The following is a 115343-nucleotide window of genomic DNA, read 5'->3' on the forward strand; positions in this document are numbered from 1 at the left end:
GCATAAACGCCTACTGCAATACCCCTATGTGCAGCTAGTTTTTTTGGTGCGATACAGCTCACTTCTTGAATGCGAAGGTAACTTCACTTGGCGCAACATTGGAGCTAATAGTCACAGGGTAGGCATCTACGCTTACCGCGAGAAAATCGCGCGAGGGTTTGGGATGAGTGGTACTGACCACTGGGGGCAAACCAAAGCTGCAATTCGCGACGCGCTTCTTCCGCGCGCAAACAAGTTGCTACACCTTGCCAGCGTGAAACTGTTGCTCGCAGATGCGTTGCGTCGAGGGCAGCGGGTTTTGATCGTGGGTAGTTTCGTGTTCTGGTACGAAAATGGCCCTGTTCCGCAGTGGGTAGTGAAGCAAGTAGGTGCTTCGGGTAAGTCCGAGACTGGAGAGGCGATGTGGCTTGAAGGTACGATACTATCCAAGAACCATGGCCGAATCGTTGTGCTGCCTTACATCAAAGAAAACGGGGAGCGAGTGCAGGGACATACCAAAAATGCACCTCATGACGGTAAAGCTCTACCGCGTCACCCGAATGACTACGTCGAACTTCCATTTGAAGTTCTGAAAGGGGATTTAATGTACAGCCTATTCGGTGAATTAAATTACGAATAATGGATTAGTAGCGAAAAAAGATTTGACTAAGATAACCATTGATAAATTACGACAAGGTCGCTATCTGCCGATGACAGCCGGAAGCAGATAGCCGCTTTAGACCCATGGCGAGTGAAGACCCAAATTATCCTTCAAAGAAAACGCCCCTCAGCCATGCGCTTCGATGAAAATATGGGCAGCCACAGTCTAGGCTACATCCGAGATCTCGCAGTGCTTTCTCGATACACAGTCAAAACATACTAACTGCCGCGGATCACTCGTAGGCTATCTGCGACCATCGGGGCCGCCTCCTCCGACCACGAAAATGGCGACGTAAATGCACTGGCACCCGCATAGTCTACAATCGGAAACTTTTGCAGATTTCATCCTTTAGCTCCATCAGACGGCCGCCAGATCACGAGCCCAATCACCTCCACACGCCCAGCACTAGGCTTTAGTCAGTGATTTAGTATCCCGAAGCTTGTTTTCGCATCGCTAGAAGTACGCGTAGATTGGCAATGAGAGGCCTAGCTTCAAACCCACTGGTTACCCGGGCGCTGAGTCAAAAATCGAGACGTCTAAACCTAGAAAAAATTCGGAATGTATTGCCAATTTTGAAAAAATGAGTTAACAGAGAAAGGCAATCCGCCAGCGCTCTGCGCTTAACGTTGCCTAGGTTAGGGATAACCATTCTCAGCTCGCATTGCTGTGCATGCCGTTACTCTAGCAAGGGGCTCAGGGAAGGGAAGACTATGCCAGTTAGCGTTCGCGTGTTGAAAGCGTTTCACGGCGATTGCATATTTATAACCGTTGAGTTAGGAACAGTCACGGAGAGAATTTTGATCGATGGGGGTCCACAGACTACCTTCGGAGCCTCTCCACAGGGAGAACTCAGAGCCCTACTTAATGAGCTAGAAGCTCAGGATAAAAAAATTGATCTTGTCATACTCACTCATGTTGACGATGACCATATAGGTGGCTTGATAAAGGCTTTTGAGGTCAACGACGGTCTGAGCAAGCTTGCACGCAAAGTAATTTTTAATTCTGGGCGACTTATCCACGAACACTTCAAAGTCCCGATAGACCCTAGCAAAGAAATACCAGGAAATTTCACCCAATCCAAAAACACCTCAATTACTCAAGGGAACACACTAGAGCGATTACTAAAAAACCTTGGGGTATGGCATAAAAGCGTAATAAAGCAAGGTGATACAAACTCTCTTGAAAGCTGCCAGTTAATATTTCTAACACCTAACGAGGGGGAGCTAAAGAAACTGCTTGTAAAATGGGAAAAAGAACAACCAAGTCCCTTCACCTCTGCGTCAAACACCGATTGGAAAAAGAGCTACAAAGAGCTTCTTGAGCAAGACACATTCAAGGAGGATAACTCAACAACAAACGGTAGCTCTATCTCTTTCATTTTAAAAGTGGGCGAGCAAAATTTTCTGTTTTTAGGTGATGCTCATCCGACCAGTATCATCCAAGGTTTAGCAACGCTGGGATACGACTCCAAAACCCCTATCAAGGCGGAAATAGTAAAACTTTCGCATCACGGTAGCAAAGGTAACACCAGCTTTGAACTACTGAACGCAATAGACTGCTTGAACTACATAGTTAGCACTGATGCAAGTCGACACAGCCTACCAAACAAGACAACTTTTGCACGAATTCACAGTATAAATTCAAACTCAGTGATATTCTTCAATTATAAATCAGTAATATCAAGCATTTACACGAATGAAGAACTGACTCAGTTGAGAGGTCATGTCATGGCACTACCTGGAGAGCTGAGCTTTGCCTGAGCAAATTGAAAAAATACGCTCGCATGTTGTGATGGTTAACGACGGAAGCGGCGTACTAATCCAACCAGCGTTTGGCGACCACAGCTACATACTCACTGCCAAACACGTGCTGGAAACTGATGAGAACTCGGGAGAATACCATGGCATCAGTGAAATCACCGTAATAGGAATGAACGGAGATACAATTGATTTAGCAGAATGTGTACTCAGCACTGATAATGACATTGCAATATTGGTCACAAGTACTAAGCTAGACTCCAACCTGCAAATTGCAGTATCAAAACCGGAGAGAAACAAAAGAGTCCTTTATTACGGATATCCTGCTACCCGTCGGGCCCTAGAACCTCGGGATAAATTAAGGGGGTACCCAGGGCAAATCACTGAAGTTGAAGGAGACAGATTTTCTTTAGCACTTGACGGGGAGCCACTTTGGGGTGAAGTAGCTGGGGCCTCTGGCGGGGGCGTATTCGTCGAGATTGGGGGGGATATTTTTCTCCAGGGAATTGAGTCGCGAGTCGAAGGCGTTGTCGACCGTGAGTTTCATGGAAGGGTGATCTGTACTCCCATAGCTATGATCGAAAAGATCATCTCGGAGGCAAGGCTCGAAAAGATACACCCTCCATCTATGACTAGTTTTATTGGGCTAGTAGACAAGACATTCCGTTGCTTCGCACAAGCCGAAGACCCGAACAACCTTATATTCCTCATAAGTCAACTTCAAGAGCGCGGATACCTGCTCAGTTCAGCGAATGGAATAAACCCTCTTACGCTTTATGAAAAGTTCAAGAAGAAGCTATTAGTCAACGATTGCCCAGAGCAGAATCTTTACAATGAGGAGCTTTGGATAGCATATTTTGAGTTCTTAATAATCAGCTGCTTAATAGATGATATTGAGTTTGACTCTGTCGATTTTTCGTACATTGACGAAAACTCCACCCGACGAAGATTTTTGTTTTCGACAGATCAAGAAAACTGGGTGTGGAAGCTGATGGATATCTTTCGATCCGATTTTCGAGGACTTAAACGCGGCGGGAAAATTGTAGTCAGCAGTGGGGATAGCGCCCCAAAGCATGAAGCTCGCCCGTCGTCTTTAGAAAGGGTTGTTGTTGATATCGGACGCAGACAAAAGAGTGAAATCATGGTCGACTCGGGAATCACAAATCCAGCAATTGACTTTAAAGTTTATAACTTAACAGGCTTACATAGACTTTGCGTAGTGAATGACGACGAACAATTCTCTGAGTACTACGCCGGGAACGAGCAATACGGAAATGTTGAATTAATGGCCTTAGTCAAAGAACTCTATAATGCATATATCTAAATCTGCGCAAAGCATCGAGTTTTTATCAGCACAGTTCCCCCGTGCCGCTTTTTCTCTGTATAGGTCAGAACCAGAAAATTACATTAGCTGTTTTGTTTGTTGGATCAAAGACGAAGCCGACCTGCTGTTCTTATGGAAAAAAGTAGCCAGCGTCATCGCTTACGAATATCAGAGCGAACTGGAGAGTAAATTTGATGCATGGAATATATACCTTGCATTTGTAACTCCATCCAGCATTGCTAAAACTACAAAATATGAGATTGAGAATGACAAATTCTCTATGCGGAAGCTTGTAGTTTCAGAAGCCCAAAGTACTTTCGACACTGAAACGCATTTAAATAATGAGATTTTAGGTTCTGATTTAAAGCTCAGCCCCGTATTCTCATATTCGCCTCGAAAAGATGAAGCGGAAGTAACCCAGTTACAAAATATTTTAAATCAGCTGATATCAGATAAGAAGTCAAACCCAACCCTTTCTTCGGAAAACGTTCTCTATTTGGCAAAGTGGATTACCGACAATGAAATTTAAATCTGTGGATATTGTAGGTTTTCGTGCATACGCTGAGGAAGGAGATGGGACATTCGACTTTACGAACGCAGATGGCAAAGTCTCGAATTTTATTTCCCTATATGCTCCAAACGGGTTTGGGAAAAGCTCTTTTTACGACGCCATGGAATGGGCAATAACTAATAATATCGGTCGCTATATCCGAGATAGCCAGCGCACAAGTAATGATTCGGCATCACTCTACTTAAATACGAGCGAGTCATCCCAAAGAATACTCAAAAATCGGTATATTGATGAGAAAGCTCCATCGTACGTAAAGGTACGCACAACTGGAAACAAAGACTTTGATCGTACGGTCAGGCGTCCTGCCGTGGGACAGCGCGACTACACATATGACCCAGCGCGAACAGACAAAACGACTAAACATTTAGCAGACATTTTCTTATCACAAGATGCAATTGATGCCTTCTTAAAAGAAGAACGTCCGGAGCAACGTTATGATCGCTTCATGGGAGCCTTTGGAGGGAATGACGAAAAGTATCGCAACAGTCTATTTACATCAATTAGGTCCTGTAGCCGAGAGCTAAAACTGCTCAGCGATACAATATCATCCCTTGAAGAAAATTTACTCGAGCCGACTTTGGAATTTAGCGTCGACGAAGTCAACAAGGCTATAGCCGAAATAAACCTCGGTGGCGGCAGCTTTCCTCAAATTGGAAGTTCGTTTTCGGAACTGGAGCAAACTACATTACTATCACTGTTCTCGAAACGCGTAATAGAATTAAATACGGAGTTAACGTCTGTAGCTCAGCAGAGTCAGGCGGTTGAATACTGCGTGGGAAGTCTGCCTCAACTTACACAATATCGTGATCACCGTACCAAACTCAAATCTGACCTCACAAAAATCCATGCAAACCGAGATGACATTAGCTCTCTCTCTAAAGCGCTAGATACCAAAAGTAATTTAGAACAACGGCTTCGAAGCCTTGTTGATGAAACTCAGCTAATTTCGCTTATCCTGTCCAATCAGCAACAACTCACCCAGATCATTGAAAACATTGCCGACTATAAAGAGAAGATTTCTACAATAGACAGAGAACTCATCGACAGAAATATTTCTAATAATACGAGCACCCAGGCAGCGGAGTCGTTACGCAGTGAGCGAATCAATAATGACACACAACTGGCGTCTTTATTTGACGAATTATCCAAAATCGAAGTTCAGTTCGCAGAAATTGATTTACAAGAAAAATTCATCCTTGCTCTCAATTCTAAGATCACCGAGTCAGAGAGGCGAACTACCACTGCGCACGCTCTAAAAAAATCGCTACAGGAAGAACTCTCGAAGTATTCAAGCCTCACCGTGGGAAAATCGGTAATTTCCGACGATGCTCAAGCCCTGCTTAAGCCAGACCCCGCATTTTTAATAAATTATCATCAGCACTTAGAGCAGAAGGACGACGTCCAGGAGCAAATCAGAACACTAGACGCGAACGCCAAAGACTTGAGCGGACAATCCGCTGATCTTTTTTCTCTAATGAGCATGGCCAAAACCCTCTTATCAAAAACTCTATCTGATGCATGCCCGGTCTGTAACGCGCAATATGAATCACACACAGCTCTTTTGGAAAAAATCCAATCGAACGGAAGCATCGAAGCCGCGCTTCACTCGCTCTTAAAAAGCAGAGCTGACCTTGAGAAAAGACTTTTTCAGATTGACGATTTTCTTGAACGCGGGCACAACTATCTAACCTCTCTGAAATCAAATGCGGTCGCAAATATCAGCGAGCGGCTATCAAATGCGGATGCTGAGGTCGCCCGCCTAGATCATGGGTTGGAAGACATAAGGAATGAGCAGGCAGTTAAATCCGAAAACTTGCATAGACTCAGAGCAGGCGCTCGAAATCTCAGCAAGGACGAGTACATCACTTATATAAACAATGCTATATCCAGTATTAGAGCGTCTATCGTTAAAATAGACAAAAGCCTTGAAGAGGTTCTCGCCTCAAACAAAATAGCCTTTGAAAATACCGGTAACATAGCTTCAAACAGGGCTGAGATTCTGGCCAAACTGGAGGCCAACGAAAACAATGACACATACAACTTATACAAAGACCTGAAAGCAAAGTACATACTTCAGGACGGAAATATTGCTGACATCTTTTTACCAATTCACAACGATCTAACTGAAGCTCAAAGCACCCTACACAAAGAAATCACCGCAACATCCGACACAGTTACACAGCTTCGAAATACTCTGGCTAAGTCAGAGGAATATTCATCTGAGCCTCCGCTTCTAGAAAAATTAGTTTCGCTGACTGAAGAGTTACGTCAGGTTGAAGATGCAGCGACGCGAATAGAGGCGCTGCTTAGCCCTTTTGTTAATGACTTCAGCGCACCTACTGAATCACTACACAAAGAATTGCAGATCACAAAAGCTGATCTGGATAAAAAAACATCTAACGCTTCGGCCTCATTGATGCTCACTAACATTATTCAAGCTCAAATCGAGAATGTCTTACCTTTCTTTAAATATAGAGAGCTGAGGACTAAGATTGAGTCAGACAGGGAGACAAAAAACCAAATCGAGACTCTATCTATCTCGCTGGATCGTGAACTGAAAAAAGTTGAGGGCAAACTGAAGGAGCGTATCGACAACTTTTTTTACACCGACCTAATCACATCTATATATAGAAAAATAGACCCTCATCCATTTTTCAAAATCGTAAGATTTGAATGCATGTTTCCAAATGAAGATAAACCTAGACTAGAGGTATATCTTTATGAAGATGAGCTGAGCCAGCCAATCTCCCCAGCGCTTTACTTCAGCTCCGCACAGTTAAACATACTTAGCCTCAGCATTTTTCTCGCAAAAGCGCTGCATATTGAGCATGACGGTGATCCGGTAAGGGCGATACTAATTGACGACCCCATTCATTCAATGGACTCGATCAACGTCCTTTCGGTCATAGACTTATTAAGAAACATATCCATTAACTTTGATCGACAAATAATCCTCTCGACACATGATGAAAACTTCTACGAGCTTCTTAAACTCAAGGTACCAGAAGAACAATTTGGATCAAAATTCATAAAGTTTAAGTCGTTCGGAGTTGTGCATGCCGATGGTAATAGCGATTAACTCCTGACAACGCTCCGAAACTTAACTGTACAAGCCGCTCAGGTTGCTTGGGCGGTGTACGTAAAGTTTTTTCATATATTTCGTTAGCAGATAACTGTTAGCGCAGAAGCGAGTCAGCCTCCTCGCCAAATCTTGAAATTACGCTTGCGGGTGATCACCTGGTTGCTGTCAATCAGGAGCAGCTGCTGATTTCATACCGCGACCGAGGCTATGCCAAGCATGTTTTAAACGTAAGCGCTCCATAAACCCCACATTCAAAGCACTCAACTGATCCCCGATGCTGTGCTCCTGATTCCTTTCCGGAGCCAGCACCTGATGATGCGAGCCGACGCCAAAATCGAAAAAGTCTATCTCTACCCCAAGCCCGTGGACTTCTGAAAATCCATCGACGGCCTCTCAGCATTGGTCAAGCTGGATATAAAAGTGGCAGCGTTCGACCCGGTACTTTTCGTTTTCCTCAACAGATCCCGCAACAGCGGGAAGATTTTGTAATGGGCGCGCAACGGCCTCTGCCTTTGGCTCAAGCGCCTGAACGTATCTGATTACACGCGATGCGTGCAAATAGCTCGACAACTTAAACTTACTCTTTTTGAGCCTTCAGAATGCCGTCCGCTAAGGAAATTGAATACTCCGTCGACGTTAATTTGAAATCCGACCCGGTATTGGGTCAAGGCCCAACGATCCCGATCAATGAAAAAGCGCAAACGGTTGCTGCTTTCCGACCGTAATACAATCGCCCGGCTCGCATTTGAGATTATCATGATCACTTGCATCAGGTACTCTCGAAAGCAATGTGCTAATTATGCATATTGCTTTTTTATGCCTAGGCTGCTAGGTAGACCACTTTGGGGATCCGTATCTACCCGCGAACTCCTTCCATGAGCACTGAACGTGCCCCAATCGCAGGTCAACATTGACCCATCGGATTTCATTCCATCGCAGCTCATCCGTAGCCAGCAGCGAAACAATAAACGATCTAAGACTTCGTAAAAATTCGGGCATTTCATAGGGCTAACCAGGTCAGGCCGTTTTGATGCTGCGCTTGAGGGGGTGTGCTCTTTGCGATTCTTAACGCCTTAACGTTCATCCGGGTCTACCTGAACGTTGTACTCCCGCAGTAAATCGTTAATGGCGCCAACAATCCTCGGCTCTCTGATCAACTCCAGAGTGGTGTAGGACACAGCAACGGCAATCTTCATCGCCTCCAGTGCCAAGCTCATTGGATCGAAAGGCCAAATTTGAATCCGACTAACGGTCTCATCCCTAAACGCGCACGTCTCGACTACGATGATGGATGACGAGATTTGACCCCAGCGCTCAAGGCTAACCCCATATGTTCGTTGAGGTCGGTCAGCGAGCATAGTGTGCTTGTCCAAAAAACTGTCGCCCACTTGAGCGCAACCCTCCGGATCGAAGTTCTTGACATATACATCGGTGAGACGCGGCGATGAAACGCACGAGCGAAGCACCGGCCATGGGGTTCGACCGTCATTCAACGTATACTCCTCGCTGAAATGATGGAGCAGTCGTCGCAAAAGGTCTGGGTGATTAGCCATTATGAGGGTTGAGCAGTCAGTCATTTTTGAGTTCGCTTGTGCCAAGCCAATCGCGAGCAAGCCCATGAAGCAGTTCGATCAGCTTTTGGTACTCAGCTAGCGTTCTAAGTTCGCTGGGTGCTTTGTTGCCAAACTCAGGGTGCCTCTGCTGCCACCAGCGCTCTGTCATCTCCCTGTGTGTGGTGTAGAGATCTAAGACTCGGACGATCACATCTGTTCGAATATCAGCGATCACTCGCTCTTCACTTTCCGCGACGGCTGCACGGCGAGGCTCCGAAGGGTTGGAATCGAACAAAACAGTCCGCTTATAACTACCCCAGTGTCCATCCACATCTCCGCTCAAAATATTGCCAGCAACGGTCTCCACCAGATAGCGTGGGAGGCCTCGCTTAGGTTTGAGCCGCGTAATCCGAGTTACGCGCCCTAAGCCGTAAGCTCCCTCATGCGCTGAACCAGCATCAGTTGGAGACAAAACTTGGATTGTGTCGATTGATACGCCCTCCTCTTTCCCACTCAAGACTCGGTCGAGCAGCGCTAGACTTGAGGTCATCATCATCCGATGCTCTGGGAAATCTGTGAGGCGCGCGCCCAAGTAGCAGGCTTTCGCGCAGTAAAGTTCGGAGTCCAAAGAATGCAAGACGTAGTCGTAGAAGGTTTCGCTAGAGACACCACCGCCCGAGGGCACTTTAAAGTGGGTTTGAAACACGACATGGATCCTCATCGCTTAGAAGTTGGGGTTAGCTGCCTCACCGAAACTGCTCATCCAGGATTATCAATACGGCAATGCTCACACAGCACACGGACCCAGCCATTTGTGCCGCGTTCTAGCACGCCCTTGTTACCACACAACTCGCACGTCACGAATGACATGCCGACAGCTGTGTCGATCACGCCGTTGCTGTAGTCATCAGTGCCGGAAAACACGCACCTCAGAATTCCCATCTTCTGTTTAATTTGTGTAACGACGATCTGTGGCTTGCCAGTTGTTTCTACGTGCAACTGAAGTTGCCTGCACATGGCAGCTATCAGAGGAGCCCAGCCATCTCCGCAGTGAATCCCCCAAAGGTAGTCGTCAGGGTCTGATTCTTTGATATCGAAGATTTTAGGAAATTTGGACAGTAGAGTGCGTTCAAGATTTTCGTTCACTTGTAGTTCCTGTAACGACAATTATATTGACGCTTTAGTGGTTCGAAATAGCTAAAACTATTTGATTGCAATCACTGGTAGGCATACACACAATTTGATCAAACAGCAGCCCCAACTGGATTCTTTCAGGAGTCCAGCGGCAATGGACCGAGCAGGGACCAGGGTGTCGGAAGCCGCTCACCTATTTCAAGAGGCAGTTCAGCAGACTCGAAGCCGCGCAGGACCTTCTAGATTGGTAAGTCTGCTGAGCCGTTGCCTTCGCGTCCGGCTATACCTGTACAACCGATTGCAGCACAGCCGTTTGGGCCGCGCAGCGACCAAACCACTTCAAAAACCTATCATACTCGACATTTACAAATGACCACAATAGTGGTCATTTCGAAGATCCTAGCCTCCTTTGCGCTTAAATGCCAGTTTTAGTAAAGCTGGAGCTAGCCGTTTGAATATTGATGAGGCTTTCGGAGCAGTGCTTCGGGAGCTTAGAGAGCACCAAGGCCTAACCCAAGATGCTTTCGGGACTGCGGCGTCGCGCCAGTACATTCACCGCTTAGAGAAGGGGGAGCACTCGCCTACGCTCGATAGGGTTGAGCAGATTGCCCAAGTGCTGGGGGTTGATTCTGTGGTGCTGATTCTGTGGGCGTACGACAAGGTTAGCGAAAAGCCGGTAGGACACACTGCAAAACGAGCGACCCAAGCGCTGGCTAAGCTGATTGATGACCTGTGATTTCGCCCTTGATCCAAGTACTTCAGGCATATCCGCGTCAGTTCGATCAGACGGAGCTGATTTATACAGTGGCGCTCAAGGTCAAAAACTTGTTTTATTAGATCTGTTGGGGAGATCAAAAAAATCATCGCTCTGCTTTCAACGCAACCCTGCCGTGAATATTACGTAGCAGCCAAGGTTGGCCAGCAAACGCCAACTACTGCTGACTATACTGACATTTGCACGCTTCCAGGGCACCAGCCCATCAGCAGGGGCGTGATGATTTCTAATGCCGCGTGACAGATACGTTTTAAAGCCAATAGCAATGCCGATATTCTCGATGCTCGGGGCCTTCTGCTAAGAACCACCTGGGCCAACTGGGCCAACGGCGGGACATTAATATATTGAAAACCATCAGGATAGACCAAGTTAGGTGTTAACCCTTTATGTCGTGCGCGCCCTCTGTCACTTTATAAAAGCTCACAAGAATTCACTCAACCACTGTTTGCGCTTAGGGATGGTACGAAAACGGCTGCTGGCGATGGGAGAGGTGCGCCTGTAATGCGGAAAAAAGCCTTGGAAAAGTTGCTGTTTGAAGGAAAATCGATGAGTTAACAGCGCAAAAACGTCTGATTATCTGATCGGGCGAGGCTTTTTGAACCTCAGGCCATGAAGGCATCAAAATCGAGGCCTACTTCAGACCTTCCTTAGAGAAATTCACCGAGCTTATTATGCGACTTTTGCAGCGAGGAATGAGGTGTTTAGCTCAAAGGGTGTCCATGCAAAGGTGGAAAAAATAGACATTCTGATTTTTTCTCTAACTGTATGATTTATATAAAAACTCTATGTCCATGTCTCCCTCCTCACTCACTAATACAGAACTTCGACAAGACCATCGTCTCGATTCCTACCTGGCGCCTGATGTCCGAGTCGTTCAAGAACTGGCGCGGCATGCAGGCTTCCGGTGGGCGTCGGATCAAGCGCAGCCTGTTCATCGACGCCAGCGGCGTGCGCTTCCTGCGCGATGACGAAGAGGTGCGCATGACCCAGGTGCACCTGCTCACCGACTACATCGGGCGCAAGCAGGCCGAACTCAAGGCCTGGAACGAAGCCCAGGGCCATAGCGCGCAACTGCTGGCCAACCGCCGCCGCATGACCAACCTCGGCACCTTCCGTGCCTATGCCCTGGCCTACCTGAAAAGCCATCCGGACATCCAGCCGAACATGACGTGCATGGTGCGCCAGATGCAAACCACCGCCCAAGGCGTGCCGCTGGAGATCTACTGCTTCACCCGCACCACGGCGTGGGCGGATTACGAGCGGATCCAGGGCGACATCTTCGATTACCTGTTGGCGGTGTTGCCGGAATTTGGACTGAGCCTGTATCAGCAGCCTAGTGGCACCGATCTACGCAACGGGATACTGGCACTGACGCCCACCTCCCAGGTCTCACCAGCCCTGCAGTAGTGAAACCGGCGAGGCGCAAATGAGCGCCTCGCCGGACCAGTATCCCGGTAAAGCCGGCAACTATGTGTAGCCGCTGCCGCCGAATAATCAACTGACAGGACCAATAAAGGAAATTTCTTCCTACGCCTTTAGTGAATTTCACTACTTGCGCGCACTATTTCTAATCTGTTTTAAAAAAAACCAACGCCTTAGCATCTGGCCATCAAACAACGCCAGATAAAGGCCATCCTCATGTTATGGACAACTCAGCTTTCTGATAATGCGGCAGACTTTGTATTAACTTCGAATGCCGAAGCGTTGACCCACTATTGTGGTGCTGCTGCCTTTGCTCAACCTCGCGACTTTTATACCCAAAGTCCCTACCAGCGCCCTTCCAGGCCGCAGGACGTGACCGATGCAATCATCACCACCAGCCTGACCAGCGACCAACTTTCAAACAGTCAACATCTGTTGGCGCAACGCTTGTTATTGAATATCTACGAGCAAGACTTAGTCTTCTTACCCAAGCCGCCCTTGGAACTCGACTTCAAGGCATTCAAACAATTCTATGATCCCCAGCACGCCGCCAGTGGCAAAAAAATCCGCCCCTTACTGGAACACTACTTATACAACTGGCTCAAGGAAGAAGTGCACATCAATGGCCCTTGGTGCCTGGACTCGTTTATCGCCCACACCGATAAAGTCCTGGATGACGTGGCCCAGGCCGAGTCAAAACTGCATGAGGTACTCACCACCAGTCGCCACCCCCAGCGTGCCGCCCGGTTTTTCATGACCCAATGCGCGGGAGACTTCCTCAGCGAAGCCTCGGCCATGGCCCGCAACGTGTTGGGCAACTGCGGCCTGTACACCAGCGAGTTGTTCAAGATCCTGATCGACGAATACGGCTACGGTGTCGACAAGAAGAAGCACAGCACCATCTTTGAAGACATGCTCCAGGACATGGACATGTCGCATCACGTGCACCACTACTGGCAGTTCTACACGCCGGCGTCGCTGTCACTCACCAACTATTTCCACTATGTATCGGCCAACCATGGCGAGCTGTTTCGGTACATCGGCGCCATGTACTACACCGAAGCCACGCTGGCGCTGACGACCAAGCACCAGTCACGCGCGATCAAGACCCTCTTCGACGGCCAGGTCTCCACGGCCTATTTCGATGAGCATGCTCACATCGATGTGCACCACGGCAGAATGGCCCTCCAGCGCCTGATCATTCCCATGATCAAGCAGTTCGGCACCAAGATCATCCCCGACCTCATCCGTGGCTTTGAAGAGTTCAAGCTCCTTCAGGACCTCGCCGACGAAGAAATGTATGCCCATATCAAATGGCATGACGAGATAGATGAACACCGCGCCAAGGCCACGGCCCTGCAGGGTCTCAAGCCGGTGGACCTGACAATCACCGAAGCGGAACACGAACTCTCGGTGCTGCACACCCACCCCAATGACGAGCTGTTCTGGGTCGAATCCGGCGAGTTGGAGTTTGTCGCCAGCCCCGAACTGACCCTGCGCCTGACTGCCGGCGAAGGCGTGGTGATTCCCAAGGGAATGCTCCATGGCACGCGTATCGTCAGCCCGTCCTGCACGTACACCGTCACCGCCATCTGAATGGGCCACCCAATGAAAGCCATCAGCCTGAATATCACCCACGCCCATTACGTGGCCGTGGAGGACAGAACCTACTTTCTGAAGCGTCATGCGTATTCGACGCAATTGCTGCCCACGGCGTGCCCCCATCGTGGCGGGCCGCTGCACATGGGCGAAATGACGGGCGACGGCCAAAGCGTGATCTGCCCCTGGCACGACAACGCCTACAAGGTCTGCAACCTGGAAAAGAAGGCGCTGCCCACCGTGCGCGTCAGAAACCAGATCAGCACCGTGGTCGGCGACACCGAACGGTGCGTGCCGCTGCTTAAACTCTCCCGTTACGACGGATGAAGCCCATGAAGACTAAATCGACATTGACCGCGTTCTATTCAATCGTGACCCTCTTCACCGGCCTCGACATGGCGATTGTGATCGCGATGGTCTGGTTCGGCCTGGAGACCACCGGCTCGACATTCCTGGTAGGCGCCACCTTGTGCGTGGCGACCGTAGTGCCCTATTTATGCGAACAGTACATCGGCAAGTTCTTCACGATTGAGCTGAGCCTGAAACGGCTGCTGTACATTCGCCTGGCTGCTTTTGCCGCCGTACTGGGGCTGTCGTTTACCCAAGCCGCCATGCTGCCGATCGGCTTTCTGGCGATCGCGTTTGTAGTGGGCGTCACCGACTACTTCACCATCAGCACCCTGGAATCGAAAAACACCAAGCTGGTGCTGGCCGGCCTCACCGACAGCGACACCTGCGCACGGTTGATGCAAACCTCCATCCAGATCGGCGCCTTCGGCGGCGCGCTTCTCGGCGGCTTGATCGTGGATGTGTTCTCGGTCAACCAGACGCTGCAGATCATCAGCCTGGCGGCAATTGTGTCACTGGCCGGCGTCTACCTGGTGGCCGACAGCCCCAGCGCCGGAGCCGCCGACCAGACCGCAGCCGCCACCAGCGCCGCGCCGCTGGACTTGCCGCGCAACCTCTACATTCTGATCATTGTGCTGAGCATGATCGGTTTCCATATCGGCGCGTTCAACAGCCTGGTGCCGATCGTTTTCCAAAAGCTCAATGATTGGAACGCGACCCTGTTTGGCGTCGCCAGTGGCCTGGCGGGCCTGGGGGCTTTCAGTGCCGCCGTGTTGCCGCGCATCAAGCTCAACAGCTACGGGGCCATCGCGCTGGTGATATTGGCGGACGTGGCAATCGTCTACTTCCAGCACCTCTACGTGATGATGGCCGCTGCGCTCCTGCTGGGCTTCTGCATCAACAGCCTGCGGATCCAGCTGCGTAAAACCCTGATCGAATCGGCGCCCAACGCCCGGGTAGCCGACGTGATCGCCGCAAAAAGCTCGCTCTACTACCTGCTGGTCAGTGGCTCGGCGCCAATGATCCTGACGTTCTTTACCACCTCGGGGTTCCTCGGACTCGAAGGCGCACGCCTGTTGATGATCGTTTCCGCCGGCTTGCTGGCCACTGCCGTACTGGCATGGAACCTGACCCCCGCCGCCTCGCCTGCCGCCACCACGGAATAAGGATTGCACGACGTGAAAACCGTACTGATTGTTGACCCATTCTCCACGGGCAAACTCTATGCACCCTTGCTCAACGCGCAGGGCGTACGCTGCATCGCCGTGATCTCCACACGCGACTTGCCTGAACACTTTACCAACGACCTGGTCGCCGAGAATTTCCATGAGGTGTATCACTGGGAAGAAAGCCTGCTGACCACCCTGGAAGACTTGTCACTGAGCGCGGTGATCGCCGGTTGCGAAACCGCGATCTACCTCACGGACTACCTGACGGAGCTGCTCGAAATTCCCGGTAACAGCCGTATCACCAGCGACCTGCGCCGTAACAAATTTTCCATGCAAGAGGCGTTGAAAGAGCACGAGTTGGCGCACATCGACTCGTACCTGTTGAGCTCGCCGAATCGCATTGGCGAAGTCGTGGCCAAGCTGGAGGAGTCGGCCACTTATGTGGTCAAGCCGCTGAATTCGGCCGCCACTGAAGGCGTGGTGTTTGCCCAAGGCAAAGGCGAAGCAGAGACGGCCTTGAGAAACGCGGCCTGGCGGAAGAAAAACGACCTGGGCGAGGTCAACCTCGGTTTTATCGTGCAGTCGTTTATCGCAGGGCCGGAGTACGTGGTGGACATGGTCGCCTTTGGCGGCACGTACATCATTGCCAGCGTCTGCAAATACACCAAGATCCGGAAGAACGGCAGCATGTTTGTCTACGAAAGCCTGGACACCCTTGATCCCCAGGCTATTGAGCTCAAGCCGCTGACCGATTATGCCCGCCAGGCAGCGGCGGCCCTCGGCGTGCGGGTCGGGCCGATTCACATGGAAATCATCTGGTCTGACACTGGCCCGGTGATGATTGAGGCCGGCGGCCGCTTGCACGGCGGCATTGCGCCCCTGTTGTTTCAACAGGTGTATCTGCCCGACCTGCTGTCGCTGTCGATCGACAGCTACCTCGGCCAGCCGCGCCCCGAGGCCGATGCAGTCAGTGAGATCAGCCATGGCCGGATCGGTTTCTTTTGCTCCGACGAACGCCGCACTTTTGCCCCGCCCTCAACCCAGGCCCTCCAGAGTGCCCAGGCGGACGAGGCCTATTGCGGCCACCGGTACTTCATCGCAGCCGGCCATACCACGCCGGTCACGATTGACTTCGCCACCTGTCCGGGACTGTTCTGGCTACAGAGCCCTTCGGCGCTGCAACTGGACGCCAGTACGGCGAACCTGCGTAAACAACTGTGGGGCTAAGGTTATGCAAAGTCGCTTGATCATCAAGAAATCGGCCTGTGAGCTGGGTATCAATAATGCGTGCGCCGCCGTTATCGAAGACATCACCGTTTCGGACGACCAGTGTTTCGTCGGCGTGTTGCAAAGTAACCTGAACCACGTGGCATCGCGCCTCAATGAACTGGACTCGAACATCGTGTATGAAGGGTTTGCCAGGCAGCTCAAAAAGCTCGGCTACGAAAACACCGTCAGCGCCAACGAAAAACTGCTGCGCCGCTTCATCGCCAAGGGCGTGTACCCCATCAACAACATCGTCGACGCCTATAACGCCGTTTCGATCCGCCATGGGGTCAGCATTGGTGTGCATACCTATCATCAGAAGGACGACATCTACGTGATGCGCTCGGAAAAACCGAGGGTGCTACGCCCGCTGTTCGCCAAGAAGGCCATCACGATTCCGGTGGGCGATATCGTCTATACCTGTGGGGATGTGCCGTTGGCGAGCATCGGCAAGGTGGACGCCGATGCCCATGATTTCCGCCTGACGAAGGACTCGTCGAGGTTATTGGTGGTGATCCTGGGGCATGACGACACATCGCTTCAATTCAACCAGGGCGTCATCGAAGAACTGGTGGACACGCTTCGTCAGAAAATGCCGAACCTGAGCCATCACTTTCTTGAAACCGTTCGCGATCATGCCTAGCGCCAGGCCTTCAGCACGGGGTTGACCACGACTTCCTTCACATGCTCGATGTTCAACAGGCTTTCCTTGAAGACCATCAATTCTTCAAAGTTCCTGTAGCGGACATCGAGCATCATGTCGACGTCGCCAAACAGGGAGTAGGCGTGCATCACTTGGCTGAACTGCTGGATCTTCGGAAACACCAGATGGCAATTGCTGCCATTGAGGGTCAGCATCAAAAACGCCGATTGCAGCGTCTCGTCGTCCTCGGCGACGTTGATGGTGAAGCCCAGGATGATGCCCTTCTCAATCAACTTCTGGACACGCGACTCCACCGCCGTTCGCGACTTGTGAACTTGCCGCGCCAATTGCGCCAGGCTGACCCGGGAGTCATCCTTCAAGGCTGCAATGATCAGTTCATCAATCTTGTCCACTCTGCCGCCCCCACACCGTTCTTTTCTATAACAGACTTTCATAGCCGCTCACGCATGCCTTGGGGCCATCACGTCGCAGACTTTACGCCAGGCACGGGTTTTATGCCCAATCGACTGATCCACACCGCTCCCAGAATCACCAACCCGCCCAACGCCAGACGACCCAGCGGCTCGTGCTGGTTCCAGATCAGCAGGTTCAGCAACAACCCTACCGGCACGTGCAGGTTGTTCATCACCGCCAGCGTGCCGCCATGCACCAGGCACGCGCCCTTGTTCCACCAGTACATGCCCAGCGCCGTGCTGACCAGCCCGAGGAACACCAGCACACCCCATTGCAGTGGCGCCTGTGGCAGGAAGTCGGCCTTGGCGAACAGCAGGAACGCCGGCAACACCACCAGCAGCGCGCCGAGGTAGAAGTAACCGAAGCGCCGGTAGTGCGGCAGGTCACTCGGATAACGCGCCACCAGATGCTTGTACATCACCTGCCCGGCGGCATAGGTGAAGTTGGCCAGTTGCAGCAGCAAAAAGCCCATCAGGAAGTGCGGGGTGATCTGGTCGAAACGGATCACCGCAGCGCCCGCCACTGCCACCAGGGCGGCAACCAGTGCCCAAGGGTTGAAGCGCCGGTTCAGCGCGTCTTCGATCAAGGTCACATGCAACGGCGTGAGGATGGTGAACAGCAATACCTCCGGCACCGTCAGCACGCGAAAGCTCAGGTACAGGCACACGTAGGTCACGCCAAACTGCAATGCGCCGATCACCAGCATGCCCCGCATGAAGGCCGGTTCTACCGAGCGCCAGCGGGTCAGCGGGATAAATACCAGACCGGCCAGCACGACGCGCACCAGCACCGCGAAGTAACTGTCGACATGACCGGCGAGGTATTCGCCGATCAAACTGAAGGAAAATGCCTGAATCAGGGTGACAACCAGTAGATAGCCCATGTACGCCTCGCTTCGAATGGGCGCGACATTAAAGGTTTTCAGGGTTTGAAGAAACTCAGGGCAAAAAAAACCCGACCTCGCTAAAGCGTCAGTCGGGCAGGAGCACTTAGGAGCAACAAGTGCAAAGGGAGGTTCGTACGCGTACTTGAAGGGTTTGCGTGGAGCGATATAAACACCGCGCGATTATCTGACGATTAAAGGATCAAGCGGCTCATGCCACGAGCTGTACCAACTGGGCCTTGGCGTGGTTGACGCCCTTTTCATGGAAGTCACCGCTCAGGTTCACTCCTTCCGCGTGAATGAAAGTGACGTCATGAATCCCGATAAAGGCCATCACCTGGCGCAGGTACGGTTCCTGGTGATCGGAGCTGGCGCCGCTGTGGATGCCGCCGCGTGCGGTCAGGACAATGGCACGCTTGCCGGTCAACAGACCCTGAGGCCCGGTGGGGGTGTACTTGAAGGTCACACCAGCGCGCAACACGTGATCCAGCCAGGCCTTGAGGGTGCTGGGGATGGCGAAGTTGTACATCGGCGCAGCCATCACCAGCACGTCGGCGGCCAGCAATTCGTCGGTCAATTCGTTGGAGCGATCGAGGGATACCTGCTCGCTGTCGTTGCGCTGATCAGCAGGCTTCATCCAGCCGCCCAGAAGGTTGGCGTCCAGATGCGGAACCGGGTTGAGGGCCACGTCACGCACGGTGATCCGGTCCGCCGGGTGGGCGGCTTGCCATTGACTGATGAACTGCTGGGTCAATAGGCGGGAGATAGAGTCCTGCTGGCGGGCACTGCTTTCGATGATCAGAACGTTGGACATGGCTTCGTAGGCTCCATCTGTAATTGCTGTAAGTCGATGGAGAAAAGATTAACCAGGGCTCATTCGATTAAAAAGCGCAAAAAACTGCTATAACCCATCTAGAAATCTGTTGATAGGCGGAGTATTCCTGTGGACATGCTCCGCTGCCGCTTTATTTAGGCGCGCAGGTCAATGCGATACGCATCTTGATAATGGCGCGGTTGAACTTGACCGTAGTGTTGGTGCTTTTGCCCGCAGGCACGGTGACCGTGCGCCGACGTGGCGACTCCGGGCCGTTGGTGAAGATTACTGAACACACCGCATCAGTGGTGCCGTAGTTATTGAGCTGAATCGAACTGATGTCCTTGTCGACGTCAGTCGCCGTGTAATCAATGCTGACACCGTCAATCTTTTTGGTGACGTCGGTGGGGTAGGCAAACGCGCTCATCGGCAGCAGCGCCAGCAACACACAACAGAATTTTCTCATTCGGCAGTCTCCAATAAGGACTGCCAGCTTAGGACAAGAGGAACCCATCTTGAAAGCGCCCCGCGTTACCCTCGATCAATGGCGCACGCTGCAAGCCGTGGTCGACCATGGCGGCTTCGCCCAGGCGGCCGAAGCCCTGCACCGTTCGCAATCCTCGGTGAGCTACACCGTGGCCCGCATGCAAGACCAGCTGGGCGTGCCGTTGCTGCGCATCGACGGGCGCAAGGCCGTGCTCACCGATGCCGGTGAAGTGCTGTTGCGCCGCTCGCGGCAACTGGTGAAAAACGCCAGCCAGCTGGAAGACCTCGCCCACCATATGGAACAGGGCTGGGAAGCCGAAGTGCGGCTGGTGGTGGACGCTGCCTACCCCAACGCGCGCCTGGTCCGCGCCCTCACCGCCTTTATGCCGCAGAGCCGTGGCTGCCGCGTGCGCCTGCGCGAAGAGGTGTTGTCCGGCGTCGAGGAACTGCTGATGGAAGGCGTGGCCGACCTGGCGATTTGCGGCTTCAGCATCCCCGGTTACCTCGGCACGGAAATGAGCGACGTAGAATTCGTCGCCGTGGCCCACCCCGAACACCCCTTGCACCGCATGAACCGTGAACTGAGCTTCCAGGACCTGGAAAGCCAGATGCAAGTGGTGATCCGCGACTCCGGTCGCCAGCAGCCTCGCGATGTGGGCTGGCTCGGCGCCGAACAGCGCTGGACTGTCGGCAGCCTGGCCACCGCCGCAGCCTTCGTCGGCAGCGGCCTGGGCTTTGCGTGGTTGCCGCGGCACATGATCGTGCGCGAACTCGCCGAAGGCGTGCTCAAGCAGCTACCCTTGGAACAGGGCGGCAGCCGCCACCCCACGTTTTACCTGTACTCAAACAAGGACAAACCCCTGGGGCCGGCAACGCAGATCCTTGTGGAGTTACTGCGCACGTTTGACACGGCGCCCCTGGATGCGCCTTTCGCCGCCCCCCAACAAGCCTGAAACGGAGTTCATCCATGGCCTGGTTCGACCACGAAGGCTGCAGCCTGCACTACGAGGAATACGGCCACGGCACACCGCTGGTACTGATCCATGGCCTGGGCTCCAGCAGCCAGGATTGGGAATTGCAGATTCCGGTACTGGCCAGGCACTACCGCCTGATCGTGGTGGACGTACGCGGGCATGGTCGCTCCGACAAACCCCGCGAGCGCTACAGCATCCAGGGTTTCACCCATGACCTGGTGGCACTGTTCGAACACCTGAGCCTGCCGCCCGCCCATGTGGTGGGCCTGTCCATGGGCGGCATGATCGCCTTCCAACTGGCGGTGGACGAGCCCGACCGGGTCAGGAGCCTCTGTATCGTCAACAGCGCACCCGAGGTCAAGGTGCGCCGCCCCCATGAATACTGGTGGTGGGCCCAGCGTTGGACCCTCGCCCGCGTGCTCAGCCTGGCCACCATCGGCAAGGGCCTGGGCGACCGACTGTTCCCCAAGCCCGAGCAGGCCGACCTGCGCCGCAAGATGGCCGAACGCTGGGCAAAAAACGACAAACGTGCTTATCTCGCCAGCTTCGATGCGATTGTGGGCTGGGGCGTGCAGGAACGACTTTCGCGGATTGCCTGTCCAACCCTGGTCATCAGCGCCGACCACGACTACACCCCCGTGGCGCACAAGGAAAACTATGTAAAACTGCTACCCGATGCGCGACTGGTGGTGATCGAGGATTCCCGCCATGCCACGCCTTTGGATCAACCCGAAGTCTTTAACGCCACCCTGCTCGATTTTCTAAAGACAGTCGAAACCACTACCCAGGATCACTGACCCATGCTGAAAAAAATCGCCTTCTTTGCCGGTTCCGTTCTGTTCGCTGCCAACCTGATGGCGGCTGAACCCGCCAAGGCGCCTCACGTCCTGATCTCCACCACCAACGGCGACATCGAGATCGAACTTGACCCGGTCAAGGCGCCAATCAGCACCAAGAACTTCCTGGCCTATGTCGACAAGGGCTTCTACACCAACACGATTTTCCACCGTGTGATCCCGGGCTTTATGGTCCAGGGCGGCGGGTTCACCCAGCAGATGTCGCAAAAGCCGACCGAAGCACCGATCAAGAACGAAGCCAGCAACGGCCTGCATAACGTACGCGGCACGCTGTCGATGGCCCGCACCTCGAACCCGGACTCGGCCACCAGCCAGTTCTTTATCAACGTGGCTGACAATGCCTTCCTCGATCCAGGTCGCGATGCCGGCTACGCCGTGTTCGCCAAAGTGGTCAAGGGCATGGACGTGGTCGACATCATCGTCAACTCCCAGACCACCACCAAGCAGGGCATGCAGAACGTGCCAATCGATCCTGTCCTGATCAAGTCGGCCAAGCGCATCGACTGAGGTCTGCAGGAAACTCCGCACGCGGCCCATAAGGCCGCGTGCGCATTTGAAAGGAGAGCCCGCCCGGCGGGCGTCAACCCTAATGCTCTATCGTCGTTTTGAACAACTGATCGATATTTTCCGCGACGCGCCCAGCGAAGCCCCTCCCGATAAAGTCCTGCCCTTCTACCTCTACTACCTGCGCCAGGTGTGGCCGCACTTTGCCGCGCTGCTGGTGGTGGGCCTGATCGGCGCGTTGATCGAAGTCGCGCTGTTCAGCTACCTGAGCCGCATCATCGACCTGGCCCAAGGCACGCCACCCGCCGACTTCTTCCAGGTGCACAGCACCGAGTTGATCTGGATGGCCGTGGTCGCGCTGCTGCTGCGCCCGATCTTCGGCGCCCTGCACGACCTGCTGGTGCACCAGACCATCAGCCCCGGCATGACCAGCCTGATCCGCTGGCAGAACCACAGCTACGTGCTCAAACAGAGCCTGAATTTCTTCCAGAACGACTTCGCCGGGCGCATCGCCCAGCGCATCATGCAGACCGGCAACTCCCTGCGCGACTCCGCCGTGGCGGCGGTGGATGCCATCTGGCACGTGGCGATCTACGCCATCAGCTCGCTGGTGCTATTCGCCGAAGCCGACTGGCGCCTGATGATCCCGCTGGTGACCTGGATCATCGCCTACAGCCTGGCGCTGCGCTACTTCGTGCCACGGGTGAAGGAGCGCTCGGTGATTTCCTCCGAGGCGCGCTCCAAACTCATGGGCCGCATCGTCGACGGCTATACCAACATCACCACCTTGAAGCTGTTCGCCCATACCCAGTCCGAACAGGAGTACGCCAAGGAAGCGATCATCGAGCAGACCGAAAAAACCCAACTGGCCAGCCGCGTGGTGACCAGCATGGACATCGTGATCACCACCATGAACGGCCTGCTGATTGTCACTACCACGGGCCTGGCCTTGTGGTTGTGGACCCATTCGCTGATTTCCGTGGGCGCGATTGCCCTGGCCACCGGTCTGGTGATCCGCATCGTCAACATGTCCGGCTGGATCATGTGGGTAGTCAACGGGATTTTCGAAAACATCGGCATGGTGCAGGACGGTCTCAAGACCATCGCGCAACCATTGGCGGTGATCGACCGCGCCAACGCCCCACGCCTGACAGTGCCCCGTGGCGAAGTACGCTTTGAACAGGTGGATTTTCACTACGGCAAACAGAGCGGGATCATTGGCGGCCTGAACCTTGAGATCAAGGCCGGTGAAAAGATCGGCCTGATCGGCCCGTCCGGTGCGGGCAAGTCGACCCTCGTCAACCTGCTGCTGCGCCTGTACGACCTGCAGGGCGGGCGTATCCTGATCGACGGCCAGGACATCGCCGAAGTGGCTCAGGAATCCCTGCGCGCACAGATCGGCATGATCACCCAGGACACCTCGCTGTTGCACCGCTCGATTCGTGACAACCTGCTCTACGGCAAGCCCGACGCCACCGACGAAGAACTCTGGGCCGCCATCCACAAGGCCCGCGCCGATGAGTTCATCCCGCTGCTGTCGGACGCCGAAGGCCGTACCGGGCTGGACGCCCACGTGGGCGAACGCGGAGTGAAACTCTCCGGTGGTCAGCGTCAGCGTATCGCCATCGCCCGCGTGCTGCTCAAGGATGCGCCGATCCTGATCATGGACGAGGCGACTTCGGCCCTGGATTCGGAAGTGGAAGCCGCAATCCAGGAAAGCCTGGAAACCCTGATGAAGGGCAAGACGGTGATCGCGATCGCCCACCGGTTATCGACGATTGCGCGGATGGATCGCCTGGTGGTGCTGGAGAAAGGCCAGATTGCCGAAAGCGGCAGCCATGCCGAGTTGCTGGCCCATAAGGGCCTGTATGCGCGGTTGTGGCAGCACCAGACAGGGGGGTTCGTCGGCATCGACTGAGGGCCCCACATTGGTCGCCTGGATTTGTGTAAAAACCCTGCTGTACTCAGTGCAGTGCCCAGACGGGCGCTGAAGTAAATCTGCAGGGAGCATCACTGATTTACGGATTCGGTAGAGCGATCTATCAAGGACGTGCGGCATGTCTTTGTTCAAGCGTTCAGTCACAGAGGGGCTGGGTACGTTTTGGCTGGTGTTGGGCGGTTGCGGGAGTGCGGTGTTGGCCGCCGCGTTTCCTGCTGTCGGGATCGGGTTGTTGGGCGTGTCCCTGGCGTTCGGGCTCACGGTGCTGACCATGGCGTTTGCCATCGGGCATATCAGCGGTTGCCATCTCAACCCGGCGGTATCGGTGGGGTTGGTGGTCGGTGGGAGGTTTCCCGCCAAGGAGTTGCCGGCGTACATCGTGGCTCAGGTCATCGGTGGCGTCGTCGCGGCCGGCTTGTTGTACTTCATCGCCAGCGGCAAGCCGGGCTTTGAACTGGCCGGCGGGTTGGCCTCCAACGGCTATGGCGAGCATTCGCCGGGGGGTTATTCGATGGCGGCGGGGTTGGTCTGCGAACTGGTGATGACGGCCATGTTCGTGCTGATCATCCTCGGCGCCACCGATCACCGCGCCCCGAAGGGCCTCGCCCCCATCGCCATCGGACTGGCGCTCACCCTGATCCACCTGATCTCCATTCCCGTGACCAACACCTCGGTCAACCCGGCACGCAGTACCGGCCCGGCGCTGATCGTGGGCGGGTGGGCGATCCAGCAACTGTGGATGTTCTGGCTCGCGCCGATCCTCGGTGCGGTGGTGGGCGGTTTTGTCTATCGATGGGTTGGCCAGGAGGACCCGGCCTGAAACGTACCGAGTCGTAGCAGCTGTCGAGCGCAAGCGAGGCTGCGTTGCGGTGTGTCAGGCAAACCGTAAACGCAGCCTCGCTTGCGCTCGACAGCTGCTACGACCCGAAACTTGCGGTTGCCCGATGAGAGTCACTACGGCCCGAAACTTGCGGTTGCCCATCAGGCGCTGTTCAGGCTTGTCGATACGGCAGCGCTGCCCTTGCCTCTTCGGCGTACGCCAGGATCCCAACCCGCTCACGTTCCAGGAAATCCTCCACGGCATTCTTCAGCCCCGGATGGCGCAAGTAGTGCCAGGAACGGGTGATCACCGGCTCAAACCCGCGAATCAATTTATGCTCGCCCTGCGCGCCGGCGTCGAAACGTTGCAGGCCTTGGGCGATGGCGTAGTCCATGCCCTGGTAGAAACAGGTTTCGAAATGCAGGCGGTCGAATTCCGCCAGGCAACCCCAGTAGCGACCGTAGAAGCTGTCGCCACCGATCAGGCTGAACGCCATGGCCACCGGCCGCGTGCCTTGCTTGGCCAGCACGACGCGGATCGCCTCGGGCATGCGTTCGGCCAGCAGGCTGAAAAACGCGCGGGTCAAGTAGGGTGATTGGCGGCGTACTGCGTAGGTATTGGCGTAGCAGGCGTAGACGAAATCCCACTGCGCTTCGCTCAGTTCATGGCCTTGCAGCCATTCGAAATCGATGCCCTGCCCCGCCACTTGCTCACGCTCTTTGCGCATCTGCTTGCGCTTGCGTGAACTCAGGGCGTCGAGGAAGTCCTGGAAGTCGCGGTAGCCACGGTTCTGCCAATGAAACTGGCAGCCCAGCCGTTGCATCCAGCCCGCCTGCCGGGCCAAGGCCTCGTCGGCCAAGGTGTCGGTGAAGTTGATATGCGCACTGGAGAGCCCTTCGATTTCCAGGTAGCCCGGCAGGCTGTTGAGCAATTCAAAACCGTCTTCGGCATTGGCCGCCAACAGGCGCGGGCCGCTGACCGGGCTGAACGGTACGGCCGTCAGCAACTTGGGGTAATACTCGATACCCGCCCGCTGGCAGGCATCGGCCCAACCGTGATCGAACACGTACTCGCCGTAGGAATGCCACTTGCGATAACCGGGCAGTGCCGCCACCAGCCGATCACCTTCCCAGTGCAGCAAATGCTCAGGCTGCCAGCCCGAGTGCGGGCCGACGCTGCCACTGTCCTCCAGCGCGCTCAGGAACGCATGCCGCACGAACGGTTGGGTCTGCGGCACCAGGGCGTCCCAGGTCTGCGGGGCTATTTCGGACAAGCTTTGCAGGCGTTGCAACGGCATCGGCATCCTCACTGCATCAGGGCGTAAAAGCCTCGCGAGTATCGCTTATCGCCGCCCCCAGCACACCCTCAAATCGCCCGACAAGGCTCTAAAGCAATAGTTCCGATCCCCACGCATTTGTCATCTAGATGACATCACTTAGCCACTGTTGCGTCATAAACCATCGCGATACTGACGCCTGTTTTTAGAGCGCCTGGTTCTACCGGGTGGCTATTTTTCCGTCCGTCATCGGTCGGTTGTGTCCTGGATGGTTTGCCATCCCTCCTCACTTTCGGAGATTGATATGCGTCTTGCTTCCACTAAAACTGCGGCGGCCCTGTGCGGCGGCCTGTTACTGGCCCTGAGCGTTCCGGCCAGCGCTGCAGTCGACGCTAAATTGCTCGACATGCTCAAGGCCAACGGCCAGATCACCGCTTCGCAGTACACCGAATTGCAAAGCGAGTTGGCCAAAGACCAGAAAGAACAGCAGATCGCCCGGCAAGCTCAACAAGAGACCAACGAACAGATCGCGGCCACCGCGAAGAAAACCAACGAGCTGAGCAGCTTCGACCAGAAGCTGGCGTGGGCCGCCAAGACTCAGTTCAAGGGTGATGTGCGTTTCCGCCACGAGACCGTCAAGATTGATGGCACCCCTAACAATGGCGGCAAGGACAAGGACCGTGAGCGCATCCGTGCGCGTCTGGGCGCCTACACCGAAATCAACCCACAAGTGGACACCGGCATCCGTATTGCGACCGGCAGCAGCGACGACGCCCGCTCCACCAACCAGGACCTGGATGGCTACTTCAACAAGAAGTCGATCTGGCTGGACCTGGGCTACATCGACTACCACCCGGACCAGATCAAAAACCTGCACGTGATCGGCGGCAAGATGCTGCAACCGTGGGTGAGCATGGGCGACGTGATCTGGGATAGCGATATCAACCCGGAAGGCCTGGCCCTGACCTACAAATACCCATTGGGGAGCAGCGCCGAGCTGTTCGGCAGCCTGGGTAACTACAACCTCAAAGACAACGTCAATGGCGACGGCGTGCAATTTCGCAATGACCTGCGCATGACCGCAGGCCAGTTGGGCTCGCGTTTCGCCCTGACCGACAACCTGAAGCTGACCCTGGGCGGCAGTGTGTATGCGTTCCAGAATGACGAAGACAGCCGCTGCCCGACCGCTGGTTCGACCGCTTGCCTGACCCCAGCCGAAACGGTCGCCAACACCGCCGCAGGCAATGCCAGCGAGTACCGTCTGTACGAAGGCTTCAGCCAAGTGGATATCGGCGGCCTGGCCGTACCGCTATCGTTCTACGGCCAGTACGTGCAAAACACCAAAGCCACGGATAAAGACCAGGACACCGCCTGGCTGTTGGGTGCCAAGTCCAAGGTATTTGGCCTGAACCTGGACTACAACTACCGCGACGTACAGCGCTACGCAGTGGTCGGTGCCCTCACCGACTCGGACTTCGCCGGCGGCTTCACCGGTGCACGGGGTCACAAGTTCAAGGTCGGTTACGACATCGACAAGAACTTCGCCATCGGCGCGACGTACTTCCTGACCAAGGCGGATTACGCCAGCGTCGCGGGTTACCGCGATGCCAACGCCAATACCCTGCAGTTGGATGCAGAAGCCAAGTTCTGATAGTACGTGTAATACGCCTTGGGCCAGGACGGCCCGAGGTGGCTGCAACAGCCTTGCGTGGCGAGATCGGTCCCCATCATCCGTTCGATCCAGCCACGCGAGCCTGCTTCCACCCCGCCTTTATTGATCCTTGAGCCGCTCGGCAGCCAGCCGCTGCGCCAAGGCATCCACATCCTTCACCGGCTCATCCGGCATGATCTTCAGCGTCGCCTGCATCAGGCGCATCTGACGGATAAACCGGCGGCAGTTCGGGCAGAACATCAAGTGATGACGCACCAGCAAGCGCTCGCGAAAGGTCAATTGCCCATCGAGATAGTCACTGGAACGTGCCACTTGTTCTTTACAGGTCAACATTCGCCCGTTTCCTCAAAATGCTCCACCGTGGCGAAGACTTTAAGCCGTGCTCGATGCAACAGCACACGAACATTGGACAGAGAGAGTGTCAGGAGATTACAAATCTCTTCCAACTCCAGGCCCTGGCGTTCACGCAGCACCAGCACGCTGCTTTGCAACTGCGACAAACTCAGCAACGTATGCTCCAGGCATTCGCGCAGCTCATCCTCGGTCAGCAAGGCTTCCGGGGTGTCCTGATGCCAGGCAAACGGGGCGACTGCCCAGTGGCCGTCGTCGGGGGTAAAGCGCTCATCGCCGATGGTGCCGTGGGGCGAAGGCAAATCGTCGAGCAACACCTCGCGACGATTTTGCTTGTAGCGCCCCTTGGCGGCGTTGGCGGTGATGGTCAGTAGCCAGGTCTTGAGGCTGGAGCGCCCTTCAAACCTGGCGACGTTGCGGACCACCGACAGCCAGGCGTCCTGCACCACCTCATCGGCATGGCGCTGGCCGACGATTGCATAGGCCACCGCGCGCATGGCGCTCTGGTAGGTGATGACCAACTCCTTATAGGCCTGTTGCTCGCCCTTGAGCAGCCGTTCAAGCAGGTGCGTGTCGTCCGCTGCTGCCATTTAGACCTCGATTGTCTTAGCGCTTGCGCAGGATCACGCTGCCGATCGAATAGCCCGCGCCAAACGAACTGAGTACCGCGACGGAGCCCTTGGGCAGATCATCCTGGTACGTGTGAAACGCGATCACCGAGCCTGCGGAGCTGGTATTGGCGTAAGTATCGAGGATCACCGGGGCTTCTTCCACCGTGGCTTCGCGGCCGAGCAGTTTCTTCACGATCAGGTGGTTCATGCTCAGGTTGGCCTGGTGCAGCCAGAAGCGTTTCACATCGGCCACGTTCAACTGGTTTTCTTCCAGGTGCACGCCGATCAGTTCGGCCACCATCGGGCACACGTCGCGAAAGACTTTGCGGCCTTCCTGCACGAACAATTTGTCGGGGGCGCCAATGCCCTCTTCTGCCGCACGGTTGAGGAAGCCGAAGTTATTGCGGATGGTGTTGGAGAACTTGGTCAACAGCTTGGTGCTGACCACGTCGAACTGGTGCTCGGACGTTGCCAGGTCGGCACGCTCCAGGACCACAGCCGTCGCGGCATCACCGAAGATGAAGTGGCTGTCGCGGTCGCGGAAGTTCAGGTGGCCGGTGCAGACCTCCGGGTTGACCATCAGGATAGCCCGCGCCTGGCCCAGTTGGATGCTGTTGGCGGCGTTCTGGATGCCGAAGGTGGCTGAAGAGCACGCCACGTTCATGTCGAAACCAAAGCCTGCGATACCGAGGGCTTCCTGGACTTCGATGGCGATGGCCGGGTAGGCGCGCTGCAGGTTGGAACAGGCGACGATCACGCCGTCGATGTCGGCGGCGGTCCTGCCGGCGCGCTTCAAGGCTTGTTCAGCGGCGCCGACGGCCATCTGGCAGAGCACCGACCATTCGTCGTTGCTGCGCTCAGGCAGGCGTGGGGCCATGCGCTGCGGGTCGAGAATGCCGTCTTTGTCCATCACGAAGCGGCTCTTGATGCCGGACGCCTTTTCGATAAAGGCCGCGCTGGACTCAGTCAGCGCCTGCACCTCGCCGCGCTCGATGGCAGCGGCGTTGTCAGCGTTGAACTGCTGCACGTAGGTATTGAAAGACTGCACCAGCTCTTCGTTGGAGATGCTGTTGGCAGGGGTGTAAAGGCCAGTGCCGCTGATGACGACGTTATGCACGGTCGTTCCTCTAAATCTGTCAGGCAGAAGATATTGGTACCGTCGTACCAAACTTTAAGTAGTTTTATTCCGTCCAGCGGACATCAAACTGGCATCGCTTTATTCCATCGCGTCGCAGTACTTCACGACAATCCCGGCATTTATGGGCGCGAAGTTTGCCACAAACCCAGGGATTTGGCGCCACTTCCAGACAAACACCGCTTAAATGTGGGACAGGAATCAGGCCTCGACCAGCGTCCACTGCTTACTCAGGCGCTTGTCGGAAATCGGCACCTTGGTGCCCAACTGCTGGGCAAACAACGACACCCGATACTCCTCCAGCCACCAGCGGTAGAGCTCCAGTTGAGGATCGCGCTTGCCTTCCTGGGCGTGTTTGTTCAGGCGGTTCTGGTACTGCGCCCATAGCCCACTCAGCTCGCCGCTCCACACCCGGTCTTTTTGCACCTGGCTCGGCAGTTTTTCAAGACGCAACTCGATGGCCTTGAGGTAACGCGGCAGTTCCTTGAACCACTGCGCCGGGGTTTCCCGTACAAAACCCGGATACACCAGGTTACTCAATTGCTGCTTGATGTCATTCAAGGCCACCGCCTGGGCCAGGTCGATCTTGCCTTTGAAGCGTTTTTGCAAGCCATGCCAGAGCTTCAGTACTTCCAAGGTCAAGCGCGCCTGGCGTTCGGCGTGCTCGGTCCAACTGCCGCGCTTGCGTTCGGCCAAGGCGGCCAAGCCTGCGCCATCACGCGGCAGGCTAGCTTCGCCTTCCAGCACGCAGGTGTCGAGGCTGGCCAGCAGGATGTCTTCCACCAGCGCGTCGATCCGCCCCAATTCGCGGTACATCAGCCCCAACTCGGTGAGACCGGGTAACTTGCCGCGCAGGAATTTCGCCGGTTCCGCCAGTTGCTGCATCAGCAGGCGCTGCAAAGCGCGGCGATGCTGGAACTCAGCCTCGGCGGCGGTGGAGAAACGGCCTTCCTTGACCGTACCGTTTTCTTCCACCAGCGCCGGATACACCGTCATCGACAGCCCGGCGATCTTCTGTTGGGTCTTCTCGGCCACGGCGGCGAACACCTTGGCTTCCACCGGCTGCTGGCTTTTCGCTGTTTGCGGCACGGCCAACGCGGCCTGGCTGGCTTCGGCAAAACGTGCGGTCAGCTCGGCCAGGTCGCGACCTTCGCCGAGGAACTTGCCTTGGCCGTCGACCACTTCCAGGTTCATCTTCAGGTGGTTCTCCACCTGTTGCGCCGACTCGGCCCATGCCTCATCGCTGACCCGCGCGCCCGTCATGCGCAACAGTTCGCGCCCCAGCGCCTGGGGCAGCGAGCCCTGGCCAAATTCGATGCGTTGCAGCGCGGCCTTGACGAAGTCCGGCACCGGCACGAAGTTTTTGCGCAGCGCCTTCGGCAGGTTGCGCACCAGGGCGATGCACTTGGCTTCTATCACCCCCGGCACCAGCCATTCCAGGCGCTCCGGCGGCAAGGCCGGTAGCAGCGGCGCGGGTACGCGCAGGGTCACGCCATCACGCGGGTGGTTGGGTTCGAAGTGATAACTCAGGGCCAGTTCCAGGTCGCCCAGGTGCAGGGTGTCCGGATAATGGGTGGCGGTGACTTCACTGGCCTCGCGGGCGAGCACGTCTTCTTCGCGCATGATCAGCAACTGCGGGTCTTTCTGGCTGTTGACCTTGTACCAACTGTCGAAGGTCGCGGTCTGGTGGATCTCTGCTGGCAGGCGTGCGTCGTAGAAGGCGTACAGGGTTTCTTCGTCGGCCAGGATGTCGCGGCGGCGCGCCTTGGCCTCCAGTTCGTCGAGTTGTTCCAGCAGTTGCTGGTTGGCGGTGAGGCACTTGGCCCGGGACTGGATCTCACCGCGCACCAGGCCCTCGCGGATAAACAGCTCGCGGGACACCACCGGGTCAATCGGCCCGTAATGCACCGGCCGGCGCCCGACCACAATCAGCCCGAACAGGGTGATCTGCTCAAACGCCACCACTTGGCCGCGCTTTTTCTCCCAATGCGGTTCGAAGTGATTTTTCTTGATCAGGTGCCCGGCCAGCGGCTCGATCCAATCAGCGTCGATCTTGGCGACCATGCGCGCATACAGTTTGGTGGTTTCCACCAGCTCGGCCGTCATCAGCCATTGCGGACGCTTCTTGCCGATGCCCGATGACGGGTGAATCCAGAAGCGCCGCTGGCGCGCCCCCAGGTAATCGCCGTCTTCGGTTTTCTGGCCAATCTGGCTGAGCAGCCCGGAGAGCACCGCTTTGTGCAGTTTCGGGAAATCCGCCGGTTCTTTGTTGATCGTCAACTGCATGTCGCGACAGATCAGGCTCAACTGGCGATGGGAATCGCGCCACTCGCGCAGGCGCAGGTAGTTGAGGAAGTTCTTGCGGCACCAATTGCGCAGTGGGCTGGCGGTCAGTTCCTGGCGCTGTTCTTCAAAGCCGCGCCACAGATTGACCAACCCGGCGAAGTCCGAGTCCGGATCTTTCCACTGGGCATGGGCCTGGTCGGCGGCCTGTTGGCGCTCCGGCGGGCGCTCACGCGGATCCTGGATCGACATGGCGCTGGCGACGATGAGCACTTCCTGCAAGCTGCCAAGTTTGGCGGCCTCCAGCAACATGCGGCCCATGCGCGGGTCCACCGGCAGACGCGCCAACTGGCGGCCCAAGGGCGTCAGTTGACTGTTGCGGTCCACTGCCGACAACTCTTGCAGCAGATTGAAGCCGTCGCTGATCGCCTTGCCGTCCGGCGGCTCGATAAACGGGAAGTCGGTGATTTCACCCAGGCGCAGGTGCAGCATCTGCAGGATCACGGCGGCGAGGTTGGTGCGCAGGATTTCCGGATCGGTAAACTCCGGGCGCCCGATAAAGTCCTCTTCGCTGAACAGCCGGATGCAGATGCCCGGCTCAACTCGCCCGCACCGGCCTTTACGCTGGTTGGCACTGGCCTGGGAAATGGCCTCGATCGGCAGGCGCTGCACCTTGGCGCGGTAGCTGTAGCGGCTGATGCGCGCGGTGCCGCTGTCGATCACATAACGAATGCCCGGCACGGTCAGCGAGGTTTCCGCGACGTTGGTCGCCAGCACCACGCGCCGGCCCGGATGGGACTGGAAAATCCGTTGTTGCTCGGCCGGCGACAGGCGCGCGTACAGCGGCAGGATTTCGGTGTGCTTGAGCTGGGCCTTGCGCAGCATCTCGGCGGCGTCGCGGATCTCGCGCTCACCCGGCAAAAACACCAGTACATCGCCGGGGCTGCGCCGTTCGCTGCGCTCGTAGGCGGCGATTTCATCAAGGGTGGCGAGGATCGCCTGGTCGACGGTCAGGTCGTCCTCGACGCGGTTGCCCTCTTCGTCCTGCTCCAGGGTCAGCGGGCGGTACCAGGTGTCCACCGGGAACGTGCGGCCCGAGACCTCGACAATCGGCGCATCGTCGAAGTGCTTGGAAAAGCGCTCCAGGTCGATGGTCGCCGAGGTAATGATGACTTTGAGGTCGGGGCGACGTGGCAGCAGGGTTTTCAGGTAACCGAGCAGGAAGTCGATGTTCAGGCTGCGTTCGTGGGCTTCGTCGACGATGATCGTGTCGTAGCGTTCCAGGTAACGGTCGTTCTGGGTTTCCGCCAGCAGGATGCCGTCGGTCATCAGTTTGATCAGGGTGTTGGAATCGCTCTGGTCTTCAAACCGCACCTGATAACCCACCAACGCACCCAAAGGCGTGGCCAGTTCTTCGGCAACCCGACTGGCCACGCTGCGCGCCGCGATCCGGCGCGGTTGAGTGTGGCCGATCAAACCGTACTGGCCGCGGCCGATTTCCAGGCAGATCTTCGGCAACTGGGTGGTTTTACCCGAGCCGGTTTCGCCGGCAATGATCAGGACCTGATGCTTGTTCAGCGCGTCTTTGATCTCGTCGCGCTTGGCGGCAATCGGCAGGCTGTCGTCGTAGCGAATCACCGGCAGGCTGGCGCGCCGCGCCGTGACCTGGGCGCAGGACGCCTGCATGCGCGTGACCCACTGCGCCAGTTTTTCCTCGTCGGGCTTTTTGCGCAGCTCAAGCAACTGCCGCCGCAAGCGGTGGCGGTCGGCGAGCATGGCGTGATCGAGGTTCTTGAGCAGTTGGTCGATAGCGGGCGCTTGGTCAGTCATCAGGGCGGCAAGGGTCTTTTGGGTGAGGCAGGTGAGGCCTGCGCAGCGTAAGTCATCAGAGAGGACGGCGATTGTCGCAGATTTCGACAAGTCTGGAGACGGTCAGTCAATTATGTCTGCGCCGTCCTACCTCCTACGACGACATTTACTACACCACTGAGTGGATCATTCTGTCTTTTTTACAGCAGAAGTCTGATGGGATGGAGGGCGTGTGAAAGGTTCAATAAGGCGTCCAGACACATCTGGCCAACCTCTATCTTTTAACGTGAACCGGAGCTTACATGCCGATCAGTCCCTCCTCGACGCACTCGCACAACCCACCCTCCTACGCTGAAGCAACGAACCCTCGGAACCCGCCTCCCTATGAACACCCTCCGAGCTATGCACATGCAACAGGTTCGCAGCCGTCGACCAGTAACAGCCGCGCGCCATCCGCGCCGACGACCAACCTGACGGCGAATCGAATCCAAAACAACGCGACAAGCGGGCAAACCATGCGTGGGATGCGCTTCATGAGCGGCTTGTAAAAGGCTCACTGAGCTTCCTGTTGGTCCCATTCGCCTCTCCCGTGAGGACCGGCGGATCACATTCTGCCGAATGTTCAAGTATCCGCCGTTGTAAAACTCACCCTGTGTTTCCTGAGCGGTCCGCGCCAGCCGATTGTTCCCTTAACCCCCAAGGTTTTTTATGCCTATTGACTCCAGTCGCTATTCCAACCCCAATTTCGCCCATTCATACAGCAACAAATATCAGGAAGTTGCGCCTGATAACAGATCGTCACAAGGCTCATGGAGCACCTACCCATCCGGCTCCTCCGGTGGCTGTGCCCTACTGAGCAATTCAAAAGCCCGGGACCTGAATGCAGAAATGCACTTGGCAGGCGCGGCGCTGAATCCAAAAAACCCCAAAGGGCAGTTGGTGAATCTCAAAGAGTCCAAAGACCTGAAAATTCTGGAAAGACCAACGTCGTTAAACAAGTTTGTGCTTACCCAAGACGGCAACATGGTAGTCGGCAACATCGACAAAAGCGTGCCACCAAAGTGGATGTCTCATCCCAGCATCGCCGAAATAGGTGCTGGCCCTGGTCAATCGCAGAACGTCGTCAGTGCGGGTTACATGAAAAAAAATCTTATGGGGAAAGTTCAACTGTCCAATACCTCTGGCCATTACTTGCCCAGTAAAAGTGACTTGAGGCCCGCACAGCAACATTTAAGGAACATGGGCACGGAGTCAACCAAGAGCGAATGCGTCATCGCCTGACGCCAGCGGACTCAGGGCGTGCGGGTCCAGTTGCTCGCCCTTTATGCGTCACCGCGCTCCTTGCGCCGATACGGAAACACATCAATCACCTTCCCCTCCCGAATCGCCTCTTGCAGTCCCTTCCAATAGTCGGCGTTGTACAACTCACCATGCAGCTCATCAAACAACTTGCGCTGGCCGGCATCGGCAAACAGGAACGGCGGGAACTCCTCCGGGAACACATCCAGCGGGCCGATGGAGTACCAGGGCTCGGAGGCCATCTCATCTTCGGGCGTACGCGGCGCCGGGATATGCCGGAAGTTGGCTTCAGTGAGGTAGCAGATTTCGTCGTAGTCGTAAAACACCACGCGACCATGACGGGTAACACCGAAGTTCTTCAGCAGCATGTCGCCGGGAAAGATATTCGCCGCCGCCAGTTGTTTGATCGCCAGTCCATAGTCCTCCAAAGCTTCGCGCACCTGGGCCGGGTTGGCGTTTTCCAGGTAGAGGTTGAGCGGGGTCATGCGCCGTTCGGTCCAGCAGTGGCGAATGAGCACCGTGTCGCCTTCCACTTCGACCGTGCCGGCGGCCACTTCGAGTAACTCGGCCAGGCACTCGGGCTCGAACTTGCTCAAGGGGAAGCGGAAGTCGGCGAACTCCTGGGTATCGGCCATGCGCCCGACGCGGTCGACGCTTTTAACCAGGCGGTATTTCTCGATCACCGTGGCGCGGTTGACGTTTTTCGACGGCGAGAAGCGGTCCTTGATGATCTTGAACACGGTGTTGAAGCCCGGCAGGGTAAACACGCTCATGACCATGCCGCGCACGCCGGGGGCCATGATGAACTGGTCGTCGGTGGTGGCCAGATGATTGATCAGCGCACGGTAGAACTCCGACTTGCCGTGTTTGTAGAAGCCGATGGAGGTGTACAACTCGGCGATGTGCTTGCCCGGCAGGATGCGCTTGAGAAAACCGATGAATTCCGCCGGCACTGGCACGTCGACCATGAAGTAGGAACGGGTAAACGAAAAGATGATCGACACCTCGGCTTCGTCGGTGATCAGCGCATCGATCTGGATGCCTTGTCCTTCGCGGTGCAGCAACGGGATCACCAGGGGCCATTGTTCGTCGCGGGTATAAAGGCGCCCTACCAGATAGGCGCCTTTGTTGCGGTAGAGCACCGAGGAAAACAGCTCGACCTTGAGGTCAGGGTCCTTGCAGACCCAGTCGGGCAGGCTTTCCCGCAGTTGCGCTTCGAGGCGCTGCAGGTCGGCGTTCAGGTCGGCATAGGGTTCGCTGAAACGGTAGTCGGCAAACATCTGCGCGAGCATCTCACCGATGTTGCCGGCGGGCAGGTAGGTGCGGGTCTGCGCGGCCCGCGCCTTGCGCAGGCTTGGCCGGGTGGTGTGGATAAACATGCAGCCGTCGCTGATCAGGTCGTGGCTGAACAGGCCGCAAAAGATCGAGTTGTACCAGGTCTCGGACAGCTCATCGTCGAAACGCAGGTCGATCAGGCTGATGTAGGCGCTTTTCACCAAAGGCCACAGGTTGATATCCAATAAGTCCACGTCAGCGAAGCGGGCGTGCAGGCCCGTGGTCACCTCAAACACCTTCTCTTCATAGAGGTTGATCCGCGCCGCCGAGGCGGCCTGGCCTTGCTGCCATTGGGCCTTCTCGAACCGCTCGCGGGCGCCATCGGTGATCTGGCGAAAGTGCTCACGGTAATCGTCGAAGCCGTCGAGGATCGTGCGGGCAATCGCGAAGGCGGGCGTGGGTTGCGACATGCGGGAAACCTCGAACGGGCATCGGGAAGCCCTGAGCTTAGCCAGTGTACGTAAGCAGGAGAAGGGTGATTTTTTGCGCAGCGTTGTGCCCCTGCGCTGACTTTGTACATTTGTTTTCAATTTATTTAATTCGACCATACGGTCAATAAAAACACCGTGTTGTCGCCTTGCGTTCGCCCAATAGCCGCTAACGGCGGGGCTTGGCACCCCGGCAGCAAAAATAGCAGACCCGATTCCATTACTGATTCCACCTCAAGGATTGGATCCAACTAAGGGAAACCCCGATTACCACGGTAGTGGCACTTTGATATATAGCGCGCCCTCTCCCACCCTAACAAGGTCAAAAGACCGATCCGGGAGCAGGTTCTAATCGCACAAGGAGCATTGAGATGTCATTGAGGAACATGAGGATCGGTCTGCGTGCCAGTCTGAGTTTTGGGGTGTTGGCCAGCTTGCTGGTGATTGTCGGGCTGTTCGGCCTGGGGCAGATGGCCAAGCTGCGCGAAAGCGCGCTGGTCATCGAACGGTCGTGGATGCCGAGCATCGAGAATATCCACGACAGCGCCGCCTTCGTGGCCAGCATCCGCCTGGAGGCCCTGCGCCTGGTGACCACCGACGAGTCGCGGGTGCGTGACAACAGCAGAAACCTGATCACCCGCCAGCGCAGCGACCTGCAAACCCTGTTGGATCACCATGAAACCCTGCTGACCAACGACGAAGAGCGCGAGATGCTCAAGCAGGTGAAAACCGACGTGGCCGGCTACCTGGCGATCGTCAGCCAGATGGTTGATTTGATCGACAAGGATCAGCAGCAAGACGCCATTGACCTGCTCAACAACCGTCTCGCCCCTCAAGGCACGTTGCTCAGCCAGAGCCTGGAAAAGCTGATCGTCTTCAACCAGAACGGTGTCGAAGCCGCCGCCGATTCCGCTGCACAGATGTATTCGAGCGCGCAATGGGTGGTCGGCCTGATCATTGTGTTTGCACTGATCGCCACCTTGCTGCTGGCCTGGCTGCTGACCCGCAGCATCACCGCGCCGCTCAGCCAGGCGCTGACCGTGGCGCGCACCATCGCCGCCGGCGACTTGAGCCAGCCGATCAAGGTGCAAGGCCATGACGAGCCGGCCCAATTGCTTACCGCCCTGGCCACCATGCAGACACAGTTGCAGACCACTATCCGAGGCATCAGCGAGTCGGCGCAGCAATTGGCGTCGGCCGCCGAAGAAATGAGTTCGGTGATGGAACAAAGCACCCGTGGCCTGCAAGCGCAAAACGATGAAATCGAACAAGCCGCCACCGCGGTCACCGAAATGAGTGCGGCCGTGGACGAAGTAGCGGGCAATGCGGTGTCCAGCGCCGAAGCGTCCCAGGCCTCGGATGAAGACAGCAAGCACGGCCACTACCAGATCAGCGAAACCATCAGCTCGATTCAGAACCTGGTGGACGAAGTGCTCGGCGCCTCGAACAAGGCCGAAGGCCTGGCGGTGCAGGCCCAGGACATCAGCAAGGTGCTGGAAGTGATCCGTGGCATCGCTGGGCAAACCAACCTGCTGGCCCTCAACGCGGCGATTGAAGCCGCGCGTGCGGGTGAAGCCGGACGCGGTTTTGCGGTGGTCGCCGATGAGGTGCGCTCCCTCGCGCAGCGCACCCAGGACTCCACCGAAGAAATCGAGCAGATGATCAGCGGTATCCAGCAAGGCACCCAAAATACCGTCGAAGCGCTGAACAGCAGCGCCGATCACGCCGGCCAGACCCTGCAACGGGCCAACAGCGCGGGCAGTGCCCTGGAGAAAATCACCGCGGCCATTTCACAAATCAGCCAGCGCAACCTGGTGATCGCCAGCGCCGCCGAGCAGCAAGCGCTGGTTGCCCGTGAAGTGGACCGCAGCCTGGTGAATATCCGCGACCTGTCCACCCAGACCGCCGCCGGTGCGACCCAGACCTCGGCCGCCAGCCAGGAACTGTCGCGCCTGGCCGTGGACCTGAATGGGCTGGTGACGCGGTTTGTTCTGTAATCAGTCAAAGCGGCGTGCAACACTCGCCGCCTGATTGATTTAGGAATATTCCGTGAGACCTGTCGACACCCTTTACCTGCTGGGACTGGCTGCCATCTGGGGCGCGAGCTTTCTGTTCATGCGCATCATCGCGCCGGAAATCGGCCCCATCCCGACCGCATTTTTTCGCGTATCCATAGCCGCCGTCGGCTTGCTCGTAATGCTGGCGGTGATGCGAGTGAAGTGGGACTTCCAGGGCAAATTCAAAACCGTCCTGCTACTGGGCGTCATCAACTCCGGCATCCCGGCCACCCTGTATTCAGTGGCCGCCCAAGTGCTGCCGGCCGGTTACTCGGCGATCTTCAACGCCACCACGCCGTTGATGGGGGTGTTGATTGGCGGGCTGTTCTTCAGCGAACGCCTGACCCCGTCGAAAATCGCCGGGGTCAGCCTGGGCCTGCTTGGCGTTGGTGTGCTGACCCGTGCGGGACCGGTGGCGTTTGACCTGGAATTGTTGATGGGCGCCGTGGCCTGCCTGCTGGCCACCACCTGCTATGGCTTTGCCGGTTTCCTCGCACGGCGCTGGCTGGACCAGCGGGGTGGGTTGGACAGTCGCCTGTCGGCCTTGGGCAGCATGCTCGGCGCGACGTTGCTCCTGCTGCCGTTGTTTGCCTACAGCGCAATCAGCCATCCGCCTGCGAGTTGGGGCGGCGGGCAGGTGTGGGTGTCGTTACTGGGGTTGGGATTGGGGTGTACGGCGTTTGCGTACGTGTTGTATTTCCGCTTGCTTACCGCCATTGGGCCGGTGAGATCGATGACCACGACGTTCCTGATTCCGCCGTTTGGCGTGCTATGGGGCGCGCTGCTGTTGGATGAGCCGTTGTCCATGGCGCATGTGTATGGCGGGGTGCTGATTGCGGCGGCGTTGTGGCTGGTGTTGCGACCGGGGAAGCTGGCTAGGGCGCTGTAGACAGGTTTCATGTGGGCACGTTGGGACGGCCGCTTTAATGAGAGTGTCAGATTTTTTGTGTTCGGGCCGGTTACGGCCTGCCGTCAGGCAGGCCATCTTTACCAGGTCGGCCTGATAAATCGATCTCCGTACAGAATCGCAAATTGATTCATTGCGTTCTTCCAATCATGAGCTGCACTGCCCCAGTTCGCGGTGATATTTCGTAATGCCAGCCAGATTAGTTTTGTCGCGGCCTCATCCGTTGGGAAGTGGCCTCGCGTCTTGATGACCTTGCGCAACTGGGCATTGATACTCTCGATGGCATTGGTTGTGTAGATCACTTTGCGTATCGCCGGGGGAAACACGAAGAACGGGATAACTCGATCCCAAGCACGTTTCCAAGCTGATACGACTGTCGGATATTGCTTACCCCAAGGCCCGGCTTCGAAAGCCAGTAGCGCTTGTTCTGCGGCGTCAGCATTGAGTGCTTGATAGATCGGTTTCAGTGCCTTGGCCAGCTCACGGCGCTTATCCCACGGGGCGTAATCGAGGCTGTTACGGATCAGGTGGACGATGCAGGTCTGCAACGTCGTCTCAGGAAACACAGCACTCAGCGCTTCGGGCATGCCTTTGAGACCGTCAGTTACGGCGATCAAGACGTCTTCGACGCCTCGGGTTTTCAGGTCGTTAAAGACCTTCATCCAAAATTTGGCGCCTTCGGTTGTTTCAATCCAAATGCCCAGAATATCTCGCGTTCCGTCCGGCAATACTCCCAGTGCCAAGTAGATCGCTTTGTTGCGAACCAAGCCTTCGTCGCGAATTTTGACTCGCAATGCATCGAAGAAAATTACCGGGTACATCGGTTCAAGCGGTCGCTGTTGCCAGGCGGTAACCTCCTCCAACACTGCGTCAGTGACGGAGCTGATGAAATCGTGAGAGACGTCTGTTCCGTACTGTTCAGAGAGAAACGCCCGGATTTCGCGAACCGTCATGCCTCGGGCATACATCGCGATAATCTTGTCATCGAAGCCGGTAAAACGCCGTTCGTGTTTGGGGATCAGAATCGGAGCAAAGCTTCCATCACGGTCTCTGGGAATGTCCAAACGCAGCGGACCGTCATCGGTTAGCACCGTTTTTCCGCTCTTGCCGTTGCGCTGGTTACTCGACTCCTCAGGGCGCTCCGCGCCCTGAGGATAGCCAAGGTGGTGGCCCAACTCGGCACCAAGAGCTCGCTCGATCAGCGCCTTTTTGAACGCCATCGAGGCATCCTGAATGGCTTCGGCACTCATCGGGCCGCTGACGAACTGGTCGATCAGCTCTTGGGGAATGGATGGAAGGTCTCGCGGGGCCTCACGGGCCGGTTTCTTTTTGGTCGGCATACATGCACCTCTATCAACATGTTATGCCCGAACACAAAATTTATGACAGTCCCGCTTTAATCGCCGGTCGTTTTTTCCAAGCGCGGCGATGTCCACGCGCTTCGGATTCAACCTGCTTCACTTCGGATTATTGACCTATCCGTCACTAAGTTATTTAAGGGAGTTCAAGTATCAAGCAGCCGCTTAACTTAAACTCCCTTACAAGACCCAACCCCACCAAAAAAACCATATAAATCGTATTGTCCATCAGTAAATTCCGAAAAACCAATTCACCGCATTACAAATAACCCCGAACTTGTAACACACTGTCAAACTTTAATTGCGCAGGCAATTCCCTTCCCGAGACTCAGTAAACACCCACGCCCAAGGCGTGCCGTAACGCCACGACGCTGGCCCTACCCTCTGAACAGCCCACGCCCTCTGCGCCTTAATATTGTCTGCCGACACATTTTGTGATTTTTTGTAACAATTTAGTGATACAAAGGGCAACGGTTTCTGAAAAAATCTCAAGACGACACTCGAACGGCGTGCTTTTTCTTTAAAATCAGTAGGTTATTGATTTTATCATCAGAAATCCTCGGAAACTGCTAACTCACCGAATTAACACCCCTGTACGAAAATGTAAACGCCTCTGTCAGGTTTTTTCTTACTGTCTGATCAGATTCAAGGTGCTACGGTGTGAGGGCTTCGACCCCTTAGGAGCGCCTCCCAAAGGGGTTGAGACGAAACGTCTGACCAAAATTTCGGAGTCACAATGGCCACGGATCGCGCTAAATGAAACTGCTAGTCCCGTTTATATTCTTCATCACTTAAGAACTCTCGCCCCCCCCGCTTGCGAGGTTCGATCATTCTGTTTTTTAATATTTGGACATAGTTACTTAATTAGCGCCGTACCGGAGCATTTAAATGACTAAGCCCAATCGATGCACCGGTAATGGTAATAAAGTGATTAAAGCCCCGATCAAAGCTCTGTCCATTTTTGGAACTCGGCCCGAAGCAATTAAAATGGCGCCGTTGGTCATCCAACTGAAAAATGACCACCGATTCGAGTCCAGGGTCTGTGTCACCGCACAGCATCGGGAGATGCTCGACCAGGTGCTCGACCTGTTTGACCTGACCCCAGAGTACGACCTGAACATCATGAGGGCCGGCCAGGACCTGACCGGCGTGACGACGGCGATCCTGCAAGGGCTCAAGCCAGTCCTTGAGGCGTTCAAGCCAGACATCATCCTGGTCCACGGCGATACCGCGACGACCTTCTCCGCCAGCCTTGCCGCTTACTATCAGCAAATCCCCATTGCCCACGTCGAAGCGGGTTTGCGCACCAACAATCTCTATTCGCCCTGGCCTGAAGAAGGCAACCGACGATTGACGGGCAGCCTTGCCACTGTGCATTTCGCGCCTACGCAAACGTCTCGGCAGAACCTGCTTCGAGAAGGAGTAAGCGACGCGGCCATCCACGTCACGGGCAATACCGTGATCGACGCGCTGCTCAGCGTCGTGCAGAAACTCGACGACCCGGCGTCACACCTGCAAGCGCAGTTCGACGCGCAATTTTCCTTCTTGCCCAAGGAGAATCGCATGGTACTGATCACTGGCCATCGCCGCGAGAACTTCGGTGATGGCTTCGAGCGCATCTGCCAGGCATTGGCCAACGCTGCCCGCGAATTCCCATCGGTGGAATTCGTCTACCCGGTGCACTTGAACCCCAATGTTCGCGAACCCGTGCAACGTCTGCTCGCGGACATCAGCAATGTGCATCTGATCGAGCCGCAGGACTATTTGCCATTCGTCTACCTCATGACCCGCTCCTACCTGATCCTCACTGACTCCGGTGGCATCCAGGAAGAAGCGCCGGCCCTGGGCAAGCCCGTCCTAGTTATGCGCGACACCACCGAACGCCCCGAGGCCGTTGAAGCCGGGACAGTGAAATTGGTCGGCACCGACGTTGAATCAATCCACCGCAACCTGAGCCTTTTGCTCAGCGACAACGCGGCTTATCAAACCATGAGCTTTGCCCACAACCCTTACGGCGCAGGCAAGGCCTGCGAGCTGATTCGTGAAGCATTGATCGCATTGCACAGTAAAAAAGACAGGGGCGCAGTATGAGTTTTCCAAGGGTTTCGGTGATCGGCCTGGGGTACATCGGGCTGCCCACTGCGGCCATCTTTGCCTCTCGCAAAATGCAAGTCATCGGCGTCGATGTCAACCAGCAAGCCGTCGACATCATCAACCGCGGTGAAATTCACATCGTTGAACCAGAACTCGATATGCTGGTGCACGCTGCCGTCACCGAAGGCTACCTGCGTGCGACCACCGTGCCTGAGCCGGCGGACGCCTTTCTGATTGCCGTGCCGACGCCCTTCAAGGAAGACCACCAGCCGGACCTCAGCTACATCCAGTCGGCCAGCCAGGCCATTGCCGGTGTATTGAAGAAGAACGACCTGGTGATCCTTGAGTCGACGTCGCCAGTGGGCGCGACAGAGCAGATGGCTGCCTGGCTCGCCGAGGCCCGTCCGGACCTGACGTTCCCCGCCACCCACGGCGAGCAGTCGGACATTCGCATTGCCCACTGCCCTGAACGTGTCTTGCCCGGCCACGTGCTGCGCGAACTGGTCGATAACGACCGGATCATCGGCGGCATGACCCCGGCGTGTTCGGCCGCTGCCGTGCGCCTGTACGAAGCGTTTGTCGAAGGTGAATGCATCATCACCGACACCCGCACGGCCGAGATGTGCAAACTCACCGAAAACAGCTTTCGTGATGTGAATATCGCGTTCGCCAACGAGCTTTCGATGATTTGCGCCGAACTCAAGATCAACCCTTGGGAACTGATCCGTCTCGCCAACCATCACCCTCGGGTCAACATCCTGCAGCCAGGCCCTGGCGTCGGTGGGCACTGCATCGCCGTCGACCCTTGGTTCATCGTGAGCAAGACACCTTACCTGGCGAACCTGATCCGCTGCGCCCGTGAAGTGAATGATCGCAAGCCGCTGTGGGTCATTCAGCAGGTGAAGGCTGCGCTGACGCAGCTCCTGCTCGACAACCTCGACATGACCGCTCGCCAGGTGCGCATTGCCTGCTACGGGCTCGCGTTCAAGCCCGACATCGATGACCTGCGTGAAAGCCCGTCACTGAGCATCGCTCAGGTGCTGGGCGAGGAACTGGGCGTGGAATTGATGCTGGTCGAACCGAACATCGAATCCCTGCCGGCCTCGCTGGCGCGGCATCAACTGGTGGACACCGCCCACGCCCAGGACAGCGCCAACATCCACGTATTGCTGGTCAAGCATCGTGAGTTCAAGTCGATGGGTGCATTGCGCAACGACGCCGTTGTGATCGACGCCGCCGGCGTGTTTGCGGCCAGATAAGAGTATTGATGATGAATAGCGTCCAACTTCCAACGACAACGCAAGCCCCTGCGCCACTGGCGGATATTCATGACCGTGTAATGGAGGCGTATTACGGGAAGTTGGGCGAACACTTCATGCGTGAAACCCAGTCGCGGATTCACTGGATCTGCGCGCAGGTATCCGGGCGCCGAGTGCTGGATGTCGGTTGCTCCCAAGGCATCGTCCCCTTGTTGCTGGCCCGCGAGGGTTGCGAGGTCACCGGCGTCGACACCAGCCCGCAAGCCATCGAGGAAGCCAAGCGCTACCTGGCGAACGAGCCTGCGCACGTGCAGGAAAAAATCTGCTATGTGAACGCTGACTTCCTGTCGCTGAACACCCAGGACGCCGAGCCTGACACCATTGTGATCAGTGAAGTACTGGAACACCTGGTACGCCCTGAACTGTTCGTCGAGAAAGCCGCGTCCCTGCTCAAGCCGGATGGCTGCCTGATCATCACCGTGCCCTTTGGCGTCAACGACTTCATCGACCACAAGCACACGTTCTATCTGCTCGAACCCCTGCGCCTGCTCAGCAAGCACCTGCATGTCACGCAGGTAAAAGTGCTGGGTAAATGGCTCGGTGTGGTTGCCACCAAACCCCACCAGGCAACAGCACCAGCCCCGCTCAGCCTGGACCTCGAACTAATCGCCACCCTCGAAAAATCCTTCGAGGCCATCGAGCGCAACCTGCAGAACAGCCTGACCAGCACCAGTAAAAACCTGACAGACGCCAACACCAAGTACCGCGCCGCCACCGAGCAGATCGCTCAGCTCAAGCCCGAAGCGGCGAAGGCCAAGGCGTTGGAACACACGGTCAGTGTCCAGGACGCCGAGTTGGCCAAACAGGTCGAGCTCAAGGCGAACCTGGAGGAAGCCAACAACAAGTACCGCGCCGCCACCGAGCAAATCGCTCAACTCAAGCCCGAAGCGGCGAAAGTCAAGCCGCTGGAACACACCATCAGTGTCCAGGGCACCGAGTTGGCCAAACAGGTCGAGCTTCAGTCGAGCCTGGAAGAAGCCAACAACAAATACCGGGCCGCCGCCGAGCACAACCAACAGCTCAAGACACGACTGAGCGAGCTTGAGGCGCTGAAGCTGTCTCAGCACGAGCAGTATCAGTCCGAGCTCACGGACATGCGCGGTTGGCACGCCGAAGCGCAAACCCGCTTGAACGTGCTCAACGATGAAGTTCAAGCGCTCACCGAGCAAAACCTGCGGCTGCAGGAGCAAATCGCTGAAGAACGCGTGGCGCGTCACCTGGCGGAAACCGAACGCTTGAATACAGCCCACCAGGCCGAAGAACAGCGTCACGCCCATGAGGCGCTACAGGTCAATCTGGAAAAAGACATCGACAGCCTGTTGCTGCAAATCGACGGGTTCCACGCCCAGTACGAGCAAGAAACGCTTGAGTTGAATGAAGAACTCAAAAGCAGCCGCGCGCGCAGTGCCGAATTGTCGGACGCCCTCGAACAGGAACGCACCTCTCGCCCTCTGCTGGAAAGCGATCTGCAACTCAAGGCCGCACACCTCGACGAGCGCGAACAAACCCTGAACCTGGTACAGCGTGAGTTGGCCGCATGTAAAAGTTGGCTGGAAGACGCCAATAAAAAATACCGTGAAGCGACCGGTGCGCAGATTCCACATCTGAAATCCGAACTGAACAAGCTCCGCGAGCAATCAGGCGAGCAACGACGCCGGATCGAAGCGCTGAATGATGAACTGCGCAGCTCGCAAGCCAAGCGACACCTTGCAGAACAACGGCTGATCAAGACCCGCTCCAGCATCACCTACCAACTGGGCTACCAATTGAAGTCGGGCGCCGGTTCATTCGGCGGCATGATGCGCCTGCCGGGCAACCTGCTCAACCTGTACCGGCAAGCCAACAAAAGTCGCAAGAGCACGCCTGTTCTGAGCGTTGGCGTTGAAGCGCCCGTCGCGGCACTGCCGCCTCCGCCAGCCGCGGAATCCGTGCTGTTGCCCGTCCTGCTCGACGACGCCGTCCACTTGCGCAACAGCCTGCTCAACGGCGCCCAGGGCTCAACCAGTGCCTTGAAAGTCGCCTGTGTGATGGACGAATTCACCTTCGGTTCCTATCGCAACGAATGCAACCTGCTGCCCCTGACGCCGCACGACTGGCTGGCGGAGCTGCAACAGTTCCAGCCGGAGTTGCTCTTCATTGAGTCGGCCTGGCGCGGCAAGGACGATTTGTGGGGTAGCAAAATCGGGCATAACGGCCAGGAACTGCAAGACATACTGAAGTGGTGCAATGAGCACAACGTGCCGACGGTATTCTGGAATAAGGAAGACCCGGTCCACTTCGAGACCTTCCTCTCCACCGCCAAGCAGTTCGACTTCGTGTTCACCACCGACATCGACTGCATACACCGCTACAAAGGCGCACTGGGTCACGAGCGGGTCTACTTGCTGCCCTTCGCCTGCCAGCCGGCCGTGCACAACCCGGTCGAGTTGTATGAGCGCAAAGATGCGTTCTGCTTTGCCGGTGCGTACTACGCGCGCTACCCCGAGCGCACCCGCGACCTGGCCAGCTTTGTCAGCGAACTGCCGCGTCTGCGCCCCCTGGATATCTTCGACCGCAATTTCGGCAAGGACGACAAGAACTACCAGTTCCCTGCCGAATACCAACCCTACATTGTCGGCACCCTGAGCTTCGACCAGATCGACCTGGCCTACAAAGGCTATCGCTATGCGATCAACCTCAACTCGATCAAACAGTCACAGTCGATGTTCGCTCGTCGCGTCTTCGAATTGCTCGGTTCCAACACCGTCACCGTCAGCAACTTCTCCCGTGGCGTGCGCTTGCTCTTTGGTGACCTGGTCATCACCACCGACAGCGGGCCGGAAATGCTGCGTCGGCTGAACCTGCATACCAGTGATGAGCGTTACAGCGACAAACTGCGCCTGGCGGCCCTGCGCAAAGTCATGCAAGAGCACACCTACACGCACCGCCTGAACTACGTGATCAGCAAAGTGACCGGCGAACAGGCTGCAGACACCCTGCCCCGCCTCTGCATCGTCGCCAAGGCCGAGAACGCTACGCAACTGGCGGCCTTGAACCAGCACTGCCTACGCCAGCGTCACCCGGACTTCACGCTGCACCTGGTGGCCGATGAGCAGGTGCAGCGCACCGCACCGGCCTGCGACCCGCGTCTGCATTTCATCACCCCGGCACAGGCAGCAACCGTCACGCTGCAAACGCTGGCACCGAATGCCGCATGGGTGGGGACGATGGTTGCAGAGGATTACTACGGCCCTAACTACCTTCTCGACCTGGCCCTGGCGACACGCTACAGCCAGGCACAAGTGATCGGTAAAACCGCGCATTTTGTCCAGGCGGCAGACGGCATCCACCTGACCAACCCTGGCCAGGCCTATCGCCGACCGGCACACATTGCCGTGCGGACCAGCCTGATTCACGCCGGCCTGATAGCCGATCAGCGCGTCAACGACTGGCTGGCCAACGCGCCATCCCAGGAATACGCACACGAACAATGCCTGGCCATTGACGCCTTCAACTACTGCAAGCAGGCAGACGGCGCCGACGTGTCAGCCGTCGTGGACGACCTGGCGCTGGACACCGGGATCAGCATCGACGAGCTTCAACGTCGCGCCGAAGCCATTGCGCCGCTGGAAGCCAGCCACACGTCACCGGAAATCTGTGGCAGCCAACTGGCCGCGCTGTTTGAGTCGATGCGCAGCAAGCACCTCACGGAAACCGTTGAAGGCCGGGAGTGGCAAATTTCGTCCACGCTTGAAGATGGCAAGCACGAGTACCACTACGCCAAGCAGGAACTGACGATTGATGTGCTGGGCGGCGGTGACAAGGTCAAGCTGTACCTGGACGCAACGCCGGGCCTGAATATCCAATGGGTAGTGCTGTTCCTGGATGCGCAAAAGCAGCGCATCAGCCACGTGATGCAAAACGCCAACCGCAACCACACCTTTGACGTACCGCCTGAAGCGGCGTTCGTTCGCCTGGGCGTGCGGGCGTACGCCAACGGCAGCACGCATATCAAAGCGCTGGTGCTGGGCCATCGGGACTTGCAGCCCAGCGAAATGCTGGGCAAGTCCGAACACCTGCTGATCACCAACCACTACCCGGCCTACGACGACCTGTACCGCAACGGTTTTGTCCACACACGCGTTGCGGCCTACAAAGAACAGGGCGTCAACGTCGACGTGTTCCGCCTGCGCAACAACGAGTCGGTGAGTTACCACGAATTCGAAAACATCGACGTGGTCACCGGCTCCCAGGCAACCCTGGCAACCATGCTCGAATCCGGCGCCTACCGTTCGGTGCTGGTGCACTTCCTCGACCCGGGCATGTGGGAAGTGCTGCGCAAGCACCTCGACCACATCACATTGACCGTGTGGGTCCACGGCGCCGAAATCCAGCCTTGGTGGCGTCGCGAATACAACTTCAACACCGAAGAACAACTCGCACTGGGCAAACTCGACAGCGACAAGCGCATGAGCTTCTGGCGTGAACTGCTACAACCGATGCCGGCCAATCTGAAACTGGTGTTTGTCTCGCGCTACTTTGCCGAAGAAGTGATGGAAGACCTCGGCTTCCGCTTGCCGGAAAGCCAGTACGAGATCATTCATAACCCGATCAATACCGAGCTGTTTTCCTATGAGGAAAAGCCGGTTGAGCAGCGCAAGAAGATCCTGTCGATTCGGCCGTATGCATCACGTACGTATGCCAACGACTTGAGTGTCAAGGCCATTGAGTTGTTGGCGCAGAAGCCTTGGTTCAAGGAGCTGGACATTCTCATGGTGGGCGACGGCCCGCTGTTTGAAGAGACTCTCGCGCCGTTGCGCCACTACCCCAACGTGCGAATTCAACGAGGCTATCTGCCCCAGGCTCAAATCGCCAAGTTGCACAAGGAGTTCGGGATTTTCCTGTGCCCAAGCCGAATGGACACCCAAGGTGTTTCGCGCGACGAGGCAATGGCCTCGGGCCTGGTGCCCGTGACCAGTGCCGTGGGTGCAATCGCCGAGTTTGTCGATGCTGACTGCGGGTACCTGTGTGAGCCGGAGTCGTTCACCGGTTTGAGCGACGCCATAGAGTCGCTGTTTCTCGATCCAACGCTTTTCGCTCAACAGTCCGTCAACGCCAGGCGGCGTGTCGTACAGCAGAGCGAGAAAACGCATATTTCCACAGCCGAATTAGCGCTGTTCGGCAAAATGAGTCGTCATGAATAAGTCATTCAAGCATTACATTTTTACCAACTTCGGCATCGGCATCAAAGATGAGCTGTGGCTCATGTACCGTATGGAGATACTGCTGAACACGGTTTTCCCCTCGTTGGCCAACCAAACCACCACCGATTTCGAATGGATTATTTTTGCTGACACGCAATTGCCCGTCGTGCATTTGCACCGGTTGCAACAGGCCATTGCGCAGACCTCACTGAATGCAAGAATCATCCAGGTGGACGATTACTCGTTGGTCAGTAATGAGGTTTCGCGGCTACTGAAACACGAACAGGCGCCGACCGTTATCACCTCGCGTATTGATGACGACGACTGCATTCACACCAACGTCATGGCCCTGATTCAAGACGCTGCGCTGAATACCGCCGTGTCGGAGCAAGTGTTGGTCATATCGCTGAACAACGGCATCGAGTTTCTGCCCTCCGATAATTGTTTCCGTGAAGTGACTTACGACACGCTTGCGTTGGCCCTGACCCTGGTTGACCGCTCGTCTGGCGTCAAAGAAAAAAGCATCACGCAGTATGCGCACCACCTCGTCATCAAGACGCTGGAAAAACACAACATCCCGTCCGCCCACATTTCCTTGAAGAAGCCTTACCCGCTCTTTCTCTACACCAAGCATCCGCTCAGTGACTCCTATTTCTTTGGCGCGCGCGCCAGGATCCTGGGGGATACGGCAAAAAGAACAGGGTTCGATCCGAAATTCTTCAGCGTTTATGGCTTGAGCCAAGACAACTTGAATTACCTGGGCACCATGTTGCGCCAATCACCGATTGGCATGCCGCACAAGTACCTGGAGAAACTCGGCAACCTGAGAAACGAGATCAAGAAAACCCTGCGTGAGCCCACGGAAAACTCAGCCAGTGAACTTGAAGTTCTAACGGCCAAAAAAGAGCGATTCGAACGTCGGGCAGTGCGACCTAACCCAGTTAACGGCGCGAGCGAAAAAGTCCGCGTGGCCATCTTGGGTTCCTGCGTGACACGCGACCTGTTTGAATTTCAGAAGTCTGCGTTGGGTGACTTTGAACTGTGTTTTTATATGGCCAGATCCTCCGTTATCTCCTATATGGGCATGCCGTGCACAGATAGGAGAGTAAGGATCCGAGGCGAAGGATTCGAAGACAAACGTGCGGCCTATGACCTAGCCAAGAATCATTGGGCGGACCTCGAAAAAGCGCGCCCGGACATTATCCTTATCGACTTCATCGACGAGCGTATCGGCCTGATTCAGCACCATGGCTCAATCTTTTCCGCCAGCGGGCCAATGATCAAAGCGTTCGAACGAGCGGGTATCGAATTTGAGATCAAGCGTCCCTGGAGTGCCGAAGCAACGGCACTCAGAGAGTGGGCGCTTCCTGCCTTCCTAGAAAAAGTCGCGTCCATTTGCCCGAACATTTTCGTGCATAAAGCGGTATGGGCAAACACCTACCGCGACACGGCCAATCAGGTTGAATCGTTTGATACGTCCGAGTTCGCAAAACTTATCGAACTGAATAACGAAATCATCAACAACATGCTGGCCCCCCTGGAAGACAGTTCAACTGCGGTGGAGCAGATTGGCGGCATGGAGTCCGGCCTGATGGCGGGCGGCGACCACAAGTGGGCCTTCTGCCCCTATCACTACACCAGCACCTACTACAAAACCGTGGCGAAACAGCTACTCGCCCGCATCATGAATTAATAAAACCCCCGTTAACACTGAGCATTCAACATGAAAAAAATTGCCATCCTTCTCACTGCCCTGCTCAGCCTGGCGGGTTGCGGAAACGAAGATGCTTCAACCTCACAGAGCGCCACGAAAGCTGCGAGCAACAACACCCTGACGCTGAGCGATGGCGAAAAAATCTCCCTCAGCGGCGAACTGGTCAAAACGCTTGCCAAGCCCAATGCAAAGGGCGCGTTGAAGCTGCACGAAATCAAGTTCGATTCGGGAGCTAAAGTTGCCGAGAACACTGTTTTCCATAAATTTTCAAAGTTGGGCTACACCCGAAAAGTCATTGAAAACAGTGACAAGGCGTTCAAGGTTCATTACTACAAACCTGGCCTCCCGGTCGTAGGCAGCATCTATCAGGAACAAACGACCGCCGCCGGTCAAACCAGCCAGCTCTCATTGTATTGGCAGTCAATCTGAAGAATACCGGTAGAAGCATTGAGCCCCGCGGGGCTCCTGCAGATCGAGCACAAAGGTAATATTGGCTTATGACGTCCCCATTCAACCTACGATGACTAGACTTCAAAGAAGCATTAAATCTACTTTGGGGTGGTATTACTCGCTGGGTCGCAAGTTCTACGCCGTCACACCTGCGGCGACCCTCACCGTGCTTGCGGCGAACCTGTTCGCACAGATATTGCTGGTTCTTACATTCTTCCTGCCGATAAAAGTGTTGATCCTGCTCGGGTCGGACACCGTTCCAAAATACTATCCGCTGTACTTGAAAAGCCTGCAAAAAACCCACCTTATCGTTGGGCTCAGCCTGCTCGCGCTGATCTGCTACCTGCTCTATCTGACCTGCGAATTCATCATTTCCCATCACGCGAAGAAAGGCGCGCAAACGCTGCTTAAAAACAGTGGAAAACTCACCCTGTTTGAAAATCAGCAGCAGGTAGCTTCCCAGGCTTACGCACGTTTCACCCGTGGCCTGTCGGCGGGCACTTTCGCCGCTGCTTCACTCACCACATTGCTCTATATCTACCCGCTGCTTTTCTCTGCCACCCTTATCTACTGCACACTGGCCTACTTGGGCCTGGTCAATCTCTACAACAATAAAACCTCGATCAGGCGATTGCTTGACCAGCATCACGCGGTCACTTTGAATGCGCTGTGCTCAGTCGGTTTTCTATTCATTTTCGCCTGCATGATCGTTGATTTCTTGTACCTGTCGCCGCCCAAGATCTTCCCAGCCTTGATCTCGCTCCTGTTAATCAGACAGGGCATGTCCCGCTTCAACATCCTGCTGCAGGACATCATTGCGCTGCGCTCTCAGCACCGCCAGATCAACGCGTTGTTCTTCCACAATCAGCAACTCATTGTGGATAACGGCACCTACGCCGACAACATGACTGCGCTGCTCGACAAGACCCAGCGCGACCTTTGGATGGCGAACGCAATCAGCTGTGTCACGTCTGCGGACCTCACGCTGGTCTCCACCCGCTGGCACCAGATGGGTCGCGCGGACATCTACTCTTTTGAAGCAGAATTTGCGTCAACACACAGTGCCCAGCCCGAAAAATATTTGTTCAAATTATTCGGCGAGAACAGCAAGTCACTGGCCGAGCAAGAACATACGCTGTTGAAAAACACCCCGGACGCCCCAGCTCCGCGGTTCGCCGGAAGAACCAAGGTGCAAAACCTGGCCTGTCACGTCTTCAACTTTAATAACTATCGAAAGCTGTTGCATCGAGAAATCGGAAACGGCGTTGTCTCCATCAACGAACAACTGCTGTGCATTGAGCCAGCGGAATCGCTGGTCATGCGTTTCAGTCGTTCCCATCAATACCTCGAACAAAGACTTTCCCGCGACGTCATCAAGAACCTTCATATTATTTCCACACCGGAACAGGTGCCTGATATTGAACGGTTCAGTGAGCACTACCACGTTCTGATTGACGTGCTGGCCGCCTTGCCGAGGCAAATCATTTCTCAAGACACCACGTCAGACACGCTGCTCATTGACGACACGGGGACTACACACGTCAGTCACTGGGCCAGCTGGAAAATAGAGCCCGTCGGTTCAAATTGGCCTGTGGGGGAACACGCCAAACTCAAACATGCCATTGAGACTGCCAGGTTGAAGCGCCAAATCCTGGCCAATGTGCCCGCCGCCGCCATCGTGTTATGCGCATTCACTTACGCCTTTGAGCGCTTGTGCTACCGCTCGAACTTCAGCGACGCCATTGCCCTGCTACCCACCATGCTTGAGCAAATTGAGCTTCTTAAAACGTCCAGTCATGAACAGGAATAACCGCCAGTGACCCGCATCGCCATGATCGTCTGGAATGAATTCCGCAACGACGCACGTGTTTTAAAGGAAGCCCAGACGCTCCAGTCCGCTGGTCATCACGTGACGGTCTTTGCCTTGCACACACCCGGCGTCACGCAGGAGAAGGAGCGCCTGGAAAACGGTACTCAGGTGGTCCGTGTGGCGCGCAGCCCGTTATGGAAGCTGCGCAAGTCCCGCACAGCAGCGCCGGCAGCAGCTGCCTCGGCCAGCGGCGCAATCGGCCGCCTCAGCCCCACCCGACAAGTCCTACGCATCGTTGCACGGTTGTGGACTCACCTCGGCCTGCTGGCGCGGATAGCCTGGCATCGGCCGACGGTGGTGCATGCCCATGACGTCAATACCTTGCCCACGGCTTGGCTGGCGGCCAAGTTATGCGGGGCGAAGGTGGTGTATGACGCCCATGAAATCAGCACCAGCCGTGAAGGCTATAACAGCTTCCGTGGCCTGGTGGCCCGCGTGGAACGGACGTTGATGCCGAGGGTACAGGGCACGATCACCACGACCGACGCCCGCGCCAAGTTCTTTGCCCGCGCTTACGGGATCCCGCGTCCCGTGGTGCTGCAAAATCGTCCGCGCTTCACGGTCAGCCCTTCCACCGGGCGCATTCGCGAGGAACTGGGGCTGACCCAGGCCTGGCCGGTGGTGATCTATCAAGGTGGGTTGCAGCAAGGCCGCGGCCTTGAACGCCTGGTTCGGATCGCCGCGACGGTGCCCGCGACTTATTTTGTGTTCGTCGGTGGCGGCCGCCTGGCCAAGCCCTTGAGCGAACTCAGCCAGGCGCTGGGCCTGACGGAACAGGTGCACTTTATCCCGATGGTTTCCCTGGCCGACTTGCCCAGCTATACGGCATCAGCGGACATCGGGGTTCAACCGATTGAAAATACCTGTCTGAACCATTTCACCACCGACTCCAACAAGCTGTTCGAGTACCTGATTGCCGGCCTGCCCGTGGTGGCGACCGACCTGCCGGAGATTCGACGCATTGTGCGGGCATACGATATCGGGCTATTGGTGCGCGACCGTGACGATGCCGCCTTGAGTGCTGCACTCAATCAACTGTCCAGCGACCCGCAACTGCGCAAAGTGCTGGCGCAAAAAGCGTCACAGGCCGCCGCGCAGCTCAATTGGGAGCAGCAGGAAGATCAGTTGTTGAACCTGTACCAAACCGTACTGGAGCGCGGGCATAGCGCCCCACGCCAATGACCCGACGCATCCTGCTCCTGAGCTTCTACTACCCGCCGGACCTGGCGGCAGGCTCGTTTCGCGTCGAAGCGCTGGCCAAGGCACTGCTGGCGCACAGTGGCGCCAACGTGCACATCGATGTGCTCACGACGCAGCCTAACCGCTACCACTCGTACAACACCCAGGCCGAGGATTTTCAGGCGGGCCCACGCTTGACGATCCGGCGCATTCCCCTGCCCCCTCACAAAAGCAGGATGGCCGATCAAGTCAGGGCGTTTACCGCCTATGCCCGTGGTGTGAACAACGCGGTCAAGGGTCAGGAGTACGACCTGATTGTCGCGTCTTCATCACGCCTGATGACCGCCGCGTTGGGCGCGGCCCTATCATTCAGGAGCAAAACCTCGTTGTACCTGGATATCCGGGATATTTTCGTCGATACCTTGCCCGAGCTTTTCCCCGGTAAGTTTGGTCGGATGGTGACCCTGTTCTTCTCTTGGGTGGAGCGCTTCACGATCCACCAGGCCAGTCGGGTCAACCTGATTTCCCCGGGCTTCGAGGACTACTTTGTCGAGCGTTACCCAGGCCTGGCATTTTCGACGTATACCAATGGCGTCGATGACCTGTTCCTGCCGCCCTTGGGCAGCCCGCAAGTGCCCGCCCCCCACGCGAGCCGCCTTAAAATCCTGTACGCGGGCAACATTGGCGCAGGTCAGGGCCTTGAGCATATCCTACCGGCGCTGGCGCAGAAGCTGGCGAGCAAGGCCCAGTTCTATGTCATCGGTGACGGCGGTAGCGCGGACAAACTGCGCAGCGCCCTGGCGCAGCAAAACATTACTAATGTTGAGCTGATCGCCCCGACCAAACGCTCCAACCTGATCGAGCATTACCGGCAAGCCGATATCCTTTTTCTGCACCTCAACACCTTCAAGTCCTTTCGGCGCGTGTTGCCCTCCAAACTGTTCGAGTACGCTGCCACCGGCAAGCCGATCCTGGCGGGGCTGGCCGGTTACGCCAAGCAGTTCACCACCGCCAAGATCACCAATGCCTGCGTGTTTGAACCCGGAGATATCGACGGCGCGCTGCAGGCCCTGGACCGATTGAGCCTGTCGACCGTCAACCGGACCGCGTTCAAGGAAAACTATTCCCGCAGCCTGATCCAGCACCACATGGCGCTGGATGTGCTGAGCACCCCGCGACGAATGAAAGCACCTGGCCGTATCCTGCAGCACTTCCAAGCAATCAAGCGCTGGGCCTTTCTGCGCTTGGACTGGATGAGTTCACCCTGCCGATTCCCAGTCATCACCGAAGTGATGGCCGCCTCTCTGTTGGGCTAGACGAACAGGGCCCTTGAACCTGCGGTTTTTTACACGTGCTGTAAGAATAATCTTCAATATTTCGCTCTGCGTGCCGATACCCCCTGAAAGCCTTGCGGATTGAACAACCATGCGTAATAACCAACCCGTTACCCAGCGCGAACGCACCTTCCCCGCTCAGCAACGGTTGATCTCAACCACAGATGCCAAAGGCGTGATCACCTACTGCAACGACGCTTTCGTCGAGATCAGTGGGTTCACCCGTGAAGAACTGCTGCGCGCGCCGCACAACCTGGTGCGTCACCCGGATGTGCCGGCGGCGGTGTTCGGGCATATGTGGACCACGCTCAAACAAGGCTTGCCATGGATGGGCATCGTCAAGAACCGCTGCAAGACGGGCGATCACTACTGGGTTAACGCCTATGTGACGCCGGTCTTCGAAGGCAACCAGGTGGTCGGCTACGAATCGGTGCGCATCAAGCCCACCGCCGAGCAGATCCGCCGGGCCGAAGCGCTCTACCAACGCATCAACCAGGGCAAGTCGGCCGTTCCCCAGCGGGACAAGTGGCTACCGGTGTTGCAGGACTGGCTGCCGTTTATCCTGGTCAGCCAGTTGAGTTTCATGATCGGTGCGTCGCTCAATTCCCACTGGGGCTTTGCCCTGGCGGCAGGGTTGTCGGTGCCGTTGGGCCTGCTGGGCCTGAGCTGGCAACAGCGCGGCCTCAAGCGCCTGCTGCGCCTGGCCGAGCAGACCACCTCCGACCCGTTGATCGCGCAGATGTACACCGACAGCCGTGGCGCACAGGCGCGGTTGGAGATGTCGATCCTCAGCCAGGAAGCACGTCTGAAGACCTGTCTTACGCGCTTGCAGGACACTGCCGAGCATCTGAACGACCAGGCGGCGCAGTCCAACACCCTGGCGCACAACAGCTCCAGCGGCCTGGAACGCCAGCGCGTGGAAACCGAACAGGTGGCCACGGCGGTCAATCAGATGGCGGCGACCACCCAGGAAGTCGCCAGCCATGTGCAGCGCACGGCTGATGCCACCCAGGAAGCCAATCGCCTGACCGGTCGCGGCCGCGACATCGCCGGGGAAACCCGCGAGGCGATTCAGCGCCTGTCGGTGGCTGTGGGTGAGACCGGCGTGACTGTCACCCAGCTGGCCAAGGACAGTGACGAGATCGGCGGCGTTGTCGACGTGATCAAAGGCATTGCCGACCAGACCAACCTGTTGGCGTTGAACGCCGCTATCGAAGCAGCGCGTGCCGGCGAGATGGGCCGAGGGTTTGCCGTGGTGGCCGACGAAGTGCGCCAGCTGGCGCAGCGTACGGCCGAGTCGACCGGGCAGATTCATGCCCTGATCGCCAAGCTGCAACAAACCGCCGCCGCCGCCGTGCAAACCATGGACGCCGGGCATCGCCAGGCTGAAGAAGGTGTGGCGCGGGTGATGGAAGCGGATCAGGCGTTGGTGGGAATCAGCGAAGCGGTGGCGCATATCACTGACATGACGACGCAGATTGCAGCAGCGACTGAAGAGCAAAGCTCGGTGGCTGAAGAGATCAGCCGCAACATCAGTACGATTGCGTTGTTGGCGGACCAGACGTCGGAGCAGGCGCTGAATTCGGCGCAATTGAGTGAAGAGCTGACGCATACGGCCAATACCCAGTATTCGCTGGTAGAGCGGTTTAACCGGTAGACCGCTATCGGAGGCAAGCCCCCTCACACATTGGACCGAGTTCCAACTTTGGAATGTGGTCAAAATGTGGGAGGGGGCTTGCCCCCGATAAGCATAGCTATCTACACAACTCTCAAAGGCTTATACATAACTCTGTGGTGAGCGGGCTTGTCCCGCGCTGGGCTGCGCAGCAGCCCCAAAACCAGGCAACTTGGTTTTTCTGAAAAAACGCGGTGGCTTTGATGGGGCTGCTGCGCAGCCCAGCGCGGGACAAGCCCGCTCACCACAACAGCCCAGTTGCCATAGATTCAGCATCCACGGGAAGTTGTGTAGATACCTATGCCCCGATAAGGCCCTAACAGCCGCCGAGAAACCCGGCAACTTGCACCGCCGCAGCCTCCAGATGCTGCTCATGACTGAACCCCGATGCCTTCAACGGCTTCAAGTCATGATCTCCCGCCACCAACCAAATCACCTCGATGCTCGGTGACAGCACATACCCCTCCACCGCCGCCCGATTGCCCAACGCATCGCGCTCTCCCTGCACGATCAGCGTCGGCGTTTTCAGCCCCGCCAAATGTTCGACCCGTGGTTTTTCCGGTTTGCCCACGGCATAGAACGGATAGCCCAGGCACACCAGCCCTTCTGCGCCCAGTTCATCGGCCAACAAACTGGCCATGCGCCCGCCCATGGACTTGCCGCCAACGGCCAGTTTCCCAGCGACATGACGTCGCACCTCGGCATATACCTCGCGCCAGGCTTCCAGCAGTTTCGGTGCCGGGTTCGGCGGGCGTTTGCCGCCGTCCAACCGGCGTTGGGCCATGTAGGGAAATTCGAAGCGCAGCACGTTGACGCCATGCCCGGCAAGGCGTGCAGCCATGTCGTTCATGAAGGATGAGTCCATCGGCGCACCGGCGCCGTGAGCCAGGATCAGCGTCACCGGCGGACGCGCGATAGACCCTTTCGCCCCATCCCACAACCAGCCGCGTTCCCGCACACACTGCGCCCATTGATCCCCGTCAATACTGGCCTTGTGCTCTTTGCCCATGCTTGCCTCGCTATTTAGTCTGCCTATAACTCCAGCCCAAGTGCCGCACTTGCTTGGGTTGAACCGTGGATGGGGAACCATGAACACTACTTTAAGTACCGCCTATAACTACAAGGTGGTCCGCCAATTCGCCATTATGACGGTGGTGTGGGGCATCGTCGGCATGGGGCTCGGGGTTTTTCTCGCCGCCCAATTGGTTTGGCCCGCGCTCAACTTCGATTTGCCCTGGACCAGCTTTGGCCGTTTGCGCCCACTGCACACCAACGCGGTGATCTTCGCCTTCGGCGGCTGCGCGCTGTTTGCCAGCTCGTTCTATTCGGTGCAACGCACCTGCCAGACTCAACTGTTCGCGCCGAAAATCGCCGCGTTCTGCTTCTGGGGCTGGCAACTGGTCATCCTGCTGGCCGCGATCACCTTGCCGCTGGGCTACACCAGTTCCAAGGAATACGCCGAGCTGGAATGGCCGATCGACATCCTGATCACCATTGTCTGGGTGGCCTACGCCGTCGTGTTCTTCGGCACGGTAATGAAGCGCAACACCAAGCATATCTATGTCGGCAACTGGTTCTTCGGTGCGTTCATCATCACCGTGGCGATTCTGCATATCGTCAACAACCTGGAAATCCCGGTCAGCCTGACCAAGTCCTACAGCCTCTACGGCGGTGCGACGGATGCCATGGTGCAGTGGTGGTATGGGCACAACGCGGTAGGCTTTTTCCTCACTGCAGGCTTCTTGGGGATGATGTACTACTTCGTGCCCAAGCAGGCCGAACGTCCGGTGTATTCCTATCGCTTGTCCATTGTGCACTTCTGGGCGCTGATCACCCTGTACATCTGGGCCGGCCCGCACCACTTGCACTACACCGCGCTGCCGGACTGGGCACAGTCCCTGGGCATGGTGATGTCGCTGGTACTGCTGGCACCGAGCTGGGGCGGCATGATCAACGGCATGATGACCCTGTCGGGCGCCTGGCATAAGTTGCGCAGCGACCCGATCCTGCGTTTTCTCGTGGTCTCCCTGGCGTTCTACGGCATGTCGACCTTCGAAGGCCCGATGATGGCAATCAAGACCGTCAACGCCCTCTCCCACTACACCGACTGGACCATCGGCCACGTACATGCCGGCGCTCTCGGTTGGGTGGCGATGATTTCCATCGGCGCGCTGTACCACATGATCCCGAAAATCTTCGGTCGCGAGCAGATGTACAGCCTCGGCCTGATCAACGCGCACTTCTGGCTGGCCACCATCGGCACCGTGCTCTACATCGCCTCGATGTGGGTCAACGGCATTGCCCAGGGCCTGATGTGGCGGGCGATCAACGAAGACGGCACCTTGACCTACTCCTTCGTCGAAACCCTGGTGGCCAGTCACCCTGGCTTCATCGTGCGGTTGGTGGGCGGTGCGGTGTTCCTCAGCGGCATGTTCCTGATGGCTTACAACACCTGGCGCACCGTGCGTTCGCCGCAGCCAGTCGAAGCCACTACCACTGCGCAGTTGGCCTGAGGAGTCTGTGATGAAACACGAAACGATTGAAAAGAACGTCGGCCTGCTGATGCTGCTCATGGTGCTTGCTGTGAGCATCGGCGGCCTGACCCAGATCGTCCCGCTGTTCTTCCAGGATGTGACCAACAAGCCGGTGGAAGGCATGAAACCCTACACCGCGCTGCAACTGGAAGGCCGCGACATCTACATCCGCGAAGGCTGTGTGCAGTGTCACTCGCAGATGATCCGCCCGTTCCGCGCCGAAACCGAACGCTACGGCCACTACTCCGTGGCGGGCGAGAGCGTGTGGGATCACCCGTTCCTGTGGGGCTCCAAGCGCACCGGTCCGGACCTGGCACGCGTCGGCGCCCGCTACTCGGACGACTGGCACCGCGCGCATTTGTACAACCCGCGCAACGTGGTGCCCGAGTCGAAAATGCCGGCCTACCCGTGGCTGGTCACGGCCCAGGTCGACAGCAGCCACACCGAGACCAAGTTGAAGGTGATGCGCACCCTCGGCGTGCCGTACACCGACGACGACATCACTGCCGCGGTCGCCAGCCTCAAGGGCAAGACCGAGATGGACGCGCTGGTTTCATACCTGCAAGTGCTCGGCACTGCCATCAAGAGCAAGAGGTGAGCCATGGGATTTGAATTCGATGCGGGCACCATCCGCGGCCTTGGCACGCTGGTCGTCGCCATTGCCTTTATCGGCCTGTCGCTGTGGGTGTTCAACAACCGGCGCAATGAGGAATTCGAGCAGGCGCGCCTGCTGCCCTTCGCCGATGAACCTTCTCCATCCGACGCTCAAGAAGCGCCTGCAACAAGGAGCAACCGGCCATGACCCTATTCTGGAGTACATGGATCTGCGTACTGACCCTCGGCAGCCTGATCGGCCTGACTTGGCTGTTGATCGGCACCCGCAAGGGCGAGACCAAAGGCAGCGTGGACCAGACCATGGGCCACGCCTTCGATGGCATCGAGGAATACGACAACCCGCTGCCCCAGTGGTGGTTCATGCTGTTCGCCGGCACTCTGGTGTTCGCGGTCGGCTACCTGGTCCTCTACCCCGGCCTGGGCAACTGGAAAGGCGTGCTGCCGGGTTATGAAGACGGCTGGACGTCGGCCAAGGAATGGGACAAGGAAATGGCCAAGGCCGACACCAGGTTCGGGCCGATCTTCGCCAAATTCTCGGCCATGCCCGTGGAAGAAGTGGCCAAGGACCCGCAGGCGCTGAAGATGGGCGGTCGCCTGTTCGCCTCCAACTGCGCGGTGTGCCACGGCTCGGATGCCAAGGGCGCGTTCGGCTTCCCCAACTTGGCGGACAACATCTGGCGCTGGGGCGGTTCGGCTGAGGCGATCAAGACCACCATCCTGAACGGTCGCCACGCGGCGATGCCGGCCTGGGGTGAGATGCTGGGTGATGACGGTGTGAAGAACGTTGCCGCCTATGTCCGCCACGATTTGGCCAAGTTGCCGCTGCCGGCCAACAGCACTGCCGACCTGGATGCGGGCAAAGCCGCGTTCAACACCACTTGCGTAGCGTGCCACGGGCCGGAAGGCCACGGCATGGAAGTCATGGGGGCGCCGAACCTGACGCTGCCAGGCGGCTATATCTACGGCACCAGCCTGGCGCAGTTGCAACAGACCATTCGCCATGGCCGTCAAGGCCAGATGCCGGCGCAGGAAGTGCTGCAAGGCAATGACAAGGTGCATCTGCTGGCCGCCTACGTGTACAGCCTGTCCCACAACGCTGATGGCGCAACGCCAGAAAGCCAACCTCAATAACTGTTACTTGTGGAGAGGGTGCTTGCTCCCTCTCCACAGTGACCGAGCCGTGTGACCGAGTGTCACACCCTTCCAAAGCACAACTTTCCCCCCTCGCCATTCGGGTCTACGCTTGACCCACAGCGGACCGATTCCGGCGTACGCAACGGCTAGCGTTGCGACCCCGTAAATTTCCTGTCCACTCGATCAGCTTTCGATTTCTGATTTTGTCCTTACGCCAAACATGGAAAGGGCGCAGAATCTGGCGTTGAACGCATTGATCCAGGTCAGCCATTGCGTTGCAATGGCCCCTCGCTTTCTACATACTTGCGGCCGATTTTACCTATAAAAAAACCTAAACCGTGGAACCTTAGAATGAGCACAGCAATCAGTCCGACTGCTTATAACTATAAGGTAGTCCGCCAGTTCGCCATCATGACGGTGGTCTGGGGGATCCTTGGCATGGGGCTCGGGGTGTTCATCGCCTCGCAACTGGTTTGGCCGGAATTGAATTTCGACTTGCCATGGACGACCTTCGGTCGCCTGCGCCCGCTGCACACCAACCTGGTGATTTTCGCCTTCGGCGGATGTGCCTTGTTTGCCACCTCCTACTATGTCGTGCAACGCACCTGCCAGACGCGACTGATCTCCGACGGCCTCGCCGCCTTTACCTTCTGGGGTTGGCAAGCAGTCATCGTCGGCGCCATCGTCAGCCTGCCGCTGGGCTACACCACCACCAAGGAATACGCCGAGCTGGAATGGCCGATCGCCATTTTGCTGGCGATTGTGTGGGTGACCTACGGTGCGGTGTTCTTCGGCACCATCGTCAAGCGCAAGACCAAGCACATCTACGTGGGCAACTGGTTCTACGGCGCATTCATCGTGGTCACGGCGATGCTGCACATCGTCAACCACGCATCGTTGCCGGTCAGCCTGTTCAAGTCCTACTCGGCCTATGCCGGTGCGACGGATGCGATGATCCAGTGGTGGTATGGGCACAACGCCGTAGGTTTTTTCCTGACCACGGGTTTTCTGGGGATGATGTACTACTTCGTGCCGAAACAGGCCGAACGTCCTATCTACTCCTACCGCTTGTCCATCGTGCACTTCTGGGCGCTGATCACCCTGTACATCTGGGCCGGTCCGCACCATTTGCACTACACCGCGCTGCCGGACTGGGCGCAGTCCCTGGGCATGGCGATGTCGATTATCCTGCTGGCGCCAAGCTGGGGCGGCATGATCAACGGCATGATGACCCTCTCGGGCGCCTGGCATAAATTGCGCACCGACCCGATCCTGCGTTTCCTCGTGGTCTCCCTGGCGTTCTACGGCATGTCGACCTTCGAAGGGCCGATGATGGCGATCAAGACCGTCAACTCGCTGTCCCACTACACCGACTGGACCATCGGCCACGTACACGCCGGCGCCCTCGGTTGGGTGGCGATGATCTCCATCGGCGCGCTGTACCACATGATCCCCAAACTGTTCGGCCGTGCGCAGATGCACAGCGTCGGGCTGATCAACACGCACTTCTGGCTGGCCACCATCGGCACCGTGCTCTACATCGCCTCGATGTGGGTCAACGGCATCACCCAAGGCCTGATGTGGCGTGCGATCAACGATGACGGCACCCTCACCTACTCCTTCGTCGAAGCGCTGCAAGCCAGCCATCCGGGCTACATCGTCCGTGCCCTGGGCGGTGCGTTCTTTGCCACCGGCATGCTGTTCATGGCCTACAACGTCTGGCGCACCGTGCGTGCCTCCGACCCGGCGCAAGCCGAAGCCGCCGCCCAGATCGCCGTTGTGGGAGCCCACTGATGAAGCATGAAGTAGTCGAGAAGAACATCGGCCTGCTGGCCTTCTTCATGGTCATCGCCGTGAGTATCGGCGGCCTGACCCAAATCGTTCCGCTGTTTTTCCAGGACGTGACCAACAAGCCGGTCGAAGGCATGAAGCCGCGCACCGCCCTTGAACTGGAAGGCCGCGACGTCTACATCGCCAACGGCTGCGTGGGCTGCCACTCGCAGATGATCCGCCCGTTCCGCGCCGAAACCGAACGCTACGGCCACTACTCGGTGGCCGGTGAAAGCGTGTGGGACCACCCGTTCCTGTGGGGCTCCAAGCGCACCGGCCCGGACCTGGCCCGCGTGGGCGGGCGTTACTCCGACGACTGGCAGCGTGCGCACTTGTACAACCCGCGCAACGTGGTGCCTGAGTCGAAAATGCCGGCGTACCCGTTCCTCGTGGAAAACAAGCTCGACGGCAAGGACACCGCGAAGAAGATGGAAGTCTTGCGCACCCTGGGCGTGCCCTACACCGACGAAGACATCGCCGGTGCAGCCGCAGCCGTGAAGGGCAAGACCGAAATGGACGCATTGGTGGCCTACCTGCAAGGCCTTGGCACCATCATCAAAAGCAAACGGTGACCTACATGGATATCGGGATGATTCGTGGCCTGGGCACCGTTGTGGTGATGGTGGCCTTTATCGGCCTGGCGTTGTGGGTGTTCAGCCCCAAGCGCAAGTCGGAGTTTGAGGACGCGACCTTGCTGCCCTTTGCGGATGATCCCGAAGCCATCAAGCACGTCGAGCAAGCTTCTAGGAGTAACAAAGAATGACTACGTTCTGGAGTCTGTACGTCACAGTCCTCAGTCTGGGTACCATTTTCGCCCTGACCTGGCTGCTGCTGTCGACCCGCAAGGGCCAGCGCGCCGAGCAAACCGACGAGACCGTCGGCCACTCGTTCGATGGCATCGAGGAGTACGACAACCCGCTGCCCAAGTGGTGGTTCATGCTGTTCGTCGGCACCATCATCTTCGCCCTCGGCTACCTCGTGCTGTACCCCGGCCTGGGCAACTGGAAAGGCCTGCTGCCGGGCTACAACTACCTCGACAACGACAAGCAAACCCCCTTCGCCAACGGCCAGACCGGCTGGACCGGCGTGCACGAATGGGAAAAGGAAATGGCCAGGTCGGACGCCAAGTTCGGGCCGATCTTCGCCAAGTTCGCCTCGATGCCGATTGAGGAAGTCGCCAAGGACCCGCAAGCCCTGAAGATGGGTGGCCGCCTGTTCGCCTCCAACTGCTCGGTGTGCCACGGTTCCGACGCCAAGGGCGCTTACGGTTTCCCCAACCTGACCGACGCCGACTGGCGTTGGGGTGGCGAGCCGGCCACCATCAAGGAAACCATCATGAAGGGCCGCCATGCCGTGATGCCGGGCTGGTTGCCAGTCATTCATGAAGAAGGCGTCAGCGACGTCGCCGCCTACGTGGTCACCCAACTTGACGGTCGCAAGCTGCCGGAGGGTGTGAAGGCCGACGTGGCCAACGGCGAAAAACTCTTTGCCGCCAACTGCGTGGCCTGCCACGGCCCGGCCGGCAAAGGCACCCCGGCAATGGGCGCGCCAGACCTGACCCACCCCGGCGCCTTCATCTACGGTTCGAGCTACGCCCAACTGCAGCAGACCATCCGTTTCGGCCGTCAGGGCCAGATGCCGGCGCAGGAACAACTGCAAGGCAATGACAAGGTGCACCTGCTCGCGGCGTATGTTTACAGTTTGTCCCATGGGGACAAGAAGGCCGAGGAACAGTAAGGGCCTCGGACACAACCGAGCCCCGCCTGGCGAACGCTGGCGGGGCTTTTTTATTTCTGCAGCCTGGGCCAGGACCTGGGCGACCGTTGATAACCCCGGGTTGTGGTCCCTGCTGACTAAGTAGTAACGTACCTACATTGCATCTGATAAAGGGGGTTCCCCCATGACCATCACCACTATTTCCAGCCGCGAATTCAATCAAGACACAAGCGGTGCCAAAAAAGCGGCCCGGCAAGGGCCGGTTTTCATCACCGATCGCGGCAAACCTGCCCATGTACTGCTAAGCATTGAGGACTACCAGAAATTGACAGGTCTCAACGCCGACATCGTGGACCTGCTGGTGATGCCGGAAGCGGCCGATATGGAATTCGAAACCGAACGTGCCGTGATCACTCATCGACCCGTGGACCTCTCTTGATGTATCTACTCGACACCAACGTGATCTCTGAACTTCGTAAACCCCAGGCGGATGCGAATGTCGTGGCCTGGGCAAAAAGTGTCATCGCGTCCCACCTGTTTATTTCAGCGATTACGTTGAAGGAATTGGAAACCGGAGTGCTGCGCATTGAGCGCCGCGACCCCACGCAAGGGAAGGTACTGCGCACCTGGCTCAAGCGGCATGTGATGCCCGCGTTCGATGCCCGGATCCTGCCAATCGACGCCGCCGTCGCCTTACGTTGTGCACGCCTGCATGTACCCGACCGCGCCAATGAAAGTGACGCACTGATCGCTGCGACCGCCCTGGTCCATGGGCTCACGGTGGTCACGCGCAACGTCAGCGATTTCAAATCCAGCGGTGTCCCGCTGATTAATCCGTGGGACGAATGACCGTCCCACTCGCAAAAACCGACCATACTTGCCAAGTCAATTGATCCAGATCACGTACACCATCAATTGATTTCTCCCAACGCGACCAAAGGTCGCACCCTTTGCACCGCATCGGGGGCGTATCATTACGCCACTGCAAGACCCCTAATTTGACCCCGGTTGGCACGTACTGGCCGAGGCAAATCTCCACCGCCGTGGGATGCAATGATGAGCGACCAAATACCGGTACATGACGTTACCCCGCCTGCCAAACACTCGACCACCACCGTCGATCTCTATGCCCCGCGCGAGAAAATCTACACCCGCGCGTTCACCGGCCTGTTCCGCAATTTGCGCATGCTCGGCGGCGCTGCGTTGTTCCTGCTCTACTTCGGCACGGTGTGGCTGAACTGGGGTGGTCACCAGGCCGTATGGTGGAACCTGCCGGAGCGCAAGTTCTTCATTTTTGGTGCGACCTTCTGGCCCCAGGACTTCATTCTGCTGTCGGGCATTCTGATCGTCGCCGCGTTTGGCCTGTTCTTTATCACGGTGTACGCCGGCCGCGTGTGGTGTGGTTATACCTGCCCGCAAAGCGTGTGGACGTGGATCTTCATGTGGTGCGAAAAAGTCACCGAAGGCGACCGTAACCAACGCATCAAACTGGATAAGGCGCCGATGGGCGCCAACAAGTTCCTGCGTAAATTCAGCAAGCACAGCCTGTGGCTGCTGATCGGCTTTGCCACCGGCATGACCTTCGTTGGCTACTTCTCGCCGATTCGCGAACTGGTGTTCGACTTCTTCACCGGCCAGGCCGACGGCTGGTCGTATTTCTGGGTCGGCTTCTTCACCCTCGCCACCTATGGCAACGCCGGCTGGCTGCGCGAACAGGTGTGCATCTACATGTGTCCGTACGCGCGCTTCCAGAGCGTGATGTTCGACAAAGACACCCTGATCGTCTCCTACGACCCACGCCGTGGCGAACTGCGTGGCCCGCGTAAAAAAGGGATCGACTACAAGGCCCAGGGCCTGGGCGATTGCATCGACTGCACAATGTGCGTGCAAGTGTGCCCCACCGGCATCGACATCCGCGACGGCCTGCAGATCGAGTGCATCGGTTGCGCCGCGTGCATCGACGCCTGCGACAACATCATGGACAAGATGGAGTACCCGCGCGGCCTGATCAGCTACACCACCGAACACAACCTGTCCGGGCAAAAAACCCATAAGCTGCGCCCACGCCTGATCGGTTACGCCTTGGTGTTGCTGGCGATGATCAGCCTGTTGGCGGCTGCGTTTTTCATGCGCTCGCTGGTGGGCTTCGACGTGAGCAAGGACCGCGTGCTCTACCGCGAGAACGCCGAAGGCCGCATCGAAAACGTCTACAGCCTGAAGATCATGAACAAGGACCAGCGAGACCACACCTACGTGCTCGACGCCGCCGGCCTGCCCGACCTCAAGCTGCAAGGCCGTCGCGAAATCAAGGTGGCGGCCGGCGATATCGTCAGCATGCCGGTGGAGCTGTCGAGTGCGCCGGAACAACTGCCATCGAGCACCAACGAGGTGAAGTTCATCCTCACCGATGCCGATGACGCCAGCGTCCACATTGAAGCCAAGAGCCGATTCATCGGCCCACAAGTCCGATAAAGAGAGAACGGAACAATGCCCCTAGCAACTGCCGCAAGCCCTTGGTACAAGCACCTCTGGCCCTGGATCATCATCGGCATCCTCGCCTGCTCGGTGACCTTGACCTTGTCCATGGTGACCATCGCGGTGAACAACCCGGACAACCTGGTCAACGACAACTACTACGAGGCCGGCAAAGGCATCAACCGCTCCCTCGACCGCGAACGCCTGGCCCAGACCCTGCAACTGCGGGCCAAGCTGCACCTGGATGAACTGACCGGCGAAGTCGAACTGAACCTCACCGGCTACAGCAACCCGAACACCCTGGAACTGAACCTGATCTCCCCGACCCAGCCGGAGAAGGACCGCAAGATCAACCTGGCCCGCAGCGACAGCGAACCTGGCCGCTACATCGGCCAAGTCACCGACAAAGTCGAAGGCCGCCGCTTCGTGGAACTGCTCGGCGTGGAAGGCGACAAGACCTGGCGCCTGTTCGAAGAAGAAGAGGTCAGCCACGACAAGGACTTGCTGTTGGGGGATGAGCCGTTGCAGGGCGCCGAAGACCTGAAAAAATAAAGCCGCGCTTCGCGCATCGGGGGCAAGTCGAATCGTCGCACCGCCCCTCCCACATTTTGAATGTATTCACAGATCAAAGGTGGGAGGGGCGGTGCGACGATTCGACTTGCCCCCGATGAGGCCCTCCCAGCCAACCAAGATCCGTAACCATGACCAGCCCAACCCCCTGCTACCACTGCGCCCTGCCCGTCCCGCCCGGCAGCCGGTTCACCGCCGACATCCTCGGCGAGCGCCGCGAGCTCTGCTGCCCGGGCTGCCAGGCCGTAGCCGAAGCGATTGTGGCCGGCGGCCTGGAAAGCTACTACCAGCACCGCAGCGAAGCTTCGGCCAATCCCGAGTCGCTACCGGTGCAACTGGTGGACGAACTGGCGCTATACGACCGCGCCGATGTGCAAAAACCCTTCGTGCACCACCAGGGCGAACTGGCCGAAACCACCCTGCTGATGGAAGGCATCAGCTGCGCCGCCTGTGGCTGGCTGATCGAAAAACACCTGCGCAGCCTGCCCGCCGTGGCCGAGGCGCGGTTGAACCTGTCCAACCATCGCTTGCAGGTGCGCTGGGCCGACGGGCAACTGCCGTTGAGCCAGGTGCTCAACGAATTGCGCCATATCGGCTATGCCGCCCACCCGTATCAAGCCGACCGCGCCGCCGAGCAACTGGCCAGCGAAAACCGCCTGGCCTTGCGCCAACTCGGCGTGGCCGGATTGCTGTGGTTTCAGGCGATGATGGCAACCATGGCCACCTGGCCCGAATTCAATATCGACCTGAGCCCGGAACTGCATGTGATCCTGCGCTGGGTGGCGATGTTTCTGACAACCCCCATCGTGTTCTACAGCTGTGCGCCGTTCTTCAAGGGCGCCATGCGTGACCTGCGCACGCGCCACCTGACCATGGACGTGTCGGTGTCCCTGGCCATTGGCGGGGCTTACCTGGCGGGTATCTGGACCGCGATCACGGGGGTCGGCGAGCTGTATTTCGATGCCGTGGGCATGTTTGCGCTGTTCCTGCTGGCCGGTCGCTACCTGGAGCGGCGCGCCCGCGAGCGCACAGCGGCGGCCACTGCCCAACTGGTCAACCTGCTGCCGGCTTCGTGCCTGCGCTTGAAAGGCGACGGCCAGAGCGAACGCATCCTGTTGAGCGAGCTGGCCCTGGGCGACTGCGTGCTGGTGCATCCGGGCGCGGTATTGCCAGCGGATGGCGTGATCCTCGACGGCCAGTCCAGCATCGATGAGTCCCTGCTCACTGGCGAATACCTGCCGCAACCGCGCCGGGTCGGCGACAGCGTCACCGCCGGCACCCTCAACGTCGAAGGCGCGCTGAACGTCGAAGTGCGCGCCCTCGGCCACGAGACACGCCTGTCCGCCATCGTGCGTCTGCTGGAGCGCGCCCAGGCCGAAAAACCGCGCCTGGCGCAAATCGCCGACCGCGCCGCGCAATGGTTTCTGCTGTGTTCGCTGATTGCCGCCGCATTGATCGGCCTGCTGTGGTGGGAGCTGGACTCATCACGGGCGTTCTGGATCGTGTTGGCCATGCTGGTAGCGACCTGCCCGTGTGCGTTGTCCCTGGCGACACCAACCGCCCTGACCGCCGCCACCGGCACCCTGCACAAACTCGGGCTGCTGCTGACCCGTGGGCATGTGCTGGAAGGCCTGAACCAGATCGACACGGTGATTTTCGACAAGACCGGCACCCTGACCGAAGGCCGCCTGGCCCTACGCGCCATCCGTCCCTTGGGCGAGCTGGGCAGCGACGATTGCCTGGGCCTCGCCGCCGCCCTGGAAAACCGCTCCGAACACCCGATTGCCCGCGCCTTTGGCCGTGCGCCCTTGGCCGCTGATGAAGTACTCAGCACCCCCGGCCTGGGCCTGGAAGGTCGCGTGGGCGAGCGTCTGCTGCGCATCGGCCAGCCGGCGTTTGTCTGCGCACTCAGTGGCTGCCCGATCCCCGCCTCGCCGGACGATGCTGGGCAATGGCTGCTGCTCGGCGACCGCAGCGGCGCCCTCGCCTGGTTCGTGCTGGATGACCGCCTGCGCAGCGACGCCCCGGCGCTGCTCGCCGCGTGCAAGGCGCGCGGCTGGCGCACATTGCTGCTGTCCGGGGACAGTTCGCCGATGGTCGCCAGTGTCGCCCTTGAGCTGGGCATCGACGAAGCCCACGGCGGCCTGCGCCCCGACGACAAGCTGCAGGTGCTGCAACAGTTGCACAAGGAAGGCCGCAAGGTGCTGATGCTCGGCGATGGGGTCAACGACGTCCCCGTGCTCGCCGCCGCCGATATCAGCGTGGCCATGGGCTCGGCCACCGACCTGGCCAAGACCAGCGCCGATGCGGTGCTGCTCTCCAATCGCCTCGACGCCCTGGTGCAGGCCTTCAGTCTGGCGCGGCGCACTCGACGGGTGATTATTGAAAATCTGCTGTGGGCAGGCCTATACAATGGCCTGATGTTGCCGTTTGCTGCCTTGGGCTGGATCACGCCAATCTGGGCGGCGGTCGGCATGTCCATCAGTTCGTTGACCGTGGTGCTCAACGCCCTGCGCCTGACTCGCCTGCCGAGCGCGCAGGCCGTCAGCGCGCCCTCAATCACCCGCCCGCTGCCCGTATGAGCCGCGCGGGCCTGGAGTGCAGATGCCAGCTTTATACGTGATGATTCCGGCGGCGCTGCTGATAGTGGCCATCGCCATCTACATCTTCTTCTGGGCCGTGGACAGCGGCCAGTACGACGACCTCGACGGCCCGGCCCACAGCGTGCTGTTCGACGACCAGGACCCGAACCACCTGGCCGCCATCGACGAAGCCAACGGCCCGGATCAACCGCCCAAAGACCCGCCTCATGCTTGAATTGGCGCCGCTGCTGGTCTCCGCGCTGATCCTCGGCCTGCTGGGCGGCGGCCATTGCCTGGGCATGTGCGGCGGGCTGATGGGCGCGCTGACCCTGGCGATTCCCAAGGAACAACGCAGCCGCCGGTTTCGCCTGCTGCTGGCGTACAACCTGGGGCGCATCCTCAGTTACGCCACGGCCGGGCTGTTGGTCGGCCTGGCCGGCTGGGCCGTGGCCAATAGCCCGGCGGCGATGTTCATGCGCGTGCTCGCCGGCTTACTGCTGATCTGCATGGGCCTGTACCTGGCGGGTTGGTGGAGCGGCCTTACCCGCATTGAAAGCCTCGGACGCGGCCTGTGGCGGCATATCCAGCCGGTTGCCACGCGCTTGCTGCCGGTGTCGAGCCTGCCCCGCGCTTTGCTGCTGGGCGCGCTCTGGGGCTGGTTGCCGTGCGGTTTGGTCTACAGCACCCTGCTGTGGGCCGCGAGCCAGGGCAATGCGCTGGACAGTGCACTGCTGATGCTCGCGTTCGGGCTGGGCACCTGGCCGGTGCTGCTGGCGACCGGGCTGGCAGCCGAGCGCGTTACCGCGTTATTGCGCAAACGCAGCGTGCGCATGGCCGGTGGCTTGCTGGTCATCGTGTTCGGGATCTGGACCTTGCCAGGACCGCACCAGCACTGGTTGATGGGCCATTGAATCGCCATGTGGCATAGCGCCGCTCCCCGTTGATGCAAATCAAGATGCCATCCCCACCCCGCCCCTAGACTCGGCCCATTAGCCTATCCGGGGGACGCCCGCATGCTCGACGCCATTCGTTGGGACACCGATCTGATTCATCGCTACGACCTGGCGGGACCACGTTATACGTCCTACCCCACCGCCGTACAATTCGATAGCCAAGTCGGCACCTTCGACCTGCTCCACGCCCTGCGCGACAGTCGCAAGGCCGTGCGCCCCTTGTCGCTGTATGTGCATGTGCCGTTCTGCGCCAACATTTGCTACTACTGCGCCTGCAACAAGGTGATCACCAAGGACCGTGGCCGCGCCCAGGCGTACCTGCAACGCCTGGAGCAGGAAATCCAATTGGTGGCCTGCCACCTTGACCCGAAACAGCCGGTGGAACAGCTGCATTTCGGCGGCGGCACCCCGACGTTTCTCAGCCACGACGAACTGCGCCAGGTCATGGGCCGCCTGCGCCAGCATTTCCATTTGCTCGATGATGATTCCGGCGACTACGGCATCGAGATCGACCCACGCGAAGCCGACTGGGCCACCATGGGCCTGCTGCGTGAGCTGGGCTTCAACCGCGTCAGTATCGGCCTGCAAGACCTCGACCCCGAGGTACAGCGGGCGGTCAATCGCCTGCAAAGCCTGGAAGAGACCCGTGCGGTGATTGATGCGGCGCGCACCCTGCAGTTTCGCTCGATCAATATCGACCTGATCTACGGCCTGCCCAAGCAGACGCCGATCAACTTCGCGCGCACCGTGGAAGAGGTGATCAAACTGCAACCGGACCGCCTGTCGGTGTTCAACTACGCGCACCTGCCGGAGCGCTTCATGCCCCAGCGGCGCATCAACAGCGACGAGCTGCCGGCGCCGGCGGAAAAGTTGCTGATGCTGCAAACCACCATCGAGCAACTGACCCAGGCCGGCTATCGCTACATCGGCATGGACCACTTCGCGCTGCCGGATGACGAACTGGCCATCGCCCAGGAGGAAGGTACCCTGCAACGCAACTTCCAGGGCTACACCACCCACGGCCATTGCGACCTGATCGGCCTCGGTGTGTCGGCGATCAGCCAGATCGGCGACCTGTATTGCCAGAACAGCAGTGACCTCAACGGCTACCAGAACACCTTGGCTGGTGCGCAACTGGCCACCAGCCGCGGCTTGGTCTGCACCACGGATGATCGGCTGAGGCGGGAGGTGATTCAGCAGTTGATCTGCACGTTCAGCCTGGCATTCGAACCCGTCGAACAGGCCTTCAACATTGATTTTCGTGGGTACTTCGACGAGATCTGGCCGCAACTTGAGGCCATGGCCGAGGACGGCCTGATCGAGCTCGACGCCCAGGGCATTCGGGTGCTGCCCGCCGGCCGCTTGCTGGTGCGCTCGGTGTGCATGGTGTTCGATGCCTACCTGGAGCACCAGAACAGGCAACGATTTTCACGGGTGATCTAGTTACATCGACAACGAAGCGGCCTTGAGGGCACCATCAGCGCTCATGCTTTTCATCGCCTTGAGCAGGGAGCCCTGGGAGGTCATCAACCCGGCCTGCAGCGAGCTGATAGCGCCCTGGATGTTGTTGGTCTTAACCCGGGCCTGCTCCGGCGTCAGGCTATTGTCATTCGCGACCGCCTGAAGCTCAGCCATTTTCTCGGCGATCTGTTGCTTGAGCTTGCGGATCATTTTGAGGATCTGTTTAACGCTGTCGTCCAGGCCACTGCCATCAATATCGGAGTTGGCTTTACTGGCCACCGCCACCGCCTTGAACGCCGCGCCGGAAATCGTCACCTTCACGCCTTCCAGCACGTTGGTTTCGGCAGCGGGTGCAGCGGCCTGATCTTTTACGGCGGTTTCGGCCGCTGACTTCGCGCCCGACACTGTAGGAACTCGGATGGCAGGATTGTAGGCGGCGATGACAGACATCGTACGAGCTCCGGCGTATGGGAATGCCCTTGTATCGGCATCGGTACAAAAAGCTTTATACCGCTGCCGGTTTTTTGTACAGGCTGGCCTGACTGCCCCCCAGTGCGTTACCCTTACGTCTTATGTGTGTTTTCCCACAAGGATTTAAGAAATGTCCGAGCCAGTCAAACTGCGCGCTCACAGCCAGGCTCACTGCAAGGATTGCAGCCTCGCCCCCCTCTGCCTGCCACTTTCGCTGAATCTGGAAGACATGGATGCGCTGGACGACATCGTTAAACGCGGGCGCCCGCTGAAAAAAGGCGAGTTTCTGTTTCGCCAGGGCGACAGGTTCGACTCCGTCTATGCAGTACGTTCGGGCGCGCTGAAGACCTTCAGCCTGAGCGACAACGGCGAAGAGCAGATCACCGGTTTCCACCTGCCTAGCGAACTGGTGGGTTTGTCGGGCATGGACACAGAGATGCATCCCGTGTCGGCCCAGGCGCTGGAGACCACGTCGGTGTGCGAAATCCCCTTCGAACGCCTGGATGAACTGGCCATACAGTTGCCTCAACTGCGCCGTCAGCTGATGCGCGTGATGAGCCGCGAAATCCGTGACGATCAGCAGATGATGCTGCTGCTTTCGAAGAAAACCGCCGACGAGCGCATCGCGACATTCCTGGTCAACCTCTCGGCGCGATTCCGGGCCCGTGGTTTCTCGGCCAACCAGTTCCGCCTGAGCATGTCGCGCAATGAAATCGGCAACTACCTGGGCCTGGCGGTGGAAACCGTGTCCCGCGTGTTCACCCGTTTCCAGCAGAACGAGTTGATTGCCGCCGAAGGCAAGGAAGTGCACATCCTCGACCCGATCCAGCTGTGCGCGCTGGCGGGTGGTTCTCTAGAGGGCTGATACAGACACTTGCGGCCGGGCCATTTGGCAAGGCCGCAGGTATACTTCGGGTCCGTTTTCCTCCCAGGACTCTTCGACGATGACCTTCGATTCGTTCGACATCAAATCCCTGATCCGCCCCGTCATCGACTTCCCCAAGCCTGGGGTGATCTTCCGTGACATCACGCCGCTGTTCCAATCGCCCAAGGCCCTGCGCCTGGTGGCCGACACCTTTGCCCATCGCTATGTCGAAGCCGACTTCACCCACATCGGCGCAATGGATGCCCGCGGCTTCCTGATCGGCTCGATCATTGCCTATCAACTGAACAAACCACTGATCCTGTTCCGCAAGCAAGGCAAGCTGCCGGCGGACGTGCTGGCCGAGGGTTACCAGACCGAATACGGCGAAGCCTTTCTGGAAGTGCACGCCGACAGCCTGTGCGAAGGCGACTCGGTATTGATGTTCGATGACCTGATCGCCACGGGCGGCACCCTGATTGCCGCGGCGAACCTGGTGCGGCGCATGGGCGCGAAGATTTTTGAAGCGGCAGCGATTATTGATTTGCCGGAGCTGGGTGGCTCGCAGCGGTTGGAAGATATGGGGATTCCGACGTTTTGCCTGACGCAGTTTGCGTTGACTGAAAGGTAGTGGTTGTCGGGGCCGGCCCCATCGGGGCATAGGTATCTACACAACTTCCTGTGGATGCTGAATCTATGGCAACTGGGCTGTTGTGGTGAGCGGGCTTGTCCCGCGCTGGGCTGCGAAGCAGCCCCATCAAAGCCACCGCGTTTTTTCAGAAAAACCAAGTTGCCTGGTTTTGGGGCTGCTGCGCAGCCCAGCGCGGGACAAGCCCGCTCACCACAGAGTTATGTATAAGCCTTTGAGAGTTGTGTAGATAGCTATGCCCATCGGGGGCAAGCCCCCTCCCACCTTTGATCTGTGAATACATTCAACATGTGGGAGGGGGCTTGCCCCCGATGCAGTGTCTCAGCCAAAGAATGTGTTGACTGAGACACCCACATTTTCAGCCCTGCGCTGATCGTCAGAGGGCGATGGGCTTGCGACCGGCAAAGGAGTGGGCCAGGGTGCCGCCATCCACCAATTCCAGCTCGCCCCCCAGCGGAACGCCATGGGCGATACGCGAAGTGATCAGGCCTTTGTTGCTCAGCAGTTGAGCGATGTAATGGGCGGTGGCTTCGCCTTCCACGGTCGGGTTGGTGGCCAGGATCACCTCGGTAAAGGTGCCCTGCTCTTCAATCCGCGCTACCAGTTGCGGAATGCCGATGGCTTCCGGGCCCAGGCCGTCGAGCGGCGACAGGTGCCCCTTGAGTACAAAGTAGCGCCCGCGATAGCCGGTCTGCTCCACCGCGTAGACGTCCATCGGGCCTTCCACCACGCACAGCAACGTGTCGTCGCGGCGCGGGTCGGCGCATTGCGGGCAGAGGTCTTCTTCGGTGAGGGTGCGGCACTGGCGGCAGTGGCCGACGCCCGTCATGGCCTGGCTCAGGGCCTGGGCCAACCGGGTGCCGCCGCTGCGATCACGCTCCAGCAGTTGCAGCGCCATGCGCTGGGCGGTTTTCTGGCCGACGCCCGGCAACGTGCGCAGGGCGTCGATCAGTTGGCGAATCAGGGGGCTGAAGCTCATGGGCATTGGTCCGACAAAACAACGAGACGCGGTTTATACCCGCGCCCCGGATTAGCGTCAAATCCTCAATCCTGCGCGACCCGCACCACCAACTTGCCGAAGTTGCGCCCTTCAAGCAGACCGATAAAGGCTTCGGGCGCCTGCTCCAGGCCATCGACCACGTCCTCGCGGAACTTGATCTTGCCATCACGCACCCATGGCGCCATGGCACTGAGGAACTCGGGCTGGCGATCACCGTAGTCGTCGAACACGATAAAGCCCTGGATGCGTACCCGCTTGGTCAGCAAGGTGCGTTGCAGCGCCGGCAGGCGATCAGGGCCGCTGGGGGCTTCATGGGCGTTGTAGCCGGCAATCAGGCCGCACAGGGGAATGCGCGCCTTGGGGTTGAGCAAGGGCAGCACGGCGTCGAATACCTTGCCGCCGACGTTCTCGAAATAGATGTCCACGCCCTTGAAGCAGGCCTGGGCCAGTTGATCGGCGAAGTCTGCGCTCTTGTGGTCGATACAGGCATCGAAGCCCAGCTCGTCCACCACATAGCGGCACTTGTCGGCGCCGCCCGCAATACCGATCACACGCAAGCCCTTGAGCTTGGCCACCTGCCCCACTACCGAGCCGACCGCACCGGATGCCGCAGCCACCACCAAGGTTTCGCCGGCCTTGGGCTGGCCGATGTCCATCAGGCCCATGTAGGCGGTCATGCCGGGCATGCCCAGCACACCAAGTGCCATGGATGGGCTCGCCAGCCCCTTGGGCACCGGAATGAGGTTGCGGCCGTCGGAAATGCTGTGGCTCTGCCAACCCGTGGCGCCGACCACCAGATCACCCACTTCGAATTTTGGATTACGCGACTGCTCGATACGGCTGACAGCACCACCGGTCATCACCTCGTCGATTTCCACCGGTGCGGCATAGGAAGGTGCGTCGCTCATGCGCCCGCGCATGTAGGGATCGAGGGACAGGTAGAGGGTCTTGAGCAGGACCTGGCCGTCCGCCAGCTCCGGCAGGCTCACGCGTTCCAGGCGAAAGTTTTCCGGAGTGGGCGCGCCTTGGGGCCGCGAGACCAGCACGATGCGTTGGTTCAGGGTCAGTTCTTGAGGCATCAGGGGGCTCCTTATCGAATTGATCGGTATAGGGTGCAGACCATCGGTGCCGTGCCAGGGTTCGATCGGGGTTTGATTGAAAGCGGCACAAACAAAAATGCCAGGCACTGGGCCTGGCATTGGAGTCTAGCTAACGCTGGATAATCAGAACGGCATCTTCATGCCCGGCGGCAGTTGCATGCCGGCGGTCGCGGCGCCCATTTTTTCCTGGCTGTTGGCTTCGATCTTGCGCACGGCGTCGTTGACGGCCGCGGCGAACAGCGCTTCAAGCATTTCCAGGTCATCTTCACCCACGCCCGGCAGCACGCTTGGGTCGATGCTCACGCGTTTGATGTCGTGACGACCGGTCATCACCACGCTGACCATATCGCCACCGGCTTTACCGGTGACTTCGGCGTTGGCCAGTTCTTCCTGCATCTTGGCCATCTTTTCCTGCATCTGCTGCGCCTGCTTCATCAGGCCGGCCATGCCACCTTTCATCATGGGAATCACCTCAAAAGTACGTGGATCAAGTTAGTAGCCCGGTGTCATGACGCTTGGGGCACCGGGGCTTCGACAGGTTCAATAGTATCGTGACGGACGACCGCCCCAAACTGTTGCATCATTTGCTGGATGAGCGGGTCTGCGTGGATCGAATCCTCAGCCTCGCGCTGACGGTTGATACGCCGGCGGGTCGCGGCCTGGGCCGGGGTTTCCTGCTCGGGCTTGATCAACTCGATGGCGATGGTCAGCGTGCGCCCATGGTACTGGTTCAGCGCATCGTTGAGGCGACGCTGCTGGGTCGCGTTGAACAGGGCGCTGTGGGCCGGGTCCAGGTGCAACAGCCAGTGGTCGCCATCAATGGAAATCAGTGTGCAGTTGGCGGCGATGCTGCCGGTCATCCCGGAGATCGGCAGTTTCGGGAACAGTTCCAGCCATTGCAACGCCAGACCGGTGGCCGGGGCTGCGGCAGGCTCTGCTTCGGGCTCGGGGGCCGGCTCGGCAGTGTGTTCGCTGGCAAGGTCGTCAAGGTAGCTGTAGGCCGAATCCATGTCCGGCTCGATGTAGTCTTCATCAAGCGGCGGCTCGTCGTCGAGGTCGATGCCTGGGGTTGCGGCTTCAACCTGAGCGACGGTCGGCTCAGGGACCGGTGCGGACACCCACTCCGGGGCATCCGGCACCACGCTGTCCGGAGTTGGCGCGGGCATCGGGGTCAACTCGGGCTGCTCGCCAGTGGTTTCCAGTACAGGCTCCACGGCGGGCTGCTGCTCGGGCTCGGCTTCGGTCTCCACCGGGTCGTTCCAGGGCAGATCGACCACGGGCGCAGGTTCGGGCTCCACCACCGGTGCCGGCTCGACCACTGGCGCGACCACAACGGGCTCAGGCTCAGGAACCTGCGCAACAGGCGCAGGGGCCGCAACCACTGGCGCAACCACCGCCGCGCCAGCCACTGGTTTGGCGGAATCAACTGTGGCCTGGCTGATCCCCACTGGCTTTAGCGGCTGTCTCGGCGCGTCGGCCGTATCGGCGGGCCGGAAGGCCAGCATCCGCAGCAAGACCATCTCAAAGCCACCACGTGGGTCCGGCGCCAGGGGCAGGTCGCGACGGCCGATCAGGCCCATCTGGTAGTAGAACTGCACATCTTCGGCCGGCAACGCCTGAGCCAGACCCAACACGCGGTCGCGGTCGCCATGGCCGTTGTCGACACCTTCAGGCAAGGCCTGGGCGATGGCAACGCGGTGCAGCACATTGAGGATTTCCGAGAGCACGCCGTTCCAGTCCGGGCCTTGCTCGGAGAGGTGGCGCACGGCTTCGAGCAATGCCTTGGCGTCACCTTCGATCAGGGCGTGCAGCACGTCGAACACCTGGCCATGGTCGAGGGTGCCGAGCATGGCGCGCACATCGGCTGCCATGACCTTGCCTTCACCAAAGGCGATGGCTTGGTCGGTGAGGCTCATGGCATCACGCATCGAGCCATCGGCGGCGCGGCCGAGCAGCCACAACGCGTCGTCTTCGAACGGTACGTTCTCGACGCCCAGCACGTGGGTCAAATGCTCGACCACACGCTCGGGGGTCATGTTTTTCAGGGAGAACTGCAGGCACCGCGACAGAATCGTTGCGGGAAGTTTCTGCGGGTCGGTGGTGGCCAGGATGAATTTGACGTAGGGCGGCGGCTCTTCCAGGGTTTTCAACAGCGCGTTGAAGGAATGGCTGGACAGCATGTGCACTTCGTCGATCAGGTAGACCTTGAAGCGGCCGCGGCTCGGCGCGTACTGCACATTGTCGAGCAGTTCGCGGGTGTCTTCGACCTTGGTGCGGCTCGCGGCGTCGATTTCGATCAGGTCGACAAAACGCCCTTCGTCGATTTCCCGGCACACCGAGCAAGTCCCGCAGGGCGTCGAAGTGATACCGGTTTCACAGTTCAGGCATTTGGCGATGATGCGCGCAATGGTGGTCTTGCCCACCCCGCGCGTACCGGTGAACAGGTAGGCGTGGTGCAGCCGTTGGCTGTCCAAGGCATTGATCAGAGCCTTGAGCACATGGGTCTGGCCGACCATTTCGCGGAACGAGCGCGGACGCCATTTACGTGCAAGAACCTGATAACTCATCGAAAACCGTCGCAACTGGGAAGCGGAAGCCGGTAATGCTAGCGGAGCAAGGGGGAAATTGCATCCGGCACGCTCGCCTAATCTGACTAAGCTGTCCTGACTGGCCCCTCAAAGGCCTGAACCCGGAGAGTGTATGCGCGTAGTCCTGGGCGCTTTATGGATGATGACCACGGCCTGCCTGGCGGCGCCTGCACCGTTGCGTTTCTCGGTTTCCGACAGCTGGGCGATGCCCATGGTGCAGTTGGAGAACGGTCGGCCAACCCAGGGTATTTTGTATGACGTGATGTTGAGCCTGGCCACTCAGGTCGGCCACCCGGCGCAGTTCAAGGTGCTCGCCCGGGCACGCATCGCAGCCGCCATGGACCACGGCGAGGTTGATGTGCGCTGTTATGTCACCCAGGCGTGGGTCGATAATTTTTCCGGCAATTACACCTGGAGCCTGCCGCTGATGGTGCAGCGCAACGTACTGGTGAGCACGCACATCCCAGTGCAGGCGGTGTCCCTCCCCCAGTTGGCGCCCCAGGCCATCGGCACGGTGCTCAATTACCGCTACGCCACCCTCGACCCGCTGTTTGCCAGCGGCCAACTCACCCGCGACGATGCCCGCAGTGAAGATCAGGTGCTGCACAAGCTGGTGGCCGGGCGCTTCAAATATGCGGTTATCAATGAGTGGATCCTGGACCGGTTCAACCAGAACATGCCCGTCGGCCGACGGCTGCACAAAGTGGCGGTGATCAACGAGCAAAACCTGGGCTGCATCGTGCGCAATGACCCGGACGTGCCGGTGCAGAGGATTTTGCGCACGTTGTTGCAGATGAAGATGTCGGGGGAGATCGACGACATTATCCAGTTGTATACCGGACAGCCCGCCTCCAGCGCCCTTCCAGACTGATGGCGGCCACACTGGCCAGCACCATCACCCCACCGAGCACCACCTGCCGTGCAATCTGTTCACCCAGCAGCGTTGCGGCCATCACCATCGCCACCGGCGGAATCAGGTACATCGCCACCGATGCGCGGCTCACCTCGACATACTTGAGCACATAGCCCCAGGCCAGGTAGGCCAGGGCGCTGGGAAAAATACCCAGCACCAGCACCGCCAGGTTCTCCGGCAACGGCGCTCGCACAACGGCCGCCGGCAAGCCAGGCAAATTGACGCAAAGCATCAGGGTGCCCACCCACACCATGTAGCACGCCAGGGTCAGCGGGCTGTAGCGAAGGGCGTAGTGCTTCTGAATGGCGAAATACATGCTCCACGACAACGCCGCCAGCAGGATCAGCAATCCCCGCGGGTCGATATCACCTACGCCCTGGTCGCCCCAGATCACCACCAGCACACCGAACAACCCCGAGAGTACGCAGCCCCAACGCCAGGCGCTGACCCGCTCCTTCAAGCAGAAAAACGCGATCAGCACGCTGAACAAGGGCGCCGACTGCGCCAATACACTGGACGCCGCCGCCGTCACCCATTGCTGCCCGGCATTGAGGCTCATGTGGTGCAAGAAAACGCCGAAAAAACCCAGTACCAACAACCACGGCACATCCCGCAGGCGCGGCCGACCGATCCCGACCACCAGCGCCACACCGCCCATGAACACCGAGGCAATCAGAAACCGCAGCAACGCCAGATGACCGGGGCTGTAGCTGTGCAAGCCCATGTGCACACCAATCGGCGAATAGGCCCAACAGAGGATCACGCTGGCGATGACTAGCGTAAGCTTCACGGGTGACGGGGTGTTCATCGATGGCGTCCAGAAACTAAGAAGGAATGCCATCAGTCTTGGCCCCGGCATGCCGTAGGACAATTAAGTGTTTCTGACTTCTGAAATCAGCGGAACTGAGCAATGGAACTGGCCCAACTGAAAATGGTGCGAGCCGTCGCGCAAACCGGCAGCGTGGCCCAGGCGGCCGTGCAACTGCACTGCGTGCCGTCCAACATCACCACACGCATCAAGCAGTTGGAAAGCGAGTTGGGCACGCCGCTGTTTATCCGTGCCGGGCGTGGGCTGGCCATCAGCGCGGCCGGCGAAATTTTCCTGGACTACTGCGAACGCATTCTCGCGTTGGTGGAGGAGTCCAAGCGCGCGGTGGACGCCAATGCCATCCCCCGTGGCACCTTGCGCATCGGCGCCGTGGAGTCCAGCGCGAGCGGCCGCCTGCCACCGCTGCTGGCGGAATACCATCGACGCTACCCGGATGTCAGCCTGGAACTGGTGACCGGCGCCTGGGCTCAGTTACTCGACGATCTGCAACACCATCGCCTGGATGTGGCACTGGTGGCCGCCAGCAACAAGCGCTCCAAACTTGAACACAGCGTGGTCTACAGCGAACGCCTGGTGCTGATCGCCAGCGCGTCCAGCGCGCCGATCCACAGTGCCGAAGACCTGGCGGGCCGTACCCTGCTGGTGTGGCCATCGGGCTGCCCTTACCGGGCGGCGCTGGAAAACTGGCTCAAGCCCCATGACGTCAAGCCGGCCATCGCCAGTTATGCCAGCTGGGGCACGATTATCGGCTGCGTGAGTGCGGGAATTGGCGTGGCGCTGGCACCGGAAGGCATCCTGGCCCGCTATGAGCAGGCCAATCAATTGGCGTCCTATCGGTTTGACGAATTGCAGGCCGTGGACAACCTGCTGTTCTGGCACAAGGACACCCAGCGCCACTTGGCGCGGGATGCGTTTGCGGGGCTGTTGCGCGAAACGTTCGGCTGATGGAGATCAGCTTTTGGGTGCAGCCAACCGCGCGTACTGATCCTGACTGATCCAGCCCTTGAACGAGCGGTCGTCAGCATTGACGAACTCAACCTGGGCCCAGCCATCCTTGAACGCCAGCACACCGACCACATCGTTCTTGACGATATAGGGGCGCTTGGCCACCTTGGCGCCCGGTGTTTTCTGCAGGTAAGCCTTGTCGACAGATACAGTGACCAGACCGATCCACTGCTTGCTGGCGGTCTGGGTCAGGTCCAGGCCGGTGGCAATCTCCGGCATCAGGACGTTGATGCAGCCGGGATGCTGACGGCCTTCCTCCACGGTCAGGGTCACGCCGTCGGACGACGGCGCCACGCTGCCAGGGTAGGCGTCGTCGAGCCAGGTAGTGAGCGCGCCGGGCTTGCCTTGCAGGTAGAACGCACAACTGCGTGTTACGCCCTCACCCATTGATTCTGCGTAGAAACCTTCGACCTGATGCTCCGGCGTCACCGCCAGCATCAGCCCTTCGTACTTGCCCGAATGCAGCGCAGCCGAACCGGCCATGGCTGGCGCCACAGCGCACAACGACAACACACCTATCGCGAGTAAACGGATCATCCTATTTTTTCCCTTCAAGTTTTTCGTAGGCTTTTTGCATAAGGACGTCGTAGTTGCCGTAGTCCTCACCGTTATAGTTACGCGCCATGCCGGTAAAGTCTTTGGCCTTCATGGCTTTCATCAACGCCGGGCTTTTGCTGCAAAAACCGAGGAATGCCTTTAGTTGATTGCCGGCATTGACCTTTAATGCCGCCGAAAACTCAAACACCGTCTTGTAACCGCACGACGCAAAGTTGAAGCCCATGATCTGGAACATGCCCCACGAAGCCGACATCAAGGCGGCTTCCTGGTCCAGGGCAAATGCGGTGGCCATGGTTTCCCAGGCCTTGGCCTGGTCCTTGTTGTTCGCCTGCCACTGCGGCCCGGCCTTTTTCTTGTAGGGGTAGGACAGCAGCGGGTGCGCCTGGTCGTAGATGTGCTTGGTGTATTTGCGAAACAGGTGCCCTTCAAAGGCGATCACCGGCAACTTGGCCGGCCCGAAGCCGGAGCGCCCGCCCGACTCCACGGTTGCGAACGCCTTGATGATATTCACCGAAATACCGCTGCCCAGTTGCGTGGCGGCGTTCTGGAAGTCCGTTTCGCTGAGGGTCATGCCCCCGTCGCACGTGGCCTGGAGCATCAATTGCCGGTTACGCCGCTCGGCCTCGATCATCGCGCGCATGCGGTCCAGGTACACGTTGACCGTGGCCTGCACCGCATCGCCCTGATTGTTGCCGAACACGTTGAGAAAAGTCGGGATGCGCATGCTCGGAAAGGCCTTCACCGGCACTTTCACCGCTTCCTCGATCAGGCTGTTGAAGGTGCGGCCGGTGGGGTCGATCACGCCATCAGGGTGGGCGTACTTGAGATGACGGAACTGATATTGGCTGATGCACTGCACCAATTGGCCGTCGCACTTGCCGTTTTCGGCCAGCGGGAACCCCATCTTGGGAATGATCAAATTGAATAAATACTGGATGCACTGAACATCGGCAGGCAAGTTTCGGGCTTTACCGGCCGCACCTACCGACGCAGTGATAAGACGGGGTAACCCTTGCAGGCTTTTCATCACAGACATCCTTGTTAGTTAAAGAAGTGATAGCACTTCAATATCAAATCAGTACCCTTGTCACACTCTGAAACAAGTGGCCGGCGCAAACTAACAAGGCAGTCTGGGGTTGTCCAGAGAGGGTTTGGAAAGTTGTGAAACAGCCGTCATCGACCGCGCAATAAAACAATGGCAGTTGACTGAAAATAAATAATTTGGATTTGAATCGAAGGGGGTACTGCAAGGAAGAGCGTTATGGAGGCAACCCCACCAGCCACACCCCGGCACACAATGTTCCCGCTGTGGCTGCTGCCTTCCGGCTCTGACCAGGTTCACGGGTAATCGTTGCGGGGGGACCGATGGGGTCACCATAACGACGCCTGCCTCTCGGCAAGCGGGGCCATTGTACCGATCTCATCGGAAGTTACAACCGTTGGTGACGGATTAAAAATATGAAGGGGTTCAAGCACTTGCCATGGTCACCAGCTTCTCCCTCATTGGCTGATCATTGTGCCTGCAGTACCTCATCCGCCCGGCCGCCCTCTTCCTGGATCACCAGGTGGATGAAGTGCAGCTTGGCGATCACCGCCGGTGGCAGCACGAACGGGTAGAAATCCGGCTGGCCCATGGCGCGTGACAGTTCATTGAGCATGCCGGCCAGTTCGATCCAGGCGTTGACGAACGACAGGAATGCCGGGCCGCTGGGGTGTTCGGGGTCATACAGCGTGGTGAGGGGGAACGGTTGATAATCCAGGTCCATCTCACGGGCGCTCATGCCAAAGCCCAGGGCGGTGTCGACGGCGTCCATCATGTGCAGGTAGTGGGCCCAGGTTTCGGCCCAGTCTTCCCACGGGTGCATGGTGGCGTAGGCGCTGACGCAGGTTTGCTGCCAGTCCGGACGCGGGCCATTCTGGTAATGCTGGTCGAGGGCTTCGGCGTAACTGGCGCGTTCGTCGCCAAACAGGCTGCGAAAAGGTTGCTGCCAGTGGGTATTGGCAATCAGGCGATCCCAGTAATAATGGCCGACTTCATGGCGAAAGTGACCGAGCAAGGTGCGGTACGGCTCGCGCATCTGTACACGGATTTTCTCGCGGTGGGCGTCGTCGGCTTCCTTGATGTCGAGGGTGATCAGGCCGTTGGCGTGGCCGGTCATGGGCGCGTTGCCTTCCAGGTCGATACCGACGAAGTCGAAGGCCAGGCCGGTGTCTTCGTCAACGCTCTTGGGCACGACGCGCAGGCCCAGGCTGATCAGTTGCGCCACCAACCGACGCTTGGCGGTTTCCACCTTGCGCCAGCGTTCGGGGTTTTCCGGGATCGACAGGTCGGGAATGGTGCGATTGAGGCTACAGGCCACACACAGCGGTGCGGTGCTGTGGGCCGGGATCAGCCAGTTGCAGGCGGCCGGGGTGTCGAGGTTGGCACAACGGCGAAAGGCGCCGGCGTCCAGGTTGTCGTCCTGCAACCAGGTGCCATCGACGGGGCCGGGCTGCAATGAGGACAGGCGGCTTTGCTGGGGTTGGTAGCCCAGCAGCGCTGCGCAGGCCAGGCATTGGCTGTTGCGAAAGAACAAGGACTGGCCGCAACGGCACTGCCAGACCTTGCTGTTACGCGAGGATTCGGCCATGAACGGTGCGGCGATGCGCGAACTGAGTTGCTCGAAGTAGCGGAACATGGCGATCTCTCCCTAGGTGACTGAGACTAGATCATTTAGCGCTTGGGATCGTTCCACTTTCCTACAGGGCTGCTGCGCAGCCCGGCGCGGGGCAAGCCCGCTCACTACAGAAAACCATGCCACGTCAGACGGTGATGTTGTGCTTGGCCAGGAAGGCTACGAAGGCTTCTTCATCCAGCACCTTGAGGCCCAGCTCGCTGGCCTTGGCCAACTTCGAACCCGCGCCCGGCCCCGCCACCACGCAGTGGGTTTTCGCCGAGACAGAACCGGCCACCTTGGCGCCGAGGCTTTCGAGTTTCTCCTTGGCCACGTCGCGGCTCATCAGTTCCAGGGAGCCGGTGAGGACCCAGGTGTGTCCGGCCTCCGGCAAACCTTCGACGACCTTTTTCTCGCTTTGCCAGTGCATGCCGAAGTCCTTGAGCTGCTGCTCGATGGCCAGGGCAAGGTTAGCGTTGTCCGGGTTGTCGAAGAACTCGCGCACAGCCTTGGCCTGCTTCTCGGGCAACGCCTGGCGCATGTCCAGCCAGTCGGCCTTGATCACACCTTCCAGGGTGCCGAACTTGTCCGCCAGTTTCTGCGCGGCGCCAGGGCCCACGGACGGTACGTGCAGTTTGTCGAGCAAACCGCCCAGTGTGGTGCTGGCGGCGAACTCGGCACTGAGGTCGCCCTGATCCTGCAATTGCAGCCCACACTCGTTTGGCGACAGGAGTGCGCCGATTACCTGCTGGTTATGAGTGTCTTCAAAGAAGCTGTGGATCTCGTGCGCCACTTCCAGGCCCACGTCGGGCAAGTACGTGAGCACTTGCGGCAAGGCCTGCTGCACGCGCTCCAGAGAAGCCAAGGAGCGCGCCAGCACCTTGGCGGTCTCCTCGCCCACATCCGGAATGCCCAGGGCGTAGATAAAGCGCGCCAGGGTCGGCGTCTTGCTGTTTTCGATGGCGCCGATCAGCTTCTTGCTGGAAACATCGGCGAAGCCTTCCAGGTCGATGATCTGCTCGTACTTTAGTTTGTAGAGGTCGGCTGGCGAACCGATGAGTTTTTCATCCACCAGTTGCTCAATGGTCTTGTCGCCGAGGCCATCAATGTCCATGGCCCGGCGCGAGACGAAATGAATGATCGCCTGCTTGAGCTGCGCCCCACAGGCCAGGCGCCCAACGCAGCGGTACACCGCGCCCTCACTGATGGTTTCCTTACCCTTGCTGCGCTTGACCAGTTGCGTGCGCTCCACGTGGGAGCCGCACACCGGGCAACGCTCGGGGATCGGCACTGCGCGGGCATCGGCCGGACGGCGCTCAAGCACCACGGACACCACTTGCGGGATCACATCACCGGCGCGGCGGATGATCACTGTATCGCCGATCATCACGCCCAGGCGCGCCACTTCGTCCATGTTGTGCAAGGTGGCGTTGGACACGGTCACACCCGCGACCTTGACCGGCTTCAGGCGTGCCACCGGGGTGACGGCACCGGTGCGGCCGACTTGGAATTCCACGTCGAGCAGTTCGGTGAGCTCTTCCAGGGCCGGGAATTTATGGGCGATGGCCCAGCGCGGTTCACGGGCGCGGAAGCCCAGTTCACGCTGGGCGGCAATGCTGTTGACCTTGAAGACAACGCCGTCGATTTCATAGGGCAGGCTGTTACGCCGCTCGCCGATATCCCGGTAGTAGTCGAGGCAATCCTGAATACCCTTGGCCAGCTTCAGCTCATGGCTGATCGGCATGCCCCATTTCTGCAACTGTTGCAGGTTGCCAATATGGGTGTCGCTGATGTCCGTGGTCACGCCATAGCAGCAGAATTCCAGCGGGCGGCTGGCGGTGATCTTCGAATCCAACTGACGCAGGCTGCCGGCGGCGGCGTTGCGCGGGTTGGCGAAGGTCTTGCCACCGACTTCCAGCTGCGAGGCGTTGAGCCGCTCGAAACCGGCCTTGGACATGAACACTTCACCGCGCACTTCCAGGGTCGCCGGCCAGCCGGTGCCATGCAGCTTCAGCGGGATGTTGCGCACCGTGCGCACGTTGACGCTGATGTCCTCACCCGTGGTGCCATCGCCACGGGTGGCGCCGCGTACCAGCTCGCCATCCTGATACAGCAGGCTGACCGCCAGGCCATCGAGCTTGGGTTCGCAGCTGTATTCCACCGCTGCGCCACTGCCAAACAGATCACCCACCGGCAGGTCGAGCCCTTCGGTCACCCGGCGATCAAACTCCAGCATGGTGGTTTCATCAAAGGCATTGCCCAGGCTGAGCATCGGAATCTCGTGCTTGACCTGAGTAAACGCCGACAACGCCGCACTGCCGACCCGCTGCGTCGGCGAATCCCGCGTGACCAGGTCCGGATGCTCGGCCTCCAGAGCCTTGAGCTCGTGGAACAGCCGGTCGTACTCGGCGTCCGGAATGCTCGGCTCGTCGAGGACGTGGTAACGGTAGTTGTGCTGATCCAGTTCAGCGCGCAGTTCGAGGATGCGGGTATGGGCGGCGGTCATGGGTGTTCTCTCATAAAGCAAAAGAGCAGCCGAAGCTGCTCAATATGTTAGTGCACGGATTCTACAGACAACGCTTAAGATCGAACCTCAGCGTTTCTGTGTCAGGGCGCGACGCTCGAACTCGACGATACGCTGACGGTAATGTTCGATGGTCTGGGCAGTCAGGACGCTGCGTTGGTCGTCCTTGAGCTCGCCGTTGAGTTCCTGGGACAGCTTGCGGGCTGCGGCCACCATCACGTCGAACGCTTGTTTCGGGTGACGCGGGCCTGGCAGGCCGAGGAAGAAGCTTACCGCCGGCGTGCTGAACAGGTCGATGTCGTCCAGATCAAAAGTGCCCGGCTTGACCGCGTTGGCCATGGAGAACAGCACTTCGCCGTTGCCGGCCATGCTTTCGTGACGGTGGAAGATATCCATCTCGCCAAAACGCAGGCCGCTTTCGAGGATGTTCTGCAACAGCGCAGGGCCTTTGAAGCCGGCGGCGTCGCGGCAGATCACGCTGATCACCAGGACTTCTTCGGCGGCCGGCTGATCATTGACCGACTGGCGCGCGGCGCTGCTGGTCTTGCCGACGTTTTCGTCCGGGAAATCATCGTCGCGGCTGCTGAAGCTCGGGCCTTCGTCGACGTCGAGGTTCAGGTCACCCTGATGGGGCTCGGCCACGGCGGCGTTGGCGCGCTTGCCACGCTTGGAAGACGGTTCACGGGCTTCACGCAACGGCGCGCTCATCGACGGCAAGTCGTGTTCGTCCAGCTGCGGCTCTTTATGGGTATCCAGCACACGGGGCGGCCCCAGCAGCTCGGCGCTGCCGTCGTCGTCAGGCAAGTTGGACAGGTTGCGGTCCAGACGGAATTTGAGCTTGCCCTTGCCACCGCGCATGCGGCGCCAGCCATCAAAAAGAATACCGGCAATGACAATAATGCCGATGACGATCAGCCACTCGCGCAGACCGATTTCCATGTAATCCCGTGCCTCTAATAAAAAATGCTGAAAAATAAGGGGTTTAGCACCGTGCAAACCGCTTTAAAACGTGGCGCCAACTCTATGTTCTGACTGACGTTTTGCCCACGCACACGAAAAATTGACATTAAACTAGCACGACCAAAGATAACTTTACACCGTCTGTCAAAATGCCTTGAACAAATATGTCCATTTGCCACTTTCCCTAGACCGGTAAATCACCCTTCAACGCGCTGAAAACTTTCTGTCATGGCGCAACTCAAGATTCCACCATCGCCATCGCTTCTTCGACATCCACCGCGACCAAACGCGAACAGCCCGGTTCATGCATCGTCACGCCCATCAACTGATCAGCCATTTCCATGGCGATCTTGTTGTGGGTGATATAGATGAACTGCACGGTCTGGGACATCTCTTTGACCAGTCGTGCGTAGCGTCCAACGTTCGCGTCATCCAACGGTGCGTCAACTTCGTCGAGCATGCAGAACGGCGCCGGGTTCAACTTGAAGATGGCAAATACCAGGGCCAGTGCGGTCAGGGCTTTTTCGCCGCCGGACAACAAATGGATGGTGCTGTTCTTCTTGCCCGGAGGCCGCGCCATGATCGTTACCCCTGTATCGAGTAGATCTTCGCCCGTCAGTTCCAAGTAAGCGCTGCCACCGCCGAAAACTTTTGGGAATAACGCCTGTAAACCGCTATTAATCTGATCAAAGGTATCTTTGAAGCGGTTACGGGTTTCCTTGTCGATCTTACGGATCACGTTTTCCAGGGTGTCCAGGGCTTCGACCAGATCGGCGTCCTGGGCATCCAGATAACGTTTACGCTCGGACTGCTGCTGATATTCATCGATGGCCGCGAGGTTGATCGCGCCCAGGCGCTGGATCCGTGCAGCAATGCGCTCAAGCTCTTCTTCGGCGTCTTTTTCATTGGCCTGGGCGGTCAGGGTGTTGAGCACGCCGTGCAGGTCGTAGCCGTCTTCCAGCAACTGGTCTTGCAGGGTTTTGCGGCGCACGGTCAGGGCTTGCCATTCCATGCGCTGTTGTTCGAGCTGGCCGCGGATCAGTTGGGATTGCTGCTCGGCTTGAGTCCGACGCTTTTCCGCATCGCGCAACTCGCGGTCGGCATCTTCCAGGGCGATCTGTGCGGTCTTGAGTTCTTCGTCGACGGTCATGCGCTTGTCGAGCAACTCTTCGAGCTTGAGGCGCAGCTCTTCCAGCGGCGCTTCGCCCTCCTCCAGGTTGAGGCTCAGTTGCTCGCGCTTTTCGGTGAGGCGTTCGGATTGCATCTCCAGGCGCTCCAGGGCCTGGCGTGTCGAATCATGCTGGGCACGCAGCGAGCCGAGGCGTACCGCCAGTTGGTGCGCGTGATCCTTGTGCTGCCGGGCTTCCTGGCGCACGCGGTCAAGGCGTTCGCGCAGGCTGTCGCGCTGGGCGAGCAGCAGTTCGCGCTGCTCGGTGTCGAGGGCCATGCTGTCGAGGGCTTCCTGCAAGTGCAGGCGCGCTTCGCCGATCTGTTCGTGTTCCAGGGCGCGTTGCTCGCCCATCTCGGCGACTTCTTCATCAAGACGGGTGCGGCGCAGGGTCAGTTGCTCGGCTTTGGCTTTGCTCGCCGACAGTTGCGCCTTGAGTTCGCCTTGCTGGCGCGCCTCGTCCTGCAACAGGCGGCGCAGGTGTTCACGACCGGTCTCTTGCTGGCGCTGGGTGGCGCGCAGGGTCTGCAATTCAGTTTCCAGGCTTTCGAGGGTGGCTTCACGCTCTTCGCGCTCGGCGATCAGGCTGACGATTTCCTGGCCGCGGGCCAGCATGCCGCTCTCGGCTTCACTGGCGCGGCGCACCCGCAAAAAGTGCCGGCCGACCCAGTAGCCATCGCGGCTGATCAGGCTTTCACCGGCCGCCAACTGACCGCGCTGGGCCAGGGCCTGCTCCAGGGAATCCACCGGTTTGACCTGGCCCAGCCATGGCGACAGGTCAATCGCGGCCTCGACCTTGTCCAGCAGGCTACCCGGCACCCGCGTGCCATCGGCGGCGGGGCTAAGCAATCGCAGGTCGCCCTGGGCAAACCCGGCCAGGTCAAAGCCGCCGAAATCATCCACCAGCACTGCTTGCAGATCGGCGCCGAGCACGGTTTCCACCGCCAGCTCCCAACCGGCTTCGACCTTCAGGCCTTCCGCCAGGCGCGGGCGCTCGGCCAGATGCTGGTCGCGCAGCCATTCGGCGGTGCCGGTGCCAGGGTCCAGCGCGGCTTGCTGCAAGGCTTCAAGGGACGCCAGCCGCCCGTTAAGCCGCTGCAAATCGCCCTGGGCCTGTTGCTGGGCCTGGGTTGCCTGTTGCAGTTGCTGACGCAATTGCTCCAGGCGCTCCACTTGCTGCTCTTCGCTGGCTTCCAGCTCTTCGAGGGTCATCTCGCTTTCGGCGAGCTGCTCGCTGAGGTCCATGATCGCCGCGTCTTCCGGGTCGGCGGCGAGCAGCACGCGCTCTTCCTGCAGACGACGCTGGCGCTCGGCCAGGCGCTCCATGCTGGTCTCCAGTTGCTGGATGCGCGACTGCTGCACCTCGGCCTGGCGACGCGGTTCGGCAGATTGCAGGTTGAAAGCGTCCCACTGCTCCTGCCAGCCGTGCATGGTGGTTTCAGATTCTTCAAGCGCCACTGCGGCTTCTTCGGCAGCGGCGCTGGTAATTTCCTGCTCGGGGGTGAGCATGTCCAGCTCTTCACCCAGCGTCAGCAGCAAGGTGCGGTCGTGGCCCAGGTGGGATTCAGTCTCCAGCCGCGCGCGTTCGGCTTCCTTGAGATCGTCCTGCAATTGGCGCAGGCGCTGCAGGCCGTGCTGGATGCTTTGCTCGACGCGGGCGATATCGCCGCCCACCGAATAGAAGCGGCCTTGCACCAGATTGAAGCGTTCGGACAGATCATGGTGCCCGTCGCGCAGTCGCTCGATGCTGGCATCGGCGTTGCGCTGCTCGGCCACCAGTGCTTCGAAACTGATTTCCTGGGTGCCGATAATTGCTTCGCGCTGCCCCACCTGCTCATTCAGCGCCTGCCAGCGCAGGGCCGAGAGTTGCGCCTTGAGCTGGCGTTCTTCGCCTTTGTATTCCTGATACTTCTCGGCGGCCTGGGCCTGGCGGTGCAGGCGTTCCAACTGGCGCTCCAGCTCTTCGCGCAGGTCGGTGAGGCGGGCGAGGTTTTCGTGGGTACGGCGGATGCGGTTTTCAGTTTCGCGGCGGCGCTCCTTGTACTTGGAGATGCCGGCCGCTTCTTCGATGAAGTTACGCAGGTCTTCGGGCTTGGCTTCGATCAGCTTGGAGATCATGCCCTGCTCGATGATCGAGTAGCTGCGCGGGCCCAGGCCGGTGCCGAGGAAGATATCGGTGATGTCGCGTCGGCGGCACTTGGTGCCGTTGAGGAAGTAGCTGTTCTGGCTGTCGCGCGTGACTTTGCGGCGGATGGAGATTTCCGCGTAGGCCGCGTATTCGCCGATCAGGGTGCCGTCGGAGTTATCGAACACCAGCTCGATACTGGCCTGGCTCACCGGTTTGCGGCTGGTGGAGCCGTTGAAGATGACGTCGGTCATCGACTCGCCGCGCAGGTTTTTGGCCGAGCTCTCGCCCATCACCCAACGTACGGCGTCGATGATGTTCGACTTGCCGCAACCATTGGGCCCGACCACTGCCGCCATGTTACTGGGGAAGTTCACCGTGGTCGGGTCGACGAAGGATTTGAACCCCGCCAGCTTGATGCACTTGAGCCGCACGCTTAGGCGTCCGCCAACGCTGCGATGACCAGCGAGCTGCTGCGCTGGCAGTAGGCCGACAGCACCTGGCGAATCTGCGGCACGTCACGGGCCAGCACGGCGGCGAGCAGTTGCTCGAACAGCGCCAGGTACTCGCTCATGGACGCCTTGCGCTGATCCAGGGCCAGGTAATAGGCACGGTTCATCGCCGGTTGCAGGTTCTCGACGGTTTCCTGCAGGTAAGGGTTATTGGCAAAGGGGTACGCGGCGCGCATCACGTTGAAGCATTCTTCGACGAAGGCGCGGATGTCCTCACGCTCGAAATTGGTCACCAGGCGCTGTTGGATCTGCACGAACGGCGCCATGTCGGCCTGGGTCTGCCAGCCTTCAGCGACGGCATTGCCGAGCAGGATGTACAGCTCGCTCATCAGCGTGCACAGGCTTTGGACCTTGTGTGCGGTGAGCTCGGTCACGTGGGCACCACGGCGTGGCAGGATCGCGATGAGGTGGCGCCGTTCGAGGATCAGCAAGGCTTCGCGCACGGAACCACGGCTGACATTCAGCGCCAGCGTGACTTTCTGTTCCTGGATGCGTTCCCCAGGCTTGAGATCGCCGCGAATGATGCGTTCGGCGAGGTGGTGAGCGATTTGCTCGGCGAGACTGTCCGGCGCCTTGAACGTCATGTTTTCCCTTCAAAATCTTCTATCGGTACAAGCGCGGCAGTGTAGCGCATTGGCTGGCTGATGGCGCTACGCCCACCGTGGCGAATTTGGCATGAAACAAGCAGCGGTTGAGCGGCGCCAGCCCGCAAAAAACGCCGGTTCTAGAAGACTGGACCATAATTGAATGTGTTGTGATCGCCTTTTCTTGACCTTTAGGTCAGAAAACCATTGACCGAAAAGTCAGACATGACTAGATTCGGCGCAAAGCGGTTAACAACAATAATGAGTCTGCGAGGCCTTCCGTGATCCAGTTTTTACTCAACCAGGAACTCCGTAGCGAGCACGCCCTGGACCCCAACCTGACCGTGCTCAACTATCTGCGCGAGCACGTGGGCAAATCCGGTACCAAGGAAGGCTGCGCCAGCGGCGACTGTGGTGCGTGCACCGTGGTGGTCGGCGAGTTGCATCGCGACGATCAAGGCGTCGAGCAGATTCGTTATCGCAGCCTTAACTCGTGCCTGACCTTTGTGTCGTCGCTGCACGGCAAGCAACTGATCAGCGTCGAAGACCTCAAGCACCAGGGCCAACTGCACAGCGTGCAGCAGGCCATGGTCGAGTGCCACGGTTCGCAGTGCGGCTTTTGCACCCCTGGGTTTGTGATGTCGCTGTTCGCCCTGCAAAAGAACAGCGACGCCCCCGACAGCCAAAAGGCCCACGAAGCCCTGGCCGGCAACCTGTGCCGCTGCACCGGCTACCGCCCGATTCTGGCCGCCGCCGAGCAGGCCTGCTGCAACAAACCCGTGGATCAGTTCGACAGCCGCCAGGCCGAGACCATCGCGCGCCTCAAAGCCATTGCGCCGACCCAGACCGGCGAACTCAACAGCGGCGACAAACGCTGCCTGGTGCCGCTGACCGTGGCCGACCTGGCCGACCTCTATGACGCCTACCCGCAAGCCCGCCTGCTGGCCGGCGGCACCGATCTGGCGCTGGAAGTCACCCAGTTCCATCGCACGCTGCCGGTGATGATCTATGTCGGCAACATCGAAGAAATGAAGCGCATCGAAGCCTTCGACGACCGCCTGGAAATCGGCGCCGCCACCGCTTTGTCCGACTGCTACACCGCGCTGCACCACGAATACCCGGACTTCGGCGAGTTGCTGCACCGCTTCGCGTCCCTGCAAATCCGCAACCAGGGCACTTTGGGCGGCAATATCGGCAACGCCTCGCCGATTGGCGATTCGCCGCCGCTGCTGATCGCCCTCGGCGCGCAGATCGTGCTGTGCAAAGGCGATGTGCGCCGTACCCTGGCCCTGGAAGACTACTTCATCGATTACCGTGTGACCGCACGCCAGGACAGCGAATTCATCGAGAAAATCATCGTGCCGAAGGGCCACACACTGTTCCGGGCGTACAAGGTTTCCAAGCGCCTGGACGATGATATTTCCGCCGTGTGCGCAGCCTTCAACCTGAAGCTCGATAACGGCGTGATCGGCGAAGCTCGCGTGGCCTTCGGCGGTATGGCCGCCACGCCTAAACGCGCCAAGCGCTGCGAAGCCGCATTGGTCGGCGCCACCTGGAACGCTGCCACAGTGGAGAAAGCCTGCGCCGCCCTGGCCGAGGATTTCACCCCGCTGTCGGACTTCCGCGCCAGTAAGGAATACCGCCTGCTCAGCGCACAGAACCTGCTGCGCAAATACTTCATCGAGCTGCAAACGCCGCACATCGAGACTCGGGTGACCGCTTATGTCTAACCATCACGCCGTGGAAAAAACCCAGGCCGAACTCGCCGAACTGTTCGCCCAGGACCTGACGTCCGGGGTCGGTCGCAGCGTCAAGCATGACAGCGCCGCCAAGCACGTCAGCGGTGAGGCGCAGTACATCGATGACCGCCTGGAATTCCCCAACCAATTGCACCTGTATGCGCGCATGTCCGACCGCGCCCACGCCCGGATCATCAGCATCGACACCGCGCCTTGCTACGCCTTCGAAGGCGTGCGCATCGCCATCACCCACGAAGACGTGCCGGGCCTGAAAGACATCGGCCCGCTGATGCCCGGCGACCCGCTGCTGGCCATCGACACGGTGCAGTTTGTCGGCCAAGTGGTGCTCGCCGTAGCCGCCTGGGATTTGGACACCGCACGCAAGGCCGCCATGGCCGCCGTGATCGAATACGAAGACCTGGAGCCGGTGCTGGATGTGGTCGAGGCGTACCGCAACAAACACTTCGTGCTCGACAGCCACACACACCAGCGTGGCGATTCGGCCGGCGCACTCGCCACGGCGAAAAACCGTATCCAGGGCACCCTTCACATCGGTGGCCAGGAGCACTTCTACCTGGAAACACAGATTTCCTCGGTGATGCCCACCGAAGACGGCGGCATGATCGTCTACTGCTCCACGCAAAACCCCACCGAAGTGCAGAAGCTGGTGGCCGAAGTGCTGGATGTGTCGATGAACAAAATCGTCGTCGACATGCGCCGCATGGGCGGCGGTTTCGGCGGCAAGGAAACCCAGGCCGCGAGCCCGGCGTGCCTGTGTGCGGTGGTCGCACGCCTCACCGGCCAACCGACCAAGATGCGCCTGCCGCGTGTGGAAGACATGCTGATGACCGGCAAGCGCCACCCCTTCTATATCGAATACGACGTGGGCTTCGACGACAGCGGCCGCCTGCATGGGATCAACCTGGAGCTCGCCGGTAACTGCGGCTGCTCGCCGGACCTGTCCAACTCGATTGTCGACCGCGCCATGTTCCACGCCGACAACTCGTATTACCTGGGCGATGCCACGGTGAACGGCCATCGCTGCAAGACCAACACCGCGTCCAACACCGCCTATCGTGGTTTCGGCGGCCCCCAAGGCATGGTCGCCATCGAGGAAGTGATGGACGCCATCGCCCGCCATCTGGCGCTGGACCCGCTGGCGGTGCGCAAGGCCAACTACTACGGCAAGACCGAGCGCAACGTCACCCACTACTACCAGACCGTCGAGCACAACATGCTCGAAGAGATGACCGCCGAACTGGAAGCCAGCAGCCAATACGCCGAGCGCCGCGAAGCGATCCGCCGGTACAACGCCCACAGCCCGATCCTGAAAAAGGGCCTGGCGCTGACCCCGGTGAAATTCGGCATCTCGTTCACCGCCAGTTTTCTCAATCAGGCCGGTGCGCTGATCCACATCTACACCGACGGCAGCATCCACCTGAACCACGGCGGCACCGAGATGGGCCAGGGCTTGAACATCAAGGTCGCGCAAGTGGTGGCCGAAGTGTTTCAGGTGGAAATCGACCGCGTACAGATCACCGCCACCAACACCGACAAGGTGCCCAACACCTCGCCGACCGCTGCCTCCAGCGGTGCGGACCTGAACGGCAAAGCCGCACAGAATGCCGCCGAAACCATCAAGCAACGGCTGGTGGAGTTTGCCGCGCGCAAATACGACGTGAGTGAGGCGGACGTGGAATTCCACAACGGCCATGTGCGCGTGCGCGACCAGATCCTGACCTTTGAGGCGTTGATTCAACAGGCGTATTTCGCCCAGGTCTCGCTGTCGAGCACCGGCTTCTACAAGACCCCGAAAATCTTCTACGACCGCAGCCAGTCACGCGGGCGGCCGTTCTATTACTTCGCATTCGGCGCGGCCTGCTGCGAAGTGATCGTCGACACCCTCACCGGCGAATACAAAATGCTGCGTACCGACATCCTGCATGACGTGGGCGCCTCGCTGAACCCGGCCATCGACATCGGCCAGGTGGAAGGCGGCTTTATCCAGGGCATGGGCTGGCTGACCATGGAAGAGTTGGTGTGGAACAACAAGGGCAAGCTGATGACCAACGGCCCGGCCAGTTACAAGATCCCGGCGGTGGCGGACATGCCGTTGGACCTGCGGGTGAAGCTGGTGGAAAACCGCAAAAACCCGGAAGACACGGTGTTCCATTCCAAGGCCGTGGGTGAGCCGCCGTTCATGCTCGGGATCGCGTCTTGGTGTGCAATCAAGGATGCGGTGGCGAGCCTGGGTGACTATCGCCATCAGCCGAAGATTGATGCGCCGGCAACGCCGGAGCGGGTGCTATGGGGGTGTGAGCAGATGCGCAAGTTGCAGGCGGTTGTGCCGGTTGAAACCGAAACCGAGATGGCTCCGCTTTAGGACCGAGGCGCTGCCATCGGAGGCAAGCCTCCTCCCACATTTTGATCTGTGAATGCCATCAAATGTGGGAAGGGGCTTGCTCCCGATAGCGGCCTGACAGACACCACAAGAGGTGACTATGAACAACTGGATCAGCGCCCTCGCCGACCTGCAAAACCAGGGCGAACCCTGCGTACTGGTGACCATCATCGAAGAGCTCGGCTCCACGCCGCGCAATGCTGGTTCGAAGATGGTGATCAGCGCCACGCAGACCTTCGACACCATTGGCGGCGGGCATCTGGAATACAAGGCGATGCAAATCGCCCGGGACATGCTCGTGCGCGGCCAGCAGAGCACCCATCTGGAGCGCTTCAGCCTCGGCGCCAGCCTGGGCCAGTGCTGCGGTGGCGTGACCGTGCTGCTGTTCGAACCCATGGGCCAGGTGCAGGCACAGATTGCGGTATTTGGCGCCGGCCACGTCGGCCGTGCACTGGTGCCACTGCTGGCGAGCCTGCCGTGCCGCGTGCGCTGGATCGATTCCCGTGATCAGGAGTTCCCGGAACATATCCCCCAGGGCGTGCGTAAAATCGTCAGCGAAGAACCGGTCGACGAAATTGCCGACTTGCCCGTGGGCAGTTACTGCATAGTCATGACCCACAATCACGCGCTGGACCTGGAACTCACCGCCGCTCTGCTCAAGCGCAACGACTTCACCTACTTCGGCCTGATCGGCTCCAAGACCAAACGCGTCAAGTTCGAACACCGCCTGCGTGAGCGTGGCTTCGATGCCGCGCAGTTGCAACGCATGCGCTGCCCTATGGGCCTCACCGAGGTGAAGGGCAAATTACCGGTGGAAATCGCCATCTCCATCGCCGGCGAAATCATCGCCACCTATAACGCCAATTTCGGCCAGCACACTGCGAGCGCCGAACCGATTGCCAAACTGCTGCCGGTGTCACGCCGCAGCCAAGCCACGAATTGAGATCACCATGCCTTTGACTCGCAATGCCTACCGCGCCGCCATCCTGCACAGCATCGCCGACCCCGCCATCGTTGGGATCGAAGCGTCCTACGAGTATTTTGAAGACGGCCTGCTGGTGATCGTCAACGGCCGGATCAGCGCCGTCGGCCATGCTAGCGACCTACTGCCGACCTTGGCGGCCGATATTGAAGTCACCCATTACCAGGACGCGCTGATCACTCCCGGCCTGATCGACACCCATATCCACCTGCCGCAAACCGGCATGGTCGGCGCCTATGGCGAGCAACTGCTGGACTGGCTCAACACCTACACCTTTCCGTGTGAAAGCCAGTTCGCCGACAAGGCCCACGCCGAGGAAGTCGCGGATATTTTCATCAAGGAACTGCTGCGCAACGGCACCACCACCGCGTTGGTGTTCGGCAGCGTGCATCCGCAGTCGGTGAACTCGTTCTTCGAGGCGGCCGAGAAACTCGACCTGCGCATGATTGCCGGCAAAGTGATGATGGACCGCAACGCGCCGGACTACCTCACCGACACCGCCGAAACCAGCTACCAGGAAAGCAAGGCGCTGATCGAGCGCTGGCACGGCAAGGGTCGCCTGCACTATGCCGTCACGCCGCGCTTTGCGCCGACCAGTACGCCGGAACAACTGGCGTTGGCCGGGCAACTGCTGGGCGAGTACCCGGACCTGTACATGCAGACGCACATCAGTGAGAACAAGCAGGAGGTCGAGTGGGTTAACGAGCTGTTCCCGGAACGCAACGGCTATCTGGATGTGTACGACCACTACAAATTACTGGGCGAGCGCTCGGTGTTTGCCCACGGCGTACACCTGTGTGATGACGAGTGCGCACGATTGGCGCAGACCGGCTCGGCGGTAGCGTTCTGCCCGACGTCGAACCTCTTCCTCGGCAGCGGGCTGTTCAACCTGCCGATGGCCGAGAAGCATCAGTTGAATGTGGGCCTGGGTACGGACGTGGGCGGCGGCACCAGTTTCTCGCTGCTGCAAACCTTGAACGAAGCGTACAAGGTCATGCAGTTGCAGGGCGCGCGGTTGAGCCCGTTCAAGTCGCTGTACCTGGCGACGCTGGGTGGTGCGCGGGCGCTGCGCCTGGAGGACAAGATCGGTACGTTGCAGCCGGGTACGGATGCGGACTTTTTGGTGCTGGACTACAACGCCACGCCGCTGCTCAGCTATCGCTTGAAACAGGCGAACGACATCGCCGAGAGGTTGTTTGTGCTGATGACGCTGGGGGATGATCGGACGGTGTTGCAGACGTATGCGGCGGGCCAGCTCGTACACCAACGCTGATCTCAGCCACAACACAAAACCAAAGTGGGAGGGGGCAAGCCCCTCCCACATTTTTGTCCCAAGTGAATCAGGGAAATTACAGTTTTACAGAAGAGCGCCCAGGCTTTTTAGTCTGTAGCAGGTGAGAAAACACCGCATGCAAATCATCCGACGCGCTTTCCTCATCGAGGTTGAGCTTGCTGTCGATGTGATCCATGTGATGCATCATCAAATTCACCGCCAGTGTCGCGTCCCGCGCTTCAATCGCGTCGATCAACTGGGTGTGTTCATCGTAGGAGCAGTGCGAGCGATTGCCGCTTTCGTACTGGGCGATGATCAATGAAGTCTGGGACACCAGGCTGCGCTGGAAGCTGATCAGCGGCGCGTTCTTCGCCGCTTCGGCCAGCTTGAGGTGGAATTCGCCGGAAAGGCGGATACCCGCACCGCGATCACCACGGGAGAAACTGTCGCGCTCGTCGTTGACCATCTGGCGCAGCTCGGCCAGCTGTTCGGCGGTAGCATGCTGTACCGCCAACTCCGTGATCGCCCGCTCCACCAGGCGCCGGGCGAGGAATACCTGGCGTGCTTCCTCGACGCTTGGACTCGCCACCACCGCACCGCGATTGGGCCGCAGCAGCACCACGCCTTCATGGGCCAGGCGCGACAGGGCGCGACGAATGATGGTGCGGCTGACGCCGAAGATTTCGCCCAGTGCCTCTTCGCTCAATTTGGTGCCGGGCGCCAGGCGTTGTTCGAGGATGGCCTCGAAGATATGCGCGTAGACAATATCGTCCTGGGTTCCGCTGCGACCGGCCTTGCCGGCTCGCGGTTGTTTCTTGAGAGGTTGCAACTGTTCGTTCATGGGCACTCGGGTTTGGAGAACGGCGGCGAATTAACGGTAATACGGCAAGCGACGGTCGCTGGCAAGTATCACCTAAAAACAGGGCACATTGTACACAACCGAATGCGCCAACACACTGTACGGCTGTTTGCGCCGGCGGCTGTATTGCAATGAGTCGTTACGTTTGAGTTTAGGCTTGAATCTGCGCCTTCACCGGCAAACACCCAGGTAAAAGGAACACCTCTCCATGACCGACGCCACCCAAGCGCCTTTGCGCCCACTGGCCGACACTTCTCCCTCGGCCATTGTCGCAGGCTTTATCGCGATGATGACCGGCTACACCAGCTCATTGGTGCTGATGTTCCAGGCCGGCCAGGCTGCCGGCTTGACCACCGCACAGATTTCCTCGTGGATCTGGGCAATCTCCATCGGCATGGCGGTATGCAGCATCGGCCTGTCCCTGCGCTACCGCACCCCGATCACCATTGCCTGGTCCACACCGGGCGCGGCGCTGTTGATCACCAGCCTGGGCGGCGTGAGTTATGGCGAGGCCATCGGTGCCTACATCACCTGCGCGGTGCTGGTGACCCTCTGCGGGTTGACCGGCAGCTTTGAAAAGCTGGTCAAGCGCATTCCGGCTTCACTGGCGGCAGCCTTGCTGGCGGGGATCCTGTTCAAGATAGGCAGCGAGATTTTCGTCGCGGCGCAGCATCGCACCGGCCTGGTGCTGGGGATGTTCTTCACCTACCTGATCATCAAACGCCTTTCGCCACGGTATGCGGTGCTGGCCGCGCTGGTGATCGGCACCGCGCTCTCAGGGCTGATGGGCTTGCTGGATTTCAGCGGCTTCCACCTGGAAGTGGCGACGCCGGTCTGGACCACGCCGCACTTCTCGTTGGCGGCGACGATCAGCATCGGCATTCCGCTGTTCGTGGTGGCGATGACCTCGCAGAATATGCCCGGCGTCGCGGTACTGCGCGCCGACGGCTACAACGTGCCCGCCTCGCCACTGATCACGGCCACCGGCCTGGCCTCGCTGGTGCTGGCACCGTTCGGCTCCCACGGCATCAACCTGGCGGCGATCAGCGCCGCCATCTGCACCGGACCCCATGCCCATGAAGACCGCAATAAACGCTACACCGCAGCGGTGTGGTGCGGGGTTTTCTACGGGATTGCAGGCGTGTTCGGCGCCACATTGGCGGCATTGTTCGCAGCACTGCCCAAGGAACTGGTGCTGTCGATTGCGGCCTTGGCATTGTTTGGCTCGATCATCAATGGCTTGAGTATCGCCATGAATGAGCCGAAGGAACGGGAAGCGGCGCTGATCACCTTTATGGTCACCGCGTCAGGCTTGACGTTGTTTTCCATCGGGTCGGCGTTCTGGGGAATTGTGGCGGGGGTGTTGACGCTGCTGATTCTGAACTGGCGCAAGGCATAAAAAAACGGCGACCCTCAGGTCGCCGTTTTTTTCAGTATCACTTAGCCGCGTTGATCGGCTTTTCCGGATACCACACGTCCAGCAACGGGCTGACTTCAGCCTTGGTCAGCTCGGAACGGGTTTTCAGCCAGGCTTCGACGGCAGCGCGCTGCTCTTCGGAGACCGAACCACGCTTCTGCAGGCAAACCAGACCGAAGTCATCGCCGCCGACATAGCCCAGACCGTTGGCTTCCATGGCTTCTTTGATGAATGCTTCGAGGAAAGCGTCGATAGCTTCTTCACTCAGGCCTTCGTTGAAGTCCAGGTTCAGTTCGAAACCCAGCTCTTGAAATTCATCAACGCACAGTTTTTTGCGCAGACGCTGGGAACGGTTAGTCGCCATTGGAACAATCCTCATAAGTAATAACGGGCGGCACTTTAGCAGTTTAAGGCGGCAATTGCCCGACTCTCTGGGACAGGCGGTGCAATGCCTGCAAAAAAACGCCGATTTCCAGCTATGGTTCAGCTACAAGTGCGCCCACCTTGGGGCATAATGCCGACACTTTCATGACCAATGAGGGATTTTTCTTATTTACCCCTCGCCTTTTTCACCCTCCTCAGCAGTAGGGTTTTACTTCTTATGATCAAATCTTTGCGTTCCGTATTTTTTGCCGGTTTTATTCTGCCACTGGCGTTTTCCGTCTCCGCTGCCCCCGTCAACACCACCCTGCCACCAAATGTCCAGCAGGCACTTGCCAAAGCCAAGCTGCAAAACACCGCCCTGTCCCTGGTCATGATTCCTCTGAATGGCCCCGGCACCTCCACGGTTTTCAATGCTGACGTCTCGGTGAACCCCGCCTCGACCATGAAGCTGGTCACCACTTACGCGGCCCTGGAGATGCTCGGCCCCAACCACCAGTGGAAAACCGAGTTCTACACCGACGGCACCCTCAGTGGTGGCGTGTTGCACGGCAACCTTTACCTCAAGGGCGGCGGCGACCCCAAGCTGAACATGGAAAAACTCTGGCTGCTGATGCGTGACCTGCGCGCCAATGGCGTGCAGCAAGTCACCGGCGACCTGGTGCTCGACCGCAGTTTCTTCAACCAACCGCAATTGCCTGAATTCAATGACGACGGTAACGACGAGAACAAACCGTTCCTGGTCAAGCCGGATGCGCTGCTGGTCAACCTCAAGGCGCTGCGCTTTGTGACCCGCAACGACTCGGGCCGCGTGATTGTGTCGGTCGAGCCCCCCATTGCCAGCATCCGCATCGACAACCAGGTCAAAGTCTCCAACGCCAAGCAGTGCACCGGCGACGTGCGCTACAACCCGGTCACTGCCGCTGATGGCAGCATGACAGTGACCGTCAGCGGACAGTTGGCCGAAGGCTGCAGCTCGCAGACTTACCTGTCGCTGCTCGACCATGCCACCTATACCGCCGGCGCCGTGCGGGCAATCTGGCAGGAACTGGGCGGCAGCATCCAGGGCCGTGATATCCAGGCGCCCGTGCCCAAGGATGCCAAGGTGCTGGCCCGCGCATTCTCGCCGGACCTGGCGGAAATCATCCGCGACATCAACAAGTACAGTAACAACACCATGGCCCAGCAGCTGTTCTTGAGCCTGGGCGCCCAGTTTCGCAACGATGCCGACGGCGATGATGCCAAGGCCGCGCAGCGTGTAGTGCGCCAATGGCTGGCGAAAAAAGGCATTACTGCGCCACATCTGGTGATGGAGAACGGCTCCGGCCTGTCCCGTGCCGAACGCGTCAGCGCCCGCGAGATGGCCGCGATGCTGCAAGCAGCCTGGAAAAGCCCCTACGCTGCGGAGTACATCAGTTCGATGCCGATTGCCGGCACCGACGGCACCATGCGCAAACGCCTGAAGACCACGGCCATGCGCGGCGAAGCCCACGTCAAGACCGGCACCCTGAACACCGTGCGCGCCATTGCCGGGTTCAGCCGCGACAACAACGGCAATACCTGGGCGGTGGTGGCGATTCTCAACGATCCGAAGCCATGGGGCGCCTCGTCGGTGCTGGATCAGGTGCTGCTGGACCTGTATCGCCAGCCTAAACTGGCAGCGGCTGCGCCTGTGCTCTAAATAACGACATCGATCCAAGGTGGGAGCTGGCTTGCCTGAAAGCCCCTGTTAATCAAGCCCGAAGCCGCTCCGCCTCCACCCGATCCCTGCCCGCCTGCTTGGCCACATACACCGCCGAGTCGGCGCGCAGCAACAACCCGTCAATACCCTCATCGATCCGCCAACTGGCCACGCCAAAGCTGGCGGTGACGATGCCCACCGTTTCCATCGGCTCGTTGCGCAGTGACTGCCACAGCTCCATCGCCAAGCTATAGGCCTGCTCCCCATCCGTATGGGGGCACAGCACCATGAACTCCTCACCACCCAGCCGGCAGAACACATCGGTGCGGCGCAAGCGTTCGCTGATGCGCTTGCACAACTCCTGTAACACTGCGTCGCCGACCGCGTGCCCGTGCTTGTCGTTGATGCGCTTGAAGTGGTCAATATCGAGCATGATCACCGACAACGCCCCACTGGTCCGGTTGAGTCGCGCCATTTCGGCCCTGAGCCGGTCCTGGAAATAGCGGCGGTTGTGGATCCCGGTCAGTGAGTCAGTGATGGACAGCGCACGCAACTCCTCTTCAACCCGCTTCAAATCGGAAATGTCCGACACATAGCCATGCCACAGCGTACCGCCACCCGGTAATTCTTCAGGGGTGGCCTCGCCGCGAATCCAGCGCAAACCGCGCTGCGGCAACAGCACCCGGTATTCTTCACGCCAATGGCTCAACTGCAATGCCGACAGGCGAATCGAGGCGCGTACCCGCTCCAGGTCCAGGGGGTGGATACGCTCGAAGACCTTCTTCGCGTCCTGCTGCAACACCCCGGTTTCGATTTCATAAATGTCGCGCATGCCATCGCTGGCATAGATAAACCGCCAGTTTTCGTGAGGCTCAAGGGTGAACTGGAAGATCCCGCCCGGCACATGGGCGCTGAGTTTCTTGAGCAGGCGGTCGCGGGCCGCCAACGCTTCGTACGCCCGTTTCTGCTCGGTAATGTCCAGGTAGATCGCCAGGTGCCCGATCCACAAACCGTGGTCATCCAGCAGCACCGTGGCCAGCATGGTCACGGTCAACTGGCTGCGGTCCTCGCGCACCAAGGTCCATTCGCGGGCTTCGTGCAGGTTGTCGGGGCTCTCCACCAGCATCGCCTGGCTGGCCGGGATTCGCTTGCCCAGGGCCACGCTCAGGCTGGCAGCACGGGCTTCCAGTTCCGGCGCCAGGTGCAGGCTTTCCAGGGTCAATTTGCCCACCACCTGCTCGGCGCATAACCCGAGCATCTGCTCGGCACCGGCGTTGAAGGTATTGATAACACCGCGCAAGTCGGTGGCAATGATTGCCACCTGGGTCGCAGCATTCAGCACGCTGCGCAATTGACCGTGGGCACCGCGCAACTCCTGCTCACGCAGACGCAACTGCACGGTGCGCTGCTCCACCAGTTTCACGGCGCGCTGACGCTGACTGACCAGCACATAGAGCAAAGCGCCGAGCAACAGGCTGAGCAAGCCGCCCATGGTCAGGATGGTGGTCAGGGAGGAATGGTTGGACTGGTCGAACACCTGGCTCGGACGCAGGGTCAGGGCATATACATGGTCACCCAGGGTAAGACGTCGCGCACCGAGCAGATCGCTGCTTCCCACGGTATTGCTGGTCTCATAGAGCACGCGTTTGTCCAGGTCGGATGTGTCGACGATCTGCATCACCAGGTTGTCCCGTTCTGACTTGGGCAAACCATCGGCCACTAACTGGCGCATGCTGATCACCGCCATCACGTAGCCAAAGGGCTCGTTCTGGGACTGATCGGAAGTGGGCAGGTGGCTGACCGGCGCCACCAGCAACACCCCAGTGGCGTAGGCAGGCTCGACGCCGACCAGTTGCATGGGCTGGGACACCGCCAGCTTGCCGCTCTTTTGCGCACGTTCAAGGGCTGAACGCCGCAGCGGTTGAGCCAGCAGATCAAAACCCAGGGGTGAGCCCAGCAGGCTTTGGGTCTGACTGTAGAGCACCGGCACATATTCATCGCGTTCGCGCGCCGGAACCAGCTCACCGGCAGTATTTAATTCACGGATGACAAAAGACACGCCGCGCTGCTGGGACACCGCGTGTTCAAACTGGCTGCGCTGATCGCGAAACACCCGCGGCGCCCAGGAATAGGCACGGGTGCGCAACAGTAAAGGCTGGGCGAAACCATCGAATTCTTCGCGAGACACTTCGTCGGAATTGACGAAAAACCGCCGAATGCTGTTGAGGCGCTGCTCCTGATCGTCGAAGCGTTCCTGCAGACGGGTATAGCGCTCGTTGACCAGCAACTGAAAACGCTGGCGCACCTGTTGTTGATAGAGGTCGGAGGCCGCCCAGGCGACTATGAGCGTCAGCGCACCGCCGGCCAGAAACACCACCAATGCCACCAGCCAAGCCGACGCCTGCTCACTGATAAAACCTAGGATTTTCGGGCGAACGGCTTGCATCGGCATAAGCAACACTCACAACGCCAGCGTGCGGGGGTGTCACTTTGGCTAGGCCTTAAGTTATAGCCATCGGCCCAGGGTTTGACCAGCGCAAAAAAGCCGCAAGACCGGAATAAACCAGGCTTGCGGCTTTAGGTTGTTGGTTATCCGCGCGCCGTGATTTTCCAGGCGCGGTGGATCTTGGCGTTGCGCGCAAAATCCGGGTCGAGGGTCTTGTCGCTGATTTCCTCGACGGCGTAGCGTTCGCTGAGGTTGTCCTCCAACACGAACTTGCGGAAGTTGTTCGAGAAGTACAGCACGCCACCCGGTGCCAGGCGTGCCATGGCCAGGTCCAGCAACTGCACGTGGTCACGCTGCACGTCGAAGATACCTTCCATGCGCTTGGAGTTGGAGAAGGTCGGCGGGTCGATGAAGATCAGGTCGAACTCATCACGACTGGCTTCCAGCCACGCCATCACGTCGCCCTGCTCCAGGCGGTTTTTGTCGGAGAAACCGTTAAGGGAGAAGTTGCGACGCGCCCAGTCCAGATAGGTCTTGGACAGGTCAACGCTGGTGGTGCTGCGCGCGCCGCCCTTGGCAGCGTGCACGCTGGCGGTGGCGGTGTAGCAATACAGGTTGAGGAAGCGCTTGCCGGCCGCTTCCTTCTGAATGCGCATGCGCATCGGGCGGTGGTCGAGGAACAGACCGGTATCCAGGTAATCGGTGAGGTTGACCAGCAGTTTCACGCCGCCTTCACTGACCTCGGTGAACTTGCCTTGGGCGCTCTGGCGCTCGTACTGCTTGGTGCCGCTCTGGCGCTCGCGACGCTTGACCACCACACGGCTCTTGTCGATGTTCAGCGCCTGGGGGATAGCCGCCAAGGCATCGAACATGCGTGCGGAGGCTTTTTCCGGGTCGATGGACTTCGGTGCGGCGTATTCCTGTACGTGCACCCAATCGTGGTAGAGGTCGATAGCCATGGAGTATTCCGGCATGTCGGCGTCGTACACACGGTAGCAATCCACGCCTTCACGCTTGGCCCACTTGCCCAGCAGCTTGAGGTTCTTCTGCAGGCGGTTGGCGAACATCTGCCCGCCTTCGCTCAGGCGCGCCTGCTCGACCACGGGGGCCGGGGCTGGCTTGATCGGATTGCCGTTCTTGTTGTATTGGCGCTCTTGTGGCTCGACCGGGGCCTGATCGTAAGCGGCTTGCTCACGTTCGGCCTGGCGCTGCTCCGGGGTGCGGCGCTCGCCGGTGACAAACTGGTCTGGGTTGACCTTGATCAGCAGCAGCTTGCACGGCAAGGCGCCGTTCCAGAACGAATACTGCTTGTGGCTGCGGATGCCCATGCGCTTGCCCAGGTCCGGCGCGCCGGTGAACACCGCCGCCTCCCAACCCATGCACGCCTGGCGCAGACGCTCGCCGAGGTTCTGGTAGAGATACAACAGGCTGGCTTCGTCACCCAGGCGCTCGCCGTAGGGTGGGTTGCAGATCACCAGGCCTTTCTGGTTCTGGTCCGGGCGCGGCTCGAAAGTGCCGACTTCGCCTTGGTACACCTTGATCCAATGGCTCAGGCCAGCACGCTCGATGTTGTTGCGCGCAGGCTGGATCAGCCGTGGATCAGCTTCGTAGCCACGCACCCACAGCGGGGTCTTGTTCATGCCGATGGCGGCACGTTCAGTGGCCTCGGTGTGCAGTTTCTTCCACAGCGCCGGCACGTGGCCGAGCCAGGTGGTGAAGCCCCACAGTTCGCGATTAAGGTTGGGCGCCATGTCGGCGGCAATCATCGCGCCTTCGACCAGGAACGTACCCACACCACACATCGGGTCGGTCAGCGCGCCGCCTTCGGCAGCGATGCGCGGCCAGCCGGCACGGATCAGGATCGCGGCCGCCAGGTTTTCCTTCAGCGGTGCTGCGCCCTGCTGCAGGCGATAGCCGCGCTGGTGCAGGCTGTGGCCGGAAAGGTCGAGGGAGAGGATCGCTTCGCCACGGTCCAGGCGCAGATGGATGCGCAGGTCCGGGTTGATCTTGTCGATGGACGGGCGCTCACCGGTCGGGGTGCGCAGCTTGTCGACGATTGCATCCTTGACCTTCAGCGCGCCGAAGTGGGTGTTGTCGATGCCCGAGCCGTGACCGCTGAATTCCACGGCCAGGGTGCCGTCGCTGACCATATGGTCGGCCCACTCGATATCCAGCACGCCGTGGTAAAGGTCTTCGGCGTCCTTCATCGGGAAGCGCTTGAGCACCAGCAGCACACGGTTGGCCAGGCGCGACCAGAGGCAAAGGCGGTAGGCGGTTTCCATGTCGGCCATGCCGCGCACGGCCGAGGTGTGCTCGCGGGCTTCCTCAAGGCCAAGCCCGACGGCTTCCTCGATCAGCAGGCCTTCGAGGCCCTTGGGGCAGGTGAGGAAGAGTTCAAAACGGTCCGACATGGGGCAATCCAGGCTTTTCAGCAATAAATGAACGGGCGACGCATCGCCGGCTCGGTTTTCAATCAAGCACTTTTCTTGAAGAGTGCCCGCGTGGCACGAATGTGCCGTCCCACCCCGTCTGACGGGCCCTTGAGCCTTTATTGACGGGGCAGAGTGAATTTTTGAAGCAACAAAAAGAAATATTCCGACCCTTCGTCGAATAGTAACCGACCGCAACAGGAGGACATTCTCACTAAAGGATTAAATCCTTCCTCTTTGCAGGGTGCATCATAGCTGGCTTTGCTGCACAAATGGGGCGAAAAGCCATCCCAGCTTATGGCTATAGCATCGTTATCGTTACGTGCTTATGACAAAACGATCATTGAATCCATGTGACCTATTGGTTAGAACTCAACACAGGTTGGCGCCGTAACGACGTCGACACCTAGGCTCGCCACGCCGGCAGCGAGCCCACCAACGGCAGAAAAACTCTGCCCGGCCTCAGACGAGGCCGAAGGATATCAAGACAGTCAACAAGTGAGGGAAACACCCTATGAGAAGACTTAAGCGTGATCCGTTGGAAAGAGCATTTTTACGCGGATATCAATATGGCGTTCATGGCAAATCCCGTGAGCTTTGCCCATTTACTCTACCGTCGGTACGCCAAGCCTGGATCAACGGCTGGCGAGAAGGACGCGGCGACAACTGGGACGGTATGACTGGCACTGCGGGAATCCACAGACTCAACGAACTTCACGCCGTCGGCTAATCAAGGGCACTTAATTCCGACATCACCACGAATATGTAACGACTTAACCACGCACGTCCTATCCGGGCGGCGGGCTTCGGCCCAGGGGGCTCCTTTATGGAGCCCTTTTTAATGGGCGATCCTTCAACGCAATGCGGCGATGGCATCCACCGATTGACGAATCAGCGCCGGGCCCTTGTAGATAAAGCCGGAGTACAGCTGCACCAGGCTTGCGCCGGCGGCGATCTTCTCGGCCGCGTGCTTGCCTTCGGTAATACCACCCACCGCAATAATGGGCAGACGCCCGGCCAGCTCAGCAGCCAGTACCTTGACGATGTGAGTGCTCTTATCCCGCACCGGCGCACCCGACAGGCCACCTGCTTCATCGCCATGGGCCAACCCTTCGACGCCAACACGGCTGAGGGTGGTATTGGTGGCGATCACCGCGTCCATACCGGAATCCACCAGGGCCTGAGCCACTAGCACAGTTTCTTCGTCGCTCATGTCCGGGGCGATCTTGATTGCAAGCGGTACGCGCTTGCCATGGCGCAGAGCCAAGTCTTCCTGGCGCTGACGCAACGCTTCGAGCAATTGCTTGAGGGAATCACCAAACTGCAAGCTACGCAGGCCCGGCGTGTTGGGCGAGCTGACGTTGACGGTGACGTAGCTGGCGTGGGCGTAGACCTTGTCCAGGCAGATCAGGTAGTCATCGACTGCACGCTCGACCGGTGTATCGAAATTCTTGCCGATATTGATGCCCAGGATGCCCTTGTACTTCGCTGCCTCAACCCGCGACAGCAGGTGATCGACGCCGAGGTTGTTGAACCCCATGCGATTGATGATCGCCTCCGCTTCCGGCAAACGGAAAATACGCGGCTTGGGGTTACCCGGTTGCGGTCGCGGCGTCACGGTGCCGATCTCGACAAAACCAAAGCCCAGTTGTGCAAAACCATCAATGGCCGCGCCGTTCTTGTCCAGGCCGGCGGCCAGTCCGACCGGGTTAGGGAAGTCGAGCCCCATTACCGACACCGGCATCTTTGCCGGGGCCTTGCATACCAGGCCATTAAGCCCCAGACGGCCACCGGCGCCGATCAGGTCCAGGGACAGATCGTGGGAGGTTTCCGGGGAGAGTTTGAACAACAGCTGGCGGGCCAGGGTATACATGGGCGGGCTAGACTCGGATGGCGGCGAAAGGTGGCGGCGATTATAGCCGGGGTGACGGGCTGCACGCGAGGCGTGCCGCCCAAACGTCAATAGCGCTGCTGTACCAAAGCCTCATAACGCCCCCAGACTTTTTCTGCATAGCGCATGCGCAGCGCCTCACGCAGTGGCCCGGGACCTGGTCCGGCGTTGTAGGCCCCCACCGCCGTCCAGTTATAACCAAAGCGCTGGATGAACTCGACCAGTATCGACGCCGCCACTTCCACCGAGAGGCAGGGTTCACTCAACAGCCGCTCTTCGGTGATGCCCAGCTTGAGCAAACGAGGCAAGTGGATGCTGTTGATCTGCATCAGACCAATATCCCGGGTGCCATGGGACTGTCATAAATTTTGTGTTCGGGCATAACATGTTGATAGAGGTGCATGTATGCCGACCAAAAAGAAACCGGCCCGTGAGGCCCCGCGAGACCTTCCATCCATTCCCCAAGAGCTGATCGACCAGTTCGTCAGCGGCCCGATGAGTGCCGAAGCCATTCAGGATGCCTCGATGGCGTTCAAAAAGGCGCTGATCGAGCGAGCTCTTGGTGCCGAGTTGGGCCACCACCTTGGCTATCCTCAGGGCGCGGAGCGCCCTGAGGAGTCGAGTAACCAGCGCAACGGCAAGAGCGGAAAAACGGTGCTAACCGATGACGGTCCGCTGCGTTTGGACATTCCCAGAGACCGTGATGGAAGCTTTGCTCCGATTCTGATCCCCAAACACGAACGGCGTTTTACCGGCTTCGATGACAAGATTATCGCGATGTATGCCCGAGGCATGACGGTTCGCGAAATCCGGGCGTTTCTCTCTGAACAGTACGGAACAGACGTCTCTCACGATTTCATCAGCTCCGTCACTGACGCAGTGTTGGAGGAGGTTACCGCCTGGCAACAGCGACCGCTTGAACCGATGTACCCGGTAATTTTCTTCGATGCATTGCGAGTCAAAATTCGCGACGAAGGCTTGGTTCGCAACAAAGCGATCTACTTGGCACTGGGAGTATTGCCGGACGGAACGCGAGATATTCTGGGCATTTGGATTGAAACAACCGAAGGCGCCAAATTTTGGATGAAGGTCTTTAACGACCTGAAAACCCGAGGCGTCGAAGACGTCTTGATCGCCGTAACTGACGGTCTCAAAGGCATGCCCGAAGCGCTGAGTGCTGTGTTTCCTGAGACGACGTTGCAGACCTGCATCGTCCACCTGATCCGTAACAGCCTCGATTACGCCCCGTGGGATAAGCGCCGTGAGCTGGCCAAGGCACTGAAACCGATCTATCAAGCACTCAATGCTGACGCCGCAGAACAAGCGCTACTGGCTTTCGAAGCCGGGCCTTGGGGTAAGCAATATCCGACAGTCGTATCAGCTTGGAAACGTGCTTGGGATCGAGTTATCCCGTTCTTCGTGTTTCCCCCGGCGATACGCAAAGTGATCTACACAACCAATGCCATCGAGAGTATCAATGCCCAGTTGCGCAAGGTCATCAAGACGCGAGGCCACTTCCCAACGGATGAGGCCGCGACAAAACTAATCTGGCTGGCATTACGAAATATCACCGCGAACTGGGGCAGTGCAGCTCATGATTGGAAGAACGCAATGAATCAATTTGCGATTCTGTACGGAGATCGATTTATCAGGCCGACCTGGTAAAGATGGCCTGCCTGACGGCAGGCCGTAACCGGCCCGAACACAAAAAATCTGACACTCTCGGTGCCATTACTGTTGGCGTTATTCATCGCGTCTGGTCGATAGCCTGACTCCACGGCAGCGATCGCTTGCAGCAACTCCGGCTCGATATCGTAGCGACGGGCCGTTTCCTCCCAGCAAAAGGCCAAGGCCTGATTGCCACTCATCAAGACCCCAAGCAACAGCACTGCGCTCCACACCTTACCCATGGTTGACTTGACCACAGGCCGAACACACATGCTCCTGGTGCCCGGTGCGACCTTGAACTGGCGACACAGCCCTCACCGGGCAGGTAAAGCGATACCCTCGACCGTATATCGTCTTGATAAACCCCTTGTCTGCACCCAAGTGCTTGCGCAACGAATAAATGCACCGCGTCAGCGATTCTTCGGCGACCTCCCCTTGGGGCCAGGCCAGCTCCAGCAATTGATCCTTGGTCATCAGCACGCCACCTGAGACCAGCAGCAAACGCAACACATGCCACTCCTTGGGCGGCAGTTGCACATCAGTGCCCTCGCCGGTGAGACGGCCATCGCCATGCAGGGTCCACTGGGAAAAGACTTGGGAAGTCACCGTCACCCCATCACTCACGACGGCCATATCTACCTCGGCATCCGACTACTGACATTGAAGCCCCTATTTCCACTACCGGCTCTAGCGCCCATCTCACAACTATAAAAACCTGCCTTACATTCCACCGTAAGAAAAAGCCCATATATTCAGGACTTTTCAGGGCCTACCCGTAAGACTTTTCTCTACCCGCCAGCGGCTCCCACCCCCTCGTAAACTTCGTGCAGTTCTACCCCTAGTCGGTCCTCCAACTGCACCAGTTCACCCAAGGCGAACAACAGGCCATCAACCCGTAATTCCACACAGTGAATAACCTCAGGCGCCAACGGCAGCACCTTCCCAGGCGCAAAGGCTGCCAGGCGCCTGCGACTGACCCGTTGTTCCTGTAGAAGAATTTCCAAATGCATGGGCTAACACCTTGTTCACGGAGAGATATCGCGACCCGGACGCACAAACGCACGCTGCACCCGCTCGTATTGAGCCGCCGTCAACGGGGGCGCACCAAGGCCTGATCCCGGCGACTTCAACTCGCTGTCCACGGCCCTGGCCTGAATCACAAACAGGCGAACCTTGGCGGCTCCCAACGCTACCGTGCTACGGCTCGACTCGCGCGCCTCGCGGCTAAACGCGCCCAGCCACAGGCGCTTGCCCTGTGGCACCCGCACCACGCTGCTGATACCCACCCTTGCGACCGCAGCCGGTTTTGCGCCCCGCCCTGCTTCGCTCAGTTGGCGACCATCCTCAATGTGGAGCAGCATCTCGATCTGGTTCGCTTCGGCGAAACGCGGCAGCACGCTGACCTGTGCGCCATAACGCACAGGCCTCCAG

At 58.7% G+C, this 115343-nt stretch carries 92 protein-coding genes, 1 other RNA gene and 5 pseudogenes (2 of these 98 running past the window's edge); 60 read left to right on the top strand and 38 right to left on the bottom strand.

The window, feature by feature from the left end:
• The 6 genes from AB3G88_RS20060 to AB3G88_RS20085 all read left to right on the top strand — a co-directional run.
• A protein-coding gene (locus AB3G88_RS20060) for a hypothetical protein (RefSeq protein WP_480451326.1) crosses the window boundary here: on the top strand, positions 1 to 619 show its 3' portion. Its footprint begins 440 nt before the window's first position; the window shows 619 of its 1059 coding nt (coding positions 441-1059); its start codon lies beyond the left edge, outside the window; the stop codon is at positions 617 to 619.
• A gap of 731 nt (positions 620 to 1350) precedes the next feature.
• Entirely contained in the window at positions 1351 to 2400 is a 1050-nt protein-coding gene (locus AB3G88_RS20065) for a ComEC/Rec2 family competence protein (RefSeq protein ID WP_480451328.1), read from the top strand.
• Positions 2393 to 3721, top strand: a complete 1329-nt coding sequence (locus tag AB3G88_RS20070) for an ABC-three component system protein (protein WP_480451330.1) — start codon at positions 2393 to 2395, stop codon at positions 3719 to 3721. The genes AB3G88_RS20065 and AB3G88_RS20070 overlap by 8 nt, the downstream gene beginning before the upstream one ends.
• A complete protein-coding gene (locus AB3G88_RS20075) occupies positions 3708 to 4250 on the top strand; it encodes an ABC-three component system middle component 1 (protein ID WP_480451332.1) in 543 nt (180 codons plus the stop codon). The genes AB3G88_RS20070 and AB3G88_RS20075 overlap by 14 nt, the downstream gene beginning before the upstream one ends.
• Positions 4240 to 7371: an ATP-binding protein gene (locus AB3G88_RS20080; RefSeq protein ID WP_480451334.1), complete on the top strand. Its 3132-nt coding sequence runs from the start codon at positions 4240 to 4242 to the stop codon at positions 7369 to 7371. The genes AB3G88_RS20075 and AB3G88_RS20080 overlap by 11 nt, the downstream gene beginning before the upstream one ends.
• Before the next feature lie 384 nt (positions 7372 to 7755).
• Positions 7756 to 7863: a transposase family protein gene (locus AB3G88_RS20085; RefSeq protein WP_480454459.1), complete on the top strand. Its 108-nt coding sequence runs from the start codon at positions 7756 to 7758 to the stop codon at positions 7861 to 7863.
• A 1080-nt stretch (positions 7864 to 8943) separates the two neighbouring features.
• Here AB3G88_RS20085 and AB3G88_RS20090 read toward each other — a convergent pair.
• Positions 8944 to 9633 (bottom strand): hypothetical protein, encoded by a 690-nt coding sequence (locus AB3G88_RS20090; protein ID WP_480451336.1) that lies wholly within the window; start codon positions 9631 to 9633, stop codon positions 8944 to 8946.
• Positions 9634 to 9686: 53 nt separating this feature from the next.
• Entirely contained in the window at positions 9687 to 10073 is a 387-nt protein-coding gene (locus tag AB3G88_RS20095; protein WP_243352656.1) for a hypothetical protein, read from the bottom strand.
• Between the two features lie 439 nt (positions 10074 to 10512).
• On the opposite strand from AB3G88_RS20095, the gene AB3G88_RS20100 reads away from it, so the two are divergent.
• From AB3G88_RS20100 to AB3G88_RS20130, 7 genes and pseudogenes are all read left to right on the top strand, one after another.
• Entirely contained in the window at positions 10513 to 10797 is a 285-nt protein-coding gene (locus AB3G88_RS20100; protein WP_480451338.1) for a helix-turn-helix domain-containing protein, read from the top strand.
• Positions 10798 to 11649: 852 nt separating this feature from the next.
• Positions 11650 to 12243: pseudogene (locus tag AB3G88_RS20105) on the top strand (mechanosensitive ion channel family protein); the annotation flags it as partial.
• Positions 12244 to 12630: 387 nt separating this feature from the next.
• A complete protein-coding gene (locus AB3G88_RS20110) occupies positions 12631 to 13854 on the top strand; it encodes an iron-containing redox enzyme family protein (protein WP_256595375.1) in 1224 nt (407 codons plus the stop codon).
• A 12-nt stretch (positions 13855 to 13866) separates the two neighbouring features.
• Positions 13867 to 14184: a Rieske 2Fe-2S domain-containing protein gene (locus tag AB3G88_RS20115; protein WP_099584043.1), complete on the top strand. Its 318-nt coding sequence runs from the start codon at positions 13867 to 13869 to the stop codon at positions 14182 to 14184.
• Between the two features lie 5 nt (positions 14185 to 14189).
• The gene (locus tag AB3G88_RS20120; RefSeq protein WP_099584042.1) at positions 14190 to 15371 is read left to right on the top strand and encodes an MFS transporter; all 1182 of its coding nucleotides are present in this window, start codon (positions 14190 to 14192) and stop codon (positions 15369 to 15371) included.
• Positions 15372 to 15383: 12 nt separating this feature from the next.
• Positions 15384 to 16601: an ATP-grasp domain-containing protein gene (locus AB3G88_RS20125; protein WP_480451341.1), complete on the top strand. Its 1218-nt coding sequence runs from the start codon at positions 15384 to 15386 to the stop codon at positions 16599 to 16601.
• Positions 16602 to 16605: 4 nt separating this feature from the next.
• Positions 16606 to 17283, top strand: a complete 678-nt coding sequence (locus tag AB3G88_RS20130; RefSeq protein WP_099584040.1) for a phenylalanine--tRNA ligase beta subunit-related protein — start codon at positions 16606 to 16608, stop codon at positions 17281 to 17283.
• Here AB3G88_RS20130 and AB3G88_RS20135 read toward each other — a convergent pair.
• From AB3G88_RS20135 to AB3G88_RS20150, 4 genes are all read right to left on the bottom strand, one after another.
• Entirely contained in the window at positions 17280 to 17696 is a 417-nt protein-coding gene (locus AB3G88_RS20135) for an Lrp/AsnC family transcriptional regulator (protein WP_480451343.1), read from the bottom strand. The genes AB3G88_RS20130 and AB3G88_RS20135 overlap by 4 nt on opposite strands.
• Before the next feature lie 68 nt (positions 17697 to 17764).
• Positions 17765 to 18640, bottom strand: a complete 876-nt coding sequence (locus AB3G88_RS20140; RefSeq protein ID WP_099584038.1) for a carboxylate/amino acid/amine transporter — start codon at positions 18638 to 18640, stop codon at positions 17765 to 17767.
• A gap of 211 nt (positions 18641 to 18851) precedes the next feature.
• Positions 18852 to 19454 carry an FMN-dependent NADH-azoreductase gene (locus tag AB3G88_RS20145; protein ID WP_099584037.1) on the bottom strand — a complete coding sequence of 201 codons (603 nt, stop codon included), beginning with the start codon at positions 19452 to 19454 and terminating at the stop codon, positions 18852 to 18854.
• 151 nt (positions 19455 to 19605) lie between these two features.
• Positions 19606 to 19920: a 3-phosphoglycerate kinase gene (locus AB3G88_RS20150; protein ID WP_099584036.1), complete on the bottom strand. Its 315-nt coding sequence runs from the start codon at positions 19918 to 19920 to the stop codon at positions 19606 to 19608.
• Positions 19921 to 19969: 49 nt separating this feature from the next.
• Between AB3G88_RS20150 and AB3G88_RS20155 the strand changes: the two genes are divergently transcribed.
• The 5 genes from AB3G88_RS20155 (at position 19970) to aqpZ (ending at position 25034) form a co-directional block, all read left to right on the top strand.
• On the top strand, positions 19970 to 20893 hold the full coding sequence (locus AB3G88_RS20155; RefSeq protein WP_099584035.1) for a PA3225 family LysR-type transcriptional regulator: 924 nt from the start codon (positions 19970 to 19972) through the stop codon (positions 20891 to 20893).
• Between the two features lie 14 nt (positions 20894 to 20907).
• Complete coding sequence (locus AB3G88_RS20160) at positions 20908 to 21711, top strand: alpha/beta fold hydrolase (RefSeq protein ID WP_158876940.1); 804 nt, start codon at positions 20908 to 20910, stop codon at positions 21709 to 21711.
• A gap of 3 nt (positions 21712 to 21714) precedes the next feature.
• Entirely contained in the window at positions 21715 to 22278 is a 564-nt protein-coding gene (locus tag AB3G88_RS20165) for a peptidylprolyl isomerase (RefSeq protein ID WP_078825643.1), read from the top strand.
• A gap of 82 nt (positions 22279 to 22360) precedes the next feature.
• Positions 22361 to 24193, top strand: a complete 1833-nt coding sequence (locus tag AB3G88_RS20170) for an ABC transporter ATP-binding protein (protein ID WP_099584033.1) — start codon at positions 22361 to 22363, stop codon at positions 24191 to 24193.
• 139 nt (positions 24194 to 24332) lie between these two features.
• Positions 24333 to 25034 carry an aquaporin Z gene (aqpZ, locus tag AB3G88_RS20175; protein WP_480451346.1) on the top strand — a complete coding sequence of 234 codons (702 nt, stop codon included), beginning with the start codon at positions 24333 to 24335 and terminating at the stop codon, positions 25032 to 25034.
• A gap of 172 nt (positions 25035 to 25206) precedes the next feature.
• On the opposite strand, the gene AB3G88_RS20180 is transcribed toward aqpZ, so the two are convergent.
• The gene (locus tag AB3G88_RS20180; RefSeq protein ID WP_112196419.1) at positions 25207 to 26331 is read right to left on the bottom strand and encodes a GNAT family N-acetyltransferase; all 1125 of its coding nucleotides are present in this window, start codon (positions 26329 to 26331) and stop codon (positions 25207 to 25209) included.
• Between the two features lie 283 nt (positions 26332 to 26614).
• Between AB3G88_RS20180 and AB3G88_RS20185 the strand changes: the two are divergent.
• A pseudogene (locus AB3G88_RS20185) lies at positions 26615 to 27490 on the top strand (putative porin); the annotation flags it as partial.
• 591 nt (positions 27491 to 28081) lie between these two features.
• Here the strand turns inward: AB3G88_RS20185 and AB3G88_RS20190 are convergent.
• The 4 genes from AB3G88_RS20190 to hrpA all read right to left on the bottom strand — a co-directional run bounded on the left by AB3G88_RS20190 (position 28082) and on the right by hrpA (position 34192).
• Positions 28082 to 28315 carry an anti-sigma factor family protein gene (locus tag AB3G88_RS20190; protein WP_032887702.1) on the bottom strand — a complete coding sequence of 78 codons (234 nt, stop codon included), beginning with the start codon at positions 28313 to 28315 and terminating at the stop codon, positions 28082 to 28084.
• The gene (locus AB3G88_RS20195) at positions 28309 to 28923 is read right to left on the bottom strand and encodes an RNA polymerase sigma factor (RefSeq protein WP_480451349.1); all 615 of its coding nucleotides are present in this window, start codon (positions 28921 to 28923) and stop codon (positions 28309 to 28311) included. The genes AB3G88_RS20190 and AB3G88_RS20195 overlap by 7 nt, the downstream gene beginning before the upstream one ends.
• A gap of 16 nt (positions 28924 to 28939) precedes the next feature.
• Positions 28940 to 30061, bottom strand: a complete 1122-nt coding sequence (locus AB3G88_RS20200; RefSeq protein WP_099584028.1) for a beta-ketoacyl-ACP synthase III — start codon at positions 30059 to 30061, stop codon at positions 28940 to 28942.
• Positions 30062 to 30280: 219 nt separating this feature from the next.
• Positions 30281 to 34192 (bottom strand): ATP-dependent RNA helicase HrpA, encoded by a 3912-nt coding sequence (gene hrpA, locus AB3G88_RS20205; protein WP_158876948.1) that lies wholly within the window; start codon positions 34190 to 34192, stop codon positions 30281 to 30283.
• A 687-nt stretch (positions 34193 to 34879) separates the two neighbouring features.
• Between hrpA and AB3G88_RS20210 the strand changes: the two genes are divergently transcribed.
• Entirely contained in the window at positions 34880 to 35452 is a 573-nt protein-coding gene (locus AB3G88_RS20210) for a hypothetical protein (protein WP_400527625.1), read from the top strand.
• 41 nt (positions 35453 to 35493) lie between these two features.
• Here the strand turns inward: AB3G88_RS20210 and aceK are convergent, their stop codons facing one another.
• Positions 35494 to 37215 carry a bifunctional isocitrate dehydrogenase kinase/phosphatase gene (aceK, locus tag AB3G88_RS20215; protein WP_480451352.1) on the bottom strand — a complete coding sequence of 574 codons (1722 nt, stop codon included), beginning with the start codon at positions 37213 to 37215 and terminating at the stop codon, positions 35494 to 35496.
• Between the two features lie 404 nt (positions 37216 to 37619).
• Between aceK and AB3G88_RS20220 the strand changes: the two are divergent.
• The 3 genes and pseudogenes from AB3G88_RS20220 to AB3G88_RS20230 all read left to right on the top strand — a co-directional run.
• A pseudogene (locus tag AB3G88_RS20220) lies at positions 37620 to 38372 on the top strand (MCP four helix bundle domain-containing protein); the annotation flags it as partial.
• An 81-nt stretch (positions 38373 to 38453) separates the two neighbouring features.
• Positions 38454 to 39230 (top strand): methyl-accepting chemotaxis protein, encoded by a 777-nt coding sequence (locus tag AB3G88_RS20225; RefSeq protein WP_480454461.1) that lies wholly within the window; start codon positions 38454 to 38456, stop codon positions 39228 to 39230.
• Between the two features lie 52 nt (positions 39231 to 39282).
• The gene (locus AB3G88_RS20230) at positions 39283 to 40179 is read left to right on the top strand and encodes a DMT family transporter (RefSeq protein ID WP_480451354.1); all 897 of its coding nucleotides are present in this window, start codon (positions 39283 to 39285) and stop codon (positions 40177 to 40179) included.
• 98 nt (positions 40180 to 40277) lie between these two features.
• Here AB3G88_RS20230 and AB3G88_RS20235 read toward each other — a convergent pair whose 3' ends face one another.
• Entirely contained in the window at positions 40278 to 41537 is a 1260-nt protein-coding gene (locus tag AB3G88_RS20235; protein ID WP_015372597.1) for an IS256 family transposase, read from the bottom strand.
• A 906-nt stretch (positions 41538 to 42443) separates the two neighbouring features.
• On the opposite strand from AB3G88_RS20235, the gene wecB reads away from it, so the two are divergent.
• From wecB to AB3G88_RS20280, 9 genes are all read left to right on the top strand, one after another.
• Complete coding sequence (gene wecB, locus AB3G88_RS20240; protein ID WP_480451356.1) at positions 42444 to 43646, top strand: non-hydrolyzing UDP-N-acetylglucosamine 2-epimerase; 1203 nt, start codon at positions 42444 to 42446, stop codon at positions 43644 to 43646.
• Positions 43643 to 44908, top strand: a complete 1266-nt coding sequence (gene wecC / locus AB3G88_RS20245; protein WP_480451357.1) for a UDP-N-acetyl-D-mannosamine dehydrogenase — start codon at positions 43643 to 43645, stop codon at positions 44906 to 44908. Before wecB ends, wecC begins: the two co-directional genes overlap by 4 nt.
• An 11-nt stretch (positions 44909 to 44919) precedes the next feature.
• Positions 44920 to 50151 (top strand): methyltransferase domain-containing protein, encoded by a 5232-nt coding sequence (locus tag AB3G88_RS20250; RefSeq protein ID WP_480451359.1) that lies wholly within the window; start codon positions 44920 to 44922, stop codon positions 50149 to 50151.
• Positions 50144 to 51844 (top strand): DUF6270 domain-containing protein, encoded by a 1701-nt coding sequence (locus tag AB3G88_RS20255; protein WP_480451362.1) that lies wholly within the window; start codon positions 50144 to 50146, stop codon positions 51842 to 51844. The genes AB3G88_RS20250 and AB3G88_RS20255 overlap by 8 nt, the downstream gene beginning before the upstream one ends.
• 30 nt (positions 51845 to 51874) lie before the next feature.
• Positions 51875 to 52294 carry a hypothetical protein gene (locus tag AB3G88_RS20260; RefSeq protein ID WP_480451364.1) on the top strand — a complete coding sequence of 140 codons (420 nt, stop codon included), beginning with the start codon at positions 51875 to 51877 and terminating at the stop codon, positions 52292 to 52294.
• A 124-nt stretch (positions 52295 to 52418) separates the two neighbouring features.
• Positions 52419 to 54125 (top strand): hypothetical protein, encoded by a 1707-nt coding sequence (locus AB3G88_RS20265; RefSeq protein ID WP_480451366.1) that lies wholly within the window; start codon positions 52419 to 52421, stop codon positions 54123 to 54125.
• Positions 54126 to 54131: 6 nt separating this feature from the next.
• The gene (locus AB3G88_RS20270) at positions 54132 to 55367 is read left to right on the top strand and encodes a glycosyltransferase family 4 protein (RefSeq protein ID WP_480451368.1); all 1236 of its coding nucleotides are present in this window, start codon (positions 54132 to 54134) and stop codon (positions 55365 to 55367) included.
• The gene (locus AB3G88_RS20275; protein ID WP_480451370.1) at positions 55364 to 56680 is read left to right on the top strand and encodes a glycosyltransferase family 4 protein; all 1317 of its coding nucleotides are present in this window, start codon (positions 55364 to 55366) and stop codon (positions 56678 to 56680) included. The genes AB3G88_RS20270 and AB3G88_RS20275 overlap by 4 nt, the downstream gene beginning before the upstream one ends.
• Positions 56681 to 56789: 109 nt before the next feature.
• Complete coding sequence (locus tag AB3G88_RS20280; RefSeq protein ID WP_112196426.1) at positions 56790 to 58355, top strand: methyl-accepting chemotaxis protein; 1566 nt, start codon at positions 56790 to 56792, stop codon at positions 58353 to 58355.
• Between the two features lie 334 nt (positions 58356 to 58689).
• Here AB3G88_RS20280 and AB3G88_RS20285 read toward each other — a convergent pair whose 3' ends face one another.
• Positions 58690 to 59382: an alpha/beta family hydrolase gene (locus AB3G88_RS20285; protein ID WP_480451372.1), complete on the bottom strand. Its 693-nt coding sequence runs from the start codon at positions 59380 to 59382 to the stop codon at positions 58690 to 58692.
• Between the two features lie 79 nt (positions 59383 to 59461).
• On the opposite strand from AB3G88_RS20285, the gene ccoN (AB3G88_RS20290) reads away from it, so the two are divergent.
• From ccoN (AB3G88_RS20290) to hemN, 16 genes are all read left to right on the top strand, one after another.
• Positions 59462 to 60886, top strand: coding sequence for a cytochrome-c oxidase, cbb3-type subunit I (gene ccoN, locus AB3G88_RS20290; RefSeq protein ID WP_480451374.1), 1425 nt, complete (start codon positions 59462 to 59464; stop codon positions 60884 to 60886).
• A gap of 10 nt (positions 60887 to 60896) precedes the next feature.
• The gene (gene ccoO, locus AB3G88_RS20295) at positions 60897 to 61505 is read left to right on the top strand and encodes a cytochrome-c oxidase, cbb3-type subunit II (protein WP_099582657.1); all 609 of its coding nucleotides are present in this window, start codon (positions 60897 to 60899) and stop codon (positions 61503 to 61505) included.
• Between the two features lie 3 nt (positions 61506 to 61508).
• A complete protein-coding gene (locus AB3G88_RS20300; protein ID WP_099582658.1) occupies positions 61509 to 61709 on the top strand; it encodes a cbb3-type cytochrome oxidase subunit 3 in 201 nt (66 codons plus the stop codon).
• Complete coding sequence (gene ccoP / locus AB3G88_RS20305) at positions 61706 to 62653, top strand: cytochrome-c oxidase, cbb3-type subunit III (RefSeq protein ID WP_099582659.1); 948 nt, start codon at positions 61706 to 61708, stop codon at positions 62651 to 62653. Before AB3G88_RS20300 ends, ccoP (AB3G88_RS20305) begins: the two co-directional genes overlap by 4 nt.
• 354 nt (positions 62654 to 63007) lie before the next feature.
• A complete protein-coding gene (ccoN, locus tag AB3G88_RS20310; RefSeq protein WP_112196428.1) occupies positions 63008 to 64450 on the top strand; it encodes a cytochrome-c oxidase, cbb3-type subunit I in 1443 nt (480 codons plus the stop codon).
• Entirely contained in the window at positions 64450 to 65058 is a 609-nt protein-coding gene (gene ccoO, locus AB3G88_RS20315) for a cytochrome-c oxidase, cbb3-type subunit II (protein ID WP_003193167.1), read from the top strand. Before ccoN (AB3G88_RS20310) ends, ccoO (AB3G88_RS20315) begins: the two co-directional genes overlap by 1 nt.
• Before the next feature lie 5 nt (positions 65059 to 65063).
• Complete coding sequence (locus tag AB3G88_RS20320; RefSeq protein ID WP_003175465.1) at positions 65064 to 65249, top strand: CcoQ/FixQ family Cbb3-type cytochrome c oxidase assembly chaperone; 186 nt, start codon at positions 65064 to 65066, stop codon at positions 65247 to 65249.
• On the top strand, positions 65246 to 66223 hold the full coding sequence (ccoP, locus tag AB3G88_RS20325; RefSeq protein WP_099582661.1) for a cytochrome-c oxidase, cbb3-type subunit III: 978 nt from the start codon (positions 65246 to 65248) through the stop codon (positions 66221 to 66223). Before AB3G88_RS20320 ends, ccoP (AB3G88_RS20325) begins: the two co-directional genes overlap by 4 nt.
• Before the next feature lie 163 nt (positions 66224 to 66386).
• A complete protein-coding gene (locus tag AB3G88_RS20330) occupies positions 66387 to 66641 on the top strand; it encodes a type II toxin-antitoxin system Phd/YefM family antitoxin (protein ID WP_099582662.1) in 255 nt (84 codons plus the stop codon).
• Positions 66641 to 67051, top strand: coding sequence for a type II toxin-antitoxin system VapC family toxin (locus AB3G88_RS20335; RefSeq protein ID WP_099582663.1), 411 nt, complete (start codon positions 66641 to 66643; stop codon positions 67049 to 67051). Before AB3G88_RS20330 ends, AB3G88_RS20335 begins: the two co-directional genes overlap by 1 nt.
• Before the next feature lie 207 nt (positions 67052 to 67258).
• The gene (gene ccoG / locus AB3G88_RS20340) at positions 67259 to 68674 is read left to right on the top strand and encodes a cytochrome c oxidase accessory protein CcoG (protein WP_191947663.1); all 1416 of its coding nucleotides are present in this window, start codon (positions 67259 to 67261) and stop codon (positions 68672 to 68674) included.
• Positions 68675 to 68689: 15 nt separating this feature from the next.
• On the top strand, positions 68690 to 69229 hold the full coding sequence (locus AB3G88_RS20345) for a FixH family protein (protein ID WP_099582665.1): 540 nt from the start codon (positions 68690 to 68692) through the stop codon (positions 69227 to 69229).
• A gap of 149 nt (positions 69230 to 69378) precedes the next feature.
• Entirely contained in the window at positions 69379 to 71829 is a 2451-nt protein-coding gene (locus AB3G88_RS20350) for a heavy metal translocating P-type ATPase (RefSeq protein WP_480451380.1), read from the top strand.
• Between the two features lie 22 nt (positions 71830 to 71851).
• The gene (ccoS, locus tag AB3G88_RS20355; protein WP_099582667.1) at positions 71852 to 72064 is read left to right on the top strand and encodes a cbb3-type cytochrome oxidase assembly protein CcoS; all 213 of its coding nucleotides are present in this window, start codon (positions 71852 to 71854) and stop codon (positions 72062 to 72064) included.
• Complete coding sequence (locus tag AB3G88_RS20360) at positions 72057 to 72740, top strand: sulfite exporter TauE/SafE family protein (protein WP_099582668.1); 684 nt, start codon at positions 72057 to 72059, stop codon at positions 72738 to 72740. The genes ccoS and AB3G88_RS20360 overlap by 8 nt, the downstream gene beginning before the upstream one ends.
• A 102-nt stretch (positions 72741 to 72842) precedes the next feature.
• Positions 72843 to 74225, top strand: coding sequence for an oxygen-independent coproporphyrinogen III oxidase (gene hemN / locus AB3G88_RS20365; protein WP_112196432.1), 1383 nt, complete (start codon positions 72843 to 72845; stop codon positions 74223 to 74225).
• On the opposite strand, the gene AB3G88_RS20370 is transcribed toward hemN, so the two are convergent.
• A complete protein-coding gene (locus AB3G88_RS20370; RefSeq protein ID WP_099582670.1) occupies positions 74226 to 74693 on the bottom strand; it encodes a hypothetical protein in 468 nt (155 codons plus the stop codon).
• Positions 74694 to 74844: 151 nt separating this feature from the next.
• On the opposite strand from AB3G88_RS20370, the gene fnr reads away from it, so the two are divergent.
• Entirely contained in the window at positions 74845 to 75579 is a 735-nt protein-coding gene (fnr, locus tag AB3G88_RS20375; protein WP_099582671.1) for a fumarate/nitrate reduction transcriptional regulator Fnr, read from the top strand.
• Between the two features lie 79 nt (positions 75580 to 75658).
• Positions 75659 to 76207: an adenine phosphoribosyltransferase gene (locus tag AB3G88_RS20380; RefSeq protein ID WP_112196434.1), complete on the top strand. Its 549-nt coding sequence runs from the start codon at positions 75659 to 75661 to the stop codon at positions 76205 to 76207.
• A gap of 394 nt (positions 76208 to 76601) precedes the next feature.
• Here the strand turns inward: AB3G88_RS20380 and recR are convergent, their stop codons facing one another.
• From recR to dnaX, 4 genes are all read right to left on the bottom strand, one after another.
• Positions 76602 to 77204 (bottom strand): recombination mediator RecR, encoded by a 603-nt coding sequence (gene recR / locus AB3G88_RS20385; RefSeq protein ID WP_032887656.1) that lies wholly within the window; start codon positions 77202 to 77204, stop codon positions 76602 to 76604.
• A 65-nt stretch (positions 77205 to 77269) separates the two neighbouring features.
• Positions 77270 to 78304, bottom strand: coding sequence for an NADPH-dependent curcumin/dihydrocurcumin reductase (locus tag AB3G88_RS20390; protein ID WP_099582673.1), 1035 nt, complete (start codon positions 78302 to 78304; stop codon positions 77270 to 77272).
• A gap of 144 nt (positions 78305 to 78448) precedes the next feature.
• Positions 78449 to 78787, bottom strand: coding sequence for a YbaB/EbfC family nucleoid-associated protein (locus tag AB3G88_RS20395; RefSeq protein ID WP_099582674.1), 339 nt, complete (start codon positions 78785 to 78787; stop codon positions 78449 to 78451).
• A gap of 44 nt (positions 78788 to 78831) precedes the next feature.
• A complete protein-coding gene (gene dnaX / locus AB3G88_RS20400) occupies positions 78832 to 80892 on the bottom strand; it encodes a DNA polymerase III subunit gamma/tau (protein ID WP_400528703.1) in 2061 nt (686 codons plus the stop codon).
• A gap of 133 nt (positions 80893 to 81025) precedes the next feature.
• Between dnaX and AB3G88_RS20405 the strand changes: the two genes are divergently transcribed.
• The gene (locus tag AB3G88_RS20405; protein WP_480451384.1) at positions 81026 to 81784 is read left to right on the top strand and encodes a substrate-binding periplasmic protein; all 759 of its coding nucleotides are present in this window, start codon (positions 81026 to 81028) and stop codon (positions 81782 to 81784) included.
• Here AB3G88_RS20405 and AB3G88_RS20410 read toward each other — a convergent pair.
• Positions 81735 to 82634 (bottom strand): DMT family transporter, encoded by a 900-nt coding sequence (locus tag AB3G88_RS20410; protein WP_480451386.1) that lies wholly within the window; start codon positions 82632 to 82634, stop codon positions 81735 to 81737. The genes AB3G88_RS20405 and AB3G88_RS20410 overlap by 50 nt on opposite strands.
• A 102-nt stretch (positions 82635 to 82736) precedes the next feature.
• Between AB3G88_RS20410 and AB3G88_RS20415 the strand changes: the two genes are divergently transcribed.
• On the top strand, positions 82737 to 83600 hold the full coding sequence (locus tag AB3G88_RS20415; protein ID WP_099582678.1) for a LysR family transcriptional regulator: 864 nt from the start codon (positions 82737 to 82739) through the stop codon (positions 83598 to 83600).
• A 6-nt stretch (positions 83601 to 83606) separates the two neighbouring features.
• On the opposite strand, the gene AB3G88_RS20420 is transcribed toward AB3G88_RS20415, so the two are convergent.
• The 8 genes from AB3G88_RS20420 to AB3G88_RS20455 all read right to left on the bottom strand — a co-directional run bounded on the left by AB3G88_RS20420 (position 83607) and on the right by AB3G88_RS20455 (position 94745).
• Positions 83607 to 84197, bottom strand: a complete 591-nt coding sequence (locus AB3G88_RS20420; RefSeq protein WP_112196439.1) for a hypothetical protein — start codon at positions 84195 to 84197, stop codon at positions 83607 to 83609.
• Position 84198: 1 nt separating this feature from the next.
• Positions 84199 to 85245 carry an N-acetylmuramidase family protein gene (locus AB3G88_RS20425; RefSeq protein ID WP_099582680.1) on the bottom strand — a complete coding sequence of 349 codons (1047 nt, stop codon included), beginning with the start codon at positions 85243 to 85245 and terminating at the stop codon, positions 84199 to 84201.
• Positions 85246 to 85489: 244 nt separating this feature from the next.
• Positions 85490 to 85586, bottom strand: an RNA gene (gene ffs / locus AB3G88_RS20430) — signal recognition particle sRNA small type.
• A gap of 143 nt (positions 85587 to 85729) precedes the next feature.
• Positions 85730 to 86896 (bottom strand): zinc-binding metallopeptidase family protein, encoded by a 1167-nt coding sequence (locus AB3G88_RS20435; protein ID WP_400528698.1) that lies wholly within the window; start codon positions 86894 to 86896, stop codon positions 85730 to 85732.
• 124 nt (positions 86897 to 87020) lie between these two features.
• On the bottom strand, positions 87021 to 89378 hold the full coding sequence (gene ligA / locus AB3G88_RS20440) for an NAD-dependent DNA ligase LigA (protein ID WP_480451390.1): 2358 nt from the start codon (positions 89376 to 89378) through the stop codon (positions 87021 to 87023).
• Between the two features lie 87 nt (positions 89379 to 89465).
• Positions 89466 to 90335, bottom strand: a complete 870-nt coding sequence (gene zipA / locus AB3G88_RS20445; RefSeq protein ID WP_099582683.1) for a cell division protein ZipA — start codon at positions 90333 to 90335, stop codon at positions 89466 to 89468.
• A gap of 259 nt (positions 90336 to 90594) precedes the next feature.
• Positions 90595 to 94083, bottom strand: a complete 3489-nt coding sequence (gene smc / locus AB3G88_RS20450) for a chromosome segregation protein SMC (protein ID WP_480451392.1) — start codon at positions 94081 to 94083, stop codon at positions 90595 to 90597.
• A 2-nt stretch (positions 94084 to 94085) separates the two neighbouring features.
• A complete protein-coding gene (locus AB3G88_RS20455; RefSeq protein WP_099582685.1) occupies positions 94086 to 94745 on the bottom strand; it encodes a GntR family transcriptional regulator in 660 nt (219 codons plus the stop codon).
• A 281-nt stretch (positions 94746 to 95026) separates the two neighbouring features.
• On the opposite strand from AB3G88_RS20455, the gene xdhA reads away from it, so the two are divergent.
• From xdhA to guaD, 4 genes are all read left to right on the top strand, one after another.
• Positions 95027 to 96475, top strand: coding sequence for a xanthine dehydrogenase small subunit (gene xdhA, locus AB3G88_RS20460; RefSeq protein WP_099582686.1), 1449 nt, complete (start codon positions 95027 to 95029; stop codon positions 96473 to 96475).
• Entirely contained in the window at positions 96468 to 98867 is a 2400-nt protein-coding gene (gene xdhB, locus AB3G88_RS20465) for a xanthine dehydrogenase molybdopterin binding subunit (RefSeq protein WP_480451394.1), read from the top strand. The genes xdhA and xdhB overlap by 8 nt, the downstream gene beginning before the upstream one ends.
• A gap of 118 nt (positions 98868 to 98985) precedes the next feature.
• Positions 98986 to 99828 (top strand): xanthine dehydrogenase accessory protein XdhC, encoded by an 843-nt coding sequence (xdhC, locus tag AB3G88_RS20470; RefSeq protein WP_480451396.1) that lies wholly within the window; start codon positions 98986 to 98988, stop codon positions 99826 to 99828.
• 13 nt (positions 99829 to 99841) lie between these two features.
• Positions 99842 to 101140: a guanine deaminase gene (guaD, locus tag AB3G88_RS20475; protein ID WP_480454462.1), complete on the top strand. Its 1299-nt coding sequence runs from the start codon at positions 99842 to 99844 to the stop codon at positions 101138 to 101140.
• A 76-nt stretch (positions 101141 to 101216) separates the two neighbouring features.
• Here the strand turns inward: guaD and AB3G88_RS20480 are convergent, their stop codons facing one another.
• The gene (locus AB3G88_RS20480) at positions 101217 to 101981 is read right to left on the bottom strand and encodes a GntR family transcriptional regulator (RefSeq protein ID WP_017134778.1); all 765 of its coding nucleotides are present in this window, start codon (positions 101979 to 101981) and stop codon (positions 101217 to 101219) included.
• Between the two features lie 226 nt (positions 101982 to 102207).
• Here AB3G88_RS20480 and AB3G88_RS20485 point away from each other — a divergent pair, with 226 nt between their 5' ends.
• Entirely contained in the window at positions 102208 to 103398 is a 1191-nt protein-coding gene (locus AB3G88_RS20485) for a benzoate/H(+) symporter BenE family transporter (RefSeq protein WP_099582690.1), read from the top strand.
• Positions 103399 to 103435: 37 nt separating this feature from the next.
• On the opposite strand, the gene AB3G88_RS20490 is transcribed toward AB3G88_RS20485, so the two are convergent.
• Positions 103436 to 103780: a YggL family protein gene (locus AB3G88_RS20490; RefSeq protein WP_016979277.1), complete on the bottom strand. Its 345-nt coding sequence runs from the start codon at positions 103778 to 103780 to the stop codon at positions 103436 to 103438.
• Between the two features lie 237 nt (positions 103781 to 104017).
• Here AB3G88_RS20490 and dacB point away from each other — a divergent pair, with 237 nt between their 5' ends.
• On the top strand, positions 104018 to 105478 hold the full coding sequence (dacB, locus tag AB3G88_RS20495; protein ID WP_480451398.1) for a D-alanyl-D-alanine carboxypeptidase/D-alanyl-D-alanine endopeptidase: 1461 nt from the start codon (positions 104018 to 104020) through the stop codon (positions 105476 to 105478).
• A gap of 52 nt (positions 105479 to 105530) precedes the next feature.
• Here the strand turns inward: dacB and AB3G88_RS20500 are convergent, their stop codons facing one another.
• Both AB3G88_RS20500 and rlmKL read right to left on the bottom strand, forming a co-directional pair.
• Positions 105531 to 107930 (bottom strand): sensor domain-containing diguanylate cyclase, encoded by a 2400-nt coding sequence (locus tag AB3G88_RS20500; protein WP_480451400.1) that lies wholly within the window; start codon positions 107928 to 107930, stop codon positions 105531 to 105533.
• A gap of 137 nt (positions 107931 to 108067) precedes the next feature.
• Positions 108068 to 110335, bottom strand: a complete 2268-nt coding sequence (gene rlmKL, locus AB3G88_RS20505) for a bifunctional 23S rRNA (guanine(2069)-N(7))-methyltransferase RlmK/23S rRNA (guanine(2445)-N(2))-methyltransferase RlmL (protein ID WP_099582693.1) — start codon at positions 110333 to 110335, stop codon at positions 108068 to 108070.
• Between the two features lie 532 nt (positions 110336 to 110867).
• Here rlmKL and rmf point away from each other — a divergent pair.
• Positions 110868 to 111083 (top strand): ribosome modulation factor, encoded by a 216-nt coding sequence (gene rmf / locus AB3G88_RS20510; protein ID WP_002553055.1) that lies wholly within the window; start codon positions 110868 to 110870, stop codon positions 111081 to 111083.
• Positions 111084 to 111206: 123 nt separating this feature from the next.
• On the opposite strand, the gene AB3G88_RS20515 is transcribed toward rmf, so the two are convergent.
• Positions 111207 to 112226 (bottom strand): quinone-dependent dihydroorotate dehydrogenase, encoded by a 1020-nt coding sequence (locus tag AB3G88_RS20515; RefSeq protein WP_099582694.1) that lies wholly within the window; start codon positions 112224 to 112226, stop codon positions 111207 to 111209.
• Positions 112227 to 112312: 86 nt separating this feature from the next.
• Positions 112313 to 112597, bottom strand: a pseudogene (locus AB3G88_RS20520) (transglycosylase SLT domain-containing protein); the annotation flags it as partial.
• A 52-nt stretch (positions 112598 to 112649) separates the two neighbouring features.
• On the opposite strand from AB3G88_RS20520, the gene AB3G88_RS20525 reads away from it, so the two are divergent.
• Complete coding sequence (locus AB3G88_RS20525) at positions 112650 to 113909, top strand: IS256 family transposase (protein ID WP_015372597.1); 1260 nt, start codon at positions 112650 to 112652, stop codon at positions 113907 to 113909.
• Between the two features lie 50 nt (positions 113910 to 113959).
• On the opposite strand, the pseudogene AB3G88_RS20530 reads toward AB3G88_RS20525, so the two are convergent.
• The 4 genes and pseudogenes from AB3G88_RS20530 to sctC all read right to left on the bottom strand — a co-directional run.
• A pseudogene (locus AB3G88_RS20530) lies at positions 113960 to 114154 on the bottom strand (transglycosylase SLT domain-containing protein); the annotation flags it as partial.
• The gene (locus tag AB3G88_RS20535) at positions 114147 to 114545 is read right to left on the bottom strand and encodes a winged helix-turn-helix domain-containing protein (RefSeq protein ID WP_191947649.1); all 399 of its coding nucleotides are present in this window, start codon (positions 114543 to 114545) and stop codon (positions 114147 to 114149) included. The pseudogene AB3G88_RS20530 and the gene AB3G88_RS20535, both read right to left, overlap by 8 nt.
• A 155-nt stretch (positions 114546 to 114700) precedes the next feature.
• Positions 114701 to 114922, bottom strand: coding sequence for a FliM/FliN family flagellar motor switch protein (locus AB3G88_RS20540; RefSeq protein WP_099582696.1), 222 nt, complete (start codon positions 114920 to 114922; stop codon positions 114701 to 114703).
• Between the two features lie 15 nt (positions 114923 to 114937).
• Positions 114938 to 115343, bottom strand: partial view of a type III secretion system outer membrane ring subunit SctC gene (sctC, locus tag AB3G88_RS20545; RefSeq protein ID WP_480454463.1) — the end only. The gene runs 1022 nt beyond the window's last position; 406 of the gene's 1428 nt are visible here — the last part of the coding sequence; the start codon falls outside the window, past its right edge — the gene reads right to left on this strand; its stop codon occupies positions 114938 to 114940.

The organism is Pseudomonas arvensis (genome assembly GCF_056688935.1).

Excerpts from the sequence above, each read along its gene's own strand:
- AB3G88_RS20405 (WP_480451384.1), top strand. The coding sequence starts at position 81,026 with ATGCGCGTAGTCCTGGGCGCTTTATGGATGATGACCACGGCCTGCCTG.
- AB3G88_RS20540 (WP_099582696.1), bottom strand. The coding sequence starts at position 114,922 with ATGCATTTGGAAATTCTTCTACAGGAACAACGGGTCAGTCGCAGGCGC.
- ccoO (WP_003193167.1), top strand. The coding sequence starts at position 64,450 with ATGAAGCATGAAGTAGTCGAGAAGAACATCGGCCTGCTGGCCTTCTTC.
- AB3G88_RS20065 (WP_480451328.1), top strand. The coding sequence starts at position 1,351 with ATGCCAGTTAGCGTTCGCGTGTTGAAAGCGTTTCACGGCGATTGCATA.
- AB3G88_RS20260 (WP_480451364.1), top strand. The coding sequence starts at position 51,875 with ATGAAAAAAATTGCCATCCTTCTCACTGCCCTGCTCAGCCTGGCGGGT.
- AB3G88_RS20370 (WP_099582670.1), bottom strand. The coding sequence starts at position 74,693 with ATGTCTGTCATCGCCGCCTACAATCCTGCCATCCGAGTTCCTACAGTG.
- AB3G88_RS20235 (WP_015372597.1), bottom strand. The coding sequence starts at position 41,537 with ATGCCGACCAAAAAGAAACCGGCCCGTGAGGCCCCGCGAGACCTTCCA.
- AB3G88_RS20300 (WP_099582658.1), top strand. The coding sequence starts at position 61,509 with ATGGGATTTGAATTCGATGCGGGCACCATCCGCGGCCTTGGCACGCTG.
- AB3G88_RS20345 (WP_099582665.1), top strand. The coding sequence starts at position 68,690 with ATGCCCCTAGCAACTGCCGCAAGCCCTTGGTACAAGCACCTCTGGCCC.
- aceK (WP_480451352.1), bottom strand. The coding sequence starts at position 37,215 with ATGTCGCAACCCACGCCCGCCTTCGCGATTGCCCGCACGATCCTCGAC.
- AB3G88_RS20390 (WP_099582673.1), bottom strand. The coding sequence starts at position 78,304 with ATGCCTCAAGAACTGACCCTGAACCAACGCATCGTGCTGGTCTCGCGG.
- AB3G88_RS20335 (WP_099582663.1), top strand. The coding sequence starts at position 66,641 with ATGTATCTACTCGACACCAACGTGATCTCTGAACTTCGTAAACCCCAG.
- AB3G88_RS20480 (WP_017134778.1), bottom strand. The coding sequence starts at position 101,981 with ATGAACGAACAGTTGCAACCTCTCAAGAAACAACCGCGAGCCGGCAAG.
- AB3G88_RS20130 (WP_099584040.1), top strand. The coding sequence starts at position 16,606 with ATGCAAAGTCGCTTGATCATCAAGAAATCGGCCTGTGAGCTGGGTATC.
- AB3G88_RS20210 (WP_400527625.1), top strand. The coding sequence starts at position 34,880 with ATGCCTATTGACTCCAGTCGCTATTCCAACCCCAATTTCGCCCATTCA.
- AB3G88_RS20120 (WP_099584042.1), top strand. The coding sequence starts at position 14,190 with ATGAAGACTAAATCGACATTGACCGCGTTCTATTCAATCGTGACCCTC.
- dacB (WP_480451398.1), top strand. The coding sequence starts at position 104,018 with ATGATCAAATCTTTGCGTTCCGTATTTTTTGCCGGTTTTATTCTGCCA.
- AB3G88_RS20255 (WP_480451362.1), top strand. The coding sequence starts at position 50,144 with ATGAATAAGTCATTCAAGCATTACATTTTTACCAACTTCGGCATCGGC.
- ccoN (WP_480451374.1), top strand. The coding sequence starts at position 59,462 with ATGAACACTACTTTAAGTACCGCCTATAACTACAAGGTGGTCCGCCAA.
- hrpA (WP_158876948.1), bottom strand. The coding sequence starts at position 34,192 with ATGACTGACCAAGCGCCCGCTATCGACCAACTGCTCAAGAACCTCGAT.
- wecC (WP_480451357.1), top strand. The coding sequence starts at position 43,643 with ATGAGTTTTCCAAGGGTTTCGGTGATCGGCCTGGGGTACATCGGGCTG.
- ccoG (WP_191947663.1), top strand. The coding sequence starts at position 67,259 with ATGAGCGACCAAATACCGGTACATGACGTTACCCCGCCTGCCAAACAC.
- AB3G88_RS20280 (WP_112196426.1), top strand. The coding sequence starts at position 56,790 with ATGCGTAATAACCAACCCGTTACCCAGCGCGAACGCACCTTCCCCGCT.
- AB3G88_RS20145 (WP_099584037.1), bottom strand. The coding sequence starts at position 19,454 with ATGTCCAACGTTCTGATCATCGAAAGCAGTGCCCGCCAGCAGGACTCT.
- AB3G88_RS20330 (WP_099582662.1), top strand. The coding sequence starts at position 66,387 with ATGACCATCACCACTATTTCCAGCCGCGAATTCAATCAAGACACAAGC.
- rmf (WP_002553055.1), top strand. The coding sequence starts at position 110,868 with ATGAGAAGACTTAAGCGTGATCCGTTGGAAAGAGCATTTTTACGCGGA.
- ccoN (WP_112196428.1), top strand. The coding sequence starts at position 63,008 with ATGAGCACAGCAATCAGTCCGACTGCTTATAACTATAAGGTAGTCCGC.
- ccoP (WP_099582661.1), top strand. The coding sequence starts at position 65,246 with ATGACTACGTTCTGGAGTCTGTACGTCACAGTCCTCAGTCTGGGTACC.
- AB3G88_RS20500 (WP_480451400.1), bottom strand. The coding sequence starts at position 107,930 with ATGCCGATGCAAGCCGTTCGCCCGAAAATCCTAGGTTTTATCAGTGAG.
- AB3G88_RS20160 (WP_158876940.1), top strand. The coding sequence starts at position 20,908 with ATGGCCTGGTTCGACCACGAAGGCTGCAGCCTGCACTACGAGGAATAC.
- AB3G88_RS20250 (WP_480451359.1), top strand. The coding sequence starts at position 44,920 with ATGAATAGCGTCCAACTTCCAACGACAACGCAAGCCCCTGCGCCACTG.
- xdhB (WP_480451394.1), top strand. The coding sequence starts at position 96,468 with ATGTCTAACCATCACGCCGTGGAAAAAACCCAGGCCGAACTCGCCGAA.
- AB3G88_RS20195 (WP_480451349.1), bottom strand. The coding sequence starts at position 28,923 with ATGGCAGCAGCGGACGACACGCACCTGCTTGAACGGCTGCTCAAGGGC.
- ccoO (WP_099582657.1), top strand. The coding sequence starts at position 60,897 with ATGAAACACGAAACGATTGAAAAGAACGTCGGCCTGCTGATGCTGCTC.
- ccoS (WP_099582667.1), top strand. The coding sequence starts at position 71,852 with ATGCCAGCTTTATACGTGATGATTCCGGCGGCGCTGCTGATAGTGGCC.
- AB3G88_RS20285 (WP_480451372.1), bottom strand. The coding sequence starts at position 59,382 with ATGGGCAAAGAGCACAAGGCCAGTATTGACGGGGATCAATGGGCGCAG.
- recR (WP_032887656.1), bottom strand. The coding sequence starts at position 77,204 with ATGAGCTTCAGCCCCCTGATTCGCCAACTGATCGACGCCCTGCGCACG.
- AB3G88_RS20410 (WP_480451386.1), bottom strand. The coding sequence starts at position 82,634 with ATGAACACCCCGTCACCCGTGAAGCTTACGCTAGTCATCGCCAGCGTG.
- AB3G88_RS20165 (WP_078825643.1), top strand. The coding sequence starts at position 21,715 with ATGCTGAAAAAAATCGCCTTCTTTGCCGGTTCCGTTCTGTTCGCTGCC.
- AB3G88_RS20180 (WP_112196419.1), bottom strand. The coding sequence starts at position 26,331 with ATGCCGTTGCAACGCCTGCAAAGCTTGTCCGAAATAGCCCCGCAGACC.
- AB3G88_RS20075 (WP_480451332.1), top strand. The coding sequence starts at position 3,708 with ATGCATATATCTAAATCTGCGCAAAGCATCGAGTTTTTATCAGCACAG.
- AB3G88_RS20080 (WP_480451334.1), top strand. The coding sequence starts at position 4,240 with ATGAAATTTAAATCTGTGGATATTGTAGGTTTTCGTGCATACGCTGAG.
- ligA (WP_480451390.1), bottom strand. The coding sequence starts at position 89,378 with ATGACCGCCGCCCATACCCGCATCCTCGAACTGCGCGCTGAACTGGAT.
- wecB (WP_480451356.1), top strand. The coding sequence starts at position 42,444 with ATGACTAAGCCCAATCGATGCACCGGTAATGGTAATAAAGTGATTAAA.
- AB3G88_RS20395 (WP_099582674.1), bottom strand. The coding sequence starts at position 78,787 with ATGATGAAAGGTGGCATGGCCGGCCTGATGAAGCAGGCGCAGCAGATG.
- AB3G88_RS20435 (WP_400528698.1), bottom strand. The coding sequence starts at position 86,896 with ATGTTCCGCTACTTCGAGCAACTCAGTTCGCGCATCGCCGCACCGTTC.
- AB3G88_RS20525 (WP_015372597.1), top strand. The coding sequence starts at position 112,650 with ATGCCGACCAAAAAGAAACCGGCCCGTGAGGCCCCGCGAGACCTTCCA.
- AB3G88_RS20415 (WP_099582678.1), top strand. The coding sequence starts at position 82,737 with ATGGAACTGGCCCAACTGAAAATGGTGCGAGCCGTCGCGCAAACCGGC.
- AB3G88_RS20170 (WP_099584033.1), top strand. The coding sequence starts at position 22,361 with ATGCTCTATCGTCGTTTTGAACAACTGATCGATATTTTCCGCGACGCG.
- zipA (WP_099582683.1), bottom strand. The coding sequence starts at position 90,335 with ATGGAAATCGGTCTGCGCGAGTGGCTGATCGTCATCGGCATTATTGTC.
- AB3G88_RS20150 (WP_099584036.1), bottom strand. The coding sequence starts at position 19,920 with ATGAGAAAATTCTGTTGTGTGTTGCTGGCGCTGCTGCCGATGAGCGCG.
- AB3G88_RS20115 (WP_099584043.1), top strand. The coding sequence starts at position 13,867 with ATGAAAGCCATCAGCCTGAATATCACCCACGCCCATTACGTGGCCGTG.
- AB3G88_RS20485 (WP_099582690.1), top strand. The coding sequence starts at position 102,208 with ATGACCGACGCCACCCAAGCGCCTTTGCGCCCACTGGCCGACACTTCT.
- AB3G88_RS20420 (WP_112196439.1), bottom strand. The coding sequence starts at position 84,197 with ATGATCCGTTTACTCGCGATAGGTGTGTTGTCGTTGTGCGCTGTGGCG.
- AB3G88_RS20515 (WP_099582694.1), bottom strand. The coding sequence starts at position 112,226 with ATGTATACCCTGGCCCGCCAGCTGTTGTTCAAACTCTCCCCGGAAACC.
- rlmKL (WP_099582693.1), bottom strand. The coding sequence starts at position 110,335 with ATGTCGGACCGTTTTGAACTCTTCCTCACCTGCCCCAAGGGCCTCGAA.
- dnaX (WP_400528703.1), bottom strand. The coding sequence starts at position 80,892 with ATGAGTTATCAGGTTCTTGCACGTAAATGGCGTCCGCGCTCGTTCCGC.
- aqpZ (WP_480451346.1), top strand. The coding sequence starts at position 24,333 with ATGTCTTTGTTCAAGCGTTCAGTCACAGAGGGGCTGGGTACGTTTTGG.
- AB3G88_RS20140 (WP_099584038.1), bottom strand. The coding sequence starts at position 18,640 with ATGGGCTATCTACTGGTTGTCACCCTGATTCAGGCATTTTCCTTCAGT.
- xdhC (WP_480451396.1), top strand. The coding sequence starts at position 98,986 with ATGAACAACTGGATCAGCGCCCTCGCCGACCTGCAAAACCAGGGCGAA.
- fnr (WP_099582671.1), top strand. The coding sequence starts at position 74,845 with ATGTCCGAGCCAGTCAAACTGCGCGCTCACAGCCAGGCTCACTGCAAG.
- AB3G88_RS20275 (WP_480451370.1), top strand. The coding sequence starts at position 55,364 with ATGACCCGACGCATCCTGCTCCTGAGCTTCTACTACCCGCCGGACCTG.
- AB3G88_RS20320 (WP_003175465.1), top strand. The coding sequence starts at position 65,064 with ATGGATATCGGGATGATTCGTGGCCTGGGCACCGTTGTGGTGATGGTG.
- AB3G88_RS20225 (WP_480454461.1), top strand. The coding sequence starts at position 38,454 with ATGGAACAAAGCACCCGTGGCCTGCAAGCGCAAAACGATGAAATCGAA.
- AB3G88_RS20425 (WP_099582680.1), bottom strand. The coding sequence starts at position 85,245 with ATGAAAAGCCTGCAAGGGTTACCCCGTCTTATCACTGCGTCGGTAGGT.
- AB3G88_RS20455 (WP_099582685.1), bottom strand. The coding sequence starts at position 94,745 with ATGACGTTCAAGGCGCCGGACAGTCTCGCCGAGCAAATCGCTCACCAC.
- hemN (WP_112196432.1), top strand. The coding sequence starts at position 72,843 with ATGCTCGACGCCATTCGTTGGGACACCGATCTGATTCATCGCTACGAC.
- AB3G88_RS20380 (WP_112196434.1), top strand. The coding sequence starts at position 75,659 with ATGACCTTCGATTCGTTCGACATCAAATCCCTGATCCGCCCCGTCATC.
- AB3G88_RS20350 (WP_480451380.1), top strand. The coding sequence starts at position 69,379 with ATGACCAGCCCAACCCCCTGCTACCACTGCGCCCTGCCCGTCCCGCCC.
- AB3G88_RS20490 (WP_016979277.1), bottom strand. The coding sequence starts at position 103,780 with ATGGCGACTAACCGTTCCCAGCGTCTGCGCAAAAAACTGTGCGTTGAT.
- ccoP (WP_099582659.1), top strand. The coding sequence starts at position 61,706 with ATGACCCTATTCTGGAGTACATGGATCTGCGTACTGACCCTCGGCAGC.
- AB3G88_RS20360 (WP_099582668.1), top strand. The coding sequence starts at position 72,057 with ATGCTTGAATTGGCGCCGCTGCTGGTCTCCGCGCTGATCCTCGGCCTG.
- AB3G88_RS20535 (WP_191947649.1), bottom strand. The coding sequence starts at position 114,545 with ATGGCCGTCGTGAGTGATGGGGTGACGGTGACTTCCCAAGTCTTTTCC.
- AB3G88_RS20190 (WP_032887702.1), bottom strand. The coding sequence starts at position 28,315 with ATGTTGACCTGTAAAGAACAAGTGGCACGTTCCAGTGACTATCTCGAT.